Consider the following 110413-nt stretch of genomic DNA (forward strand, 5'->3'; position numbering starts at 1 on the left):
GGCCGGTGGTGGTGGCGGCGGCGGCGGAGGATGAGGGGGAGGGGGCGGCGTTGGCGATCCGGCATAGTTCCGCTCGACCCGGGTGGTCAGGCCGAAGCCATAGGGCGCGCAGGCGGCGGCTGTCGGTTCGCCATCGACCACGGGATCCTGCGCGGGGACGGCCAGGGCGGGCGGGCCCGACAGTGACAGGATCAGCGACCCGCTGACGACCACGGCGGCGATACGGTTCGGCTTCATAACGACTCCCTCCCGGATTGTGGCACCCATTCAGCCGTGGGTTATGGGGCCAGATTGTGACGACGCCGTTCGCTCTGCTAGGGAGTCAGGATCAGTCAGGGGCGGGCATGGCAGACGCAGCGAGTGGATTGGATCTGGGCCATGCGGCGGCCCTGTTGGCAGCGGGCGTCATCGCCGTGCCGGTGTTTCGCAAGCTGGGGCTGGGCTCGGTGCTGGGCTATCTGGCCGCCGGTCTGGCGATCGGCCCCTTTGGCCTCGGCCTGTTTTCAGAGCCCGAAACCATCCTGCACGTCGCCGAATTCGGGGTGGTGATCTTCCTGTTCATCATCGGCCTGGAGATGCGACCTTCGCGGCTCTGGTCCCTGAGGAAGGAAATCTTCGGTCTGGGCGCGGCCCAGGTCGCGGCCTGCGGCCTGCTGCTGACCCTGACCGGGCTGGCGCTGGGGCTGTCACCCGCGGTCGCCTTTGTCGGGGCCATGGGCTTTGTGCTGAGCTCGACCGCCGTGATCATGCAGATGCTGGAGGAGCGGGGCGAGATGGCTGCGCCCTCGGGCCAGCGCGCGGTGTCGATCCTGCTGCTGGAAGACCTGGCCATTGTGCCGCTGCTGGCCGTGGTGGCGGTGCTGGCCTCGGTGACCGGCGTGAATACGGTTCAGGGGCCGCCGCTGTGGCAGACGGTCGGGCTGGCGGTCGGGGCGATCACGGCGGTGCTGGTGGCCGGGCGCTTTGTCATGAACCCGGTGTTCCGCCTGCTGGCCCGGTGGGGCGGGCGCGAGGTGATGACGGCCGCCGCCCTGCTGGTCGTGGTCGGCGCGGCCTGGGTGATGAATCTGGGCGGGCTGTCGATGGCCATGGGCGCGTTTCTCGCGGGCGTGCTGCTGTCGGAGTCGACCTTCCGCCATCAGCTGGAGGCCGACGTCGAACCCTTCCGCGCCATCCTGCTCGGTCTGTTCTTCCTGAGCGTCGGCATGGCGCTGGATATCGGGGTGGTGATCGCCGACTGGCAGCTGGTGGTTGGCGGCGTGATTGCCTTCATGGCGGTCAAGGCGGTGGCCATCTATGGCGTGGCGCGGCTGTTCCGGGCGCGCGAGCGGGAGGCGGTCGAGCGGGCCGTGCTGTTCGCGCAAGGCGGCGAGTTCGCCTTCGTCCTCTATGCGGCGGCGGGGTCGGTCGGCCTGTTCGATGTGCGGATCGGCGCCGCGCTGACCGCCATCGTCATCCTGTCCATGGTTCTGACGCCGGTGACGACCATGCTGCTGGGCCGGTTCATGCCGGCGGAGACGCTGGACCCTGAAGCAGCGGATGGGGTGGAGCGCGCCGAGAACCTGCGCGAGCGGGTGCTGATCATCGGCTTTGGCCGCTTTGCCCAGGTGGTGTCACAGCCCTTGCTGGCGCGCGATGTCGATGTGTCGATCATCGAGAATGACGTCGAGATGATCCAGGCGGCGGGCAAGTTCGGCTTCAAGGTCTATTACGGTGACGGCACCCGGCTGGACGTGCTGCGGGCGTCCGGCGTGGACAAGGCCGAGGCGGTACTGGTCTGTATCGACAAGCCGGAACAGGCCGACCGGATCGTGGAACTGATCCGCTCCGAATTTCCGCTGACGAAGCTGTTTGTGCGGGCCTATGACCGCGGCCATTCTATGCGCCTGATCCAGGCGGGCGTCGACTACCAGATCCGCGAGACTTTCGAGTCCGCCCTGGCGTTCGGCGAGCAGGTGCTGAAGGACTTGGGCGTGTCGGACGCGGAAGCCCGCGACACCATTCTGGATGTACGCCGGCGGGATGATGCGCGCCTGACCCTGCAGCTGGCCGATGGGCTGCAGGCCGGGCGGGCCCTGATGCGGGGCAATATGCCGACGCCCCAGCCGGCGCCCTACGTCACCCCGCGCCGCGAGGGGCGGCTGCTCAACGAGGAAGAGCTGGCCGCAGACGAAAAAACGGCGGCCCCGTAAGGGACCGCCGTTTTCAATCCGTCAGGATCGTCGGGCTTATTGGGCGCCCGAGGTTTCCGCCTCGCGGCGCGCGTCCGCCAGACGGACGCGGGCGCGCAGCGCCTCATCCGAGGGAACGGCGTTCGAAATGGCGTTGAAACGCTCAATGGTCAGGCCCGAGTTCGCGACAGCCTCGGCCATGGCGCTTTGCTGCTCGGCCGTCGGCGTACCGCCTTCGATGCCCGCGCTGATCTCGCGCAGCTCGACCATGGCCGCCGAGAATCCGGCCAGTTCTTCATCGGACACCTCGGCGCCGATCGAGCCGGCCGGCGAGGGCGGGGCCATGGCAACGGCGACGCGCGCCTGAAGCACCGGATCGGCGCTCACGGCGTTGGAGATTTCATTGAAGCGTTCGATGGTCAGGCCCGAGTTCTGTACCGCAGCGGCCATCTGGGCCTGTTGCTCGTCGGTGGGGGCACCCCCCTGCACCTGCGCCGTAATGGCGCTCAGCTGATCCATCGCCATACCGAATTGCTTCAGCTCCGCGTCGGTGAACGCGGGGTCCTGGGCGACGATGGCGGGTGTTTCGACGACGGGGGCAGCGTGGGCCGCGCCGGCCATGAGGGCGACGGCGGATGCAGCGGCGAAAATGGACATACGCATAAAAAAGCTCCTTCCGGGGAGGTTGGACATACTGTCTTAACGAGCGAAACCCGGATCCGGTTTCGAAAACCGGTTCACCAAAGCCCTTGAAAAACAAAGACTAGTGGTCTCAAGGAACAAGGTAGCGGCATCGGACGGGCGATGCAACTAAGGCGGGGAGGGGACCAGAACCGCGCGCGGGCGCCGTGTTTCGGGGCCCGGCGCCCCTCAGTCGTGCCGAACTGCAGGCGACCCGGCGGCGGTGACGGGGCGACAACAAGGCAGGCCCCTGCGATTCCGCAGGCCGCGCTTTTCGTGTATTCGCCCCCGCCATGACCCACCCCGCCTACAGGCTGAGCGTGGCCCCGATGATGGACTGGACGGACCGGCACTGCCGGGCGTTCCACCGGTCCCTGACCCGCCGGGCCATGCTCTATACCGAGATGGTGACCGCCGACGCGGTGATCCACGGCGACCGGTCGCGCCTGCTGGCCCATGATCCGGAGGTGGGGCCGGTGGCCCTGCAGCTGGGCGGCTCCGAACCGGCGGCCCTGGCCGAGGCGGCGCAGGCGGCCCTGCCGTTCGGCTATGACGAGATCAACCTCAATGTCGGCTGTCCGTCCGACCGGGTGCAGTCGGGACGCTTCGGCGCCTGTCTGATGCGCGAACCGCAACTGGTGGCCGACTGCATGGCCGCGATGGCCGAAGCCGTGCCCCTTCCCGTCACGGTCAAATGCCGGATCGGCGTGGACGACCAGGTGCCCGAGCAGGCGCTGTTCGCCCTGGTGGACGCCTGCGTGGCCTCCGGGGTCAGCCATTTCGTCGTGCACGCGCGCATGGCCTGGCTGAAGGGACTGTCGCCCAAGGAGAACCGGGACATCCCGCCGCTGGACTATTCACTGGTGCACCGCCTGAAGCGCGAGCGGCCCGAACTGACCGTGGTGCTGAACGGCGGCGTCCCCTCGGTCGAGGCGGCTCACGACCTGCTGGTTCCCGAGGACGGCGTGGCGCTGGACGGGGTGATGCTGGGTCGCACCGCCTATCACGAGCCGGCCGGGCTGGGCCGCGTCGACCCGCTGATCTTTGGCGAGGACGAGGGCCGTTCGGCCGAGGCGGCGCTTGAAGCCTATCGCCCCTATGTGGCCGCGCGTCTGGAAGAGGGCGTGCATCTGTCGGCCATGGCGCGACACATGCTGGGCCTGATGCACGGGCGGCCGGGCGCGCGGACCTGGCGTCGCATCCTGACGGTCGACAGCCTTGCGCCCGGCGCCGGGCTTGAGGTGCTGGACCGGGCGCTGGAAGCGGTTCATGAGGCCGAGGCCCGTGCGGCCGCCCGGCTGGAGTCCGCCGCCTAGTGGACCTGACTCCCCTCGAGATCGTCAGCCTGATCGCCGGGCTGGCCGCAGCGGGGGTGTTCGCCGGCCTGATCGCAGGTCTGTTCGGGGTCGGCGGCGGCACGGTCATCGTGCCGGTGCTGTTCTGGGCCTTTGCGCTTCTGGGTCTGGGCGGCGAGGCCAATCTGCATGTGGCCATCGGCAGTTCCCTTCTCAGCATTGTGCTGACGTCCTGGCGGTCGCTGACCGCGCACCGCAGTCATGGGGCCGTCGATGAGGAGGTGCTGAAGACCTGGACGCCCTGGGTCGGAGGGGGCGCGCTGGTCAGCGCCTTTCTGGCCGGTCTGGTGTCCATGCAGGAGCTGGCGTGGATCTATGCCGTCTTCCTCGCCCTGATCGCGGCCCAGCTGGGCCTGCTGCCAGAGCGCTTCCGGCTGGCGGCCGAGGTGCCGACCGGCTGGGCGCGGCGCATCTGGGGCAGTGCCATCGGCGGACTGTCGGCCCTGATGGGGATCGGCGGGGGCAGTTTCGGGGGCCTGATGCTGACCCTGTGCGGACGACCCATCCATCAGGCGGTGGCGACAGCCTCGGGCTTCGGCATGGCGATCGGAGCGGCGGCAACCGTCGGCTTTGTCGTGTTCGGCTGGTCGGCGGAGGGACGGCCGCCCCTGTCGCTCGGCTATGTGAATGTCCCTGCGGCCCTGCTGATCGGCGGACTGACCGCATTGGTCGCGCCTTACGGGGCGCGGCTGGCGCACCGGCTGGACCGGCGACTGCTGCGGCGGCTGTTCGCCCTCTATCTGATGGCGACCGCGCTGTCGGTGCTGGTGAAGGCCCTTTAGGGCTTGAGGACCAGACCCTCGGGCGTGGCCTCGAAGCCGGACAGACGACCGAGGAAGCTCATGCCCAGCAATGAGTGGGGCAGGTCCCCCTGAACGACCAGGGCGGCGACATCGCGCATCTCCACACCCGCCACCGTCACGCTGGACAGGGTGATCTCGGCGGCCTGGGCCATGCCCGAGGCGGTGCGGATCGCCATACTGTAGTCGAGGCTCTCGGGGTTCAGGCCCAGCACCCGGGCATCTGCCGAGCGCAAAACGATGGCGGCCGCGCCGGTGTCGACCAGCAGGGCGACCGGCTGGCCTGCGACCTGGGCGCGCGCCCAGTAGTGGCCGTCAGATCCTCTGGGAATGGGGGTGGCAGCTTCGGTGGAGCGGACCACCGGCACCGGCTGGGCCGCCTGGGCCGAACGGTCGCTGAAGGCCCCGAAACCCCAGGCCGCCAGAAGGGAGGTTCCCACCGCTGCTGCCAGAACGGCGCTTCCGGACACGCTGCCGGACATGTCGATACTCACTCGGACACCCGTCGTTACTCGCCGCTTCTGCGGCTGTCAGGAGACCGGTCTAGGGGATGGACCTTGGGATGCGGTGAATCGTCATGGCTGACGAAAGGTTAGCGCGGGACGATGTCGCGAAAGGCGGGGTCCAGCTTCGAGACGCGACCGGGCAGGTCCTTCAGGATCGCCTCGCGGGCGGCCTCGTCCATCCGGCTCCAGGTGGCGATCTCCGGCAAGGTCCGCAGGCAGCCAAGGCACAGGCCCGAGGCGCCATCGACCGTACAGACCTGAATGCAGGGCGTGCGGATCGGCCGGGGCGGGCCATCAGGCGGCGGGGCTGAATATGACATATGCCGAAAATATACTCCGCTAGCAGACGAAAAAACTTGCGTTCGTCACAAAACTGTCGTTTCATGTTTACGACGCGAAACGACTGAGAGGGTGAAAACCCCTGCGAGCACGACGTGTCTCTTTTCATCGTTCTGCGAAAGGAGACGCCACCATGAACAGGAAAGAGAAAAACCTCCAGCACGCCATGATGTCCTTTGCCCTGTGGGGCGGGCTTCTGGTGAACACGCGCAACACGAACGGCGCGGGCGACCGTGTGGTCAGCCACCCGTCGAACTTCGTGCCCTATCCGATCAAGAAGCGCGCCTGATCCGTCAGGCCCGCCCCCGGCGGCTCTCGCCGGCTTGCATCTGAAGACCCCGGACCCGAAAAGGGCCGGGGTTTTTCAATTCCGGCGCAGGGAACGGATCATGGCAGGACTGATCGAGCGGCGACGCGAGGGCGCGATCGAGGTCTGGACGCTGAACCGCCCCGAGCGGCTGAACGCCCTGCCGGACCTGGGCGACGGCGACGCCTTTGCCGAGGCTTGCGAGGCGGTCAATGCCGACCCGGCCGTGAGGGTCGTGGTGCTGACGGGGGCAGGGCGGGCCTTTTCGGCCGGCGGGGACCTCAAGGCCATGCGCGACCGGCGCGACCTGTTCGAAGGGCCGGGCACCGCTATCCGCGAACGCTATCGCCGGGTGGTCCACCGCATCGTGCGCAGTCTCTACGATCTGGAAGTGCCGCTGGTGACCGCGGTCAACGGGCCCGCCATGGGACTGGGCGGCGACATTGCCGGTCTGGGCGACATCCGCATCGCGTCCGAGGCGGCCAGCTTTGGCGCGCCCTTCCTGAAGCTGGGGATCCTGCCGGGCGACGGTGGGGCCTGGCTGCTGCCGCGCAACGTCGGCTATGCGCGGGCCGCCGAGCTGCTGTTCACGGCGCGCTCGATCGATGCGGCGACGGCGCTGGAGTGGGGGCTGGTCAACCGCGTGGTGCCCGCCGACACCGTGATGGAGGCGGCGATGGCGCTGGCCGGAGAGATCGCCGCCCAGCCGCCCCAGGCCCTGCGCATGACCAAGAGCCTGCTCCGTCAGGGACGGGACCTGACCTTCGACCAGATCCTCGAGATGACCGCCGCCATGCAGGCCCTGGCCCATATAACGGACGACCACGCCGAGGGCGTGGCCGCCGCACTGGAAAAGCGCCCCGGTACCTTCACCGGGGCATAGGGGATCAGCCCGCCTTGGTCGGCTGCTGCATGGCGCGGTTGGGGCCGACGCCGACCTGGGTGTCACGCGGGGCGCCGGCGGTCTCACCCGGCTTCATGAACTTGACCAGCACGCGCTGACCGATCAGCAGCGGGGCCTCGTCATAGGCGACGACCACCTCGACCACCCGCTCGTCAGACCGCTGCGAGGGGTCGTCCGAGGCCAGCTTGCGGGCACCGAAGACGGCGGCGCGACGCAGCACCCGACCGACATAGACCTTGGAGGGGTCGCCTTCGGGGCTGATCTCGACGGCCTGACCGATCGAGATGTTGGGGATGTCGGCCTCGACGATCTCGGCGCGGATGATGCGCGGGGCGTCGGGTTCGAGGTCGAACATGGTCGAGACGTTCAGGGTCGAGGCACCGGCGCCCGGGTTGGCATAGCGACGCACGATCCGGCCGCTCATCGGGGCGCGGATGACGGTCAGTTCAAGGTTGTACTCGGCCTCGGCCAGACGGGCCTGCACGGTGCGCACCGTGGCCTGCTGGCTGGCCAGACGGGCCTCGGCGGCGGCGACCTCGTCGCGCGCCTGATCCAGACGCTGGGCGGCGATATAGTTGCTGTCGGCCAGTTGCTGCGTGCGCGCATATTCGCGGCGGGCGGCATTCACATCGACCTGGAGGGTCGCCAGCTGGCTGCGGGCCTGGGCGACCTCGGCCTGGGCGCGCTGAACGGCCAGGCGCGGCTCGTCGTCTTCCTGACGGGCCAGGATCTGGCCGGCGGTGACGCGATCGCCTTCCTCGACATAGACGGCCTTGACCACGCCGCCGCGACGGGCCGCCACCTGGATGATGCCGCCCTCGACATCGGCCTTGCCGTTGGCGACGGCCGCATAGGGGCTTTCAGGCGCACTCGCGGCGGCCTGTTCGAGCTCGGCCTTTTTGGCCTTGTTGGCGCCCTGCATCATCATGAAGCCGACGATGACCACGACGATGACGACAAGGCCGATCCAGAGCCATTTATTCTTGAGGAAGGCGGGCATGACGGTCTTTCGGTCTCTGAGAGAAGGTTAGTGGTGGGCCCAATCAGTGGTGGGCAAGGGCGGCGTTGGGGTCGGGAATCCGACGCTCATCGGAGATGATGATGCCGTCCTCGATCTTGATGACCCGGTCGGCCCAGGCCTCGAGGCGCGGGTCGTGGGTCACGCAGATCACGGCGGCCCCGTGCTGGGTGGCGGCGCGACGCAGCAACTGGATGACCAGCTGTCCGTTCTCGCCGTCGAGGGCCGAGGTCGGTTCGTCGGCGAACAGGATCTTGGGGTTCTTGGCGAGGGCGCGGGCGATGGCGACGCGCTGCTTCTCGCCGCCCGACAGGATGGCGGGACGCTGGTTCAGGCGATGGCCCAGACCCACTTCCTCCAGGCTGATCCGCGCCTGCTTGCGCGCCTGCGACTTGGACAGGCCCTGGAACTTCAGCACGATCTCGACCTGCTGCAGGGCCGACAGGGCCGGGAACAGGTTGAACCCCTGGAAGATGAAGCCGCAGTGGTCCAGCCGGAACTTGTCGATCTTGCCCGAGGACATCTTCCACAGGTCGTCGACGTCCAGCGCATCCACCCGCCCCTCCTCAGGGCGCAGCAGACCCGACAGGGCGGCGATCAGGGTCGACTTGCCCGAACCCGACGGCCCCATGACCATGGTCAGGTCGCCGTGGCGGGCGTCGAAATCGACGTTCTTGAGCACTTCGATATAGGACTTGCCCGACTTGAACCGCTTGACCAGGCCCTTGGCCTCGATCGCGAAGTCGCCGTGCTTGCCGTGTGTCTTGGTGGCGTTCATCGCAGCAGGTCCGCGGGTTGGCTGTTCTTGAGGACGCCCATCGAGAGCAGGCCCGACAGCATGGCGATGACGACCAGTCCGCCGCCCACCACGATCAGCAGGCTGGGGGGCAGGGCGATGATGACGGCATTGGCCATGGCCAGCATCTGGACCAGCCAGGTGAGGAAGATGGCGGCCCCCACACCGACCAGGCCGACCCAGAAGCTCAGCTCCATGACAATACGGCGCAGCGATCCCATGCCGACGCCGAGGGCGCGCAGCGAGGCGAACTCCTTGATGTTGGCCATGATGGCGCCGCGCAGGGTCTGCCAGGTGATGGCCACGCCGATGATGGTGCCCAGCACCACACAGCCGCCGATGATGATGACCAGAATGCCTTCCTCGAACATGGCGCCGGCATTGGCATCGGCCAGTTCCTGACGCGTCCAGGCCTGCCATTGGCCGTTGCCGGCGGCGTTCAACTGGGCGGCGACGATGGCGGCGCGCGAGGGGTCCTTGATCTTGACCATCAGCGGGCCGACGCGCGGGCCGGTGTCGGCCTGACCCAGCATGCGCAGGGTGTCGCGGCTCATGATGATGGTCGGCTGCATCATATTGGGATAGCCGCGCGTCACGGCGATCACGGTCACGGTCTGGCCGTTATAGAGGGCCTTGTCGCCCAGCTTGACCCCGAGGGTCTTGAGCGCCGTCTCGTCGACCGCGACGGTATAGGGCTGGCGCAGGGCATCCACGAGCGCCTGCGAATAGTCGGTCGGAATGGTCACCGAGCCGGGCGCGGTATCGATGATGCGGGCCGAGACGAACTGCTGGCGTGGCGCGCCCTGACGGGCCCGGTCAGCCTGGCTGGCCGTGGGGTCCACGTCCTTGACCGACTGGAAGCTGCCGCCGGCACCGTCCAGCGGCTGAACCTCGACCACTTCGGCGTGGTTATAGACAAGCGGGATGAAGCGGCGCGGCACGCCCGACGGTCCGCTGATCAGGCTGGTGGCGCCCGGGCGCAGGACCATGATGTCGGCGTTCGAGCGCTCGATCTGGGCCGTGAAGCCCTTGCCGATGCCGATGAACACCCCGGTCATGGCCAGCACCAGCAGGCCCGACAGCGCGAGCGCCATCACGGCGGCCATATAGCGGCGCCATTCAAAAAGCAGTGTGGAAAGTGCAAGCGACATATGTGGTGCCAAACCCCTGACGTTGAGCCGGTTCTGAAGGCCATCCGTCCCGGGGCCAAGTTAAATCGGGGTAAGGGTCGATAACGCGGTCCGGCGATCACCGGGCCGTGAACGGCATGGACGACAGGCCCCCGGGCGGTTTAACTCTGCCGCCAGAACGGCCTGCCGGGCCGGACTCGATCCAGGAAGATACCCCATGAAACTCCGTTCGCTTCGCCTCGCCGCCACGGTGACCGCCTCGCTTGCCGCCCTTGGACTGGGCGCCGCCCTGACGTTCGCGCCCGGTACGCCTGTGCAGGCCGAAGAGGGGATGTGGACCTTCGACAACTTCCCGATCGACAAGGTCAACGCCCAGTACGGCACCAATATCGACCAGGCCTGGCTGGACCGGGTGCGTCTGGCCTCGGTGCGCCTGCAGGGCTGCTCGGCCTCGTTCGTGTCGGACGAGGGTCTGATCCTGACCAACCATCACTGTGTGGTGTCGTGCGTGCAGGAACTGTCGACCGCCGAGAACGACTATGTCCAGAAGGGCTGGACCACGGCCAACCGCGAGGAAGAAAAGACCTGCCCCGGCCAGACCGCCGATGTGCTGATGGAGATCGTCGATGTGACCGACCGGGTGCTGGCGGCCGGCGCGGGCCTCAGCGGTCAGGCCTTCAGCCAGGCGCGCACCGCCGAGATCCAGGCCATCCAGCGCGAGGCCTGCGCCGGGGACGAGAAGCTGAACTGCCAGGTCATCAGCTTCTATCGCGGGGGCCAGTACGCCCTCTACAAATTCCGCCGCTATGACGATGTGCGTCTGGTGTTCGCGCCCGAGTTCCAGGCGGCCTTCTTCGGTGGCGACCCGGACAACTTCAACTTCCCCCGCTATGCGCTGGATGCCGGATTCCTGCGCGCCTATGAGGACGGCAAGCCGGCCGTCACGCCCAATCACCTGACCTGGAATCCGAACGCGCCCAGGGAAGGCGAGGTGACCTTCGTTTCGGGCAACCCCGGCTCGACCCAGCGCCTGCTCACTGTGGCCCAGCTGGAGCGCCTGCGTGACCAGCAGCTGCCGCTGCAACTGATCCAGGGGTCGGAACTGCGCGGCCGTCTGCTGAACTATTCGATGACCGACGAGGAGGCCAAGCGGGTCTCGGTCGACACCATCTTCGGCCTCGAAAACAGCTTCAAGGTCTGGTTCGGCCAGCAGCAGGCCCTGCTGGACCCGGCCTTCATGGCCACCAAGCGCGAGGAAGAGGCCGAGTTGCGCGCCGCCGTGGCGGCCGACCCGGCGCTGGCCCAGAGCATCGGTGACCCGTGGGCCGAGCTGGAGGCCGTCAACGTCGCGGCCCGCGACCTGTTTCTGCCCTACTATCAGCTGGAAGCCCGCGCCGGCGGGGGCTCGACCCTCTATGCCATCGGTCGCGCCATCGCTCGGGCCGGTATCGCTCGCACCGCCCCCGGCAGCACCATCAGCGAGGCCCAGCTGGCCGGCTTTGCCGACCGGGTCGGCGCTGAAATGCCGATCTATGAAGGCATCGAGGAGATCCAGCTGACCTTCTGGCTGTCCAAGACGCGCGAGTATCTGACGGTCGACAGCCCGGCGGTGAAGGCGCTGCTGGGCAAGGAAAGCCCCGAGGCGCTGGCCGAGCGGCTGATCGCCAACACCCGCCTGACCGACCCGGAGTTCCGTCGTCAGGCCGTGATGATGACGCCTGAGGAACTGGCCGCCGCCGATCCGCTGCTGGCCTTGATCATCGCCAATAACGACATGGCCCAGGCAGCGGCCGCGGCCTGGGAAGAGCAGGTGACCGTGCCGACCGCCCAGGCGGCCGAGCGCATCGCCCAGGCCCGTTTCGCCGTCTATGGCACCAACCAGTATCCCGACGCGACCTTCTCGCTGCGCCTCAGCTACGGCCAGGTGAAGGGCTGGAGCTATCGCGGTGTGGACATCCCGCCCTTCACCTATATGGGCGGACTGTTCGACCGGGCGACCGGTTCCGAGCCGTTCAATGCGGCCCCGCGCTTCCTCGCGGCCCGCGACCGGATCGACCCGAACACCGTCTATGACTTCGTCTCGACCAACGACATCATCGGCGGCAACTCGGGCTCGCCCGTGATCAACGCCCGGGGCGAGGTGATCGGCGCCGCCTTCGATGGCAACATCCACTCGCTGGGTGGGTCGTTCGGCTATGACGGAAATCTCAACCGGACGGTGACGGTCTCGACCGCCGCCATCACCGAGGCCCTCCGGGTCGTCTACAACCAGCCTGCGCTGCTGCGCGAGCTGGGCGTCAGCTGATCCGGACCGGAGACCTCCTCATGCGTCACCTTGCGCTCGCCGCGTCTGCGGCTGTTCTGGCTCTCGCCGCCCTTCCCTCGTCCGCCCAGGCGGGCGAGGGGATGTGGACCTTCGACAACTTCCCCATCGCCCGGGTAAATGCCGCCCTCGGCACGGCCATCGACCAGGCCTGGCTGGACCGCGTGCAGCGCAGTTCGGTCAAGTTCGGCGGGTGCTCGGCCGGCGTGGTGTCGGGTGAGGGGCTGGTCTTGACCAACAACCACTGCGTGGCCAGCTGCGTCGCCCAGCTGTCGACGCCGGCCATCAACTATGCCGAGACCGGCTTTACCCCTGCCACGCGCGAGGACGAGCTGCGCTGCCCCGGCGCCTCGGCCGAAATCCTGATGGACATCACGGACGTGACCGAGCGCATGCATGCGGCCGGACGCGGCCTGACCGGTCAGGCCTTCAACCGGGCCCGCGACGCCGAGGCCGCGGCTATCGAGGCCGAATATTGCGCCGACCAGCCGAAGCGCCGCTGCCAGGTGGTGTCGCTGTACCGGGGCGGCCAGTTCAAGCTGTACAGCTATCGCCGCTACACCGATGTGCGGCTGGCGTTCGCGCCGGAGGATCGCGCCGCGACCTTCGGCGGTGACCTCGACAACTTCAACTTCCCGCGCTTCGCCATCGATGCGGCCTTCATCCGCCTGTACGAGGACGGCAAGCCGGTCGAGACGCCGACCCACTTCACCTGGAACCCGAACCGTCCGACGGCCGGCGAGCCGGTGTTCGTCTCGGGCAGCCCGGGTTCGACCCAGCGCCTGCTGACCATGGACCAGCTGCTGACCGTGCGCGACGTCATGCTGCCGCTGGACCAGCTGATCATGTCCGAACTGCGCGGGCGGATGATCCGCTTCGGGGCCGAGAGCGACGAGAACGCCTTCATCGTCATGGATCCGCTGGTCGGCCTCGAGAACAGCTACAAGCGCGGCATCGGCCGGATGAAGGCGCTGATCGACGCCGATTTCATGGCCGCCAAGGCCGAGCAGGAAGCCGACTTCCGCGCGCGCTCGACCGACTGGCTGGCGGCCCACACGGCGGCCGGGGGCGCCGACCCTTGGGCGACCCTGTCGGCGGTGCAGGAGGACGTGCGTCGCCTCTATCCGGCCTACACCCTCGTGGTCGCCCGCTCGGGCGGCGGCTCGACCCTCTACGGCTGGGCCGAGGCGCTGGTGCGCGCGGCGCAGGAGCGCGAGAAGCCGTCGGCCGAGCGGCTGCCCGAATATGGCGACGGGCGTCTGGCCGGTCTGGAATCCCGCCTGCTGGCCGACCGGCCTGTCTATGCCGACCTCGAACAGGTGCGGATGGAATGGTGGCTGTCCAAGACGCGCGAGTGGCTGACCGTCGATGATCCCCGCGTGCGCGAGCTGCTGGGCCGCGAGTCGCCCGAAGGTCTGTCCGAGCGTCTGATCTCGGGCACCACCCTGGCCGATCCGGCGGTGCGCAAGGGCCTGTGGGAAGGCGGTCTGCCGGCCATCATGGCCTCGGACGATCCGCTGATCCGCTATGTGCTGTCGATCCAGGGCGTCACCCGCGCTGTCCGCGCCGAGTGGGAGGACTCCGTCGAGGCCCCGACCGCCCAGGCGTCCGAGGATCTGGCCGCCGCCCGCTTCGCCGCCTATGGCGACAGCGTCTATCCCGATGCGACCGGCACCCTGCGTCTGACCTGGGGTCGAATCGAGGGCTGGACCTATCAGGGCACGACGGTCGAGCCCTTCACCACCTTCGGCGGACTGTGGGACCGGGCGACCGGCGCCCCGCCGTTCGATGTGGCGCCCAAGCTGCTGGCCGCGCGCGACCGGATCGACCCAACGACCGTGCTGGACATGTCGGTCTCGACCGACACCATCGGCGGTTCATCGGGCTCGCCCGCCATCAATGCTCGGGGCGAGATCATCGGGGCGAATTTCGACTCGACCGTGCTGACCCAGCGCAACGCCTACGGCTATGACCCCAAGGTCAACCGCAGCGTGATCGTCACGACCGGCGCCATCACCGTGGCCCTGCGGGACGTCTATGGCATGGACGGCCTGTTGGCCGAGCTGGGGGTCGAATAGGGCAGTAGGGAATAGGCAGTAGGCAGTAGGCAGTAGGCAGTAGGCAGTAGGCAGTAGGCAGTAGGGGTGTCCTACCGCCAGCTGCCCACGCCCTAAAGGTGCGCCATCTTCTGCCGGGCCTTGGAGAAATATTGCCAGCCGGTCCAGAGGGTAACCAGGGCCGCGATCCACAGCAGCACATAGGCGCAAACCTGGAAGGCCGGCAGCCATTCGAACGGCAATCCGAAGCCTTCCCAAAGGGGGGCAAGGGCAAGCTGCAGGGCGGCGAGCGCGACCATCTGAAGAGCCGTCTTCCACTTGGCTAGCAGGGTGACGGGCAGTTTGACCTTCCCGGCGACGGTCTCGCGCAAGGCCGATACGGCGAATTCGCGGAACAGGATCAGGCCACAGGGGATGGCCGCCTGGGGCACCGACCCCCACGCAAGCACGCCGAGGATGGCGCCGGTGATCAGCACCTTGTCGGCAATCGGATCAAGGATAGCGCCCCAACGCGTGGTGGCCTGCCAGCGCCGGGCGAGGAAGCCATCCACCCAGTCCGTCGACGCGGCCACGATAAAGATGACGAAAGCCGTCCGCGCGAAACGGAACTGATCACTCGGGCTGAGGAAGTCAGCGGGGAGGAACGGCAACCCCTGCGGAGCCGCCCCGGCCAGGATCAGGAACATCACCACCCCGGCCGCCAGGCGGATGCCCGTCAGGATGTTGGGGATGGGGTTGGCGTGATGAGGGGCGGTATCAGGCATGGTCGTCTCCGGTCCTTGACCGGGTGTGCCATGCTTCGCGGGCGCTGGCGAGCGGTCTAGACGGGGTGGAATTCCCCGTCCGGACCCAGAACGCGCAGGGCGCCGTCGGCGATCCCGAAATGCAGACCCGTCAGGGTCAGCTCACCCGCCGCCTCGCGCTCGGCAATCCACGGGAAGGTGCGCAGATTCTCCAGCGACAGCTTGACGATCGCCTCCTCGCTGACCTGCACCTCATTGTGGTCGTGGCCACAGCTCTGGAGGGCGCGCTTCACGGTGGGCCGGCCCTGGTCGACCCAGGCCTCGACAAAGTCCAGACCGGCGGCGCCGCTTTCCGAGCGCATGGCCTGCACCCCGCCGCACAGGGCGTGACCCATGACCACGATGCGCGAGACCTTGAGCGCCTTGACCCCGAACTCCAGCGCCGAGGACACGCCGTGCAGGCCGCCGTCGGGCTGGTAGGGCGGCACCAGATTGGCGACGTTGCGCACCACGAACAGATCGCCCGGGGCCGCGTCGAAGATCAGGGCCGGGTCGGCCCGGCTGTCCGAGCAGGCCAGGAACAGGGTGTGCGGCGTCTGGCCCACGGAGGCCAGCCGTTCATAGGCTTGCCGGGCCTCGGGCCACTGGTGTGCGCGAAAACGGCGATAGCCCTGAATCAGCGGATCGGTCGAAAGATCGGTCATGGGAAGGTTCTAGCCGTTTGGGCCGCGTTCGAAAACGGTGTATATGCGTATATACATAGAGGAGCGACCCATGGGCGTGGTCAGCAAGATATTCAGAAGCGGCAACAGCGACGCTGTGCGCCTGCCCAAGGAAATCACCTTCGGCCCGGGGGTCGAGGTCGAGATCGAACGCAAGGGCGACGTGGTCACCATGCGGCCCAGGCGCCCCTCTATGGAGGAGATGCTCGACAAGCTGGACGCCTTGCCCAAACCCACCACAGTCCAGAAGCGGCCGGGGTTCATCGCACCCCTTCGGAAGGGTCTTATCTAGGTGCTGATGCTGGATACCAGCGTCGCTATTGCCCTCCGGGATGGTGACGCATCGGTGATCCGCCAGCTCCGTGCGGCAGCGAGCCCGGCCTGTTTTTCGGTCGTGACCCTGGTGGAACTCGAAGCCGGGCTTTTCGGACGGGATGCAGATTTGAGGAGGGAGCGTTTGGCGACGCTTCTCGAAACGATTCCCGTGATCGAGTTCACGGAGGCTGAAGCGGTCGCCTATGGACGCATTTTGACCGACACGGGCTTCTCCCGTCGCAAGGTTCTGGACCGGATGATCGCCGCCCAGGCCATCGTCGCGGGTGCAACCCTGGCCACGCTCAACCCCGTCGACTTCCGCGACATCCCCGGCCTCTCCCTGCTGGAGTGGTAGGCGTCAGCTTTTCTGGAAGAAGGCGTGGATGCGTTCGGCGGTGGCCTGGCTGATGCCGTCAACCTTGACCAGGTCGACCACGGCGGCGCGCGAGACGCCCTTGGCCGAGCCGAAGGCGTGCAGCAGGGCCTTCTTCCGACCCGGGCCGATACCCTCGATCTGGTCCAGCGGGTTCTTCTTGATGTCCATCGACCGGCGCGTCGCATGGGCCCCGTTGGCAAAGCGGTGGGCCTCGTCCCGTAGCCTCTGCAGATAGTAGAGGGCGGGTGACTTCTGCGGCAGCATGAAGGGCGGCTTGCCGGGCATGAAGAAGCGCTCGCGCCCGGCATCGCGGTCGGGGCCCTTGGCCACGCCGACCACGGCCACATCGTCGATTTCCAGTTCTTCCATCACGCGCACGGCCTCGGCCAGCTGGCCCGCGCCGCCGTCGATCAGGATCAGGTCGGGCCGCTCGGGGGCCTGACCGGCCTCCTCGTCCTTGACCAGACGGGCAAAGCGTCGGCCCAGCACCTCGCGCATCATGCCGTAGTCGTCGCCGGGGCTCAGTTCTTCGCTGCGGATGTTGAACTTGCGGTACTGGTTTTTCCGGTAGCCCTCAGGGCCGGCCACGATCATGCCGCCGACCGCGTTCGAGCCCGAGATGTGGGCATTGTCATAGACCTCGATGCGCTCGGGCCGGGCCTCGAGGCCAAAGGCCTCGGTGACCTCGTCCAGGATCTTGCCCTGGGCCGAGGTCTCGGCCAGTCGCCGGCCCAGCGCCTCGCGCGCATTGGTGGTCGCGTGCTCGACCAGGGTCAGCTTGTCGCCGCGCTTGGGGATGGCGATCTCGACCCTGTGCCCCACCTTGAGGCTGAAGGCCTCCTGCAGCAGTTCCAGCTCCAGCGGGCGCTGATTGGTCAGGATCAGGCGCGGGACCGGCTTGTCCTCATAGAATTGGGCGAGGAAGGCCGACAGGATTTCGGTGTCGCTGTCGCTGGCGTCGATGCGCGGGAAATAGGCCCGCCCGCCCCAGTTCTGGCCCGCGCGATAGAAGAACACCTGCACACAGGCCTGCCCCGCGTCGGTGTGCAGGGCGAATACATCGGCCTCGGACACGCCGCCGGCCAGCCGCGAATATTCCATCGAGATGGCCGAGAGCGCCCGGATGCGGTCGCGCAGCCGGGCCGCCCGCTCATAGTCCATGGCCTCGGACGCCGCCTGCATGTCACGCGACAGCCGCCCGACCACGGCATCCGACTTGCCGTTCAGAAAGGCCGCCGCCTCGCCCACCAGCCGGTTGTAGTCTTCCAGAGAGATCAGGCCGGTGCACGGCGCCGAACAGCGCTTGATCTGGTGCAGCATGCAGGGCCGGGTGCGCCCCTCATAGACGCTGTCCGAGCAGGATCGCAGCAGGAAGGCCTTCTGCAATGTGGTCAGGGTGCGGTTCACCGCCCAGGTCGAGGCGAAGGGCCCGTAATAGTCACCCTTGATGGTGCGTCCGCCCCGGTGCTTGCGGATCTGGGGCGCCGGGTGGTCGCGCCGGATCATCAGCTGGGAGAAGCTCTTGTCGTCGCGCAGCAGCACATTGTAGCGCGGCTTCAGCGACTTGATGTAGGTCGCCTCCAGCAGCAGGGCCTCGGTCTCCGAGGCTGTCAGCACCAGCTCCATCGACCGGGTCTGGTTGACCATCAGGGCCGTGCGCTGGCTGTGCACCCGCCCCTGCGCATATTGCAGGACGCGCTTCTTCAGCGACTTGGCCTTGCCGACGTAGAGGCACGACCCGTCCTCGCCATACATGCGATAGACGCCCGGCTTGTCGGGCGCGCGCCGGGCCTCGTCGCGGATCAGGTCCGCACCGATCAGCGGCGGCTTTTCCGTCGAGGAATCAGGGGGCAGGGCGGTCATCCGCCCCAATATAGGGTTAGCCCCCGTTCTTGCTTAGCCCCTGCGGACCAGAACCACGCCGCCGATCACCATCAGGATACCGGCCACCCGCATCAGGTTCATCGGCTGCTTCGGCACGCCGAGCGCGCCGAAATGATCCAGCACCAGGCTGATGATCAGCTGGCCGGCCACCATCAGGGTGATGGTCACCGCCACCCCCAGCCGCGGCACGGCCCAGGCGGCCGCGACCACGAACACCGAGCCGTACAGCCCGCCGATCCACACCCACCAGGGCAGGGCCCGCGTCGCCACCATGTCCGGCCGCGTCTGCAGCACCATGGCCACCAGGCCCAGCGCCATGGTGCCGACGGCAAACGAGATGAAGGCCGCATTGACCGGCGAGGCCACGGCCTCGGCCAGCCGCGCATTGGTCGGGGCCTGAAGGGCAGTAGCCCCTCCCGCCAGAACGACGGCCAGCATGGCAAGCAGTGCAGGATTCATCCGCGCTGGCTAGCACCGGCGGGGGCGAATGGGAACGGTGAGGACAAGCGGAAGGCCTCCCGGCGCGGCCACAGCCGCACGGAACTATCAGTAGAAGCTATTCGCCACTTCCTGCTCGGTTCGCGGTTCGGGCCGGCGCACATCGGTGACGGTGAGGTCCGCACCGACCTCGAACGAACCTTGAGTCCAGATTAGTTCTCCCGAACGGGCATCGGCGAACAGCAAGTGCACAGCCAGGCCGTCCTCACCAAACCTGCACATCACAAAGGTGCGTGCGACGTAGCGCCCCCGATCCCCCGTGTTCAGCGCGAAGACGTCCGGTGTCACCCAGCGTCCATGCGTCCCGTAGCTCACCCAGATGTCTCCGGTGCTGTCCTTGATCGCTACGCTGACAGGGGTGTCACCACAGGTGCCTGTTGTGGCGACCACCTGCTCAGTGGCGCCCCGGTCACGCCCGCTCGTGGGCACAATGGGATCCTGAAGGGTAATCGCCATAAGCAATCCCAAACCGAGATTTGCGACCAGAGCCATAGCTAGCCGCCGCAAGCCGTAGCATCGACCCCACGCGCGCCTTCACGATCCCCTTCGTCGAACTCCGTCAGTTTTCCCGTTTCGTTGTCGAGGACGTACGTCATTAGGTTTGTATCGACGGTGTACCGGTCGTTTGCGTTCGCGGTCATGGTTTCGTATGCGCCTGCGTCATCTCCACTCATACGGCCCTGATCGGGACCATTCCGATCATAGGGGTGTGAGTGCAACCACCCGACAATATGCGCGCCGTTCGGCAAAAAGCTCGACGAGCCATAGGGAAAGCCAACACTGTCATCGTGCTGTTGGGTGATGATTTCTGTAGAATATATTTGTCCATCGAGAATATATATTAGGGCTCCCCACTCCCAACTGCTTTCCCTGTCCGCGATCTCAGCAGCAATGCGTCTGGCTTCATCGCGGAGGTCTCCCAAGTCCACGCCATCGGGAGTGGGGCCATCTGCGGCCCCTCCACAATCCGGATCAACTGGTTCTCCGCCATCGCCGCTGCCACCCGTCCCGCTACCCGTGCCGGGGTCGGGCCCTTCGCCACCCGGAGAGCCGCCGGTCTCCCACCAGTCATCGTAGGGGTCGTCATAGTCAGGGTCGCCAACAACGATGATGTCACCGAGGTCTGTCGACCCGCCATCGTCACCGCTCCCCGGGTCACCGGCACCGAACTGGGGCATATAGGTGTCCTTGGCGGCACCGGCCTTGAAGGCGGCGATCCAGTCCAGCGCCCGGGGGGCAGGGGACTGGGCACCGGGCGCCGCCGGCAGCGTCAGGGCATCTTCAATCTCAAGCCGGGTGGGGGCCTGAAGCTCACTCACAGGACAGACAGGCCGAGGTCATTCCCCGAGGGCGGTGCGGCGAAAGCATCATGATGCGCCGGCTCATATCCCGCGTCGAATATCCAATCCTGCATGTCCACTGCCCCTATGCTGCCCGAAGTAGAGCATCGGGACACCGGGCCTGCAAGCTGAACGGGTATGGGCTACCCCCCTGACTTCAAGGGTTGTCCGCCCCCGGACCGTCCTCACCACCGCAGATCGGCCGGCACCCTGTCCAGATACTCCGTCAGGCGGGCGCGGGTGCCGCGGCTGAGGTTGGCGGGCAGGGCGTCGGGGGCGAACCAGCCGGTCTCGGCGATCTCGCCGTGCTGGCTGGCGGGGCCGGTGGTGAAGTCGCGGACCAGATAGACGGCGACGTGATCACCCCGGAAATGGGCCTCGTTCGAATGGATCGACAGCAGGGTGGCCGGGCCGGTCAGGACCAGTCCGGTCTCCTCACGCATCTCGCGGGCGAGGGCCTCGTGCAGGCTCTCGCCACGGTCGACCCCGCCGCCGGGCAGCCACCAGTCGGGCAGATAGGTGTGCCGCAGCAACAGGATGCGCCCGTCACCGTCGACCGCCAGACCGCGCACCCCCAGCGTCATGCCGCGCGTCATCCGGGCCAGCATCTGGAAGGCCGGGCGGGTGAAGGGCTCGATGCGTTCGCGCCAGCTGCGGGGCGGGGAGGAGGTCATGCGGCTTGATGGCCCGCCCCGCGCCCCTTGAACAGAGGCCGGGCGCGCTTTAAGGCCGGAGCCAGCTTTCCGACAGGAGATTTCCCATGACCGCTCTGGCGATCATCTTCGGCTTCATCATCGTTCTGGGCGCGCTCAACGTCTTCGAGTTCGGCCGGATTGACTGAGACCCGCGCGGGTCTGTCTGACATGACTGGCGCGGTTCTGGTCACCGGCGGGGCCAAACGGATCGGTCGCGCCATCGTGCTGGCGCTGGCCGGCGCCGGCCACGACGTCGCCATCCATTGCCGGACGTCCAAGGATGCGGCCGAGGCGCTGGCGGACGAGGTTCGCGCCATGGGCCGCCGCGCCGCCGTGGTCGTCGCCGACCTGTCAAAGGAAGATCAGGTCCGCCGGCTGGTGCCCGAGGCGAGCGCCGCGCTGGGCCCGCTGACGGGTCTGGTCAACAATGCCTCGGCGTTTCAGGACGATCGCGTGGGTGCGCTGTCGCGCGATCTGTGGGACCTGCATCTGGAAACCAATCTGCGCGCCCCCGTCGTGCTGGCCGAGGCGCTGGCCGGTCAGGTGCCGGACGGCGGCGGCTGGATCGTCAACCTGCTGGACCAGCGGGTGAAGAAGCCCGATCCGCGGTTCTTCTCCTATGCCCTGTCGCGCGCCGGCCTGTGGTGGGCGACGCGCACGCTGGCCCAGGCGCTGGCCCCGCGCGTGCGGGCCAACGGCGTGGGCCCCGGGCCGACGCTCGCCTCGGTTCACCAGAGCGAGGCCGACTTCCGGGCCGAGGTCGAGGGCACGCCCCTGCAACGCGCCAACCGCCCGGAAGAGATCGCCGACGCTGTGCTGTGGCTGGCGCGGGCGCCCGGCGTGACCGGCCAGATGATTGCCGTCGACTCGGGCCAGCATCTGGCCTGGCGCACCCCCGATATCGAAGAGGACTGATCCATGGCTGAGGGCCTGCGCCACGACGGTCTGACCGTCTTCGTGCGCGATCTGAGGGTCGAGGCGGGCATTGGTGTGCACGCCCATGAACAGGGTCGCCTGCAGACCCTGGTGCTGGATGTGGCGCTGGAGCTGGCACCCGGCCCGGTCGAGGCGCTGGCCGATACGCTGAACTATGAGGTCGTGGCCCGGCTGGCCCGCGAACTGGCGGCCGAGGGCCATGTCGGCCTGGTCGAGACCTTCGCCCAGCGTCTGGGCACACGCCTGATGGATGATCCGCTGGTCCGGGCGCTTAGCGTGCGCGTGGGCAAGCCGGGCTGTCTGGCCGATGCGGCCGAGGCGGGCTGCGAGATACGGCTGTCGCGCGGCTGACAGTGGTTGCGCCGGGGGCCGCGCCCCGGCATTGTCGCCGCGAACCATGAGGAGCCCGATGGCCGAACCCGGCGATCCCGACCTGTTCAAGGACAAGCCCGCCCCCCGGCCCGAGGCCGACCCGGATGCCGAGGTCGGATTCTGCTCGCCCGAATCGCTGGCGGCCCATCCGCGCACCCCGGAGCCCGAGCCTGAGGTCGAGCCTGAGCCTGCCACGGCGTCTGAGCCTGCGCCTGAACCCGAGCCCGAGCCGGACCCCGTCCACGATCCGATGAACGCCCCGCTGGTCGCGCCGCTGGCGGCCCCGACCCATAGCGCCCCGCCGCCGCGTCGCGAGCCGGTCGAGGCCGAGGTTGAGCCCGAGGGCATGATGGGCCTCTACACCGTCTATGCGCTGATCCTGTTCGCCATCCCGACCTTTGGCGTCTCGGCCGTGATCGGTCTGCTGGCGGTGATGGTGCGCGATGTGCCGACCCAGGCGCTGGCGGCCAGTCACCACATCTTCCAGGTGCGCACCCTGTGGACCGCGGCGGTGGTGGCGGTGCTGGGCGTGATCCTGATCGTGGTCAATGCCGGCGTGTTCGTGCTGTTCCTGCTGGTCGCCTGGGTGCTGGTGCGTGGGGCCTGGGGCAGCTGGAAGCTCAAGTCCCGCCAGCCGATCGACAATCCGCGCACCTGGGTGATCTGATCGCCGCACGTGTCCGCCGGCGTGCGGTCTTGAAAGGGATGCGCCGCCCTCCCAGATAGGAGCCTGCGGGCCTGCCGATGTCGGGGGTCCCTGTTCCGGTCGCTTCCAGGAGGGCCACATGACCACGCGTACCGTTCTGTTCGACAGCCCCTTCCTGCTGGGCTTCGACCATACGCGCAGCTTGATCGACCGGGCCGCGCGCGCGGCCTCCGAGGCCTATCCGCCCTACAATGTGGAGCAGCGCGGCGAGTTCTCCGTGCGCATCACCCTGGCCGTGGCCGGTTTCTCGCCCGACGACCTGACCATCACCCTGGAAGGCCGACAGCTGACAATTTCCGGCAAGCGCGAAGGCGGGGGCCAGAGCGCCGACAACGCCTATCTGCACCGGGGCATTGCCGCCCGGGGCTTCCTCAGGACCTTCGTGCTCGCCGACGGGCTGGAGGTGGATGAGGCCTCTCTGGAGCACGGCCTTCTCCACGTCGATCTGCGCCGCCCGGAACAGGTCGCCGAGACCCGCCGCATTCCCATCACGACCCGCTGATAGTCGTCAATCTCCGGACCGTCCGGAGCCACCCGCCCGGGTCAGACGTTGACCCGGTAATCCCTGCTGTTCAGGAGCCAAACGACCCGTGATCATTTCGACCGACATGACGGAACAGGCCTTTGCCGATCTGGGCGCGCCGGATCTCGTCTATGTGCGCGAGGTTGCGGCGGCCGAGGTGATGGCAGAGGTGGCTGCGTCCGACGCCGACCAGACCATCCAGATCGATCCGCGCAGCACCCTCTATGCGGTGCACAGCGCTGACGGCGAACGTCTAGCCGTACTGGCCGACCGCGAGAGCGCCTTTGCGGCCGCCGTCGCCCACGAGCTCGAGCCCGTCTCGGTTCACTAAAGGACGATTGTCGCCCTCAGGCGGCGGTCGACTCGATCTGCCGCACCAGCAAGGCCTGAATGGCGTCGACGCTGTCGGCCTGACGCAGGCGCTGGCGCAGTTCCGGCGAGCGCAGGGCCCGCGAGGCAGCCGCCAGCGCGCGCAGGTGTCCGGCTCCATCGCTCGAGGGCGCGAACAGGCCCAGCAGAAGGTCCACGGGCCGGTCATCGACCGCGTCAAAGGCGACCGGGGTCTCCAGCCGCACCAGAACGGCAAACAGCTGGTCGATATCGTGCAGGCGCGCATGCGGCACGGCCACGCCCGAGCCCAGCCCGGTCGAGCCCAGCGCCTCGCGCTCCATCAGCGCGTCCATCAGGACCGATGAATCGTCGTGGCCCAGCACATGGGCCGCCGCCTCTGCCACGGCGTGCAGGGCCTGGCGTTTGGACGAGACGCTTCCGCGCAGGACTATGCCGTCCCGGCGGACCAGATCTCCGATTTCCATTCTTGTCCCCGAACTACGCAACTGAGGGTGGGAGGGTCTCTGCCCTCTGCACCCGACTTGCGGCCTCTTAAGGGCCTTATACCGTCGATCCGTTTACCGAACCGTGTCCATTCCGTGAAGTCCGGGCCGGATCGACCCAGCCGATGTTGCCATCGGGGCGGCGATAGACCACGGCCACACCGCCGTGGGCCGCGTTCTTGAACACCACGACGGGGTAGCCCGTCATGTCCAACTCCAGCACGGCCTGACCGACGGTCAGGGTGCGAAGTTCCGACTCGGTCTCGGCGATCACCAGACCGGCAGGCGCGTCGCCCTCCGGCTTGCCGACATCGGCAAAGATGTCGTCATCGGCATCGTCGAGGTTCCGGAAGACGGTCATGCGCGCCACCTCGGCGGCGGCCATTTCCTGCTTCTCGGGCGACAGACCCTTGGGCCCCGAGTGGTGATCCTTCAGGCGGCGCTTGTAGCGACGGACCCGCTTTTCCAGCTTGTCGAGCGAATCCGAGAAGGCGCCGTGGGCATCCATGCCGTGGCCGGTGGTGACGAGGCTCTGCCCCGAGGCCAGCCGGACCCAGCAGTCGACCTTGAACCCGGGGCCGTCCTTGGACACCGTGACCTCGGCATCCTGTCCGCCGCGTTCAAAGTATTTGCCGACCCCCTCATTGAGTTCCTGAGAGATGCGCGAGCCTAACGCTTCGCCGACATCCACGTGCTTACCGCTGACTTGGACTTGCATAAGACACAGAACGCGACCGAAGCCGTTCGGTGTCAACGGACTTCACATTTTTGTGGTCTTCGAGAGGGGCAGGGTTAACCCGCCTTCAGCCGCCGCTTCCGCTCGACAGAGGACGGAATTCGCAGGGCTTCCCGATATTTCGCCACCGTACGCCGGGCGATGTCGATGCCCGCCTGGTTAAGCAATTCGACGATGCGGTCGTCGGACAAAATGTCGCCGTCCCGCACCTCGTGGTCGATCATCGTCTTGATCCGGTGACGGACGGCTTCGGCCGAGTGGCTGGACTGGCCGTCGACCGACTGGATCGCCGAGGTGAAGAAGAATTTCAGCTCGAACACGCCGCGCGGGGTGGCCATGTATTTGTTCGAGGTCACGCGGCTGACGGTCGACTCATGCATGCCGATCGCATCGGCCACGGTCTTGAGGTTCAGCGGCCGCAGGAATTCGACGCCGAAGGCAAAGAAGGCGTCCTGCTGGCGCACGATCTCCGACGAGACCTTGAGGATGGTCCGGGCCCGCTGGTCCAGCGATTTGACCAGCCAGTTGGCCTGGGCCGCACAGTCCGCGACGAAGGTCTTTTCGGTGTCCGAGCGGGCGCCCGCCGACACCACCCCGTGATAGCGTTTGTCGACCAGTAGCCGGGGCAGGGTGTCGGAGTTCAGCTCGACCCGCCATCCGCCGGCCGGATCGGGGCGCACCATGACGTCGGGAATGACGGTCTGGGCCGGTTCTCCGCCAAAGCCGGCGCCCGGCCGCGGCGTCAGGGCCTTCAGCTCGGCGATCATCTCCGACAGATCCTCGGCATCCACGCCGCAGGCGCTGCGCAGGGCCGACAGATTGTGCCGCGCCAGCAGCTCCAGATTGTCCAGCAGGGCGGCCATGGCCGGATCGAAGCGGTTGCGCTCGATCAGCTGCAGCTTCAGGCATTCGGGCACCGAGCGCGCCATGATGCCGGTCGGCTCGAACCCGTGGCAGATGGCCAGCACGGCCTCGACCCGCGGCACATCACAGCCCAGCCGCTCGGCCACCTCGGCCAGTTCCCCGCGCAGATAGCCATGGTCGTCGACCATATCGATCAGGGCCAGGCCGATGGCGCGATCGGCCGCGTTCAGCGCCGTCGCTGACAGCTGGGCCTGCAGGTGCTCCCACAGGGTCGCCTCGCGGCTGTCCATCGCCTCCAGCCCCTCGCCCTCGGGGGCCGATCCGCCCTTGCCGGTCCGGGACCAGTCCGAAAGGCCCGGCTGGGCCTCGCCCGCCGCGTCGCCGCCGTCGGTGGCCCGTTCGCCGGGGCTGGCGTCATAGACATCGTCGGCGCGGGTATCCATGGCCTGTTCGGCCGCGTCAGGGCGCGCGTCGTCAAAGCTCAGTTCGGCATGGGGGTCGGACGCCGCCTCCGCCGGGCCGTCGCCCGCAGAGTCGCCGGGGCCGTCGCCCTCTTCGTCGCGCTTCAGCAGGGGATTGCGTTCCAGCTCGGCCTCGACAAAGGCCTCCAGCTCCTGGTTCGACAGTTGCAACAGCTTGATGGCCTGCTGCAGCTGGGGCGTGATGACCAGCCCCTGACCCTGCCTGACCTCCAGTCTCTGTCCCAGCACCGAACCCGTCTCCGCCGAACACCGTCACGGGACACTGGCCCGAAACTTGCTGGCACAGACTGACGCGAAGCGGTTAACGGGGGTTGAAGCGGCCGACGGTCGCCGCCCTAGCCGTACATGTCACCCAGATAGACCCGGCGGACGTCGGGGTTGGCGACGATTTCGGCGGCTGTGCCCTCGAACAGCACCTCGCCCGCCGAGATGATTGCGGCGCGGTCGATGATATCCAGTGTCTCGCGGACATTGTGGTCAGTGATCAGCACGCCGATGCCGCGCTCGGCCAGATAGCGGATCACCTGGCGGATGTCGGCGATGGCCAGCGGATCGATGCCGGCAAAGGGCTCATCCAGCAGCATGAAGGCCGGGTCGCCCGCCAGCGCCCGGGCGATCTCGACCCGGCGCCGCTCGCCGCCCGACAGGGCCGCCGCGGGGGCATCCTTCAGATGGCTGACGCTCAACTCTTCCAGCAGGCGGTCGGTTTCCTCGCGGATCGCGGTCTTGCCGGTCTTGTGCAGTTCGACCACGGCGCGGACGTTCTCCTCTACCGTCATGCCGCGAAAGATCGAGGCCTCCTGCGCCAGATAGCCCAGACCCATGCGGGCGCGCTGGTACATGGGCTGGCCGGTGATGTCCTCGCCGTCGATGGTGATGGTGCCGGAATCGGCCGGGATCAGGCCGGTGATCATGTAGAAACAGGTGGTCTTGCCGGCGCCGTTCGGTCCCAGCAGGCCCGCGACCTCGCCGCGCTGCACGGTCAGGGACACGTCGCGCACCACCTGACGCTTGCCGAACGACCGGGCCAGATTGCGGGCCTTCAGCCCCCGGTCCGGCGCGGGCGCCTCGGGCGCAGCCGGCTTCGCGGCCGCCCTGGGCCGTTCATCCAGATTGAGCGCGGAAAGCTCCTTGCGCGCCACCGGGGATCAGTTGCCCTGGGCCGGGGTGCCGTTGGGATAGAAGACCCCCTGCACACGGTTGCCGGCCGGGGTGGGGGCGCCCTCCATCCGGGCGCTCTCGGTGCGGACGTTGTAGACCAGCCGGCTACCGGTCATGACGTTGCGGCCCTGGGTGACGATCACATCACCCGTCAGGACGATCTCGCCCTCGGCCAGATTATAGATCGCCCGGTCGCCGCGCAGGGTCTGGGTCGGCGTGACGAAGAACACCTCGCCCGTCGCCTCGACGCGGGTCAGGTTGGAGTTGGCGTTGGTGAAGGCCTCGATCCGGCCGGCGCGCAGGCGGTTGTCGCCCTGCATGATCTCGGCGTCCCCCACCAGCGAGAAGCCGTTCGGCGTGTAGCTGAAGGTGTTGCCGCCATACATGACCGGCGCCGAGGTCGGGTCCTGCGTCACGCCGGTGCCGGGCAGGGCAAGGCTGAGCGCGAGGGCGACCGCTGCGGTCGCGGGAAGCTTGCTGGAACGGGCCATGGTCGACCTTATCTCCGGGACGCTGCGGGATTGATGGTGCCCCGCACCTTGTTTTCGCCAGTGCCGTGAAACTCGACGCTCTCGCCCTGGTCGCGGATGACATAGGACGAAGCGGTCAGGGTGCCAAGCGGCCCGGTGCCCTGCACCCCCTTGTCGCCGGTCACGACGCCGGTGCGCGTATCGACCACGGCCTCGGGCGTCGTCAGGACAAAGCCCGATCCGCCGTCGGAAATCCGCACATTCGGGCCGATGATCACCCGGCGCGAGGCCTCGTCATAGGTGCCGCCGTCCGCCGTCATTTCCGTGACCCTGGCCCCGCCCAGATTGAGGCGCAGCACCGGCCCGACCAGACGCAGGTGGCCGGTCTCGGGCACCCGCAGCACGCCCCTGGCGCCGATCACGAACGAGCGGCCCTGATCGTCCTGTCCGTAGTAGAGGGCATTGTCCAGCGCCACGTCGCCGCGCTGCTCGGCCCGGCGTTCGGCATCGGAAATGGCCGAGCGCAGCACGATCCAGGCGACCGTGCCCCCGGCCAGCAGCAGGATCACGACCGGCAGCACCCGCCGGAACAGCATCACCCGCCGCGAATGCGCGCGCCAGTGCCGGGCCTTCTCGGCCGTCGGCGACGTCGGATCCACGGGCGGGGGCGTGTCGGTCATCAGCTGTGGGCGAAGATGTCGGTGTCTTCCCAGCCGTCCAGATCCAGCCGGGCCCGCACGGGCAGGAAGTCAAACAGTTGCGCCGCCAGCCCCGTCCGGCCCTCGCGCGCCAGCATGGCGTCCAGCCGCTCGCGCACCTGATGCAGGTACAGGACGTCCGAGGCCGCATAGTCCTGTTGCGCCTGGCTGAGCGTCTCCGCGCCCCAGTCCGAGCTCTGCTGCGCCTTCGACAGGTCCACGCCTGCCAGCTCGCGCACCACATCCTTCAGCCCGTGCCGGTCGGTATAGGTGCGCGCCAGCTTGGAGGCGATCTTGGTGCAGTACACGGGCCGCGTCTCGACCCCCAGCCACAGCTGGAACATGGCGATGTCGAACCGTCCGAAGTGGAAGATCTTGAGCACCTGCGGGTCGGCCAGCAGCCGCTTCAGGTTCGGGCAGTCATAGGTCTCGCGGTCCAGCTGGACCAGATGGGCGTCCCCGTCCCCGGCCGACAGCTGCACCACGCACAGCGGATCGCGGCGATAGCGCAGGCCCATGGTCTCGGAATCGACCGCCACCACGGCGCCGAGGTCCAGACCGTCGGGCAGATCGCCCCTGTGCAGATGTACTGTCATGCGTCCCGCTCGTTGACTTGCGAATGGACCATAAACGAACGGCGCCGCATCGTCAGGATGCAGCGCCGTTTCGAAGAACTGGTGCCCAGGAGAGGACTCGAACCTCCACGACCTTTCGATCACTGGCACCTGAAGCCAGCGCGTCTACCAATTCCGCCACCTGGGCTCTCGGGCCGACACGTCACTGACATATCGTCCGGGAAGGCGCGGACCCTTAAGGCAGGCTTTTTGTCCGGTCAACGGGCATCTGACGAAAATAAACGTCCCTCAGTCCGGCGCCAGCCGCGCCGCCCGCCGCGCGGCATGTTCCTCCGGCAGGGGCAGGCCCGCCGCCTCCAGCGCCGCCTCCAGCGCTTCCACCCGCCGCTCCAGCGCCTGACGCCGGAAATGCACCGACTCCAGCCACTGGTTCTGTCCCGCCCGCCTCTGCCAATAGGCCCGCTTCAGCGCATAGTCCGGCTGGGCCTCGCCCGCATCCGGGTCCACGGCAAACCGCTCGCCCAGGGCCGCGCCGTCCATCTCCAGAATTCCGAGGATCAGCGACAGGGGCGCCGTCCCGGGCGTCAGCCCGGCTCCAGCCCGACCGGGTCCGCCCCCGCCCCCGAGACCGCCCTCGCCCTCGCGCGCCGCCAGGCGCTGATAGGTCTCGGCCAGCGCCGCCAGCGCCCGCGCCTCGGCCCACAGCCGCCCGCGCATCGCCCGCCCCGAGGCCACCGTCGCCATCCGCGCCAGCGCGGCGGGGCTGCCACCTTCGGGGTCATCGACCTTAGTCGGCGAGAACAAGTTCTTTAGTGCCCGTGATCCAACCGGGTGCAGGCCATTCGAAGCGCTAACTTCTTCCTCAACCATTCGCGCGTGGGCGCGAGAGCGAGCGTCTCCTACAGCCCTCTTTCCGCCGCAAGCGAGCGCGGCGTGGCGGTAGACGCTTCCAGGAGAGGTCTTCCACTTGGCGGCGACATCCTTGGCTGTCGCACCATTTTTATAGTCCTCAATGACCATTGCCCAAGTCTCTTCGGACAAGCGGTAGTGGGTCGAGGGCGCCTCAGGACAACGTTTCATGTCCCTAGTCTAACGGCGCTCAGACGGTCGCCGGACTTGGCGCCAAAATTGGGCGTGAAAGAGCCCTGCAGAGCCGAATCGACGTGCTCAATTAAATATTATCCTTGGCGCTTGCAGAGCGATGAATCGTGCACCGGACCACGGTCCGAGGTGGAACCAGCGCCATCCAAGTCTCGCAACTCGCTTCGCTGGGCGCTAACCTTCAGTTGGTACACCTGACGTCAATGCCTATCGTGGATAGGCAATTGCCTCGTGATTCGATGCGATTTGTACCGATCTCGTGTGCCGGAGACGGGAGGGGCGAGGTTGCAGGAAACGCTGCAGGGAATTCTGGATCTCCAGAGGCACTACAGTTCGGCGGATACGCCGGAGATGCGTCTCAGGGGCAAGCTCGTGCGAGACCGACTCTGCAGCGAAATCACGCGCGTCGCATCAAACATCGAGAATGCCCTAGGCCAATACGGGACCGATCTCGCGGTTCAAGGCAGTGACGGCGCTGGCCGAAAGGCCATCGTGCCGTGGACACGCATCTTCTCTAGGCATATGTCCCCCAGCGCCACCGTCGGCTGGTATCTCGTCTTTCTGTTCCACCCAGATGGGGACGGTGTGTCTCTGTGTTTGAGCCACGGTTCGACAATCCCGAAGGATGGCAACTTCAAATCGCGGAGTAGGGCAGAAGCCGAACGCCTGATGGAGTGGGCCTCTGCAGTCGTAGGTGCCGACTTCGCGTCGGAGATGGACGTTCGACGAGGCGTGGAGCTGGGCAGCCAAAGGCTCGCTGCCGCCTATGAGCGGACCACCTTGTTATCAAGGTTCTACCCTCGCTTTGCTATTCCCAAGGACGACGTACTACTGGACGACATCGTTGCGTTTGCAACTATGTTGGCGCGGCTCTATGCGGCGCAGGATGCAGGCCTTACGCCCGGTGCGTCCAGCCCCGCCGTAACCGAGGTTTTGCAGGTCTCTGAGGGTCTCGCTGCCCCCTTTAAGTTTGCTGGTCGCGGTCAAGGATGGGGCTTAGATCACGCAGGCAGGATCGCAGTTGAACATCAGGCAATGAAGATCGCCGAAACGTGGCTTGCCGAGCAGATGTTCGCCTATCAGGATGTGTCTTCCACTGACAGTTGTGATTTCCGTGCCTCGCGCGATGGCGAGCAATGGGTGATCGAAGTGAAGGGCACGACGGGCTCAGCGGGAAGTGTTCTCGTCACCCGCAATGAGGTGGCCCTTCACAAGGCATGCCACCCAAAAAATGCGCTGCTTATTGTGCACAGCATCGAACTGAGCGCCGATGGCCGTTCAGCTACGGGTGGGAAACTTCGGGCGATCTGCCCATGGAAGGTCGATGACGACCGATTGCATCCCACGGCCTACGAGTATCGATTGGAATAGTGAGGCCAGTCGAAACGGATCAGGTCATACTTCTCCGCGAACCACGCCACGAAGGCCTCCGGCGTTTCGCGGTCACGCCAGTGCCGCGTCAACTCTTCCTCGCTCAAGCCCGCATCATCTGTGCCGATGCACCAGTCGCGCTTCATGATGCGATCGACGTCCGCCACCCACGCTGCCAGTTCGGGAGCAACTTCTTCATGCAGGCCCATTCGGAGAGTCTGCTGGCGCTTGGCATCGTCTGCAACCAACCAGAGGTGAGTACCTCTGTGCCCTTGAATCTTGAAAACAATGAAGTCGGCCTTGTCGGAGCACGCTCGTTGCGCCGAACTCGAGCGGTCTCTGCTCGAGTAGCCTCCCAGCAGGCGACACCGCGCCAGACCCCTCACCCCGCCGCGCGCATCCCGTCCGGTGGGGCCACCGCCTCTTCCGGCCAGACGACCTCGGCGAGGCGGCCGACGGCGGGGCGGGCGAACAGATAGCCCTGCATCAGGGTGACGCCCAGGTCGCGCAGCGCGGCGTATTCCCCGGGGGTCTCAATGCCCTCGCACACCGGCTGGATGCCCAGCTCGGTCAGGGTGGCGAGGGTGTTGCGCACGATGATCCGCCGGACGGGGTCGGTGTCGATGCTGCGCACCAGATTCATGTCCAGCTTGACAATGTCGGGCTGGAACCGGGTCAGCAGGCCCAGCCCGGCATAGCCGGCGCCAAAGTCGTCGATGGCGGTGCGGAACCCCATGGCCCGGTAGGACCGCAGGATGTTCAGCAGGTGATCGGTGTCGATCGCCTCGCTCTCGGTGAACTCGAAGATGATGCTGCGGGTCGGCAGGCCGGTCCGCATCGCGGCGTCCAGCGTCAGGCGGATACAGGCCCTCGGCTCATAGACGGCATTGGGAAGGAAGTTGATCGACAGGCTGGCCCCGTCCGCGGTCAGGTCGAGGGCTGCGGCCTGTTCGATGGCCGCGGTGCGGCACAGCTGGTCAAAGCCATAGCGGTTGGTGTCGGACACCTGCGCCAGCACTGCCTCCGCGCCCGCGCCGTCCGCGCCGCGCACCAGCGCCTCCTGAGCGAAGACCGTGCGGGTGGCCACATCGACGATGGGCTGGAACGCCATGGTGATGGGCCGCTCGAACCCGGCACCATTGCGGCAGGCATGACAGGCCATGGGGCAATCCTGACTGATACGGCCCCTACCTTCACGCGAACCCGTTAAAAAACAGCGATCCCGACGAGCGGGCGGCTGCATGACAGGAGATTAACTGGGCGGGGCCCGGCGCGGCGCCTAGCGTCGGTCCAACCCTGCCGGGAGCCTGTGATGACAACGGACCGCCGCCGCCTGCTGCAGACCCTGACCGCCGCGCCCCTCCTGTCACTGGGGGGCTGTGTGGGCGGGCGCCTCTCCGGGGGCGGGCCGCTTTCCGAAGAGGTCCGAGCGGGGATCGACGCCAGCCTGTCGCGCCACGCCATCGTCACGGCCGGGATCGGGGTCCTCCGCAACGGCGATCTGGTCGGGGAGCACTATTTCGGCGAGCAACAGCCGGGCGTCGCCGCCGGGCCGCAGACCCGGTTCAATGTCGCCTCGGTCACCAAGACGGTCACGGCCGAAACCGTGCTCAGACTGGTGGGGCAGGGGCGCCTCGATTTGGATGAGCCCATGGCGCCGTGGTGGACGGACCCGCAGATCGCCGACGATCCCCGCCATGCCCTGCTGACGCCCCGCATGGCGCTCAACCATTCCACCGGCCTGCCGAACTGGCGCTTCTTCCTGCCGGGCGGGCGGCTGGCGTTCGTGGCCGACCCCGGCCGGACCTACACCTATTCCGGCGAGGGCATGCAGTATGTCGCCCGCTATGCGGCGGCGAAGCTGGGCCGGCCCTTCCCCGATCTGGTGCGCGAGACGACGCTCTCCCCGCTCGGGATGGACGATACGGCGATTGTCGTGGATCGCACGCGCATGGAGACCATCGCCCGCTCCCGGGACGCGGCGGGGCAGGTCTATGAGCCGTGGTGCCGCGTGGAGAACGAGGGCGGATGCCGCCCGCAAGGCAGCTGGGCGGCGGCCGACGACATGGTGACCACGGTCCGGGATTATGCGCGGTTCCTTCGCGGCCTGATGGACAGCACGGGCTATGGCCCGGCGGTGACGGCGGACCGGAACCGGGTCCAGACGGACAAGGGCGATCAGGCCGTCCTCGACTGTGCGGCCAATCCGGAGCTGACCTGCCCTGTCCGGCAGGGGTACGGGCTGGGCTTCAACGTGCTCGACTATGGCAACGAGATTGTTCTCGGCCATGGCGGGGCGGACTGGTCGGAGCTCGCCCTGGTCTATGGCGCCTGCAAGGCGCGTTCGGGCCTTGTCGTCTTCCTCAATGCCCCCAATGCCAGGGCGCTGGCGGCCATGCCCGAAGTCCTGTCGCGGGTGGACCCGACCTGCCCGTTCCTGCCGGAATACCGCCGCTGGTACGCCGAGTCGCTGTAGGCGGAGGCCGGTCGGCTCCGCTCAATCCTCATCCATCTTGAGCGCGGCGATGAAGGCTTCCTGCGGGATTTCGACCTTGCCGAACTGGCGCATGCGCTTCTTGCCGGCCTTTTGCTTCTCCAGCAGCTTCTTCTTGCGGGTGGCGTCGCCGCCGTAGCATTTCGAGGTCACGTCCTTGCGGAGCGCGCGGACGGTTTCGCGGGCGATGATCTTGCCGCCGATGGCGGCCTGGATCGGGATCTGGAACAGATGGGGCGGGATCAGCTCCTTCATCTTTTCCACCATGCCGCGGCCGCGGGTCTCGGCGCGGGCGCGGTGTACCAGCATCGACAGGGCGTCGACCGGCTCGGCATTGACCAGGATGTTCATCTTGACCAGATCGCCGACCTTGTAGTCGGTCAGCTCGTAATCGAAGCTGGCATAGCCCTTCGAGATCGACTTCAGCCGGTCGTAGAAGTCGAAGACCACCTCGTTCAGCGGCAGCTCATAGACCACCAGGGCGCGGGCGCCGACATAGGACAGCTCGACCTGCTGGCCGCGGCGGTCCTGACACAGTTTGATGACGCCGCCCAGGTATTCGTCGGGGGTCAGGATGGTGGCCTTGATCCACGGCTCCGAGATGGTCTCGATCTGCATCACGTCGGGCAGGTCGGCCGGATTGTGCAGGTCGATAGTGGTGCCGTCGCGCAGGCCGATCTTGTAGACCACCGAGGGGGCGGTCGCGATCAGGTCGAGGTTGAACTCGCGGCTGAGGCGCTCCTGGATGATCTCGAGGTGCAGCAGGCCGAGGAACCCGCAGCGGAAGCCGAAGCCGAGGGCGGCACTGGATTCCATCTCATAGGTGAAGCTGGCGTCGTTCAGGCGCAGGCGGGCGATGGCGGCGCGCAGGTCCTCGAAGTCGGCGGCATCGACCGGGAACAGGCCGCAGAAGACCACCGACTGGACTTCCTTGAAGCCCTTGAGCGGGGTGTCGGTGGGGCGTTTTTCGTCCGTGATGGTGTCGCCGACGGCGGCGTGGGCGACTTCCTTGATCTGGGCGGTGATGAAGCCGACCTCGCCCGGGCCAAGGCTCTCGACCGGGGTATTCTTGGGCAGGAAGACGCCGACGCGGTCGACCAGGTGGGTCGAGCCGTTCTGCATGAATTTGACGCGCTGGCCGGCGCGCAGGTGTCCGTCGAAGACCCGGACCAGCAGGATCACGCCGAGGTAGGGGTCGTACCAGGCATCGACCAGCATGGCCTTGAGCGGGGCGTCCGGGTCGCCCTTGGGGGCCGGCAGGCGGGTGACGATGGCTTCCAGTACATCCTCGATGCCGATGCCGGACTTGGCCGAACAGAGGACGGCGTCCGAGGCGTCGATGCCGATCACATCCTCGATCTGTTCGCGGACCCGCTCGGGCTCGGCCGCCGGCAGGTCGATCTTGTTCAGGACGGGGACGATCTCGTGGTCGTTATCGATGGCCTGATAGACGTTCGCGAGGGTCTGGGCCTCGACCCCCTGCGACGCGTCGACCACCAGGATCGAACCCTCGCAGGCGGCCAGCGAGCGGGAGACTTCGTAGGCGAAATCGACGTGGCCGGGCGTGTCCATCAGGTTCAGGACGTAATCCAGCCCGTCCTTCGCCTTGTAGTGCAGGCGCACGGTCTGGGCCTTGATGGTGATCCCGCGCTCCTGCTCGATTTCCATATTATCAAGCACCTGTTCCCGCATTTCCCGCGCGGTCAGGCCCCCGGTGAACTGGATCAACCGGTCAGAAAGCGTTGATTTTCCATGATCAATGTGCGCAACGACGGAGAAGTTGCGGATGCGGTCGATCGGCGGAGTCGGGGGCTGGGTGCTCATGCTGCGGCGCGGTTAGCACGAGGGCATGCGCACGCCAACTCGCGCGGCCGCGAGGCACCCCGCCGCAGGTCGGATTACATCCTCGTAAAGGTCAAGGTTGCGTTTGAGAACGAGCCGGGAACAGGGTATAGCCGCCCTCCGGCTTGCGGCCTTGTGCCATGCGTCTGTCACGCATCGTCGCCATAGGGTCAGGGAGCCACGCACAGGGGATATGGACGTGAGATCAATGCTGAAGCCGGTGGTTGCCGCCCTTGCCATGCTGGGACTGGCGACACTGGCGGCCTGCGGAGGCCATGGCGAGGACGAGAAGGGCAAGGACGGCGCCACGCCCGTGGCCGGCCAGACCGTCACCGTGACCACGGTCAATCAGGTCGATCTGCCGCGGACGCTCTCGGTGTCGGGCACAGTCTCCGCCTGGGAAGAGGTGCCGGTCGGCGCCGAGACGGGGGGGCTGGTCGCCACGGCCGTCTATGTCGACGAGGGCAGCTATGTCCGCCAGGGTCAGGTGCTGGTCAAGCTGAACGATGACGTGCTGCGGGCCCAGCTGGCGCAACAGGACGCCTCGGTCGCCTCGGCCGAGGCGCTGGTGGCGCAGCAGGATGCCGCGCTGGAGCGCGCCCGCGAACTGCGCGAGCGCGGCTATCTCAGTCAGGCGGCGCTGGACACGGCCCAGGCCAACCAGCGCACGGCTGCGGCCCAGCTGGCGGCCGCCCGGGCGGCACGTTCGGAAACCGCGACCCGTCTGGACCAGACCAACATTCGCGCGCCGGTCGCCGGCCGCGTCATCAGCCGCAATGTGACGCGCGGCCAGATCGTCCAGCCGGGTACCGAACTGTTCCGGCTGGTTCGTGACGGGCGGCTGGAGCTGGATGCCCAGGTGCCGGAGGCCGATCTGGCGCTGGTGCGCCCCGGCATGACGGCTGTCGTGACGGCGGATCAGGCGAGCGGCCCGACCGGCGGTCGCGTGCGCATCGTGACGCCCGAGGTCGATCCCCAGACCCGTCTGGGCGTGGCCCGGATCGCGCTGAACAGCGGCACTTCGCTGAAGACCGGCATGTTCGCCCGTGCCGAGATCGCCCTGGGTCAGTTGCCGGCGCTGGTGGTGCCGTCCGAGTCCGTGATCTATCGCGAGGGCCAGGCCGGCGTGTACGTGCTGGGCGCCGACAACGCGACCGTGCGCTTCGTGCAGGTGCGGACCGGCGCGCGCGAAGGCGACAATGTCGTCATCGAAAGCGGGCTGGAGGCGGGCCAGCGGGTGGTGGTCAAGGGCGCGGGCTTCCTCGCTGACGGGGATCGGGTGACGGTAGCAACGGCCGCAGCCCGGAGTGCGGCGGCTGCCGACGCTCCGGCGGCACGCTGAGGCCCGGTCGATGAACTTCAACAACATCTCGGCCGCGTCGATCCGGAACCCGATTCCGGTCGTGCTGCTGTTCATCATCCTGACGGTCGCCGGGGTGCTGAGCTATTTCAAGCTGCCGGTGAACAACTTCCCGAACGTCGACCTGCCGGTCGTGGCGGTCACCGTGGTCCAGTCGGGTGCGGCACCGACCGAGCTGGAAACCCAGGTCACGCGTCTGGTTGAGGATGCGGTGGCCGGACTGGGCGAGGTCGACGACATCACCTCGACGGTCAATGACTCGGTCTCGACCACGGCCATCACCTTCCAGCTGGGCGTCGATCTGGAAAAGGCGACCAATGATGTGCGCAACGCCATCGCGGGCATTCGCCAGAACCTGCCTGCGGATGTGCAGGAGCCGATCGTCCAGCGGATCGAGTTCACCCAGATTCCGATCGCGACCTATGTGGTGCGCGCGCCGGGCATGAACCCGGAAGAGCTGAGCTGGTTCGTCGACAACACCGTGGCCAAGCGACTGTTGTCGATCGAGGGCGTCAGCCAGGTCACCCGTGACGGCGGCGTCAGCCGCGAGATCCGCATCAAGCTGGACCCGGCCAAGCTGGCGGCCCAGGGCGTGACGGCGGCGGCGGTCTCGAACCAACTGCGCGGATCCAACATCAACCTGCCTGGTGGACGCGGCGAGATCGGTGGCGAGGAACAGGCGATCCGCACCGTGGGCTCGGCCCAGTCGGTCGAGGCCCTGCGCGAAACCCTGATCCCGGTCGGCAACCGTTCGGTGCGGCTGGGTGATCTGGGCGAGGTGGTGGACGAATGGTCCGAACCGCGGGGCCGTGCGCGCTACAACGGCGCCGAGGTGGTGGGCTTCAGCCTCAGCCGATCCAAGGGTTCGTCCGAGCTGGACGTCTATCGCACGACCCAGGATGCGATCGCGGCCCTCGACGAGGAACTGGACAACGTCACCATCGAGGAGGTGACCAACACCACCTCGGACGTGATCAACAACTTCCATGCCTCGGTCGAGGCCCTGCTGCTGGGCGCGGGCCTGGCGGTGCTGGTTGTGTTTGTCTTCCTGCGCGACTGGCGGGCGACGCTGATCGCGGCGGTGGCCATGCCCATGTCGCTGATCCCGACCTTCTGGATCATGGACCTGACCGGCCAGTCGCTGAACGTGGTGACCCTGCTGGCCCTGTCACTGACCATCGGGATTCTGGTCGATGACGCGATCGTGGAGATCGAGAACATCGTCCGGCACATACGGGACGGAAAGGCGCCCTATCCGGCGGCCATCGAGGCCGCGGACGAGATCGGCCTGGCGGTCATCGCGACGACGGCGACCCTGCTGGCAGTGTTTGCCCCGACCGGCTTCATGCCCGGCGTGGTGGGGCAGTTCTTCAAGAGTTTCGCCATCGCCGCCTGCGTCAGCGTCTTCTTCTCGCTGGTGGTGGCGCGAACGCTCACACCGCTGATGGGCGCCTATATGCTCAAGCGCGACCAGGGCAAGGAGCACGGTGACCCGGCCTGGATGAGGCAGTATCTGGTCATGGTCGACTGGGTGCTGAATGACTTCCGCAAGAAGGGCGAGGATCCGAAGGGACGCTTCACCCACCGCGTCTTGCGCCGCTTCGGCGACCACCGGCTCTGGGTCATGGGCGGTGGTACGCTGTTCCTGATCGGCTCATTCGGCCTTGCATCCCTGCTGCCGTTCGAATTCATCCCGGCCGAGGATGTCTCGCGCTCCAGCATCACCATCCAGCTTCCGCCGGGCTCGACCCTGGCCGAGACCGATGCGGTGGCGCAGCGGGTCAATGACGCCCTGCTGGAACGGCCCGAGGTGAAGTCCGTCTATTCGTCGGTCGGTTCGGCCTCGGTCAGCTTCGGCCCCGGAGGCGGCGGCTCGGCCGGCGAAGTCCGCAAGGCCAACATCACCGTCAATCTGGTCAAGCGCAGCGAGCGCTCGCTGCGCCAGCAGGCCTTCGAGCAGGAGATGGGGCCGGTGCTGCGCTCCATTCCCGGCGCGCGCGTCCAGTTCGGCGCCGACGGCCAGGGCAGCCAGGTCTCGATCCAGCTGGTCGGCGACGACGGAGAGACACTGGAAGAAGCCGCGTCGGCGGTCGAACGCCAGATGCGCGAAATCGACGGCCTCACCAACGTCATTTCCTCGGCGGCGCTGGTGCGTCCGGAGATCCTGATCACGCCCAAGGGCGATGTCGCTGCTCTGCAGGGCGTGGCGTCGTCGGACATCAGCTCGGTCGCGCGCGTCGCGACCCTCGGCGATGCCGACCAGCTGCTGCCCAAATTCAATCTGGGCGACCGCCAGATTCCCATTCGCGTCATGCTGCGCGAGGAGGCCCGGAGCGATCTGGGCATTCTGGAGAACCTGCGCGTGCCGACCGCGTCCGGCGCCTCGGTGCCGCTGACGTCGGTGGCCGACATCTCGTTCGGGGCGGGGCCCAACCAGATCGACCGTCTGGACCGCAAGCGCGTCGCTACCCTGACGGCCGAGCTGAACGGCATCACCCTGGGTCAGGCCTCGGAACGCGTCGACAACCTGCCGGCGATGAAGAACCTGCCGGCGGGCGTTACCCAGGCTGTGTCAGGCGAGCTGGAGAACCTGCAGGAGACGGCGACGGGCTTCATGTTCGCCATCGTGACCGGCATCCTGCTGATGTATGTCGTGCTGGTGCTGCTGTTCCGCAGCTTCTTCCACCCGATCACCATTCTGGCGGCGTTGCCGGTGTCGTTCGGCGGGGCCTTCTTCCTGCTGCTGGTGACGGGCAAGTCGCTGTCCATGCCGGCCCTGATCGGCATCATCATGCTGACCGGGATCGCGGCCAAGAACTCCATCCTGCTGGTCGACTACGCCATCATCGCCATGAAGAACGGGCTGAACCGGCGCGAGGCCATCATCGACGCGGCGCACAAGCGGGCCCGACCGATCATCATGACGACGCTCGCCATGGGTCTGGGAATGCTGCCCATCGCCCTCGCGTTCGGCGAAGGCACGGAGTTCCGCAGCCCGATGGCGGTGGCGGTGATCGGCGGACTGATCACCTCGACCGGCCTGTCGCTGATCTTCATCCCGGCGGCCTTCAGCCTGATCGATGGTGTGAAGACGCGTCTGGAGCGGGTTCTGGAGCGCCGGTTCGGCGGCCAGCGGCACGGGTGACGGCATCCGATGCGGTGATCGGGGCGTATAGAAGCCGTCACCGCAATATGGAGCGCCCGTCATGAGCCTGTCCGACATCGCCTGGTTGCTGGCTGGAAACCTGCTGATGGTGGTCGCGGCCATGACCCTGCTGTGGGGCGTGGCGCTACGAATCCGCGACGTCAGCTTCATCGACGCGGTCTGGCCGATGGCCATGCTGTTCCTGGCGCTGGTTACCTGGCCCCGGACAGCGGGCGATCCGCTGCGTTCGGCCTTGCTGGTCGGGCTGTGCGCGGCCTGGGCGCTCCGGCTGGGGGTCCACCTGTTCCTGCGCTGGCGGGCCCATGGCGAGGACCGGCGCTATACCGATCTGATCGGCCGCCAGATGAAGACCGGCAAGAGTTGGCCGCTGGTTGCCCTGCTGTTCGTCTTCCTGCCCCAGGCGGTGCTGGCCTGGCTGACGTCGCTTCCGGTGCAGCTGGGACAGGTCGGCGACACGCCTGACGTCGGCTGGCTGGGCTGGGCCGGGGTGGCCCTGTTCGTCGTGGGGCTGGCGTTCGAGACGATCGGTGATGCGCAGCTGGCGGCCTTCCGCCGCGATCCGTCGACCAAGGGACAGGTGCTGGACACCGGCCTGTGGCGCTACACCCGGCATCCCAACTATTTCGGCGACGCCTGTGTCTGGTGGGGGCTGTATCTGATCGCCGCCGAGACGGGGCCGGGGCTGGCCGCCATCCTCGGGCCGATCTTCCTGACCTTCACCCTGACCAAATGGTCCGGGATCGGCATCACTGAAAAGAGCATCCATAGCTCCCGGCCCGGCTATGCCGACTATGTCCGCCGGACCAGCGCCTTCATCCCCTGGCCGCCGAAATCATCCTGACCCTTCACGCCTGACCCTTCGCGCATGGAAAAGGCCCCGCCGGGGGGATGGCGGGGCCTTCTCCGAAGGATGAGGCGGGGGGCATGACTCCCCCGCCGATCCGGAGGCTTAGTTGCCGTCCTGCTGAGCCATGCTCGGCGAGGTGTTCGGCGTGTTCTCGGTGGTCATGCCACCGTCGGCGTTGCCGGCTTCCTGCTCGATGCGGTCGGCTTCGGCGTTCAGAGCGGTTTCCTGCTCTTCGGTCGGCGCCATCGCGGCCTGCTCTTCCAGAGCGTCAGCCTTGCGCTCGGCAGCGGCGTCCTCGGCGCTTTCGCCGCAAGCAGCAACGCCCAGCAGGGCAACGGCGGACAGCGAGGCCAAAATCATCTTACGCATGGGAGTTATCCTTCCTCAGTTGAGACCACCCAAACGTCACAATGTGGCAATCGGTTCACGCCGCCGTGATGAGAATTTTATCCGTCGGCCCGGCAGGCGACGTGAGCGGCGCCCAGAAGGGCGGCCTGCTTGTGAAGGATCACCCAGGTCGGGATGGCCTTCATATAGGGGGTGAAGCGGCCCTTCTGCTCGAACCGTTCGCGGAAGGGGCTGGCCTCAAGGAAGTCGAGAATCCGCGGCGCGATCCCGCCGGCGACGTAGACCCCGCCTCGTGCCCCGGTGGTCAGGGCGACATCCCCGGCCACCGAGCCCAGGATGGCGCAGAAGCGGGCGAGGGTGGCGCCGCACGGCCCGCGCGGATCCTCAAGCGCCGAGCGGGTGATCTCGGCCGGGTCGTCGATGGATGTGGGGCGATCATCGATCTCGGCCAGCGCCCGGTGCAGATTGACCAGACCCGGCCCGCAGATCAGCCGCTCGATCGAGACGCGGGTATAGCGCCGGCGGAGCAGGCGCAGCACCTCGTCCTCCAGCGCGTCGGACGGTGCGAAGTCGACGTGACCCCCCTCCGAGGCCATCGCGACGGAAGAGCCCCAGCGATCCCGTGCGAGCGCGGAGACACCGAAGCCGGTGCCCGGGCCGAGCACCGCCAGGGTCTGCTGAGGGTCGCCCGCCTCGGGGCCACCCAGATGCGCCAGCTCCGGCCCCTCGATCAGGGGGGCCGCCCAGGCGAGGGCCTCGAAGTCATTGATCAGCCGGATGGGGCCGACACCCAGGCTGGCCAGTTCCGCCTCGGACACGCGCCAGGGGGAGTTGGTCAGGTCGATGAAGCCGTCGGTCACTGGCCCCGCGACGGCAATCACACCGCCGTTCGGCCGCGCGTCGCAGCCGTCCAGAAACGCGCGCACCCCGTCCAGAAAGGTGGGGTGGGTTTCGGCGGGAAAGCTCTCGTGATGCTCGACCCGGGGGCGACCGTCGACCATGCGGGTCAGGGCAAAGCGCGCATTGGTGCCGCCGACGTCGCCGACGAGATGCAGATGATCTTCCGAGGCCGGCATTCAGGCGTCCACCGTGCGGTCGACCACATTGGGGTCTGGGGGCGTGTCGGTTCCGGGCGGTCCGGCGGGCGGCTGGGCAAACACCACGGATGCGCCTTCTTCGGCCGATCCGACCACATGGCGGAAGGCGCCGAACAGTTCGCGACCGTAGCCCCAGGACGCGGTCTGCAGGCTGGCCTCGGTCCTCGGCGCACAGGGACGCTCGCCAAAGTCGGGACAGCCCACCACGGTCAGCTCGCCCTTGTCCGGGTCGAGGCGGATGATGTCGCCGTTGCGGACGCGGGCGATCGGCCCGCCGGCCAGCGCCTCAGGGCTGAGGTGGATGGCGGCCGGTGTCTTGCCCGACGCGCCGGACATGCGACCGTCGGTGACGAAGGCGACCTTGAAGCCCCGGTCCTGGATCACGCTCAGCGCGGGCGACAGGCTGTGCAACTCGGGCATGCCGTTCGCCTTGGGGCCCTGGAAGCGCAGGACCACGACGACGTCGCGATCCAGCTGGCCCTGCTTGAAGGCCTCCAGCGCCGCCTCCTGGCTGTCGAACACGGCGGCGGGGGCCTCGACCACCCGGTGCTCGGGCTTGACGGCCGAGACCTTGATGACCGCCCGGCCTAGTGCGCCCTGCACGAGACGCAGGCCGCCGTCCTTCTGGAAGGGATCGGAGACAGGGCGCAGGATGTCGGGGTCGAGGCTTTCGCTCACGCCGTCGCGCCAGACCAGCTGGCCCTCCTCGTCGAGGACAGGCTCCTGATAATAGGCCTTGAGGCCCTCGCCCATGACGGTGGTGACGTCGGTGTGCAGATGACCGCTCTCCGCCAGTTCGCGCACCACGAAGGCCACGCCGCCGGCGGCCTGGAAGGCGTTCACATCGGCCGAGCCGTTCGGATAGACGCGCGCCAGCAACGGCGTGCAGCTGCTCAGCTCGTCCAGATCGGTCCAGTCGATCAGTACGCCCGCCGACCGGGCCATGGCGACCAGATGGATGGCGTGGTTGGTCGAGCCGCCGGTGGCCAGCAGGGCAATGATGGCGTTGATGATCGACTTCTCATCGACCACCCGGCTCATGCGGCCTTCGCCCGAGCGGGCCAGTTCGACGGCACGCTTCGCCGCCGCCGCGGTCAGGGCATCCCTGAGGCCGGTATCCGGGTGGACGAAGGCGGTCGAGGGCAGGTGGAGGCCGATCACCTCCATCATCATCTGGTTGGAGTTCGCCGTGCCGTAGAAGGTGCAGGTGCCCGGCGAGTGATAGCTGGCGACCTCGCTTTCCAGCAGGGTGGCGCGATCCACCTTGTTCTGGGCGTAGAGGGCGCGCACCCGGGCCTTTTCCGCATTGGGAATGCCACTGGGCATGGGGCCGGCGGGGGCGAAGACGACCGGCAGGTGGCCGAACGCCAGCGAGCCCATGAACAGGCCCGGCACGATCTTGTCGCACACGCCGAGGCAGAGGGCGGCGTCAAAGGCATCGTGGGTCAGGGCCACAGCGGTCGACATGGCGATCACGTCGCGGCTGAACAGCGACAGCTCCATGCCCGGCCGGCCCTGGGTCACGCCATCGCACATGGCGGGGGTGCCGCCCGCGACCTGGGCGGTGGCGTTCACCTCGCGCACGGCCTGACGGACGATGTCGGGGAAGCGCTCGAACGGCTGATGGGCCGACAGCATGTCGTTATAGGCGGTGACGATGCCCAGGTTCGGCTGGCTGCCCGACATGGCATTCAGCTTGTCCTTGACCGGCGCGCCGGCAAAGGCGTGGGCCCAGTTGGCGCAGCTCAGCTTGGCACGGCCGGGGCGGTTGGTCGCGGCGTCGTCCATGCGGCGCAGATAGTCGGCGCGGGTGTCACGGCTGCGGGCGATGATGCGATCGGTGACCGCGCGCAGGATGGGGTGGAGGTCGGTCATGCGGACTCCTCCGTCCATAGGATTTGCAGGTGGGGAATGTGGGCGGCGAGGGCCGCGACAGGGACGATGGCCGGGTCACCCATGACCTGATCCTCGAACACGCGGCGCTTGGCCGATCCGGTCAGGGCCATGACGACGGTGTCGCAGCGCATCAGCCACGGCAGGTTCATCGACAGCCGTTCGCGACTGGGGGCCATGCCGTCGCGTCCCGCCGGCACGCCGAGGACGGCGGGCGACAGGGTGGGCGTCAGGAGGGTTTTCAGCGTCGGGCTCTCGGGGAACATCGACAGGATGTGGCCGTCCTCGCCCATGCCCAGCAGGGCCGCATCCAGCCGGTCGGTGGCAGCGTTGAGCGCCCGTGTGGCGACGGCGGCGGCGCGATCGACCGTCAGGGCGGCGCTGTGCAGCGGGATGAAGTCGGCCTGGCCCGGCCCGACCGGCAGGCTGGTCTTGAGCAGGGTCGCGTTCGACTCGGGCGAGCTCTCGGGCACATGACGCTCATCGACCAGGGTGACGGTGACGCGGCTCCAGTCGAGGTCGGCCTCGCGCATCGCGGCATAGACCGGCCCGGGGGTGGAGCCGCCCGATCCGGCGAAGATCGCGCGCGGGCGCTCGGTCAGGGCATTGGCCAGCGCCCCGGTCATCCGCTCGGCGCAGGCCGTGGCCCATCGCGCGGGCGAGGCAAAGGTTTCGATCTCAACGCTCATGACTGCTCCAGAGACGGCCCGTGCGGGACAGCAGCAGGTCGGCGGCCTCGGGGCCCCAGCTGCCGCCTTCATAGGGCTCGACCTTCATCGCCGCGCCGTCCCAGGCGTCGGAAACCTCGTCGACCCATTTCCAGGCCTCTTCCGCCTCGTCCCGTCGCACGAACAGGGTGGAATCCCCGGCCATGGCGTCCAGCAGCAGCCGCTCATAGGCGATGCGGCGGCGCGGCGGGCTGGCCTTGCGGTCGTTGTGCCCCCACGACAGGCTCATGGTGATGGGCTGAAGCTGCATGCGTTGATCGAGGCCGGGCTGCTTGTTCATCACCTCGAGGGAAATGTCCTCGTCCGGCTGGAGTTCAATGATCATCCGGTTCGGCTGGATCGCGCCGCGATAGCTGGATCCGTCCCGGCCGAAGATGGAGTGGGGCACCGGCTTGAACTGGATGACGATCTCGGTGCGCTTTTCGGCCATGCATTTGCCGGTGCGCATGAAGAAGGGCACGCCCGCCCAGCGCCAGTTGTCGATGTCGGCACGGATGGCGACGAAGGTCTCGGTGTCGGTCGGGGCGCCCCGCTCGCTGACATAGTCCGTGTACTGCCCCCGGGTGGTGACGCGGCCGGCCTCCTCGACCGTGATCGGGCGAAGCGAGCGCAGCACCTTGACCTTCTCGTTGCGTACCGAATCCGCGTCGATGTTGGACGGCGGCTCCATGGCCACCAGACACAGCAGCTGCAGCATGTGGTTCTGCAGCATGTCGCGCAGGGCGCCGTACTCGTCATAGTAGGGCCAGCGGTCCCCCACGGCGACGGTCTCGGCCACGGTGATCTGCACATGGTCGATGGTCAGATTGTTCCACAGCGGCTCGAAGATGGTGTTGCCGAAGCGCAGGGCGATCAGGTTCTGGACCGTCTCCTTGCCCAGATAGTGGTCGATGCGGAACACCTGGCTCTCGTCGAACACGGCCGAGACGGCGTCGTCGATCTCGCGGAAGCTCTCCAGATCGCGGCCGACGGGCTTTTCCAGCACGATCCGGGTGTCCGGACCGGCCAGCCCTGCGGCGTGCATGGCCGACACGATCCGACCGTAGAGCGAGGGCGACACGGCCATGAAAGCGGTTACAGAGCCGTCCCCGGTCTTCGCCTTCAGCGCCTTCAACTCATCCGCGCTGGTGGCGTCCAGCGCCACATAGTCCAGCCGGGCGGCCAGCCGGGTCCAGGTGTCGTCGGACCAGACGTCGTCCAACCTGGCGCGGGGCTCGACCGAGGCCCGCACCCGCTCGATGTAGGCGTCGCGTGTCTCGTCCGACCGGGCGGCGGCGATGATCTTCAGATCCGGGTCGAGCAGGCCGTCGTGGTCCAGAAAGTACAGGGACGGCAGCAGCATGCGGAGCGCCAGGTCTCCACCTCCGCCGAACAGTATCAGGGCCGACATTCGCCTCTCCGTCTCTTCGTCCGGGCGCACCGGCCGAAAGGGGCGCGCCGTCAGACAGGGTTCTTGGCCGCTTCGGCCCGCCGGGCCAACACGTCGAGCACGTCCTGAAACACCATGTGACGCGTCTTGAGCAGAACGAACAGGTGATAGATGAGGTCCGCCGCCTCATTCGCAAGCTCTTCGGTGTCGCCTGCGGCCCCGGCCAAAGCCGTCTCGACGCCTTCTTCGCCGACCTTTTGCGCCGCGCGTTTGGGCCCATCGGCCATCAGGCGGGCAGTCCAGCTGGTCTCGGGATCGGCAGACGCGCGCTGGTCGATGGTGGCCTCCAGCCGGCCGAGACGGCCCAGCCCCGGGGCGTCCTCCTCGCCGAAACAGCTGATGCGGTTCAGGTGACACGCATTGCCGACCGGCCGCACCTTGAGCACCAGGGCGTCGCCGTCGCAGTCGGGCGTGATCGAGACGACATGCAGCCGGTCGCCCGAGGTCTCGCCCTTGCGCCAGCGTCCACCCCGCGACCGCGAAAAGAAGGTCGCCTCGCCGCTCGCCTGTGTCTCTTCGAGGGCGGCGCGATCCATATAGGCCAGGGTCAGGACCTGAAGCGTCGCCGCGTCCTGCACCACCACCGGGATCAGGCCGTCGCCCTTGTCGAAGTCCAGCGTGTCGGGATTGAGGGTCACAGCCTGATCTCCTGTCCGGCGTCGGCGAGGTAGCGTTTGAGGTCGGGGATGGCGATGGCCCCCGTGTGGAAGACACTGGCGGCCAGCGCGCCCGAGACATCGGCCTGTTCGAACACTTGGCGGAAATGGTCGGGCGCCCCGGCCCCGCCCGAGGCGACCAGCGGAATGGTCAGCCGCTCGCGTGCTGCCTTCAGCTGGGCGATGTCATAGCCGTTCCGGACGCCGTCCTGGTCCATGACGTTCAGCACGATCTCGCCGGCGCCGAGCGCCTCGGCCTCGAGGATCCAGTCCAGGGTGCGGCGGCCCGTGCGCTTCGTGGCCGAGGGGTCGCCGGTGAACTGGTGCACCTGCCACTCGCCGTCGATGAGGCGGCTGTCGACGCCGATCACCACGCACTGGCGGCCCAGCCGTTCGGCCAGCTCCGTGATCAGGTCGGGCCGCGCCAGCGCCCGCGAATTGACCGAGACCTTGTCGGCGCCGTGGTCGAGACAGCGGGCGGCCTGATCGGCATCGGCGATGCCGCCCGCAACACAGAAGGGGATGTCCAGATCGCGCGCGATGTCGGCGATCCAGCCATAGTCGAGGGTGCGGCCCTCAGGGCTGGCGGTGATGTCGTAGAAGACCAGTTCATCGGCACCCTGATCGCGATAGCGCAGGGCGAGTTCGACCGCGTCGCCCATGTCGACATGGCCCTCGAAGCGCACGCCCTTGACCACCCGGCCGTCCTTCACGTCCAGACAGGGGATGATGCGTCGCGCGGTCATCGCACGGCCTCGAGCGCCTGTTCGACGGTGAAGCGGCCTTCATACAGGGCGCGTCCGATGATGGCGCCGTCGCAGCCCGCGTCGCGCGCGGCCGTCAGGTCGGCGGTTGCGGCCACCCCGCCCGAGGCCTGCACCTTCAGGTCCGGACGGCGCCGGACGATCTCGGCCAGCAGGTCGATATTGGGGCCGGTCAGGGCCCCGTCGCGACCGATGTCGGTGACCAGCAGGTGGCGGAAGACTCCTTCGGGATAGAGGTCAAGTACGGCCCACAGGTCGAGCGGCGCGGCCTCGGTCCAGCCCTTGAGTGCGGGCACAATCCCCGTGTCGGTGACGCGCACATCCAGCGCCAGCGTCAGGGCTTCGGGGCCCAGATCCTCCAGCCAGCCGCGCACCGTGCCGGGTGCGGTGACGGCCAGCGAGCCGACCACCACCCGGGCCACGCCCGCATCCCGCAGGCGCACGACATCCTCGCGTGTGCGCACCCCGCCGCCGGACTGGATGCGGGCGCGTCCGGTCCCGGCCAGTCGCGACAGGGTCTCGTGCTGGACCGCGCGACCGGCCTCGGCCCCGTCCAGATCGACGATGTGCACCCAGTCGGCCCCGGCCTCGGCAAAGGCATTCAGGCGCGCGACCGGATCGGCGTCATAGCGGGTCACCTGACCAAAGCGCCCGTGCATCAGCCGCACGCAGACGCCGTCCTTCAGGTCGATGGCGGGATAGAGGATCATGCGTCGATCGCCAGAAAGTTGGACAGGATGCGGGCGCCGGTCGTCGACGACCGCTCGGGGTGGAACTGGCAGCCCCAGCGGTTGCCCTGCCGGACCATGGCGGGGAAGGGGGTGCCGTGGCGGGCTCGGGCGAGCGTCGCCGGACCGTCGGGACAGGCGAAGCCGTGCACGAAATAGACATAGGCCCCGTCCTCGACGCCCTCGGTCAGCGGATCTTCGGCCAGATCGGACAGGGCCGACCAGCCCATGTGCGGGACCGTCAGCCCGGGGCCGGGCGTGAGCGGGACCACCTGTCCGGGGATCAGGCCCAGCAGGGGCACGTCCCCCTCGGCGCTGCTTTCGAACAGCAGCTGCTGGCCGAGGCACAGGCCGATCAGCGGGCGGGGAAAGGCCCGGATCGGCGCGCTGAGGCCCAGCGCATCCAGCCGGCGCATGGCCCAGGCGGCCGCCCCCACACCGGGCAGCACCAGTCGCTCGGCCTCGTTGATGCCGGCGGCGTCCGACACGCGGCGCACCCGTGCCCCCAGCCGTTCGAAGGCGAACTGCACCGAGGCCAGATTGCCCGCGCCGTAATCCAGAAGCGCAACCTCGGTCACAGCACACCCTTGGTCGAGGGGACGGCGTCGCCCTCGATGCGGATCGCCTGACGGAGCGCCCGCCCGAAAGCCTTGTAGACGGCCTCGGTCTTGTGGTGGTCGTCGTCGCCGGTCACCGAGACATGGATGGCGGCCCCCAGATGCTCGGCCAGTGAGCGGAACACATGGGCCGTCAGATCGGTGCGGTAGTCGCCGATGAAGGGGGTCGCGAACGTCCCCTCGAACACCGGATAGGGGCGGCCCGACAGGTCGATCGAGACCGTCGCATTGGCCTCGTCCATCGGCAGGACGAAGCCGTAACGGGCGATGCCGCGCCGTTCGCCCAGCGCATGTTTCAGGGCCTGACCGAGGGCGATGGCCGAGTCCTCGATCGTGTGATGCGGGTCGGTGTGCAGGTCGCCCTCGCAGGCGAGCCGCAGGGAAAAGCCGCCGTGGGCCGCGACCTGTTCCAGCATGTGATCGAAGAAGCCGACGCCGGTGGTGATCGAGACCGGGCCGGTCGCATCCAGATCGACGGCGCAGACGATGCGGGTCTCCTTGGTGTCGCGCACGGACTGTCCGGTCCGGTTCGGCCGGGCCTGCGCCGGAGCGAGATCCAGGGCGGCCAGCAGGCGGTCGTTGATGTCCGCGCGCGCCGACACCGGCAGGCGCAGCCGCTCGCCGGCCATTTCCGCCGGAATGCCGAACCGGGCCAGCGCCGCGCGCACGGCGGCGGGATCGGCCGGGCGCACCATCAGCACGGGCCCGACGCCGGGCTCGACGGGCATGTCGCGGCCGAGCGCCTTCGTCAGCCGCGCCCGCTCCCGGACCGTGGCCGCGATACGCTCGCGTGTCTCGATCAGGCGCGACGGGTCGAGCGCCTGCAGGGCCAGTCGCACGCAGACCTCGGGCAGGGCATAGGGTTCGAGCACGGCGGCCAGCCGCTGCAACGTCGCGGCCTGTCCCAGAGCCGCGCCGACGCGGGCGCCCGCCAGTCCATAGGCGAGCGACAGGCTGCGCAACACGACCAGATTGGCCTGATCGGCGATGACGGTGGCGGCGGAAGGCGTATCGGCGAACTCGGCCAGACCTTCGTCGACCACCAGCAGGGCCGGAGCCACGCGGGCCGCCATCTCGGCCACGGCCTCGGGCGAGCCGAGGGCGCGCACGATCACCACGCCGGGACGGGCCCCGGATCCCGGGCGGGCATAGAGGTCGGCCAGGGTCCGGAAGGGCTCGGCCTGCGGGGCCTCGACGGATTGTCCCGCGCGGGCGGCCAGCCGGAAGGCCAGCTCCAGCCCGTGGGTCACACCCCGGACGGGCAGGACCTGATCGGGGGCGACGCCGTAAAGCTCGGCCATGCGCGCGGCGAGGGCGCCGGGGTGGACGGGATAGCGATCCAGTCCTTCGCCGCCGCTGACCAGCGGGGCGAAGGGGGCGGGCAGGTTCTTCATGCGCCGGTCCTCAGATCCGCCGCGCGGGCGTGGGCCTCCAGACCCTCCAGCCGGGCCAGACGCGCGGCGACGGGGGCGAGGGCGGCAGCGCCTGCCTCGGAGACGGACTGCACCGACATGGAGGTCATGAAGCTGGCGGTGGTGATGCCGCCCAGCGTCCGCGCCCCGCCGTCGGTCGGCAAAACGTGGCTGGGCCCGGCGGCATAATCACCGAGCGTCTCGGCCGCCCAGGTACCGACGAAGATGGCGCCTGCGGCGGTGATCCGGTCGACCAGCTTTTCCGCATCCAGCGTCTGCAGTGCCAGGTGTTCGGGGCCGTAAAGATTGGCGATCGCGCAGGCCTGCTCCAGATCGGCGACGCGAATGGCGCGCCCCTCGGCCAAAGAGCGTCGGGCGATGTCCGCGCGCGGCAGGGTCTGCAACTGGTCCTCGACCGCCTGGAGAATGGCGGCGATGGCGCCCCGGCTGTTCGACACCAGCAGCACCTGGGCGTCGGCATCGTGCTCGGCCTGGCTGAGCAGGTCGGCGGCGGCGATGTCGGGATCGGCGCTGGAATCGGCGATGACCATCAGCTCTGACGGTCCAGCCGGCATGTCGACCGCCGGTCCACCGGGCAGGGCGTTCGCCTGCTTCTTGGCCTCGGCGACCCAGGCGTTGCCCGGTCCGAACAGTTTGTCGACAGGGGCGATTTCGCCATCGTCGAAGGTCGCGCCAAAGGTCAGGGCGGCGATGGCCTGGGCCCCGCCGATCAGCCACAGGGCGTCCAGCCCGGCCTCGTCCGCCGCCACGATCATGGCCGGGTGGACGCCGCCGTCCTTGGCGGGCGGGGTCACGGCGATGCGGCGCGCAACGCCGGCGACACCCGCCGGAATGGCCTGCATCAGCAAGGAGGAAAACAGCGGTGCACTGCCGCCCGGGACATAGAGGCCCGCCGAGGCGATGGGCCGCCACACCAGCCGGGAGCGCACGCCCGGCGTGGTCTCGACCCAGCCGGTGTCTTCGGGCCGGGTGGCCTGATGGAAGACGCGGACATTCTCGGCGGCGATACGCAGGGCCCGGGTGTCGGCGGGCGGCAGGGCCGCGCGGGCTTCGCGCACCCCGTCAGGCGTGAGGGCGATGCGCCGGGGGGCGGCGCCGTCCAGCTTCAGGCTCCAGTCAGCCACGGCCGCAGCGCCGCGCGCCTGCACATCGTCAAAGATGGCGCGCACCGTGTCGCTGACGCGCGCTTCGGTGCGCTGCGCCGGGCGGGCCAGAGCCTCGCGTTGCTCCTCGACGGAAAGGGTCGTCCAGTCGATCTGACGCATCACATCATCTTCTCGATGGGCAGGACCAGGATGGACGAGGCGCCCTCGGCCTTGAGGCGTTCCAGCGTCTCCCAGAAGACGGCCTCCTGACAGACGGCGTGGACGGCGACCGCATCATCGCGGCCCGACAACGGCATGACGGTCGGCGATTCCGAGCCCGGCAGCAGGGCGGTGATCCGGTCCAGCGCGGCGCGCGGGGCGTTCAACATGACGTATTTGGCATCCTGCGAGGCCACCACCCCGCCGATGCGCGTGATCAGGTTTTCGAGCAGCGACTCCAGCGCGTCCTCGACCGGCTGGGGTGAGCGGATCAGGACCGCCTGGCTCTCGAACACCGTGTCGAGCGGCACCAGACCATTGGCTTCCAGCGTCGCGCCGGTCGACACCAGGTCGCAGATGGCCGAGGCCAGCTTCAGGCGCGGAGCGACCTCGACGGCGCCGCGCATGGTGACCACCCCGGCGTCGATCCCGTGCGCCGTCAGCCAGCGGCCGAGAATGCGCGGATAGCTGGTCGCCAGCCTCAGCCCGTTCAGCGAGACGGGACCGACGTAGGGCAGGCTTTCGGGCGCGGCGATCTTCAGCGTGCAGCGGCCAAAGCCCAGCGGCATGACCACCTCGGCCAGCGGGCCCCCGTTGCGGGCCTCTTCCAGCACATTCTCGCCCACGATGCCGAGGTCGCAGACGCCGTCGGCGACAAAGGTCGGGATGTCGTCATCGCGCACCCGCAGCAGATCCACCGGCGCATTCTCGACCTTGTAGAGCAGGTCATTGTTGCCCTTGATGACGCGGAGGCCCGCATTGCGGATCAGGTCGAGGCTGCGCTCGGCCAGACGACCGGATTTCTGGACGGCGATACGAAGTCGCCCCTGAACCTTGCTCACGCGGATACTCCGGACTGTCGGTCAAGCACCAGGCGATAGCCCTGATGCGGCATTTCCTTGAGGAAGCGGGCCACGCGCACGACCGTGGTCGGGCTGGCCTGGGCCTCGGCGGCGATCTCGCGATACGACTTGCCGCCCGCGTCCAGCAGGCGCGCCACCTGCCAGCGCTCGGCAAAGGCGCGCACCTCGGCGGGCGTGCACAGGTCGGCGAGGAAGGCATCGACCTCCTCGCGCGACTTCAGGCTCAGCAGGGCGTCGTACAGGTCCAGCCGGCTGCGGGCCGCGACGGCGGCATTGGGGGGAAGGGCGTCGGTCATGGTGCGTTCCACTATGCTGTAACAGTGGAACGGTCAAGCGGTATCGACCTGCCTATGGTGCGACCGGCGATCGCAGCCTATGTGCGGGGCATGAGCAGGATCGTCATCGTGGGCGCGGGTCATGCCGGAGGCAGTGCCGCCGCCCTTCTCAGGCAGTACGGGTTCGAGGGCGAGGTGGTGCTGATCGGCGAGGAGCCGGTCGCCCCCTACCAGCGTCCACCCCTGTCGAAGGCCTTGCTGAAGGGCGAGGGCGAGGAAGAGGATCTGCTGCTGCGGCCCGCCGACTTCTATGTCGAACAGAATATCGAGATGCGGCTGGGCCAGACGGTCACGGCCATCGACCGGGCCGGGAAGACCGTGCTCCTCGCGGATGGGGAAACCGTCCCTTACGACACCCTGATCCTCGCGACCGGGTCCACGGCGCGGAAGCTGGCGGTGCCGGGGGCGGAGCTGGCGAACGTGCTGGAACTGCGCACCCTCGCGGACGGGCGAAAGCTCAGGGCGGCGATCCGGCCGGGGGCGAGGCTGGTGGTCGTCGGCGGCGGCTATGTGGGGCTGGAGGTCGCGGCCTCGGCCCGGATGCTGGGCGCCGAGGTCGTGGTGGTCGAGCGCGAGGCCAGGTTACTGGCCCGGGTGGCCTCGGATGTGCTGGCCGACTTCATGCATGCGGCCCACATGCGGCATGGCGTGAAGATCCTGACCGGGCGCACGGTCGTGGCCTTCCAGCCGGGCGAGAATGGCGCGGTCGGCGGCGTGACCCTGGACGACGGCCAGAGCCTGCCCGCCGATCTGGTGATCGTCGGGGTGGGCGGCGTGGCCTGTGAAGGGCTGGGCGCGGCGGCCGGCTTGACCTGCGACGGGGGGGTGGTCGTCGACGAGACCGCCCGCACCTCGGACCCCGATATCTATGCGCTCGGCGACATGACGCGGCGACCGGTGCCCGTCCACGACGGCCGGGTGGTGCGTCTGGAAAGCGTGCCCAATGCGCTGGAGCAGGCCAAGCAGGCCGCCGCCGCGATCACGGGTCGCAATCCACCGGTGCCCGAAGTGCCGTGGTTCTGGTCCGACCAGTATGAGCTGAAACTGCAGATGGCCGGTCTGGCCGACGGGGCGGATCGCAAGGTCGTTCGCGCCGTGGCGGATGGGGCCGCGCTGGCCGTCTTCCATCTGGCGGGGGACCGGCTGCTGTGCGTCGAGGCGATTAACGCCCCGGCCGAGTTCATGGGCGGACGTCTGCTGATCGGCAAGGCGACCCCGGTGGATCCGGACAAGCTGGCCGACCCGACTGTGTCGATGAAGGCGGTCGCGAAAGGCGACTAATAGACGTCGCGGCGGTAGCGCCCGGTCTCTCGCAGATCCAGCAGGCGCTCCTCGCCCAGAATGTCCCGCAGGGCGGCATCCACACCGGGGGCCATCCCCTTCAGACTGCCGCAGACCATGATTGTGGCACCCCTGTCGATCCAGTCGCGCACGGTGTCGGCTTCAGTCCTCACAATGTCCTGGACGTAGCGGGCGCCGCCAGCATCGCGCGAGAAGGCCCGGTCCACCCGGGTGAGCGCACCTCCCGTCCGCCAGCCAAGGATGCGGTTGCGCAGCAGGGCGTCATGGGCCTCGTTCCGCTCGCCGACGATCAGCCAGGCGGGCCCCCGCTTGTCGGCGCGCGAGCGCTCCGACAGGTGACCGGCCAGTCCCGCGATGCCCGTGCCGTTTCCGATCAGGATGAGCGGGATGGACGGATCGGGGCCGTGGAAACCCCGGTTGTTCCGCACGCGGACAGGCACAGTGTCCCCGACCCGACAGGCCTCCAGCAACCAGGCCGAGGCCAGCCCCGGCGTGCCGTCCGGCCTGAGCGTACTGCGAATCAGCAGGTCGATATGGCCGTCGGCCGGAACGCTGGCAATCGAATAGTCGCGCAACTGGCGCAGGCCGCCGGTGGCCGAGGCCGACAGTTCGATCTCGGCGATGTCGCCCGCGCGCCAGACCGGCAGGTCACCGACCGGCTTGAGCCGCAAATGGTAGACGGGCCGCCCCACACTGCCGGGATTGACCAGGGTGCGACTGACCAGGGTCCAGGGTTCGTGCGCGCCGCTCCGGCCGTCGGGGGCGAAGACGGCGCCGGTCAGGGCCGTCACCTGATGGCGCCAGTGATCCAGCGCGCCGGGATCCAGCCGGTCAACCTCGACACGGTCGAAGAGGGGCGCGGCTCCGGCCGAGACCAGCCACTGGTCCATCCGTCGCCCGAAGTCGCAGTAGTGGCTGTAGGTACTGTCGCCCAGGGCCAGTACGGCGACCTCGAGATGGGACAGATCGGGTGGGCTGGACATCAGCCGCCGCAGGAAGCCGGTGGCTTCGTCGGGCGCATCCCCCTCGCCGGTGGTGGCCGCCACGAGGAACAGACGACGGGCCGTGGCCAGCCGTTCGGGGGTCAGGTTCGACAGGCCAAGGCGTTCGACCGCCTGGCCCGCACCGGTCAGTGCCAGTTCGGTCTCAATGGCCAGGGCCTCCGCGCTGCCGGTCTGGCTGGCATGGACCACCAGGGTGTCCGCATCGGCATTCACCCCCCGGCGTCGACGAGGCCTCAGGGACCAGGCCGTCAGACCGGCCCAGGCCACGACGGCGGAGGCGGCCAGAAAGTCCGCGCCCATCGCCATGATCAGCGCCCGACGTCCAGCATGGCGCGACAGGCAGGACTGATCTGTTCGACCAGACCGGCCTCAGTCCGGTGGACCATCAGGGCGGCGATGCCGGACATTTCGGCGTGAGCCATACCGTCCCCGGGGCCCATGACGGTCAGGGCCGAGGCCAGGGCATCGGCCACCATGGCGGATTCGTGGAAGACAGAAACCGACACCACGCCATTGGCGACAGGCCGGCCGGAGCGTCCGTCGATGGTGTGGGAATAAACGGTGTTGCCATGCACGAACTGACGCCGGGCCTCGCCCGAGGTGGCGACGGCCAGGCCGTAGAGGGCGGCGATGGTGCGCGGGGCGTCCAGCCCCTCCGGGGTCTCGAGTTCGACCCACCACGGGCGGCCGTCCGGCTTGACGCCGATGCCCTTCAGCTCTCCGCCGATTTCGAACAGGTGGGAGGTCGCCCCCTCGCGCGCCAGCCGCTGCGAGATGCGGTCCACGGCGTGGCCCTTGGCGATCCCCGACAGGTCCAGCTTCAGCCCGCCGGGCTGGACCGCCGCGTGGGCCTCCATGTGCAGACGTAGCTGCATCCAGCCGCTGAGCGCCCGTGCCGCCTCGACCTCGTCGTCCGAGGGGACGGGAAGCAGGGGCGAGCGCGGACCGGGGGGACCGAATCCCCACAGGTCCACCAGGGTGCCGAGGGTCGGATCAACCGCGCCATTGGTCTCGTCAGCCAGATCCATGGCCCGGGTCAGCACGGTCCAGAAGGCGTCCGAAAGCGCCCATGTCCCCGCCGGGGCCGCGTTGAAGCGTGAAATCTCGCTCCGCCGGTCCCAGGGGCTGAACAGGGCGATGATGCGCTCCAGCTCTTCCTCGATCAGCTCCTGCCAGCGCGTGGCCGCGGCCTCGTCTCCCACCACGATGCGCGCCGTCCAGACCGTGCCCATGGTCTCGCCGCCGAGGGTCGCGATCTGCTCGCCCGGCGGGCGCTCCGGCGCGCCACGCAGCTCGGGGATCAGCACCCGGTTACCGGTCGCCGGTCGCACCTCATCCTGCCCGCCCGTCAGGTCGAGGACCGGCGGGGCTGAACGGCTGGAGAGGGGCTTGGCCGGATCCGACATGGTGTCCTTTGTGGCCTAGGGCAGGACTTCGACGACGCCGTTGTACTGGGCCGACAGGGGCAGTTTGTCACCCGCGCCGGGCACCTGCACCGCGGCATGCATCCAGTACATGCCCGCCTGGGGCCATTCGACGGAATAGACGCCATCCGCGTTCGTGGTCACGGTAATCTCTTCGGGCGAGGTCCGGTAACGGGTGCCACCGCGCGCGATCGTGACCTCGAGGCCGGCGGCCGGCTCGCCATCGACCAGCAGGCGGAAGCGGCCCGGCTCGTCCAGTACCAGATCATTGGGATGGGTCAGGGGCACCATTTCCAGCCCGTGGCCGGTCGGGGTGAAGACCTCGTCGGACAGATCGCCCAGGGTGACGAAGGTCTCGACGCGCATGGCCGACAGGCTGGCCTCGACCTCCGTCGCGCCTTCCGGCAGGCCCTGCGGATACTCGGCCGGGGTGCCGCGCCAGCGCTGGCGCTCGCCATTCAGCATGTAGCTGGCCACCACGCCGCCCATCACATTGGCGATCCGGTAGGTGCCCTGCTTGGTGAGATGCACGTCGAAGGTCGAGCGGTAGCGCCCGCGCATCATGTTCTCGGGCTCCAGCAGCTGACCGTCCGGGCCGAGGATGGTCAGGCCGTCCAGTCGCATGGCGGCGTGATCGGCGATGAAGACGCCGTTCGACATGCCGGCATCCACGCCGATCCAGGCGTCACTGCCCGACAGCACGGTCGAGCTGGGCGCCATCCAGGCGCGGTGGGCCTCGGCGACCAGCGGGGCCGCCATCAGGGCGATCACACCGGCGGCAGCGGCCAGCAGGGGAGAGAAGCGATAGCGGTTCATGGCAGTGTCCTTCTGACGATCCTAGCGGGCGACGCTGACGCGCACGGCGCCCAGTTCAGTCTCACCGGTGCCCGAGGCGGTGTTGGCGGCACCCAGGCGGAAGGGCACACGCACCAGCTCGCGCCCGCCCAGTTCGCGGGCGGCCTCGACCGCCAGCACATAGTTGCCCGCGGGCAGGTCCCGCAGACGCGAGGCCGGAATGGTGACCGTCTGGGTCCCGGGCGCACGCGTCGGACCCGACACACCGTCGGCCGGCAGGGTCAGGCCCCGCCCGTCCTTGCGCCACCAGGTGCGGATGTCCTTCAGCCAGTCCTTGCCCTCACCGGCGGGCAGGCCGGTGTCGTACCAGACCGACAGGGTCCGCACGGCGGTCTGGTCGGGACGCTCGATCCACACGGCCACATAGGGGCGGTGATACGAGGCGCTGTTGATGCGCGGCAGGGTGATGCTGACCGTCAGATCGCCGGACGGCAGCGGGGCGGCGCCCGTCAGCACGAGGGCGGTCAGGGGCAGGGTGGCGGCAAGCGTCAGCGGTTTCATCGGCACTCGGATACAGTCAGTGAATAAAGATCAGGGCGAGGATCAGCGGGATCAGCAGCCCCAGGGAGACCAGGGGCCAGGTCATGCGGCGATTGCGGGCATGCAGCACCAGCAGCGCCAGACCCGTCAGCGCGAACACCAGACAGGCGACGGCAAAACCGTCGATGAACAGGGCCCAGGCGGGGCCGGCGTCGCGGCCCTTGTGCAGGTCGTTCAGATAGGCGATCGGCCCGCGAGAGGTGACCTCGGCAAAGGCCTCACCCGTCTGGCGGTCCAGCGTCATCCAGCCGTCCCCGCCCGGGCGGGGGAGGGCGACGTAGATTTCGGCCTCGGTCGTTTCGGTCGGACGACCGGCGATGGACAGGTCCAGTGCCCCCTCGGCCCACCGGGCCACCGCGTCGGGCACGGGGTCGGTGGTCTCCCCCGGCATCTCGGCCAGGCGCGCCAGCAGCGGCGCGGGCAGGGTGGCCGTGCGCTCGACCACCACCGGCTCGGCGGGGATCTGGGCCGCGTGATTGAGGGTGAACCCCGTCACCGCGAACAGGATCAGGCCGATCAGGCTGACCGACGCCGAGATCCAGTGCCACTGGTGCAACTGCTTGAGCCAGAAGGCCCGCGCCGAGCTCAGGCGGGCAGCTTGCGGGCGGGGAGAGGGGGCGGGTGAAGAGGACACCCTGCGCCTGTGCCAAAAATGCGAACCGTTTGCAAGTAACCACGAGTTACCACTGACGAGAGAGTCCGATCCAGACCGTGCGGGGTGGGCCGAACGACACCACGCCGGTGCCTGTTTCCGCTGTCTCGACGTCCGCGTCGAACAGGTTCACAGCCTCGACCCACGCTGCCAGATCGGGCGACAGTCGGCGCTCTGCCCGCGCCGAGACGGTGAGGGCCGGATTGAGGACCCGGCTGTTCAGATCGTCGTCGAAACGGCGGCTCTCCCAGCGGGCATCGACGCTGACAGTCCAGTCCGGAGCCGGGGTCCAGTCCATGCCGGCGGTGGCGCTCCAGATCGGGGCCTGGGCGGGGCGCAGCCCGGTCAGCTGCGGCGCCTGCGATCCGCCGTCCACCTGCGCATCCGTCGCCGACAGCGCGCCCCGTAGCGTCAGGCCGTCGCGCGGTCGCGCCTCGACCTCAAGCTCCAGCCCGACAGCCTCGATGGTCCCGGCGTTCTGCCGCTCGCGCAGCACGCCCCCGGCCGGGACAAAGCCCGCGCGGGGGAAGGTTCCCGGCCCCTGACCGATGGTGACATTGACGATGGCGTCCTCGATCCGGTTGGCGAAGAGCGTCGCCCTCAGGTCCAGCGGTTCCGTCTCGCGGGCCACGCCGACCTCGATGCCGGTCAGTTGCTCGGGCACCAGACCGGCATTGGCCTCGGTGATGTCATTGCCGACCCGGAACGGGCGGTGCAGTTCGTTCAGCGTCGCGGGTCGGAACGCACTGTAGGCGGCCGCGCGCGCCGACCACTCCGGCGACAGGGCGCGTCGCACGCCCAGCCTTGCCGAGAACACTTCGCCCGACTGATCCGCAGGTCGGTCGTCCAGCACCACGGCGTCGGTCTGCAGATCACGCTCCACCCGCAGGCCGTCCCGCGCCGCCCAGTGGTCGAGGCGAAGTCCTCCGGCCACCAGCCAGGGTCCGTGCGTGGCGCTCGCCTCCGCGTAGACCCCGGCCACCGAAGTCTCCCCGCCCGCCTGCCGCGAGCGAGTGAATTCGCCGCCCATGAAACGGTAGCGTTCATTGGTCTCGCCCTCGGCGCGGCGGGTATCGACGCCCAGCTCGGTCTCGAGCCCGTCCCGCTTCATGCGCCAGGCTGCGTTCAGCCCCCAGGCCGTCGCCGGGGTTTGGAACTGATGATTGGCCGGGCGGGTCGCGGACCGGTCGGGCTCGGTCGCCACGAACCGGTTCTGCAGATCGCTGGTCCGGCGCCATAGCTGCACCCTCCAGCCCGGCTGACCGGCGTCCGGTTGGCGCGTGGCGGTCAGGGACAGGGCGGTGCCCGAGGCTTCGGCATCCGACCCCTCCACACCCGAGCCGCGCATTTCCTCGAAGGCGGAAACCCGCCCCGAGATCAGCGCATTCCCGACCGGCAGGTCCAGCCGCAGCGAGGCGGAGTTGGCTTCAAGGTCCAGCGGCCGGTCGGCCGCTCCGGCATCGGGCGGACGCACCGGCACATGGCCGTCCGTCCGTTCGAGGCCCGCCGTGGCCACCCAGCGCAGGGGGCCGAGGTCGCCGGTGCCCGAGCCCGCCAGCCGGGCCGATCCGCGCTCACCCATCGCAGCTGTCCAGGCCCCTCCCGTGTCCCGCTCGCGAAGGAGCACAGACCCGGTCAGGGCGCCCGCGCCGTAGGGGCCGGTCCCGCCGGCGCGCACCACATCGACCCCCGACAGGCCCTCGGGCGGCACCTGCGCCCAAATGACCCAGCCGCCGAACGGATCGTTGAGGGGCACACCGTCCAGGGTCACCAGAGCCCGCCCGGCCCCGGTCGGGGCGATGGCCCGGAGCGACAGCCCCTGGGTGGTCGGATTGGCGGTCAAACTGGATGTACGCCGGAACAGGCCGACGGCGGGGACCTGGCCGAGGGCCTCGTCGAGCCGCGTCGCGCGGTCGAGCGTGGCGCCGTCCAGCCGGATTACCGAAAAGGCGGCCTCTCCCTCGGCGGCGGGCAGACGCGGCGCTGTGACCACAACCTCGTCGAGGACGACGGGCGGGTCCTGCATCATGCCGAAAGGCGCGTCAGAAGCTCGCGGGCAAAGGTGGTCAGGGTGTCGTCGCGCGCGCCCATCACCAGAATACGGTCGCCGGGTTGCGCCAGTTTGACCAGCCGGTCGCCGCACTCGGCCCGCGTGGCATGGGCCTCGGCCTGACGCCCCGCCGCGACCACGCCCTCGACGATCTGCGGGCTTGAGACACTGCGGTCGGTCGTGCCGCCGTAATAGACGGGTTCGGGCATGATCAGGTGATCCTCTGCGGCCATCAGCCGGGTAAAGGTCTCAATGAACTCGCGCCGCATCAGTTTCAGCGGGCCGAAGCCATGCGGCTGAAACAGGATCAGCAGTCGCCCGGGAAAGGCATGCAGGGTCTGAAGCGTCGCGGTGATCTTGTCGGGGTTGTGGGCAAAGTCGTCGATGACCGTAACGCCGCCCGCCTGCCCGACGACCTCCAGCCGCCGCCGGATGCCGCGGAAGCTGCCGAGCGCCGCAATGGCTGTTTCCTGTGATACGCCCAGCGCCTGCGCCACGCCCAGAGCGGCCAGCGCATTGGCGACATTGTGCGCGCCGGGCACCTGCAGGGCGACCTCGGCCCCGTCCACCCGGAACCGCATGCCGGTGGCCGTCGCCTCGACCTCGGTGGCGCACAGATCGGCCGCCGGATCGCCCAGCGAAAAGGTCAGCCGTCGGTCAGCGGGCAGGCTGTCCGCCAGCGTCCGTGTCTCGTCATTGTCGAGGTTCAGGACAGCGACGTCCGCATGACCGGCAAACCCGCCGAACAGGGCGCGCAACTCCTCCATCGACTTGTGGTCCAGCGAGATGTTGGACACGACGGCCACGGTCGGGCGGTACAGCTGGATCGAGCCGTCGGACTCATCGACTTCGGAGACGAACAGGTCCGGCGTGCCGATGCGGGCTGCGGCAAAGGGTGTGTCCTCGCGCACGAAATTGCCCATCACCGCGCCGTTCATGACCGTGGGGTCGAGGCCAGCCTGATCGAGGATCCAGGCCACCATGCCGGTGATGGTCGACTTGCCGCTGGTCCCGGCGATGCCGATGCTGCGGCCTGCGCTGTTGAACAGCTGCGACAGCATTTGCGGACGGCTGATGACGGGGGCCCCCACCCGGCGGGCGGCGGCGATGTCGGGGACCGTGTCCTCGATCGCACCCGAGGCCACCACCGTCGTCGCCGGATCGGTGACGCCGGACCCGTCCTGAGGATGAAGGCCGATGCCCTGAGCCTCCAGCCAGGCGAACTTTTCGGGGCTGCGGCCCTGATCGCGCGACCGGTCCGATCCCGACACCCGGGCCCCGCGCGCGGCCAGGATCAGCGCCAGCGGCAGCATGCCCGACCCGCCGATGCCGCAGAAGAAATAGGAGCCGGCTGGATTGGCGTCTTGATTCATGGAGGCGAAACCGGGGAGTGTCGGAGGAAGGCCCTGACTAGCACGGGGCGCACCGCACGCCAGAGCCGGGAGCCCGATTTGTCCGACCGCCTGCCGAACAGGGGATACACAGTATGGGATCGGTGACGCGGATCGGCGTGGTGGCGGCCTCGTCGCGCTTCAGCAAGGCGACCGCCCAGAGAATGGAAGCCCATGTCGAGGCGCGCTTTCCGGGCGGGGACGTCAAGGTGGTCTTCCATCCGGCCTGCTTCGCCAACCACGGCCATTTTGCGGGGGACGACGCCCTGCGCGCCCGCGCCTTCCTCGAGATGGCCAATGATCCGCGCTTCGATGCCCTGTGGTTCGCGCGCGGCGGCTACGGCTCGTGCCGGGTGGCCGAGGCTGTGCGCGATGGCCTGAAGCCCGAGGCGCGCGAGAAGCGCTATCTGGGCTATTCCGATGCCGGAAGCCTGCTGGCCACCCTGTACAAGGAGGGCTTTGCCCAGGTCGCCCACGGGCCGATGGTCGCCGATATCGGTCGGCGCGAGGGGGCCGCGGCGGTGGATCGCGCGCTGGACTGGCTGATAAAGGGCGCGACCTCGGGGCTGGAGCCCAGCCTCGACGGACGGCCCACTGTCGCCTTCAACCTGACCATTCTGGATCAACTGGTCGGCACGGCGATCGAGCCCGATTTGAGCGGCCATGTGGTCATGCTGGAAGAGGTGTCCGAGGCCCTCTACCGGATCGACCGGATGATGTTTCACCTGACCGGTCAGGCCTCGATCCGCCGCGTCGCGGGCTTCCGCCTCGGCCGGGTCAGCGACGTCACGCCCAACGAGCCCGAGTTCGGCCTGACCCCCGAGGAGATCGTCCGCTACTGGTGCCGGCGATCCGGTATCCCCTATCTAGGCGCAGCCGACATCGGTCATGACGCCGACAACAAGATCGTGCCTTTCGGGCCGCGCTGACGGGAAAATCGGGCGCTGACATGCCCGTGGGCTCGCCCCTGCGGGGAAGGGGGTCGACTCCCCGGCCGCGTCGCGCCAGATGGTCCCATGCGGGTTAAGGGGCTGTTAACCTTGAAATCTTCCGTGCAGGCAACGGACCTCCCGGATCAGCGCCTGATCCGGGGCATGGCGACGTGACCGGGGCGCGGGCCGGCGCGCGCGCGGCGCTCATCCCCCTGTTCCTTGTGGCGCTGGGGGTGGTGGGCATCGAGAACGCCCTGACCCGCTACTTCGCCGTCGCGAAGTGGTCCGAGTACGGCTACTGGATCATCTCGATCGTCATGGCGGGCTTTGCCCTGTCCGGCGTCGTGGTCGCCCTGTTCCGGGATACGGTCGAGCGGTACGGGACGTGGCTGCGCGCCATCCTGCCCGGCGCCATGGTTCTGGCCGCCGCGCTCGGCTACGAGCGGATCGCGCGCAACCCCTTCAACCCGCTTCAGCTGCAGAACCCCGCCACCTGGGCCGATCAGCTGACCAATATCGCGGGCTACTACGGGGCGCTTCTGCCGTTCTTCTTTCTGGCCGGGCTCTACATCGCCCTGATCTTCATCCTGAACCCACGCGAGATCGGGCGGGTCTATGCCTATGACCTGATCGGCGCCGGTCTGGGGTCAGCCGTGGCGCTGGGCCTGATGTTCCTCGTCCATCCCTTCCTGCTGGCGCCGCTGCTGCTGGTGCCGCTGGCGCTGGCGCCGTTGTTCCAGCCGGGCCGCCACAGTGCCCTGGGCGGGGCGGTGGCGGGCGGGGCGCTGGTGCTGGGCGAGGCCATCCTGCTGCTGGGCACGCCGCCCGCCTATTCCGAATTCAAGGCCGTCTATGCCTCGATGAACACCCAGGGCGCCGATGTGGTGGCCGAGGTACGACGCCCGCGCGGCCACTATCTGATGCTCGACAATTTCACCGAGCGGGTCGACGCCGACGTCTCCAACAATGCCTCGATGATGGGGGTCGATGGGCCGCCCGCCACCTATGGCCTGTATCGCGACGGCAGCCGGATCGCGGCCCTGCCCAAGGCGGGCGGGCTGACCGGCACCTATGCCGACAGCGCCCTCTCCGCGGCGCCCTATCGCCTGCGACCGGGGGCCGAGGTGCTGATCCTCGGGGCGTCCGGCGGCTTCCGTCTGGCCGAGGCACGGGCGCTCGGCGCCAGCCGCCAGCAGGTGGTGGAGAGTGAGCCGGTCCTGCGTCAGGCCCTGATCCACGGTCTCGGCCCCGCGCGCGGTCTGGCATTGGGCGAGGACATCCAGCTGTCAGAGGGCGGACCGCTGGCGGTCGCCTGGGCGCACAGCGCGGGCGGTCCGGACGAGGGCTTTCACGTGATCGACGTCTCGTCCGACTTCATCGACGCGGCCCCGGCCAATGCCACGGCCCTGACGGTCGAGGCCATGCAGGCCTATCTGGCGGCGCTGAAGCCCGACGGCATGATCTCTGTGCCGGTCTCGATCCGCGACTTCCCGGTCTATGCCTTCCGGGTGATGAGCACGGCGCGCGAGGCCCTGCTGCGCTCCGGGATCGAGCATGCCGAGGCCCACGTCATGGTCTACCGGTCGGCCTGGAATGCTCGCATCCTCATCTCGCCGACGCCGTGGAGCGAGGCGGATGTGACAGCGCTTGAGGCCTTTGCCTCGGCCCGGTCCTTCGATGTGTCGTGGCGGCCCGGTCTGGATGTCGATGCGGCGCGTGCCGGCCTGTTCAACGACCTGCCCGTTGTGTCGTTCGAGAGCGGCACAGTGGTCTCACAGGGCACGGACGACGCCATCGCGCGTGAGGCCGAGGCCATTCTGCAAGGGCGCGACAGCCCCTCCAGCCGCGCCTTCAACATCCGGCCCCAGACGCTGGATCGCCCGGCCTGGTACGCTTCGCTGCGACTGGACCGCACCGCCACCCTGATCCATCGGCTGGAGGTCCTGCCGCAGGCCGAGATCGGCGCCCTGGTCAATCTGGTGGTGCTGGGCCAGGCGGCGGTGATCGCCCTGCTGGTTCTGGCCGCGCCCCTGCTGTTCCGTCGGCGCCGCAGCGGACCGCCTGAACCGCGCCGCCTGTGGCCGGTCTTCTACTTCCCCAGCCTCGGCCTCGGCTTCCTGCTGATCGAGATCTTCCTGATCGACAAGGCGGCCTTCTATCTCAACGACTATTCCTCGGCCTTCGCCCTGGTCCTGACGTCGATGCTGATCTTCTCGGGCCTCGGCAGTCTGATCGCCGGGCGGATGGGGGCCATGCCCAAGGTCGCCGCCTTCATCTCGCTGGTCGTGGTGCTGGGCTGGATCGGCCTGATGCTGACCGGCGCCGAAGAGATACTGATGACCACCCTCGACCAGCCCGTCTGGGTGCGGGGTCTGATCGTGCTGGCGACCGCCGCGCCGGTCTCGCTGGCGTTGGGCCTGCCGTTCCCGCTGGGCCTGATCCAGGTGGGCGAGGGCCGGATGCTGCCCTGGGCCTGGGGGCTGAACGGGGCCTTTTCCGTGGTGGCCACGCCGCTGGCCAATCTGATGTCGCGCGAGGTCGGCTTCTCCTCCCTGCTGATGGTCGGGGCCGGACTGTACGTCCTGGCCTTCCTGGCGCTGCCGGTCGGGTGCGCCGCCGGCCGGACACGCCACCCCGTGGTCCTCGAAGACCCCGAGCCCGCGCCAGAGGCCGCCCCGTCCGAGAATGAGCCCGATCCCTTTCCTGCCGCGTCCCCCGCGCAGAATGGAGACCTGTCATGACCATCGACCGTAGACGCCTGCTCGCCGGAGGGGCCGCCCTGGCCGGGGCCGGCAGCCTGGCGGCCTGTGACGAGGCGACCCGCGACCGCCTGCAGGCCCGGCTGAACCCCACCCGCACCGGCGGCGGAGGCAGCGCCCCCGCCGGTCCGGCCACGCCGGCGGCAGCTCCGGAAACGGCCGACAGCGCTGTGTCCGAGACAGTGCGCATGCCCTCGCAGCCCTGGACCTATGAGGCCTTTGTCACCGCCATGGCGGCGTCCGAGCGGCCCAGCGCCCTGACCGAGGCCCAGTTCGACCAGATTCAGGCGCGCAAGCCCGCCGCCATCCAGCGCATCAAGACCTATCTGGACGGCAAGTTCGGCGCCGCCGACCCCCGCGTGGTCCAGGCCTTCGAGAGCGTGCCGCGCGACTTCTATCACTATGCCTATGCCGCCCAGGCCTCGACGGCGTACCAGGCCTATGAGGACAATCCCAAGCCCTGGGCCATCGGCCATGGCTCGGTGCTCAGCGACTATCTGGGCCAGGCCTATATGACCCAGCTGGCCGAACCCAAACCCACCGATGTCACGCTGGAAATCGGGACCGGCTCGGGCTTTCAGTCGTCCCTGCTGTCGCGGATCGTGCGCGATTCCTACACCATCGAGATCATCGAGCCGGTGGGCCGCGCGGTCAGCAAGATCTTCAAGCCGCTGGGCTATGACAACGTCCACGCCCGGGTCGGCGACGGCTATTTCGGCTGGCCCGAGGTCGAGGGCGGGTTCGACACCATCATGCTGACCTGTGTGGCCCAGTACGCTCCGCCCGAACTGTTCCGGCAGCTGAAGCCCGGCGGCAAGCTGATCATCCCGATCGGCCAGCCCTTCCGCAGGGGCCAGGTGCTGTACGTCTATACCAAGGACGAGGATGGCCGGGTGCGATCGCGCCGCGACGTGGGCGTCTTCTTCATTCCCATGACCGGCGCCATGCAGAACCGGCCGCGACCCCAGGGCGCAGCCTCGGGCGGCTGACGCCCTCTGGTCATCGTCCCGGCTTCGGGCCAAACAGGAAGCCATGGACCGCCGCAGCTTCCTCATCCGAACGGGCGTGATCGCCGGGGCCGTCGGCGGTGGCTGGTGGCTGAAGGATCATGTGCTGTGGCGCGCGCCGGGCGTCGCCTTTGCCGCGGACGGCCGCACCCCCTGGATGCCCTATGTCTCGCGCGTGCTGAGCCCCACCGTCAGCCTCCGGCTGGCCGGGCGCGACGTCACCGCCCTGGTCGACAGCGGCGCCCAGTATTCCGTGATCGACAAGACCTTCCACGAGGCGATTGCCGCCGACCTCGGTCCGCGCCCGCTGTTCGACATTCCTCTCGTCGCCTATGGCGTCGGCGGCCAGCCCCAGATGGGGCAAGGCGTTCGGCTGGACGTGGCGATGGAGGGGCTCAGCCTCACCGGCCTGCGCTGCGCCATCCTCGACCTCGGCCCGCTGGCCGACGAGCGGGGCCTGTCGGCACCCCTGATCCTGGGTCAGGATGTGCTGAAGCTGATGCAGCTGGAACTGGATCTGAACGACCGTCGCCTGCGCCTGCACGCGGCGGGGCAGGTCGCGCCGGCCGGACAGTGGACGCGGCTGCCGGTCCGGCGACGGGGGACCAGTCTGGTCGCGCCGGTGCAGGTCGAGGGGCATCCGCTCGAGGCGGTGGTCGATACCGGCGCCACCTCCATCCTCAGCCTCAGCGGAAAGGCCGCCGAGGATGCCGGCCTGCGTGACGGGCGCACGGTCACAGCCGGTGACAGTCTGGTGCTGGGCGGATCGGTACGCGCCGATGTGGTGCAGGTCGACCATCTGGCCGCCGCCGGTCAGACCTTCACCAATGTGCCGGTGCCCATCTATGGCGCTGTCGGCCTGCCGGGGGTGCCGACGGCCCTGCTGGGCATGCAGGCGTTCCGCGATCAGGGCCTGCTGGTCGATGTGGGCGGCGGCGCCCTTTACCGCACCGCCCAGCTGGACCTGACCGTGGTTCAGTAGCCGCGGAAGGTGTCGCAGGACGCCGGGTCACCCGACTGATAGCCGCGCCGCAGCCACTCGACCCGCTGGGCCGAGGTGCCGTGGGTGAAGCCGTCGGGCGAGACACGACCGCCGTTGCGCTGTTGCAGGGTGTCGTCCCCGATGGCCGAGGCGGTCTTCAGCCCCTCTTCCAGATCGCCGGTCGTCAGCGCCACCTCGCCACCCGAGACGCGGGCGGCATTGGCCGCCCATACCCCTGCATAACAGTCGGCCTGCAGCTCCAGCGCCACGGAGAACCGGTTGGCCTCGGCCTGGCTGGTCGCGCGGGCCTGGGCCTTGCGCACATCGTCCGAGGCGCCCGTCAGGGTCTGGACGTGGTGGCCGAATTCGTGAGCGATCACATAGGCCTTGGCGAAGTCCGCGCCCGAGGCGCCCAGCTGGGTCTGCATCTGCTGCCAGAAGCCAAGGTCGAGATAGACGGTCTGGTCGGTCGGGCAATAGAAGGGCCCCATGGCCGACTGGCCAAAGCCGCAGCCTGTAGCCGTGCCCGTCTCGTACAGCACCACGGTCGGCGCCCGGTAGCCCATCAGCAGGTCCGACCAGACGGCGTTCACATTGCCGCCGATCACATCGACGAACAGGCCGGCATCGTCCTCGGGCGTGCCGCGCTCGCCCTCGGCCTGACTGCCCGCGGCGCCCAGCTGGGTCGCCACCTGGGTGGTGGTCTCGGGCGAGATGCCGAAGATGAAATAGCCCAGCAGCGCCAGCACGGTGACGCCCAGGCCACCCCCGGCGATTCCGCCCACGCCCATGCCGCGCCGGTCCTCAATTCCGCCGCCGCCGCGTTGTCCACCTCTCCAGCGCATGATGCCCTCCCTGTTCGTCCCGTTTGAAGCTTAACGGCGAACGCCGGTCGAGCGAAAGGGATGCGCGGATCAGGCGATCAGTCGTCCCGGTCCAGCCAGCGGTCGATCTCGCCGGTGCGGGCCTCGACCTCCTCGCGCCGCGCGCGGGCCTGTGCCGGTGTGCCGGGAGGAATGGGCGGCGGCGGCACCAGCGCGGGTGTCTGGCGCTGGCGTTCCAGATCGGCGACCGCGCGCGCGGCTTGCGCCCGGCCCCGCTCGGCCTCGGCCTGACGCAGGTCGGCCCCGGTGCGCAGCCGGTCGATCTCATAGCGGTGCTGCTCGACCGCATACCCGCCCGGCGGCGGCAGGGTCCCCACGCGCGGTGGCGGCGCGATATAAGGCGGCGGCAGGCTCTGGGCTTCGGCCGCCGTGGCGCCGGCCAGGGCCAGACCAGAGGCAAGACCGGACAGGATCAGGGGACGGGTCATGGGAGCATACTGACACGGAAAGCGTGCCATTTCATGGCCGTTGATCGGCGGATGCGCCGGGCGACAGTTGGAGCTAGTCTCGCGGCCATGGGAACCCTGACCTTCAGCCTGAACCTGACCCTCGACGGCTGCGTCGACCATCAGGAGGGAATCGCCGATGACGAGACCCACGCCTTCTTCACCCGCATGATGGACGACGCCGGCGCCATGCTGTGGGGCCGTGTCACCTATGAGATGATGGAGGGCTACTGGCCCGCCGTGGCGCGTGGTGAGGTCGAGGCACCCCCGGCCGTCCGCGAGTGGGCGATCAAGCTTGAGACCAAGCCGAAATATGTGGTCTCGACCACGCGCCCCGACTTTCCCTGGACGAACAGCCACGCCCTGACCGGGGACCTGCGCACGGCGGTGCAGGGGTTGAAGGAGGCCACACCCGACGGTGTGCTGCTGGGCAGCGGCCAGTTGGCGGTCGCGCTGGACCGGCTGGACCTGATCGACGACTACCGCTTCCTGATCCACCCCCGCATCGCCGGCCACGGCCCGACCCTCCACCAGGCGGGGCTGGGCGCCACACGACGGCTGGAGCGGGTCTCGACAACGCCGCTGACCAATGGCGCGATCGCCGTCCACTACCGGCGGGCGGGGTGAGGGGCGTTTTCCTTTGAGGGCCCATCCTCTAGGCTCCCGTCATGGAGACGGACGAGGCGATCAGGTCCCTGAGCGAGAAGGAGCGACAGGCGCTCCGGCTGCTTCTTGCAGGGCACGACGCAAAGTCCAGCGCCCGGGCCCTGGGCGTGTCGCACCATGCCGTCCATGACCGCCTGCGCCGGGCTCGACAAAAGCTGGGCACGACCGGGAGCCGCGAGGCGGCCCTCATTCTGGATGCGTGGGAGAGCCCTTCACCCGATCCCGTCGTGCACAAACCGATCGGGGATGAGCCCCCGCCGCCTTTGCCGGATGACTCCTCCAGCGCCCAAACGAAGCGACCGGTCCCCTTCTGGTCGCAGTGGCGCGGGAAAGGATTGATCCTCATGTCCGTCACCACGCTTGTCATCGCCGCCGCCCTCACCCTCAACAGCCCGGGCGGTGCCGTGCAGAATACCGCACCCGCCGTCCAGGGCTCGGTGGACCCGGCACCCCAGGCCCGGTCGCAGTCCATCGGCGCCGCGCGCGACTTCCTGACTCTGGTCGATGCGGGCGACGCCGCCGCAAGCTATGAGGCGGCCGCGCCGGCCTTCCGGAATGCCCACGGTTTTGGCCTGTGGGAGCTGGGGGTGGCGTTCCACGCTCAGGAAGGCGGCGCCCAGCGTCGAACGCTCGTCTCCGTGGAACCGGACAACGCTCCCGCCAATCCGGAGTATGCGGCGCTCGAAATCCTGACCTTCGATACGATCATGATGAATGGCGACCACAAGTCCGAGCGGCTGGCGATGGCCCTGATCGACGGGGTCTGGCGGGTCGTGACGATCGACATCAACGACATCGGATAGGACCCCAACAGAGGGCCGCCGCAGGAATGTCTCCCGGACGTGGGGCAGCTGCTTCGAGCCGCCCCACCCTCCCTTTCAGGGCCCGGCCTGTCCGCTCACCCCCGGGACAGGCCTGAAATCGGAACGAACACCAAGGCGCTCCGTTTTCAGGGGAACCGTGTTCGCTCGGCCATGCTGACTGCTCACGCGCCGTCATGACCCCTGAAGGGTCGCCGGGCCGCGATCGCGGTTCACAAGCCACAGCAATCAGGAGACTGATGATATGTTGATCAAGATCATGACAGGCACGGCCTTTGCGGCCGTCTTACTGGCCGGCGCTGCGTCGGCGGGGAGTGCCCACGCCCAGTCCCAAACCGATGCCCAGGACCCGGGCCATCGGGCCGAAAGCCCTGAAGTTGTCGAGCGCGGCCCGAACGGGCAGGCCACCAAGGTGCGCGTCAACGGGGTCGTCTACCCGGTCTGCACCCGCGACGACGAGGACAGCTGCATCCAGCCGCGCGCGGCCCGGCTCGGCTGGGGCGATCGTCCCCTCGAGACCTGGCCCGGTGAACCCGCCAGTCGAATGCAGGACACTGCCGATCGGTCCGGGACCTGATCCGGATTAGCGCCACGGATAGACCCGCAGTGACGCCCGCGCCTGATGACAGGCGCGGGCGCTGCGATTCTGCTTCTCAGCCCTGGCTCATCGCTGCAGAGCCAGCATCCTGCTGCTTCGCGACCGCCCGCTTCAGCACCTCGGCATAGCCGCCGGCGACTTCCATCCGCGCGCCTTCGGGCCGGGTGTGGAGGGCGCGGTGCAGGGTCGGCAGCTTCCAGCAGGGCACATGCATGAACATATCGCGCACGGCTACAACATAGCTTAACAATGGAGTTCCCGATGCGGGTTTCTCAGTTATGCCGAACATTTACAGCTACGTGCGATTCTCGACGAAGGCTCAAGAAAAGGGTGCCTCGATTGAACGCCAGCGACAGGAAATCGACAAGGTCTGTGCTGAGCGCGGTTGGCTCATTCACGAGCAGATCGAAGACCTAGGCCGATCAGCCTGGAAGGGACATCATCTGAACGACGCGGCCGGGTTGGGTGATTTCGCTAACCGGGTCCGAACTGGACTGATCCCCCGGGGCAGCACCCTCGTAATCGAGAATGTGGATCGGCTGAGCCGGGAGGAGCCAATCGACGTTTTGACGTGGATGGTCGAGCTGAACCGGCACGGGCTCAACTTCTTCTTTGCGGAAGGAAGAACGCTATTCGATCACAGCACGCTCCGTGGCCAAGAGGCCGGTTGGCGGCTTTTCCAGCTGTGGGGAGGCAGCGAGAGAGCGAAGGGCGAGAGCGACCGAAAATCTGAGATCATGCGAAAGGCGTGGCGGAGAAAGCAGGAAGCCGCTGCCGAGCGCCGTGAGGTGATGACTTCTCAGGCGCCGCTTTGGCTGGTCCTTCGCGAGGACCGCAGCGGGTTCCATGTCGATCAAGATCGAGCAGGCGTTGTGCGGGAGATTTACCAGCTGTGTGCGGATGGAGTTTCGATCCGCGGCATCGCCCGGATACTGAACAAGCGCGGGTGCAAGGCTTGGGGTCCACAAGGTACGGAATACGCTCGCGATGGCTGGAGCATGACGAGCATTCGTCGGCTCCTGACCGCTCCTCAAGTCGAAGGAGATTACGTCCCGAAGTCGGTGCAGGAAGGTCAGCCGACCCGCATCATCGGCTACTATGATCGAATTGTAGATGCCGCGCTTGTCGCTCGCGCGCGAGAAGCGCTTGAGAGCCGGAAATCCGGTGTTCAGGGTTCAAACTCCAACAAGTTCAATAACCTCTTCTCCGGACTCGTACGCTGCGGCAGATGCGGAGGGAAAATGGAATTCCGTAAGCCATGGGCTAGGGGAAACAACGGGCCAGAGACCCGGCGAGGATACTTCAACTGCCTAAACGCGTCGCTCAAGCGCGGCTGCGACGTGTCCGCCACCTATCGGTACGGAACTTTTGAGGACGCAGCCCTCAAGACGCTACTAAGCCACGCTTTAAATGACGAGACGTTCCGCGATGGCGCCGAAGCGAGAGCTCGAGAAAATGACTTGGCAGAAGCCGAAAAGAACGTTCGGGATCTGCAGGCTCAGATTGATCGAGCGGTCGATTATCTGCTGACGAGCCCCAGCAGGGCAGTCAAAGGCCGCCTTGAGAAACTCGAAGGCGAATTGGCCGAGGCGGAGCGCGAGGTAATGGATGCCCGCATCGCCCTTCGTAAGACGGAAGGTGCCATCGGTCCCGGTGAAGCGCTGTGTCGGATCGCTGAGGTGCAGGAAGCGATCCATAGCGAAGATGAAGAGGTCAGGAGGCTGGCCCGCGCGAAGGTAACGGCTGCGCTGAAAGGCATCGTGGATATGGTCATCTGCGACCCTGCCGATACCCACGGAGGCCAGGTCAGACGAACGTTGACCGTTGTGTGCGTCGGGGGTGCCCAAAACTACAAGTTCGAGAATAAGGGCGGACTGATAGCGGAGGCTGGTGTGTTGGCCGACCTCGACAAGGGTTTAGGCCACGCCGAAGGCGTGGGTGCCGACGATCCGCGAACGAGGCGTCGTCTTGACGCGCTTCAGCGCAGGCCGAAACAAACTGCCTGAGGCCTGAGGGGCCCTACGAACCCTCAGAAGGGCCCTCAACAGTACGTAGGGCTACAACGCTCCCGACGAGCTTAACGGGCGCTGTGCGGGGCACGCTGGGGCGTTCCAGATCCCGTCGTAAATGCTGAAGGTAGGCTTCGCCCAGTGCCTCATGGTTCGGGCCATTGGATGCGACTAAGGCCGCAAAGACCGGGTAACGCTCCCAAGTCCGGTGGCTTCGATCGATCAGGTCAACCAAGTGACGGATCAGCTTAAGTCGTTCGTCCGCAAGCCAGATGACGTTGCCCAGATTTCCCGTCGAGGACTCATCGTCATCTGACGCGTCATTCAGTAGGGCATTGACCCAAACCTCTGCATGAAGGCGACCTGCAGGGCCGGGGAGGATTTCGGCGCGCACCTGCTTGAACGCCAGGTCCCACGCGGCGCTGCTATAGCGGACTTTATTCAGGGGCGCTCCCCAACGATGGGCCAGCGACCCGGGCCGATCCCGAGAATGGTGCGAGGTGCGGTCTGTCGACAGACCTGATGTCGATGAAATCTGTGAGGTTCCGCTCGCTCTGAGCGTGGGCACTGGGTGCCAGCGTGCCCCGCATAAGTTCGTAGCGGAGCCAAACCCGATACGTGTTGACCACGTCGGTCTCACAGTAGTCCGCGACCTCCTGAATGCGCCCCGTCGCGACGTACTCGGCCACCTTAGAGCCATCGACACCGTCAGGCTTTCCGGGAAGCCCGAGGATGCGCGAGAGTTCGTCCAGCTTGCACTTGCCCTGGCTGGTGAAGCTCGCGAGGACATCGCAGAGGTCCACGGCGTCGTCGGAATACCGCTTGAAATAGCCCCTCGTGTATAGGCCCTGCACCGACAGTTGATTGACCATGGCCCGGTAGCGCAGCACCGGCAGGTCGAAGCCGCTTCCGTTGAACGATACGAGGCAAGGCCGCAGTTCATTCAGGCGATCGGCAAAACTCGAGATCAGATCGGCTTCACTGCGGTCTCCGATGTGCGGGGCTCCGAGCGATCGTACGATCCAGCCGTCCTCGCTGCTCTCCGCGATCAAGGCGCCGATGCAGGCGATCCGATGCAGCGGAAGCTTGCAGAACTTCTCGCCGACGATCTCCTGAGCCTGAACCGCGTCGTGGGGGTCCACGCCGTGGACGCGAGACACAGCCTCCAGATCGGGAATGGTCTCAAGATCGAATACGACGACGTGGGCCATGAGACCTCGCTGGTGCGAAAGGGTGATGGGCGGCAATGCCGCCCATCGGTTCTGGCACAGCTTAGCCCGCCTTCTGGGCCTTCGCCGTCTTTATCGTCGCGGCCCGCGACTGAGCGGCAGCGGCCACGGCAGCATCGAACTCACCGGCGCGGACTGCCTCTTCCAGCGTGTCGATGATCGGACCGATGCCCGCGAGGTCCTCGGCTTCGACGGAGGTCATGCCCCTGGCAAGTTCCAAGGGGCGGCCGCCGTAGCGGAGTTGGAAATAGACCTTGCCGCCGTCGCCGCTGAACCAGCCCTTGCGGACGGAGCGCGGGACTTCGACGCGCGTCCGGTTCCCGGCTTCGTCCGTCTTAGTGACAGTGCGGACGACCGCATAGGACTTCCCCGCGATGGTGGCTTCGACCAGCGCTCGCTGTTCAGCGAGATAACCACGCAGCTTTTCGCGGTTGCGCTCTTTCGGGCTGGCCGGCTGATTTTGCGGCTTCGCAGCGGACAGTTTCAGGGATTTCAGAAGGGACATGAACACCTCGCTCTGGGGTTGTCGATGTCGCCGCTCTAATGCCGTCGTCCAGATATGCGACCAGAGACTGACCCGAAAATAATTCGAGCGTCACCACCATAGTTTTAGGGGATGAAAGTTGGTCTGGGATCGCGGGATTTTCGCCTCGTGATAAAGTCCGGTCGAGCCCTGATCTTCATTCTGCGCTCATCTCAGGGGGCGAGCCCGAGATGGCGGTAAGCGCCACAAGCGGCCATCGGCTCACTGCCAGACAGCGGACCTTAGGGAGGTCGAGTTACACTCCCCCTCCGCCTGTGGGGCTTTCCGGATTGCCCGTGTGTTGCGCTTGCTCTAAGCCGATCCACGTGTCGCGGTTCTCGTTCCGAGCTGTCCGCCTGATCCTGGCGGTGATCGTCGCCGTCGCTGTGGGAGTGCCCGCCGCGATGTGGGACTCCCATGCTGTCGCGCACGAGTTCTCGGCGGCCGATGTGGTTGGGCAACATCATCACCATAGCGATGATGGCCGGATCATCATCGACCACGACCACGACCAGGGCGGCAACGACGAGGAACGCGATCCCGGCCACGAACACGGCCCGGTCCCGCAGGTCGTCGCCGATGGCGCAACGGTCAGCGTCGTGACGCTGTCGCCCCCTGCCGGAAGATCGCTGCCGACGGACCTGGTGCAGCGCCCGACGCCGCCGGGTCGCCCTCTCGATCCCGACCGACGACCCCCACGAACCGTCTGAACGTCGGTGGCCCGCCCGCGCCTTCCGCGCGGCGGTCAATGTCGTTTGAACGGAGCCTGGAATGTCTTCCCTCATCTGGTCGGGTCGCCTTGTCGGCGCGACGATCCCAATGGCGGCGAGCCTGCTCGCACTGCCTGTGCACGCGCAGAGCCAGGCCGCCCCGCAGCCGATAACTCAGGACGAGGCGGTCAGCCGCGCCCTGGCCGTGCCAGACTGGCGGGCGGCAGGCGAGGGACGTCGCGACGCCGCACGGGCCGAAGCGGATGGCGTGCGTCGGTTCGACAACCCCTCCCTTGAGGTTCGACGCGGTTCGGTCAGCGGCCCCGGCGAGGACGAGACCGAGTGGGAAGCCGAAGTGGTGCAGAGCCTTGACCTGACCGGACGGCGCGCCTCGTTGCGACGGGCGGCGGAGGCCGAAGCCGACGCTGTAGACCTGGAAGTGCGACGCGCCGATCAGGAACGGGTCGCGGCTGTTCGGCGGGCCTGGGTCGAGTGCGCGGTCGCCTCGCGCAAGGCCGACCTGAGCCGACGCTTCTCCGCCCGCCTCGCGGCTGTGGAACGCATTGTCAGCGAAAGAACCGACGCCGGGGACGTCGCCATCTACGATCTCCGCCGCATGCGGGTGGAGGCGCGCACGGCCGAGGCCGAGGCGGCCATTCTGGAAGCCGAGGTGGGCGCCGCCTGCGCCGGTCTGTCGGCGCTGACGGATACGACGGGCGCGAGAGCGGCTGGCCCGCTGCTGGCCCCCATGCCGGCTGAGGCCGTCGTCGCGGATCGCCCCGACCTCAGGGCTGGTGAACGCCGTGCGGAAGCGGCGCGTCAGCAGGTCCGCGCCGCCGACCGTAGCCGTCTGCCTGAGCTGGAATTCGGCCTCGGCTGGAAGCGTCTGGAGACTATGGGCATCGAGGCGGACGGGCCGCAATTTAGCGTGGGACTCACGCTGCCGCTCTTCGACAATGGATCGGCGCGCGCGCGCCAGGCCCGCGCCGAAGAGCGGGCTGCCGCCGCAGAACTTGCGTTGGACCGCCGCACCGTCGACGGCGAGATCGCTGCGGCCGCCGCCCGCGTCGATGGACTCCTTGCCGCCCTGACCGCCGCCATCGAGACCCACGACGACGCCCAGCGCCTGGGGGCCGCCGCGCAGACCGCCTATGAGGCGGGCGAGGGCGACGTCACGGAATTGGTCGACGCCTATCGCGCCGCCCATGCCGCCGACCTTTTCATCACCGAGCTGACGGGACGCGCCAACCTGGCCGTGATCGAACTCGACCTCGCCCGAGGAGGGCAACCATGAAGACCCTGACTTTCACCGCCGCCACGCTGGTCCTGATGCTGGCCGCCTGTTCGCCGTCCGCCGAGACAGAAGACACGTCCGCCGCAACCGAGACCGCCGCGACGGCTCCGGCTGCGGAGCCGTCCCATGCCGACGACGACGCCGCCGAACCGGCCGCTGACGATCACTCCCACGAAGGCCCGGACGCGGCCCACGCTCCGCACTGAAGAGACTGAAACGATGAAGTCGATGCTCCCCGCCCTCGCGGCGCTCGTTCTCCTCTCCGCCTGCTCCGGTGACGGCCAGGAGGCCGCCGAGGCGCATGCGGCGGGGAGCGTCACCGTCACCCACTATTCCCCGGCGACCGAACTGTTCGTCGAGTATCGCCCGCTGGTGCTGGATCGCCGTCGCCGGTTCGACGCCCATCTCAGCCGGGTCTCCGATTATCGCGCCGTCGCCGAAGGCCGTCTGACGGTCGAGCTGGTCTGGCCTGACGGTCATGTCGATGCTGCGACCGCCCCCGTCTCCGACACGCCGGGTATCTTCCGCCCTCTGCTCCGGGCCACCCGCACAGGGCAGGCGCGGCTTCGCTTCCGCCATGTCGGCGAACGAGGCGAAAGCGTCCATGATCTGGGCCTGGTCACCGTCCATCGCACCAGCGAGGAGGCCGCCAAGGCCGCGCCCCCTCATGAGGAAAACCCCAATCGCATCGCCTTCCCCAAGGAAGCCCAGTGGAAGGTGCCCTTCGCTACCCGGCCCGTTGGTGACGGCCTGATCAATCGCACACTGCCAGTCACCGTCGATGTCCGTATTGCGCCGGACGCCGAGGCGATCATTTCCGCACCCGTCACCGGCGTGATCCGCACCGGCTCGACCGTTCCGGCCACCGGCATGCCGGTGCGCGCCGGACAAACCTTGGCGAGCATCAGCGCCCAGTTGGGCGGGGGAGAGGACGTGGCCTCCCTGGATCTTGAGATTTCGCAAGCGCGTATTGAGCTGGATGCCGCTCGCCGGGAGGTCGCGCGGATGACGCGGCTGGTCGAGGCCGAAGCAGCACCCCAGAGACGGTTGGACGAAGCGCGCACCACCGAACGTCTGGCGGCGGCTCGCCTCCAGGCCGCCCAACGCCGTCGAGCCTCGCTCGCGGGTGGGGGACCGGGGGTGCCGGTGGTCGCGCCCATTTCGGGTCGCATCCTGCGATCCACACTCGTTCGCGGCGCGTCGGTGGAGGCCGGGACCGAGCTGATGCGGATCGGCGATCCCAACCGCCTGTGGCTCGTGGCGCGTGTGCCGGAGGCGCAGGCGTCCGGACTGACCACGGCCTTGGGTCTCGACGTGATGGTGGAGGGGCGGCGTCTGGATCTCCCCGGTCTGCGCCGCGTCACCAACGTGGGCTTTGTAGATCCCGAGTCCCGCACGTCCGAGATTATCTTCGCCTACGACGGCTCGGCGGTTCGCCCCGGCCAGCGCGTGCAGGGTCGTCTTTCGGTCGGCGAAGGTCGGCGCGGTTTGAGTGTCCCGGCCTCGGCCATTCTCAACGAAAGCGGACAGGACGTGGTCTATGTCCAGGTCGAGGGCGAGGCGTTCGAGCGTCGGATCGTCACCGTGGGGGAACGCAGCGGCGACCGGGTGGCGGTGACGGGCGACCTTCGCGCCGGAGAGCGGGTGGTCTCGACCGGAGCCTCCATCGTCCGAGCGGCGGCGGCGACGCCTGACGCCTTCGGCCACGGCCACGCACACTGAGGCCCGGCATGATCTCGCGCCTCGTTCACTGGTCGTTGGGCAATCGGCTGCTCGTCTATGCGGTCGCCGCCCTGCTGACGATCTGGGGGGCCTTCGTCACCCTCCGCACGCCCGTCGATGTGCTGCCCGACCTCACCGCTCCCACCGTGCAGGTCGTGGTGGACGCGCACGGCTACACTCCGACCGAAGTCGAGCAACTGGTCACCTTGCCTCTGGAGACGGCCCTCAACGGTGCGCCGGGGCTGCGCCGCATTCGCTCCAACTCGACGACCGGCCTGTCCGTTGTGACGCTGGAGTTCGACTGGAGCACCGACCCGACGGAGGCACGGCGTGTCGTCTCGGAGCGTCTTGGATCGGCGGCGGGCGGGCTGCCAGAGGACTTGCCGCCCCCGGTCATGGCTCCGGCCTCATCGGTCATGGGCGAGATCATGTTTGTGGCCCTGCGGTCCGAAACCCACTCGCCAACGGAGCTGAAGAGCGTCGCCGACTGGACGGTGCGCCGTCGCCTGCTGGCGGTGCCCGGGGTGGCGGAGGTCATGACCATCGGGGGCGACGAGCGACAGGTGCAGCTGGTCGTCGACGCGGGCCGCATGAGCGCGCGCGGCGTAGGCATCAACGATGTGGTCGAGGCGCTGAGCGCCGCCAGCGCCAACCGTTCAGCAGGCGTGGTCGTGCAGAACGGCCAGGAGCTTCTGGTCGAGGGCGTCGGGCGAGCGACCCATCCGGAAGACTTTGGCGACGTGGTGGTAGGCGAGCAGGGCGGCGTGCCGGTGCTGGCGCGCGACGTAGGGGACGTGCGCATTGGCGAGGGGCTGAAGCGCGGCACCGGCTCCTACAACGGTCAGCCCGCCGTCATCTTCGCCATCCAGAAACAACCGAACGCCAACACCCTCGCCCTCACCAAGGAGCTGGATCGGGTGTTCGCCGACCTCCAGCGCGCCCTTCCGCAGGGCATGAAGCTGGAGACGCAGGTCTTCCGTCAGGCCGACTTTGTGGAGCGCGCGGTCGACAACGTCATCAAGGCCCTGATCGAGGGGTTGGTGCTGGTCTCCATCATCGTCCTGGTCTTCCTCGCCTCGTGGCGGGCGACGCTTGTGACCCTGGCTGCGATCCCCGTGTCGGTGGTGGCGGCGCTGCTGGCGGTCAACGCCGTGGGCGGCACCATCAACACCATGACGCTCGGCGGCATCGCCATTGCGCTCGGGGTGCTGGTCGACGACGCCATCATCGTGGTGGAGAACATCGTCCGCAGACTTCGCATCGAACGTGAGAAGCCCGAGAGCGAGCGTCGCGGCACCCTGAAGATCGTCGGCGACGCCACGGTCGAGGTGCAAGGTTCAATCGTCTTCGCGACCCTGATCATCCTGCTCGTCTTCCTGCCTCTTTTTGGCCTGATCGGCATCGAAGGCAGGCTGCTTCAGCCGCTCGCGCTGGCGTATGGCGTCGCCTTGCTCGCCAGCCTTGCGGTGGCCCTGACGCTGACGCCGGTGTTGGGTCTGGATGTGCTGTCGCGGTCGGACAGGGCGCTGGGTCGCGAACCCAAATGGGTCCACCGGATGAAAGCCGCCTATGCGCATCGTCTGGTCGACCTGCTGCCCCGCTGGCGTCTGCTCGGCGCGATCTCCGTGGCGTTGGTGGTCGTCGCGGGCGTCGGTCTGGCGCTGTCGGGTCGCGCCTTCCTGCCCGAGTTCAACGAGGGCAGTCTGACGGTCAACGTCACGACACTGCCCGGCACGTCTCTCGAAGCCTCGGACGAAGCCGCCGCCCAGGTCGAGGCCGCGATGCTGGCCCAGCCGGAGATCATCACCACCGCCCGCCGAACGGGCCGCGCGCCCGGCGATCCCCATGCGCAGGAGGTCTTTGCGTCCGAGATCGAGGCCACGCTGAAGCCCGGAGGGCGCGACCGCGAGGCACTGCTCGACGGCCTGCGCGAGGCCGTGGGGGGCATCCCCGGCGTGCAGGCTATCTACGGCCAACCCATCTCGCACCGCATCGACCACATCCTGTCGGGAGCGCGGGCCAATATCGCCATCAAGGTCTTCGCGCCCGACAGCGCGACCTTGTCCCGTCTGGCGAACGAAGTGCAGTCGCGGGTCGCCGAAGTGCCCGGCGCGGTCGACGTGCAGACCGACACGCAGAGTCAGGTGCCCTACCTACGCCTTCGCTTCCGCCGCGCTGACCTCGCTCTGGCGGGACTGACGCCAAACGAGGCGGCGGACGCGGTCGCCACCGCCGTCGGCGGCGCGACGGTCGGCACGCTGCTGGAGCGCCCGGTCATCACCGAAGTGGTCGTCCGCTACGATCCCGCGACGCTGAACGATCCGCTCGGCATGGAAAGCCTGCTGCTCTCTGCCGACGACGGGCGCTTGATACCCCTGTCCGCCATCGCCGACGTTGTCCGCGATCAGGGACCGAACGCCATCTCGCGGGAAAGCGTGGAGCGGGTCCAGCTGGTTCTCGCCAACGTCTCGGGACGCGATCTCGGCGCAGTCGTCGCCGACATCCGCGAGGTTCTGGAGCCGATGGACCTGCCCGAGGGCGCACGCATCGAGTTGGGCGGTCAGTTCGAGAGCGCGGCTTCGGCCACGCGCACCCTATTGGCGTTGGGCCTGGTGGTGTTGATCGGCATGTTCCTGCTGCTGCGCCAGGCGTTCGGTTCGAGCCGCGACGCGGGGATCGTCATGCTCAACCTGCCCCTGGCGCTGGTCGGCGGGGTGGTGGGGCTGTGGTTGATCGGCGGTGTGCTTTCTGTCGCCACCATTATCGGCTTCATCACCCTGTTCGGCATCGCCACCCGCAATGGCGTCATGCTGATCAGCCACATCAAGCATCTGCGCGAGGTGGAGGGCGTGAGCGATCTTGAGCAGGCCGTCCGTCAGGCGGCGGAGGAGCGGCTGGTGCCCATCCTCATGACCGCCGTCGCCGCCGGACTGGCGCTCGTTCCCCTGGCCCTGGCGATGGGCCAGCCGGGCAGCGAGATCCAGGCTCCGATGGCCGTGGTCATCCTGTGCGGCCTCGCCACCTCGACGGTCCTGAACATGATCGTCCTTCCCGCGATTTATCTGGAAGCGGTCCGGAGAACCCGGCTCGCTTAGGAGGCGACCATGCTCTACCTGCTTACCAAGGCGGCGATCTCCGGTGTGCTGATCGCGGTCGCGTCGGAGGTTGCCCGCCGTTGGCCGGGCTGGGGAGCGCTGATCGCCTCCCTGCCCCTGGTCTCCATCCTCGGCATGATGTGGCTCTGGCGGGACACCCGCGATCCAGTCCGCATGGCGAGCCATGCTGAGGCGACTTTCTGGTTCGTCCTGCCCAGCCTGCCAATGTTCCTGCTGGTGCCATGGCTCATACGGCGGGGAGTAGCATTCTGGCCGGCTCTGCTGGCGGGGTGTGTTCTCACCGTTGCGATGTACGTAGTGACGGCCGCTTTGCTGTCTCGGTTAGCGAGGCTCTAGCAAGTCGGTCCAGTCGATCTAGCCCCACTGCACCGAGCGTCATCGAACGTCGGACCTCGCCGACAGCCGCTAAGAGTGAGACCTGCACATTCGGCGGCTGATCGGCGCCTTGCCTCGAAGCGGACATCGCCAACCGCCGCAAAGAGTCAGGAACGGAAATGGAAGATAGCTTGGGGATGAGTGACAGCGTTCTTGTCGGTGTTCGTTCTGAGTTTTCATCAAGCGGTTCTGTCTGGCTGGTCTGCCGCTTCGTGTCGTCCGCTCTGTCCATGGCTTAACCACTGCGGACCTGGGAGACCAGTTCGCAGCGGGCGGTTAAGCGGCTGACCGGCTACCGACGCGTCGCGAAGTGTAGCTTGATGGATCAGCCTATGGCGATGGCGTCTAAGACGTCAGGAGCAGGTCACAAGTCCCCGGCGTGATGGCCTTTGAAATGTATCGGCCCCAGCCGGCCGCGTCGTACGCGTCTCTTACCTTGACCGACCCGGTGGGGACCATGCTTTTCCAGATGCCCCCTACAGCCGCCGCAATCTGATCGACGAACTCGGGCGCGCAGCTGAGGGCTAAGTGAATATGTAGGTTCGTGTCGACGTGCTCGATCACCGCCAGGTAGATCGACCGGTCGTCCACGCGTTTGGCCCACAACCGACCAAGGACCAACCGGTCCAGACGCGCATGCAGGTGCTTCAGGTCTTGGGCGGCACCTGCCGGTGTGGTGTCACGATTGAACGCCAGCGTGATCGCCAGGGCCGGTTTTAGTTGCGCCACAAGGTCGGTGATGGAGGCCCTGTAAGCGACGGTTGTAACGGCTGGCGGGATCATTGCGCGCCACCATTCAGAGCGTTCTGCCAAGCGGCGATTTCAGCAGCCGTGTAGATCCGCACGGGCTCGCGTTTGATGTGCGACCAGCACTCCTTCTTGGCTGGGGGGGGCGCGAAGGCGGCCTCTCGGGCGCGCCCTGCATGCTTGTTTCGTTGCCAGTCCATCTTCGCCATCTGCACCTCCAGAGGAAAACCGAAGAGGCCGACCGGGTGAAGCCAGCCCCTTCGATCTATTTATCCTCGGGACCGAAGTCAGCGGTTCGGGCATGGGCGCAGAGTATCGGCGCGGCCTATCCTCCGACATCGGGCTCGGCGGTTCAGCTACGAGCGTTCGCCGTTCTTCTCGTCCTCCAGCGGGTCCAACGCCACACCGGTCAGCCGCTTTGAAGCGTCCAAGGGGTTCGGCCAGGTCAGGAATTTGTCGATAACCATGAGGCGCTGGAGAAGGTCCACAGGACGTCCGTCTCCCGAGAGCATGGCCATATCGGCAATTCGTCCCGCCTCCTCCATCAAACGTAGCTGCTGTTCGATGTTGTGGTGGACGAGCAGGTGAGAGCCCACGCCGTCGAGGGCGTACTGAGCGCCGGACCTCGCAGGACCAAGGATGTCGCGGACGACGCTGCGTTGACCCACAAGCGTTGCACCGGGCAGGGGCAGCGCCGATCTGACGTAGTCCGGGGACATAGGCATCTTCACGGTTTGGGCCGCAAATTTCGCCGCGTTCATTCCGACGATGATCCGACCGTGTTTGACGTGATGGCTGGGCGTGGCGGTGTCGAAGGTGACCTCGATTTCGAATCCGGCGTCGCGAAGTACGCGCTTGATCTGAGTGAGCTGGACGGCCCGAGACAGGCTGCTGGTCCCGAGGACGTGTATGTGGCCGAACCGGCCGCCGAGGTTCCCCTCCTTCGTCATCAGGGCGAGAAGGCGGAGCATAGTGGGAAGTTCGCGCGCACCCCCGCCGAACGCCCACCCCTCAAACGGATACGTCTTCACGGCGTCGTACCAGGCGCGGCACTCCTTCCAGTCGCGGCCCTGTAGGACGTTCAGGAATCGGATCTTCCCCGGCGTCCTCTCGGCAGCCATGACCGCCAAGTTCGCTAGCGTGTCGTTCAGGCAGGACTGGAATGTGGGCCACGTCTCGGTGCCGATCGCCCGAGTGGGAATGTCCACCGTCATTGCTAGATCGGAGTTGGCTTCCAACCAGCCGAGCGCTTTCAGGACGGTCGGCCGGCCTTCATACAGGCCGGGCTTGCTGATGAACTGGAAGCCTCCGCTGTCACCGATGATCGTTGTGGCCGACCGGTCACGCGTCGCGAGGATGCCGGGCGCGGGGGCTCCCACAGTTCTGATGAACTGGCCGTAGCTGACCAAGGCGAAGGGCGTGAAAACCGCAGAGCGCGGCTGGAGGATGTCGAGTTCCGCGCTGGTTAAACCAGCGGGCAAAGGCCGAGAGCGCGGTCCCGGGCCGTTGATGAAGGCGAGTTGAAGGGCAGGCGCGTATTGCGCCCGATCAGGGTTCAGGATCAGGTTCGTCATGGTCTGCTGGCGGGACGGCGACTTGCGCCGCCGTCCGTCGCCTTCTCCTAGGCCGAGGTCTTGTCGTAGCGTTGGAAGAGATCGGCGTGGTCTCGCGTCGTGTCGGCGAGGACACTCGCGATGTAGACCCGATGGGTCGCGCCCCGGCCGGTCCACGAGACGCAAACCACCCCCCGCTTGTCGCCGGATATGCCGACCTGGTCGTCGGCGGTCCCAGCGACCGCTGCCGTCAGTGTGGCCTGGAGGTCCTTCATCGGAACTGACAGGCGCAGGTCGTCCGTTGCTCCGCCGTCCAGCAGTGCGTCGTACTGGAGGGTAGAAGCCTTACCTGCCTTGAGCAGGACGTTGCCTTCCTTCATCCGGACATCGACGGCATCCGCCTGGCGGGCCGCTTTGTTGTCGAGGATTTCGGACCTCAGTCGGGCCAGTACGTCGCCACGAATTGAGCGTACGCCGACATCTCGGTAGGTGTCGCTCAGACGGTGGGCGAACGGGTTGCGTTCCGGATTACTCCCCCAGTCGCCGGCCGGGATGAGGCCGATTTTGGCCGGTTTACCGCTCCGGGCGCGCTTGAAGGTCAAGGCGTTCAGCTTCGCGTCTTTCTGAACCCCATCGAACGTGAAGTGCTGGCGCAGATTCTCAGGTGCCACATCGGCCTCGAACCTCGCGCGGGCTGGCGGGTGGAAGATGTACGGACCTGAAGGGAGCGTCGCGCCGTCAGAGAGGGCCGTCACGACCAGCATCTCCGGAGCACTCATGTGGCTGAGACTGGTGGTCAGCCGGTCTCCCCGCAGCTTCGTTGTACGACCCGAGATGCGCATGGGAGTCGCTTCGGTAATCGTCTCCACCTGTGAATCTACCGGCAGTAGGCTGGGCCGGTTGGGCAACAGAGCTTTGGTCAGGAGAAGGTGCTCGCTGATGCCGTTGAGGATCTGGTCCAACTCGTCGAGGTTGGGAGGCGGCAGCATCGCGCTCAGCGCGCTCAAGCTGACTGGAATCTCCCTCGCGACGTGGCAGCCGTTCTCATCCGGGTAGCCCACCAGCAGGAACGGTTGGCCGGGCTTGCTGGGACGGAAGTTGGAAAGCGTTCCGACAGTCCCGAGGCCGCGAACCTTTTCGAGAAGGTCCAGCTGCGCCTCGCGCTCGGTGGACTCATCTACGCCGGTGAGGTCCGCTTCGGAGAGGCCCTCCGACGCCTTCCTGCCCTTAGTCTCATCCGACAGGGCTTTCCGGACGGCCGCCTGGAACGGACTGCCGAACTTGGCCTCGAGCTCCGCAACGCTCATGTCCGCGAGCGCAGGGAGGCCGCCCGCAAGATATATGGACGCGCGGATGATGCCCGCGAGGCTTTGCAGCTGGTCGTTTCGGGCGGACTTGTCGTCTTCCGAAAATGCATTCCAGTTCGTGCCCGTCAGCCCCGCCATAAGCCAGCGACCCGGCCAGCCCGTGGTGTTCGGTTTTGCGCCACACTTGGCGCTGGCGTCGCGTAGTTCGCGGCTGTCGTGGCCCCCGAGCGCCGCGTAGGTGATCGCCGCTTCGAGGTACAGCTTCTGGCGGGCGCGGTCGGTTAGAAGCTGGCTCGCCATGTCAGCAGACAGCCGCTGGCGAATGTCGGCAAGACGTGCTGCCGAGGTGGTGACGATATTCGTCATGTCGTGGTCTCCGATCAACGGGATCGGGGCAGCCAGTATGGTGCGGAAAACCGAACCCGTTGGCGGACGTGCGGGGCGTCGATCCACCGCATTACCCAACGCGCACGAGGCGCGACGTCCATGGTCCCGGAGCGGGACGACCTGAAATCAGGTTGCGGCCTTCTAATCGCGGCGAAGTAACGAGTCAACGAGAATCGCCACCTTCGCCAGATTTTCGCCAGACGTTCTTAAATCTGTCACAATCAAATACTGGTTAGTTCGGTCCGTCCTCGTGCCGCTGGTTAAACCAGCCCGCGCAGCAGACGAGGTGACTTCCGAATGCCAGTAGATGCCCTACAGCCGGAGCCGTTGACCGGTCATGGAGCGCCTTTGGTGTCCTTCAGTTCGCGATAGACGGTCATCCGTGAGATGCCGAGCGTGCGAGCGACTTCGGTCGGACCAATGCCGCGAGCCGAGAGCGCCCGTATCGTCGAGGGATCGACGGTTTTGCGTCGGCCCTTATAGATCCCGCGCTTCTTTGCGGCGGCTATCCCGGCCCGCTGTCGCTCTTTTATGAAGGACCGTTCAAGTTCCGCGACCATTCCCAAGGTCGTGATTACGATACGGCCGAGGTCTCCACCGGTGCTAATCTCGGGATCAAGCACGCGTAGGCTGGCCCCCTTGGCTTCCAACTCGGCGACGATGTTCAGGGTGTCCCGCGTCGATCTGGCGAGGCGGTCGAGCCTGACGACCACCAACTCATCCCCTTCGCGAATGAAGTCGAGGATCGCTCCGAGTTCGCCGCGTCCCTCCCGAGCGGCACCGCTTACCTTCTCCGCGCGAATGGGCGCGCAACCATCTCGGGCGAGCCGGTCGATCTGCAGTTGGTAGTCCTGTCCCGCGCTGCTGACCCTCGCGTATCCGATCCTCGCCATCGTCCCTCCCGGTGTAACATTCGGGTGGACTCTATTGCCGCCTGTCACACCGGGCGACCTGGAAGGCATATGTGACGCGGAACCGGGCGCCGCGACGTAACAGCCGGCCGTCACGGACGGGTGTAGCCAACGTTACGCCGACGCAATGCGTGCCTTTCGCTCAGGAACTACGCGACCCGAGCACTCTCACTCCATTCCCCGACCTCGGCGAGCTTCGAGCGGGTGTCCTCGAAACGTGTCACGGCGGCAGCGATCTTCCTTTGCTGGTCGATGTCGAAGGTGCCTTCGGCCGTTACCGGCACTTTGATTCGGAGTTCCTTGACTCTCCCAACGAACAACTTGGCTTCGTACAGGAAACCCCCGGCCGCTACTGCGGAGCGAAGTTCGACAGCCACGTAACCGACATCGAGCGCAGGGTGTCGAACATCGATGACGATGACGTCGTCAGTTACGGCGCAAACCTCGTCGCGGACGTAGACTTTACCCACTGAGGCTCCGTTCGCGTTGACGGTCACGATCGGCGCACTTTCGATCGTCATGCCGATGCCTTCCAACCATTCGCGGTCGGCCGATCCCTTGGTTTCACCTGCCGTTTTGAAGCAGCTGTAGATGGGGACGTCCCCCGGGTGTTCGCGCACGTCAGCTGTTCGGACGCGCGTACCTGATCTCACATTGAACAACGCAGTGTCGTTTAGTGTGACCTCAACGGTCGGTCCGTGAGTAAGGTCGTCCAGTTCGGTGCGTGCGGAAGTCAGCTCCTCTGCGATTTCTTCGATGCGCGCCTGCGCCTCTGTCACGAACTCCCCACGAGAGATGGCCCCATCCCGAACGCCCAGTTCGACCAGTTCCGCGTCTGACCAAAAGCGGGTGACGTCCCAGCGGTCGCGCGATCCGAACTGGTCAGCGGGGACGCTGCGAATGAACGGGAATTCCTCGGTCGCCGACGGGTCGCCTTCGCTCGCCTTCACGAAAGCTGTTGCGATGGCGTCGAGATCGTTATCGTCAGGAGTCGGGATCCGGCGCCAGTCAAGTGTTTCGCCGATGGATCGAGCAATGGCGCAGATGACGGGCGGTCGCGCTTCGACCTTTGTCCTCCGCTTCTCAAGGACGAGGATCGCGGTCTTCTGTGCCGTGTTGAAAAAGGTGTTTCGGGGCAGCTGGATCGAGGCCAGCAGGTTGCACTCCTTGAGCAACTCCTCCTTCATCTTCGGGTCAGTACGGTTGAGCATTCCGAGAGGCACCACAGCGAACGCGCGGCCGCCGGGCCTCAGAGCACCCGACATGTAGCGCATAAACAGCGCCTCTACTCCCAACCCGCCGCTGTTGTAGTAGTCGCGCAGGTTCAGTCCGTTGCGAGAGCCCTGAAGGTCCTCGATCTCGCGCTTGTAGATCGCGCTGCCTTGGGTGACGTACGGGGGGTTGGTCAGGATAACGTCGACGGTATCTCGCGGCGGGTTCTCTAGAGAGCCGAGAGTCTCGTTTCCGTTCATCAAGACGAAGGTTTCCGCCATCGCCGTGTTGATCCCGGCAATCGTGACGTCAGGGTCGCGCAGCGCTTCCGCCAGGTGGATCAGCATGTTCGATTTGGCGAGCATGTGGAGCCCGGGATCGACATCGATGCCAATCGCTCGAACCCGTCGGTTCGGACGCCCTCCGACAAACCGAATGTTACCGGGAAGACTCTCTTCGAGAAGAAGCGGCTCGAGGATAAAGCCTCCGACCCCTGCAGCAGGGTCAAGCAGGACCGCGCCGTCCCTAAGCTTGTCCAACTGGGCCATCCGGACCATGGGCCGGACGACGTTTCGGGGCGTGAAGAACTGCCCGAGGCGCTGCTGGCGCGCCGAACGCCGAAGGAACGTCTCGTAAAGCCGCTCCTTAAATTCGGGATCGATTTCCGTCAGAGGACCAAAGCGCTCGAAGGCCTCTAGGATCTCAAGGAACGTGCGATTGTGGCCGGACAGGGTTCCCTGCCCGCGGAAGAACGCGTTCTGATCCACGATCGAAGTCGGAGACGTTATCGCCGGAAGGCCGAACAGGCTCGCCGTCGCAGAATCCTCGGCGGCTACTCCGGCCGGGAACAACTCGATGATCTTTGGGCGAATTGTCCGAAAGTAGTACTCGATCGCGGTTATGCCGTGTTCGCGCATGAACTCGGCGGGATCCTTCAGAAGGTTGTGAAACCGGTAGGCTTCCGGGAGGACTGCGCGGGAGAGATTGTCGGACAGGAATTTGTGAGTGAAAATCTCGGTGAAGGTGAGCAGGCACTCCTTCGGCTCCGCCTTCGTCGCGTGCCAGATGCTCTGCCATACGGCTTCGGCCAGCGGCTTAGGGTCTTTTGACACTCCCGCGTCACCGGCCAAGAGGTTTTGAAGAACGGCGGGGTTGAAGTCGCGATTTTCGTCGAAGTAGCGCAGAACCCCTCGGTTGGTCGTCTCCTGCACGTCGATGTACCGGTCGCTCGACCCGTCCGAAGTGATCGCCACATGAACCCCAAGCGCGGCGGCCGCGAAGTAGGCCTGTTCGTCGGCCCTTAGTAGGTCGGCCTCGCTCTTGAACTTTTTGGGGGCTTTGTTCTCTCCAGTCGCAACAGCGCGCAGCCGGTCGCCGTCCCGCCGAAGGTAGACCCGGTCCGGCCGCGCATTCCCAGGCCGCTTCGGCGGCTTGTAGGCGGAGAAGGGATAATCCACCGAGAGGGGAACGGTCGCTTCGACTCCCGCCAAAACCAGCTGATCCACGGTCGTGGCCCCGACGTTCAGCATCTCGAACTGGCCGAACCGCTCGCCCTTCAGGCTGCCAGACGCGACATAGCCGCGCTGGATCAGTTCTTCGTTTGCCAAGGCCTGCAACCCGCTTGTTCATTACCGACAGCGGTGTCGTTACCATCCGACGATCGCGTCGGCCAGCGAAATTTACGGTCATGCTGCTCCTCCTCAGAGCAGCGCCTAACGCCGTCCTGGGAGAAGGGCGACCGAAGATCTGCTTCTTCTCGATGTCGTTAGGGACAACACGTTGAGCAGCTGACGCTCTGGACTCTCGACCAATCTCTAGGCTTTCGGCGTCAGTCCCGCTTTCTACTCGCCTCGCGAAGCACCGAAAGATAGCTCGGCGCGATCTCCATCCGATGCAACAAACCCATCCCGTCGAGCTTCTTGTGCAGCGCCGGTAGTTTGTAGCTGTTGACCCACATGAACAGGTGATGTTCGGCATGGAAATTGACCCAGTAGGGGGCGATGAAGGCCCGCTCCAGCCAGTTGGCGCGGGTGGTGCGCGCGGCGCGGAAGGCATCCTCGGCCGAGCCCTCGACACAGGCATGTTCGGCGATGTTGCGGATGCGGGTGACCATCGGAAACCAGGTCGCCATCGGCAGCAGCCACAGGGCGAAATACGCCCACCAGACCCCGGCCAGGCTGAACACCGCCAGCAGGCCCGCATTGACCAGCAGGAACGGCAGGATCGACCGGCCGGTCACCAGCGCCTCATACGCATGGTCATCGGTGGGCCTTTTAGGGGCGCTATCGCTCGGCTCGCAGAGCGTCGCTGCCTGAGCGCGCGATTGTTTCAGCGCCGCTAACGGCAGCAGCACCCTCTGCTTGAAAAAGGTCTGGCCGGCCAGGTCGCGGATCAGCTTGCGGCGCAGCGAGGCGGGGCTGACGGGGAAGGGGGCCGACAGGATCAGGTCGGGGTCCTCGGCCTGTTGGGCAAACCGGTGGTGCGACAGATGATAGGGGCGATAGTTGCCCAGCGACGCGCCGACCGGCACGGCGCACAGCCAGTGGCCGAGAAAGTCGTTGAGCTTCAGATTGCGCGACAGGGCCCCGTGCGCCGCCTCGTGCATCAGGATGGCAAGTCCCAGCTGGCGCGTGCCGATGATCATGACGCTGAGCGGGATCAGCCAGGGGATCCATATTCCGAGCGCCACCGCCAAAGCGATCACACCCCAGCAATGCAGCACCAGCAGCGGCCCGGCCACGGCACTGCGCGACTGGAACGGCGCCCACTCTTCGGGCGCGAACAACTGGCCGGGAGCAATGCGGGGCGCGGCGGGCATGGGACCAGTCTAGCGTCCTTTTGCGCTACGGACAAAAGGCCCGGCAGCTAGTCAGGCTATCCTGACGAAAAGTCAGGTTGACATGACACGCAAGTGATGTAAGGTCGTCCTTACATTCAGTCAGGAGGACGTGACATGACATCCGCTGCCAAGGCCTACACCTTTCGAACCGTATTCTTCATGCTGGGCTATGTCGTCGCTCTTGTGCTGGCCGTGAGCGGCGCGCTGGACACCGTCGGTGGCGTCAGTGGCTGGGTCCTTGCGGCGGCCGTCGCGGCACCGGTGGCCGGACAGATCTGGGCGACCCTGGCCTTCATCCGCGACAGCGACGAGTTCGTCGCCGGGATCACGGCCAAGCGCTTCATCCTCGCCGCCGGCATGACCTTCGCCCTCAGCGTCTTCTGGGGCTTCGCCGAGAAGTTCGCCGAGGCGCCGCACGTCGAGGGCTGGTGGGTCTATGTGGTGTTCTGGGGGCTGATGGGCTTCATGCCGATGTTCATCCGGAGCAGCCGCTGATGAAAAACCGCCTCAAACTGCTGCGCGTCGAGCGCGGCTGGACCCAGGAACAGCTGGGCCAGGAACTGGGGGTCTCGCGCCAGGCCGTGAACGCCCTCGAGACCGAGAAGCACGACCCCTCGCTCGACCTCGCCTATCGCATCGCCGTGGTGTTCGACCGCCCGGTGGAAGACATCTTCGAAAACCCGCACGCCTGATCCGTCAGGCCCACTCCAAGGACATTTCCCATGCTGCATCTCCGCCACTTCGTGGGGCGCCGGATCCTGCGCGCCCTGTTCCTCGCCTCGGCCCTGTTGCTGGCCGGGGGCATCGTCAGCCTGATCGTGCCGCGTATGGCCTTCGCCCAGACGGCTCCGGCCTTCACCTCCGACCGTCTGTCGGTCGAGGTGCTGGGCGCCGGGCCCGACGTCATCTTCATCCCCGGGTACGCCTCCTCGCGCGAGGTCTGGCGGGCCGAGGCCGAGCGCCTGTCCGCCACCCACCGGGTGCATATGGTCCAGCTGGCCGGTTTCGCCGGTGAGCCGTGGGTCCATGGCGACGGCCCCTTCGTCCAGCCGGTGATCGACGCGCTGGCCCGCTATATCACCGAGACGGGCCTGCGATCGCCCGCGGTCATCGGTCACTCCATGGGCGGCATGAGCGCCCTCATGCTGGCCCAGCAGTACCCCGCCCGCGTCGGCAAGGTGATGAGCGTCGACAGCCTGCCCTTCTTCTCGGCCCTGTTCGGCCCGCAGGTGACGGTCGATACGGCGCGCCCCTTCGCCGAACAGGCCGCCGCCGCCACCCTTTCGGCCGATGACGCCAGCTTCCGCGCGGGCCAGCAACAAGGCGCCGCCGGCTATGCCAACGATCCGGTGACCCAGGCCGCCATGGTTGTCTGGAGCATGGATTCGGATCGTCAGGCGCTGGCCAGCGCGATCAGGGAGGTCATGCTGACCGACCTGCGTCCGGGTCTGGCCGATATGACCACGCCGGTCTGGGCCGTCTATGCCGCGGATGCGAACGGCGGCGCCCCGCCCGCCATGGCCGATGCCCTGTGGCACCGCGAATATGCCACCCTGCCGGGCGTCACCCTGATCCGGGTCGATGACAGCCGCCACTTCATCATGGCGGACCAGCCCGAGCGGTTCAGTGCGATCATCGACCGCTTCCTCGCGGACTAGGCGGCGGGGTCAGCGCGGCGTGACGTCCCCCGTCCGCCGCGGCTGGCCGGCAAACTCCGACACATAGGTCGGGGAAATCTGGCTTCTGAAGGCGTTCTGCGGGATGGCGATCTCGTAGGCGCCTTCGACATAGGGGCCGACCTGATACGGGCCGATCAGGAAGATCAGCCCCCCGGCCTTGCCCGGTTGATCGCCCGGGGCCAGCACGAAGGCGGTGTTGCGCGCCCGGGGGCAGGCCCAGCCGTCGCGCGCCGTCAGCGTCACGGTGCGGGCGTCGGGCACCCGCTGGCGTCGGGCGGCGTTGATGGCGGTGCACAGGGCCTGGTCCAGCGCCGTCAGATCGGCGTCCTTGCGAAACAGTTCGGCAGCCCCGATCAGCCGCCTGGCCGAACGATCCCAGAGCAGGCCGGTCGACAGGGTGTTGGGGTGGGCCCCGCCGGAATAGTCAAAGTCGACCCGCTTCAGGCTGAACAGCCGCTCGGTCTGGCCGGCCATTGTCAGGGTCACGGTCTTCTCGAAGGCCGGCATGCCCTCGTCGCCCTCGGCCTCGGTGCGGGCGGCCAGCGCCCCCTCCTCGAACTGGCGGAGGCTCCGGACCTCCTCGGCATAGAGGCGGGCATGCAGGTCCGGCTCGGCCTTGATCCCCTCGGGCAGGGTCAGGGACACGGTGGCGTGCGGCGTCTTGTCGGCAAAGGTCAGATTGGACGGGGAGGCCGCCGGTGTCTCCATGCCCGCCGCCGGGGCTTCGGCGGTGGCCTCGGCGGGGGCGGGCTCTTCCCGGTCGCGATTGCAGGCGGCGAGCGCCAGCGGCAGGGCCAGTCCCAGCGCCATCATCGGCAGGCGCAGGCTGTGGGTCGGGGAGGGACGCATGGAAAACTCCTGTGTTCGCGCCACTCTAGCCCCCGATCGGGACCGCCCCAAGGCCAAGCGCAATCAACAACAGCACACCCGCATCCCTATTGGATTTGAACAGGCGAAGCGCGCCCTGCGGGTCGTCGGCGCGGACCTTTCGCACCTGCCAGGCCAGATGCGCGCCCCAGGCCAGCCAGCCGATCCAGAACAGCGGCGACAGACCCCCGACGAGGGCCGCGCCCGCCGCAAGGATCGCCGCGATCAGGTAGAAGAAGGCCACGCCATCGCGGACCTTTCCGCCCAGCCGCCGGGCCGACGACTTCACCCCCGCCAGCGCATCGTCCTCGATGTCCTGAAGCGCGTAGATGGTGTCATAGCCCAGCGTCCAGAACACTCCGCCGAGGTAGAGCAGCAGGGCGGTTGCCGTCAGGGCTTCGCCGCTGCCCGCTGCGACGCCGTATGTAGTCCACTGCCCCGAGGCGACCATGGCCTCGCCCACGGCGCACAGGATGAAGGGGGCGGCGCTCGCGGCCGCCGCAAAGCCCATCAGCGCGCCCCAGTTGAAGGTCAGGCCCAGCCAGGCCTGGGGCCACCAGGTGATGCGCTTCATGAAGGGATAGGCCGCGACCAGCGCCAGCGAGGCCACACCCAGCAGCACCGCCGGCAGGCCCAGCGTCAGCAGGATCAGAAAGCTGATCAGGCAGCAGCCGATGACAAAGGCCCAGGCCCCCTTCACCGATATCTGGCCCGAGGCGACCGGACGCGCCGCAGTCCGCGCCACCTTCGCATCGATGTCGCGGTCGACGATGTCGTTGAAGGCACAGCCCGCCGCCCGCATCAGACAGGCCCCCACCGCGAACGCCACCACCAGCCATGCGAGGATCAGCGGCGGCGCATCCGGCTCCAGCGAGCCGACCGCCAGCGCGATCCCCTGCCAGCCGGGCAGCAGCAGCAGCCAGATGCCGACGGGCCGGTCGAACCGCCCCAGCTTCAGCCACGGCTTCAGCCCCTCGGGCGCATGGCGATCGACCCAGTTCTGGCCGGCGTCGGGAAGGGGAGCGGTCATGTCTTCTGATAGCGCCTTCCCGGCCTCGGGGAGAAGAGATAGAGGCGATCATGACCCGGCTTTTCGCCCCTTTCCGTTCGGCCACCCGCCATGCGGCCTTTCCGCTGGCCGTGCTGGTGCTGGCGGCCATGGTGCTGGGCCTTGCCCCGATCCTTGTGCGCCTGACCGAGACGGGCCCGGCGGCCGCCGGCTTCTGGCGGTTCGTGTTCGCCCTGCCGTTGCTGACCCTGCTGACGGCCACCCGTAGGGGCGAGGAGCGGGGACCGGGAGCCCCGTCGCGCTGGATGCTGCTGGCCGGGCTGTTCTTCGTGCTGGATCTGGCCTTCTGGCACTACGGCATCGTCATGACCTCGGTCGCCAATGCGACGGTGCTCTGCAACCTGACGCCCGTGGTCGTGACCCTGTTCGCATGGGTGATATGGCGCGAACGGCCGGGCCGGGGGTTCATGGTGGCGCTGGCGCTCGCCCTGGCCGGCGCCTTTGCCATGGCTGCCGGGGCCGATGGCGGTCAGGGCACCGACCCGCTGCTGGGCGACCTGTTTTCGCTGTCGGTGGCGGTCTGGTACGCGGGCTATTTCCTCGCGGTGAAGGCCGCGCGACGTACGGCCGGCGCGTTGCGTGTGACCTTCTGGGCTACCCTGGCCGGGGTGCCGTTGCTGTGGCTGGTGGCCCGGCTGCTGGGCGAGGACATCCTGCCCGCAGGGCCGTCGGGCTGGTGGGCCTGTGCCGGGCTGGGTCTGATGCATGTGGTGGGGCAGGGGGGCGTGGCCTGGGCGCTGGGGCGGCTGCCGACCTCGGTGACTGCCGTCACCATCCTGATCCAGCCGGTGGTCGCGGCCCTGCTGGGCTGGTGGATATTTGCCGAGGCCCTGACCCCGGTGCAGGCGATCGGCGGCCTGCTGGTGCTGGCCGGGGTGGTGCTGGCCCAGCGCGCCAGTCGCCTGACCCCGCCGGCCGGCCCCGTCATGACGCCGCCGGGCTCCGGAGGGGCACTCCGGAATTGAAACGGGCGCGGACCCCGAAGAGTCCGCGCCCGCAAAGGTCTGAAACCTCAGTCGCTCCTAGAGGAGCTTGAGGCCCACGGCCGAGGTCTTGCCGCGCTGGGTTTCCAGCTCGTATTCGACTTTGGCGTTGTCATCCAGACCGGCCAGGCCGGCTTGCTGAACGGCCGTGATGTGGACGAACACGTCCGACCCACCGCCATCCGGCTGGATGAAACCGTACCCCTTGGTGGGGTTGAACCATTTGACCGTACCGGTCGCCATAATGCGTCTCCGTAAACGCGCTTTCCAGGCGAACACCCTGATGGGTGTCCGTCAACCCGTCTGGATAAAGCTCGTTCAGGCGAAGGAGCGACCCGCGGCTTTGGACACCGCGCAAATCCGGGCTGCGTAGGGGTTGTCTCGCGTCGGGGGCTTTTGGTCAACCGGAATTGATTCGCGCCCGAGGGGAGCCGGATCAGGCGCACAGCCCGCGTGGCGCCCCGTCCAGATGCAGGTGATCGGCGTGCGCCTCATTGTAGTCCGGCGTCAGAACGGTCGAGAAAACCCGGCAGGCGCCGTCGCGGAGACGCTTCAGGAAACCCCGGCCCTCGCTCCCTGAGCGCCCGCGCCCGTCCCAGTCCGAGGCGACGCTGACCACCCGCCCGTCCTCCAGCCTGACGCCCGAGACGTCCAGCGCATTGGCCCGGGCGTGCTCGCTGGGGCGGGCACTGGGGTCGTCCTTCCCGTAGATCCGGCGACAGGAATAGGAACCATAGTTCTCGACGCTGGCGACCTCACTGCCGAAGGTCTCGCGGGCCGCCGGGCGCAGGACCTGCCGGTCCCAGATGACGTAGCGGACCGCCAGCGGGCACTGCATGACCAGCCCCCCGGGCCGGAGCGGCGTCACATCGCCCCCGGTTATCCGCACGGCGCCCCGTACCACGCAGAAGCCGCCGTCGTCGCGGTCGGGCGCGCGCTCGACCTCGACCCCGGCGTCACGCAGCACCTGCATGCAGGCCTCGGTCACGCCGCGCACCTCTTCTTGCGAGGCGAGGCGCGAGATTTCGAAGTCATCGACCTTGGCGGCCGTCGCCTGACCGATCGGCCGGTCCAGATCGAGCGGCTTCCACGGCAGGTCCTGCGGCGGGGCGAACAGGTTCAGCATGGCAAAGGCCGCGCACAGACCCAGCGCCGCCTCCCACAACAGATTCCAGAAGTCGGCCAGGTCGCGCTTCATCAGGGTCTACTAGACGACCCCGCCGTCTTCGGCGACCGCGAGCCCGGCAAGAAGCGCGCGTAGCAGGGCCGGACAGGCCTGCGCGCCGGCCGTGCCGTCATTGCTGACGGCGATCAGCGCCAGGTCGCGCGCCGGAGCCACGGCGGCCGAGGCGTACCACATTGTGTTGGACCCGTCGTGCGCCAGTACCGGCCCCGGGGTCGTCCCGTCCGGACTGGCCCACGGCTGGTTCAGCACGATCCAGCCACAGGCATAGGCCGGCGGCGGTGTGGTCACGGGCGTCGTCAGTCGCATGATCGAGTTCTCACCGACCAGGTCGCCCCCGCCATTCAGGAAGACCGACAGGAACCGTGCATAGTCGCGCATGGTCATATGGACCGTACCGGCCGGGCCCAGGGCCTGGGGATTGTCGGCGCCCGGATGTGACGGCGGCAGGGACAGCTCCTGCCCCCCATAGGTGCGGTGCGCCCAGGGGGCCGGCTCGGGCGGCGGGCCAAATCCGGCCGAGGTGATGCCCAGCGGTTCGAACACCTGCGCCATCATCATCGACTGCCAGTCCTGACCGGCGATCGCCTCCATGGCCGCGGCCGCGACCATATAGTTGGCATTGCCGTACTGGAACTGACCCGGGGCGCCGCCGGGCGCAGAGGCCAGTGCCTTTCGGGCCACGGCCAGCCGCTGCTCGGGCAGGCTCGCCGGATCGCCCCGGGCCGTCATGAACCAGGCCTGCCCCAGCACATCGTCGTCCCTCAACCCCGCGCGATGCTGCATGAGATCGACAACCCGCACACCGGCCCAGGCGGGATCGTGATCGCCGGGCAGGGCTTCGACGACCTTCAGGTCCCAGCCGGCGCGGCCCTGCTCGACCAGCCGCGCGAACAGGGTCGCGGTCATGGCCTTGGTGTTGGAGCCCAGATGCCATCGGTCATCGACCGTGACCGGATCGGTCTGGCCCCGGCGGCGCACGCCCCGCACGCCCTGGGCCACCACACCCTCGCGCGAGACCAGGGCGGCGCCCAGACCTACGGGCCGGGTCGCGGCAAAGGCTGAATCGAGCGCCGCCTCGACGACGGAGGCCGCATCCCGGGCCCGTGCCGGCACGGCGAGCCCGAGGGCAGGAACAGTGCCCATTCCGGCCAGAGCCAGGCGTCGGTTCAGCATCATGGTTCGCTCCCTGTCGGTTCGCGGAAGCCCAGCTGCTCCCTCAGGGCACGCGGCGAGGTGCCGTCCGCCCGGATCTGCGCCAGTGTGACGGCCCCGTCGCGTTTGGCAAACCGCTTCCCCTCATCGTCCAGTAGCAGCCGATGATGACGATAAATGGGGGTGGGCAGGTCCAGCAGCGCCTGCAGCACCCTCTGGATCGAGGTCATCGGGACCAGATCCTCGCCCCGGATCACATGGGTGATGCCCTGGGCGGCATCGTCGATTACCGAGGCGATGACATAGCCCGCGCCGATATCCTTGCGGCCCATGACCATATCGCCCAGCGCCTCGGGCCGGGCGTGATGGAGGCCGGGATCGACGCCTTCCTCGATCCAGCTCAGCCGCGACAGGTCACCCAGCTTCCGGCGGGCCTGCTCCAGGGACAACCGCCAGGCAAACGGCTCCCCGGCCGCCAGCCGCCGGGCCTCTTCCTCCGGCGCATGCGGGCCCCCGGTAAATGCCGCCGGGTCCGCCGGATCGTCGGCATGCGGCGCCACCCCGGCCAACACCAGCCGCTCCTTGCGTGTCCGGAAGCAGCGGTACAGCAGGCCTTGTTCGCGCAACCGTTCCAGCGCGTGGTCGTACTCCGCTCGGTGGTCGGACTGGCGCCGCACCGGGGTCTCCCAGCCCAGCCCCAGCCAGGTCAGGTCCTCGAGCACCCCGGCCTCATATTCGGGCCGGCACCGGGTGAAATCCGTATCCTCAATGCGCAGCAGGAACCGCCCGCCGACCTCCCGTGCGGCCGTCCAGGCCGTAAGTGCCGAAAAGGCATGGCCCTTGTGCAGGCGCCCCGTCGGCGAGGGGGCAAAACGCGTCACCAGCGTCATGGGCGTGTGATCGGCGGTTTCCGGCCCCCGGCTCCGGATTGGGGGGTGATCGTATGGCAAAGTTCAGCCAGACTGCGCATGGGCCGACCCTAGTGGCCGGTCCCGACCCTGTCATCAAGGCCCGCCATGCCGACCGCCCCCACCGCCGATCACATCCTGACTGCCCGGCAGGCCCTGACGGCCGCCGATCCCGCGCTCGTCCGGATCGTGGACGCGGTCCCGCCGTTCGAATGGCGGCTGCGGACCGGGGGCTTCGAGGGCCTGTTTCGCATGATCGTCGAACAGCAGGTGTCGGTGGCCGCGGCCGCCTCCATCTGGCGCCGCGTGGTCGAAGGCCTGGGAGAGGTCACGCCCCAGGCCGTGCTTGCCCGGCCGGTCGAGGACCTGCGGACCCTTGGCCTTTCGGGCCAGAAGGCCCGCTACGGCCACGAGATTGCCCGCGCCCATGTCGAGGGTCACATCGACTTTGACCACCTCGAGCGGCTGGACGATGCCGAGGCCATCGCCGCCCTGACCGCCATCAAGGGCGTGGGCCTGTGGACCGCCGAGACCTTCCTGATGTTCTGCGAAGGGCGGACCGACGTCTTCCCGGGCGGCGACGTCGCCCTGCAGGAGGCCATGCGCTGGGCCGACCGGCTGGACGACCGCCCGACCCAGAAACAGGCCTATGCCCGGGCCGAGGCCTGGCGCCCGCACCGCTCTGTCGCCGCCCACCTGCTGTGGAGCTGGTACGGGGCCGTCAAGCGCGGCGAGATTTCGCTGGAGGCCGCCGCATGATCGAGGCGCCGATCCTTGCCACCCTCAGCCAGCCGATCCTGCCCAACCTCTATCTGGTGGACTATGCGGGCGTGGCCGTGTTTGCCGCGACGGGGGCGCTGGCCGCCGCGCGCGAAAAGCATGATCTGGTCACCCTGGGCTTCTTTGCGGCTATCACCGGGGTCGGCGGCGGCACCCTGCGCGATGTGATGCTGGACGTGCCGGTCTTCTGGGTCGTCGACTGGAAATATATCGCTGTCTGCCTGCTGGCGGCGCTGGCGGTGTGGGTCATCGGCCGGCCCGAGTGGCGCTTCCGCGCCCTGCTGTGGCTGGATGCCATCGGTCTGGCGGCCTATGGCGTCATGGGCGCGGCCAAGGCCGAGGCTCTGGGGGCCAGCCCCCTGATCTGCATCGTCATGGGTACGGTCACCGCCTGTTTCGGCGGGATTGTGCGCGACCTCCTGGCAGGACAGCCCTCGATCCTGCTTCGGCGCGAGATCACGGTGACAGCGGCCATTCTGGCGGCGGTCGCCTATGTGGGCTTCAAGACCATCGGCCTCGGCAATGTCACGGCGGCGGTGCTGGCCATGCCGCTCGGCTTTGCGCTCCGTGCCGGTGCGCTGGCCTGGGGCTGGAGCCTGCCGTCCTTCCCCGCCCGCGTGCGCGCGCCCTGAGCTCCGTCCAGCGACTTCACGCAACCGACACGTCTTCGTCATGGCGGTGGCTTCGAATCGACGATAAGGTTTCCCATCAGCGGGGAGGAAGTCGTCTTCAGTCCGGTCGCTTGTCCATATGCCGTGCGGAACGGAGGGGGATGATGTCCCGCTCACTTTCCTCATTGTCGGGGGCTGCTCTTTCCGGTGCCGCCCTTGCCGAGGTTCACCCCGGTCGCATGACGGCGCCGCGTACGCCCTCCGGCTGGCCCGCCCTGGTGCTGAATGCGGACTTCCGGCCGCTCTCCTACTATCCCCTGTCGATCTGGCCCTGGCAGGATGTGATCAAGGCCGTCTGGCAGGACCGGGTCGACGTCGTCTCGGTCTATGACAAGGTGGTCCGCAGCCCCTCGATGGAGATCCAGCTGCCCAGCGTGGTCTCGCTCAAGACCTATATCGACCAGGACCGCTCGCCCGCCTTCACCCGCTTCAACGTCTTCCTCCGCGACGGCTTCACCTGCCAGTACTGCGGCACAGGCGGAGAGCTGACGTTCGACCACGTCGTGCCGCGCTCGCACGGCGGGCGCACGACCTGGGACAATATCGTCGCGGCCTGCCCGCCCTGTAACCTCAGGAAGGGCGGCCGCACCCCGGCCCAGGCAGGCATGCCCATGCTGCATGCGCCGCATCGGCCCAATGCCTGGCAGTTGCAGGACGCGGGACGGCGCTTCCCACCCGACTATCTGCACAACAGCTGGCTCGACTACCTCTACTGGGACATCGAACTGGAACCCTGAGGCAGGCTGGCGGCCCGGCCCGGGATGGCCTAGTGCAGGAGACAACCGGCCGGGCCGGATCCTCCCTTCGGATATCCCATGAAGCTGCGCGTCCACGCCGAGCTGACCTATCGCTTTCCCGCGCCGACCGATGCCATCTATCTGATCGAGGCCGCGCGCTGGCCCGGGCAGGTGCTGCTGCAGGAGCGGCTCGAGACCACGCCCGCGGTCGAGTGGGTGGCCCATACCACCCGCGACTATGGCGCCCGTACCCTGCGGGCCCGCCTGAAGGGCGATGTCCGCCTGACCTATGAGGCCGTGGTCGACAACGGCGCGCTGTCCCCTCTGCCGGAGACGGCGCACCAGCACGACTGGACCGACCTTCCGGGCGAGACCCTGACCTATCTGTGGCCCAGCCGCTATTGCCCGTCAGACGGCTTCGAGCGGTTCGTGGAGGGGCGGTGGTCCGATCTGCGCGGCGGCGCGCGGGTGCTGGCCATCCTCGACTGGCTGCGCAGCCATATCGCCTATGTCCATGGTGTTTCGACGCCCCAGACCACGGCGGCGGACACCTTTGTCGACCGCGCGGGGGTGTGCCGCGACTTTACCCATCTGGGCCTGTCGCTGTGCCGGGCCTCGGGCATCCCGGCGCGCGCCGTCAGCGCCTATGCGCTGGATCTCGACCCGCCCGACTTCCACGCCGTGTTCGAGGTCTATCTGTCCGGCGGCTGGTGGCTGGTCGATCCCACGGGTCTGGCGCCCGTCGAGGGACTGGTGCGGATCGCCAGCGGGCGCGATGCCGTCGACATCGCCTTCCTGTCCACCAGCGGGGGCTGCGAGATGCTGTCCCAGTCCGTGCGCGTCGAGCGCGCCTGAGGCCGCGGCCTAGCGCCGCCGCTGCCGCGACAGGTAGTCGCGATATGCATCGATATTGTCGAGGCGGCGCAGCACCTTGTTCTGCGGGTCGATCAGCACATGGCTGTGCGGGCCGACGCCCCGGATCTCGCCCCGGCCACCCGTCATGGGCACGGTCTGGACGCGCCCATCGACCGAGACCTCGATCGGCATGGGAAAGACGCTGCCGTCGCCCACCACCCATTCCATGATCAGCCGGTCGCCCTGCTGGCGCGTGACCAGATCGGGCAGGGCTGCCTGATAGAGATAGCCGTGGAAGAACCAGCCCAGGTCCTGACCGGTCACCTCATTCACGATGGCGAGGAAGTCGGGCGTCGAGGCATAGCGCGGTTCGAAATTGCCCGGCCGCGGATCGGGACGGCCATAGACCAGCCGGGTCACGGATTCGAAGAAGGCCTCGTCCCCGATCAGCATCCGCAGCGAATGCATGATCAGCGAGCCCTTGTAATAGATGTCGTTGCCCGGGCCCTGATCGCCTTCATAGACCTCCTCCTCGGTCAGGGCGCGGCCCGACACGACCGGGAAACGGTTGGCCAGACCCAGCCGCTGCTCCAGCAGGCCGGCCTGATAGTACTGCTCGCCGTTCAGCCAGCCCGCGTAGAGCGGCTGCATATAGGTGCCGAGCCCCTCGTGCAGCCACATGTCGTCCCAGTTGACGTTGGTCAGCTGGTTGCCGAACCACTCGTGCGCCAGCTCGTGCTGCAACAGCCAGTCATAGCCGGTGTGATCCTTGCGGTAGTTGTTGCCATAGGCGTTGATGGTCTGGTGCTCCATGCCCAGGTGCGGGGTCTCGACCACGCCCATCTTCTCGTCGCCGAAGGGGAAGGGGCCGACGGTGGCCTCGAAGAAGTCCAGCTGCTGCGGGAATTCGGCAAACAGGGCCGCGGCCTTGGCCGGATCGGTACTGTTCAGATGCCAGAAATGCATCGGCACGGTGTTGCCGAAGCGGCTCTCATAGGTGCCCGACAGCTCGACATAGGGGCCGACGGTCAGCGAAATCGCATAGTTGTTGGGCTGGCGCGCGGTCCAGTTCCAGGTGGTCCAGCCGTCGCCGTGGTCTTCCTTGCCGAGGAAGCGCCCGTTGGCCGGCGCCGACAGGTCCGACGGAATGGTGATGTGCAGGTCCACGCGGCCCGGCTCGGCCATCGGATGGTCGATACAGGGCCAGAACAGGTCACAGCCGTCGCCCTGGATGGCGGTGGCGATCCACGGCTCTCCGCCCGGTGCGGTCGACCAGACAAAGCCCCCGTCCCAGGGGGCATTGCGCGCCACATGCGGCTTGCCGGAATAGGCGATGCGCAGATCCACGCTCTGGCCTGCGCGCAAGCGCCGCGGCAGGCTGATGGTCATCCGGCCTTCCGGGTTCACCCAGTCGCGGGAGGACAGCACCCGCCCGTCAACGGCCACTTCCGAAACGTCGAACACCGTGTCCAGCTCGACCACCAGCCGGTCCAGCGGCGCGGTAGCGGTGAAAGTCAGGGTGGCGACCGCGTCGATCGCCTTGTCATCCGGCAGCACCTTGATCGCCAGATCGGCCACGTCGAACTGCATGGCCAGCTGCTCGGGCGTGCGCGGCCCGCCCGTATCCATGGTGAAGGCCGTCGAGGTGCGGCCCTCGCTCTCGTCCTGCGCCAGAGCCGGGGCATTGGCCGCGAGGCTCAGACCAAAGGCGGCCATCGAGACCAGAAGCGGACGGAAGGTTTTGCTCAACGGAGGTCTCCGGCAGGCCTGTCACAGGAAGGCCGGAACCTTAGAGGGCGAACCACAAAAGAAAAGGCCGGTGTTTCCACCGGCCTTTCCGAAATCGGGTTGATCCGTCGGGATCAGGACGCTTGCTGTTCCGCCAGCTTGGCCTTCACCTGACGCTTGATGCGCTGGGCGGCGGTCGACAGCTTCTCGTCGCGGGCCTTCACGATGAAAGCGTCCAGTCCACCCTTGTAGTCCAGCGTGCGCAGGGCGGCGTTCGAGATACGCAGGCTGAAGGTCTGGCCGAGGGCCTCCGAGGCAACCTTGACGGTCTTCAGCGACGGCAGGAAGCGACGCTTGGTCTTGATGTTCGAGTGGCTGACCGAATGGCCGACCATCGGGCCGATCCCGGTAAGTTCGCAACGACGCGACATGGACTGATCCTCATGGGCGCCCGGCATCAACGACGTCAGGCACGAAAAACGGATGCACGCGAAACCCTGTCCCGCGCGAGAGGCGGTCGTATAGAGGAGGAGGGGGCCGCGCGTCAAGGCCGGGCGGTGCCCGATCCGACCGGCGTGCATGCCCCTCTTCCGGCCAAGGCTGACCGCACAATTACAGGCCGTTCAGCCCCGGTTCAATTGCCGCCACATAATCAGGGCATATATCGATCCCTGACCTTTCAGAGAGGGCTGACATGACGAACAGACAAGGCCGCACCCGTTTCCTCACCCGTGCACTCCCCGTCGCGGGTGGCGCGCTGGCGCTGGGTATGCTGATGACGGTGCCGTCGTCGGCGACCTCGCCCCAGGCCTCCGGCACCCCGCTGCCGGGCTACTGGGAATACAGCACCCGCGTGCTGGGCGTCGGCGAGACCGAGACCAAATGCGTGCGCCAGAGCGAGATCAACCGCTTCTTCGGCGGACTGTCGACGCGCCGCTGGTCCTGTACCTATCCGGTCAAGGAAGTCGGCAACGGACAGGCGCGCTTCGAGGGCACCTGTCGGGATCACAAGGACCGCACGGTCCGCGTGCGCCTGAACGGGCCTTATGACGCCGAGAGCTTCCGCTTCAGCGGGGGCGCCCAGCTTGCGCGCGGCACCCCCTATATTCCCGCCAGCATCACGGCCCGCCGCATCAGCGGCACCTGCCCGGCGGGCGCCGAATACTTCTGATCAGAGCGGCGAGGCCTTTGCCACCACATAGGGGTGGGCCTCGCCGTCGGCATCGATCAGGCTGACGTACTCCCCGGCCACGAACCGCTCCTCGCCGAAGCGGAAGCCCGTGGCGTCGGGCTCGTCCTCGGGCGCCAGATCCAGAATCCATCGGCCGCCGGCCCCGTGACGCAGGGTGCCGGTGGCGACGGTCTGGTCGTCCTCGAAGCGGCGCACATGCAGGCGGTCGGCCTGGGCGCGACAGCCCTCGCCGTCCAGCCGTCCCTCCGAATCCAGCACTGCCACAATGTCCCAGCCGTCCTGCGGATTGCCGGCCGGGGCGCCCGGCTCGCGCGCCAGTTCCAGGCGGATGTGGGTCAGGGTCGAGGTCATGGCATTCTCCTGCAGGATGCCCGCCCCGGCGGGGCAGGTCGTCGTCGCGATCAAGGGTTATCTTGCTGAACGTCCCGCATCCGACCTTGATCCACGTCAAGGGCGGGGCGAGGCTGGTGTGGTCCTATGCCAAACGCCTCGAAGGATGTCCGACATGCGCATGACCCTCACCGCCGGCCTGGCCGCGTCCCTGCTGCTGTTCGGCTGCTCGACCGCTCCCGATCCCGAACCGGAGGCCCCCCGCGCCGACCCCGCCGCGGCCCTGCGCGGCGAGGCCCTGGCCCGCGAGCGCTGCGCGGCCTGCCATGCGGTGGGCCTCACCGGGGCCAGCCCCATGGCCGAGGCGCCGCCCTTCCGCACCCTGCACGAGCGCTATCCCGTGACCTTCCTGCAGGAATCGCTGGCCGAGGGCCTGGTCACCACCCACCCCGCCATGCCCGCCGTCGAACTGTCGCCGGACGAGATCCGCGACCTGATCGCCTGGCTGGAATCGCTCGAGAACGGCTGAGGCGCGCACGAAAAAAGGCCCCGGATCGCTCCGGGGCCTCTTGTCTCATAAGCCTGTCAGCGGGCTCAGGCCGCTTCGGCGGCCGGGGCCGGCGGGGCCTTCTTGGCGCTCAGCGACTTGGCCAGCAGCTCGACGGCGGCCTCCTTGTCGATACGGTTGGCGGCGGCGACTTCGCGGGCCATGCGGTCGAGGGCCGATTCGTACAGCTGACGCTCCGAATAGGACTGTTCCGGCTGGGTGTCGGCGCGGTGCAGGTCACGCACCACTTCGGCGATCGAGATCAGGTCGCCCGAGTTGATCTTGGCCTCATACTCCTGGGCGCGGCGCGACCACATGGTGCGCTTGATGCGGGCGCGGCCCTTCAGCGTGGTCAGGGCGCGGGTCACCACATCCTCGGCGGCCAGCGAGCGCAGGCCGGCGGTCTTGGCCTTGTTGGTCGGGACGCGCAGGGTCATCTTCTCGTGGTCGAAGGTCACGACATAGACTTCCAGCGTCATGCCGGCGACTTCCTGGGTCTCGACAGCGGCCACCTTGCCGACACCGTGAGCCGGATAGACGACCGCGTCGCCAACCTTGAATTCAAGACCACTCTTGCTCGTCATGTCATTTCCTTTCACGGACGCAGACGTCGCAATTCACCTCGGCATCGAAGACGACGGATCGGACCGGCAGGGCAGGCGCCGGCGCGCTGTCGATCTCAGATGCGGAAATGGATCACCAAACCTCTGGCCGCCCCGGTTTATGTCGGGGTTCTGTCGTCAATCCGGATGGTGCGAGAACCCTCGCGGGCCATCCGACCGAATGAGATCAATCTATCACAAAAAGCGGTAATTTCAAAATATCCCCAAGCATGACCATGGGCGCGGGGCATATTGTGACCGCAATGGGGCCGAACCCCGGCTGCGTCGTGCGCAAAAGGCCGCTCAGGAGCCCTTGCCGGGCTTTTCCGAGAAGTATTTTTCGAACTTTCCGGTCTCTCGCTCGAACTCTTCAGCGTCGGCGGGCGGCGCGCCCTTCACCGTGATGTTCGGCCAGACCTTTGCGTATTCGGCATTGACCTGAAGCCATTTGCCGTCCGGCTCGTCCTCGGTGTCGGGCTTGATGGCGTCGACCGGGCACTCGGGCTCGCACACGCCGCAGTCGATGCACTCGTCCGGCGCGATGACGAGGAAGTTCTCGCCCTCATAGAAGCAGTCGACCGGGCACACCTCGACGCAGTCCATGAATTTGCAGCGGACGCAGGCGTCGGTGACGATGTAGGTCATGGATGAAACCGGGGTCGGATATCGGGCGGGGCCGGACGGGGCAGATGGCCCCAAGCGGGCCTCAAGTCAACCACCGCAGGGGCCGGAGCGCGCACCCCGTCCGGCTCATACCGCCTCGTAAAGGCCTGCGGCCTCTGCCGGGGGGCCTCTTCTTTTGCCGAAGGCGAGGATCCGCACCTCGACCAGATCCGCCCCGCGCATCAGCAACAGCACATCGCCCTGTCGGACGCGAAAGCCGGGTTTGGACATGCGGGTCTGGGCGCCCGCCCGGGTCAAACGCACCCGACCCGCCTCGATGCGGGCCGCCGCCTCCGACCGGGTCGGTGCGAACCGCGCCCGCCACAGCCAGACGTCGAGGCGACAGGCCTCTTCCGTGCCGCTCAAGCGCAGGGGCTCCGGCCGGGACGGCTGTCGGGAGCTGACGGGGCGGGGCCGGGCATGGACAAAGGAGGCACGCGATGTCTCAACTGGGGTGTATCGCTAGGGAGATTATCATGCGTCTGGCCATTTGCACGGCGGCCCTCATCGTCCTGGGGTCGGGTGCCGCCATGGCGCAGGACGCCCGGGACTGGCGGACCCTCTACTCAGACGGGACCTATGATTTTGCGCTCGACGACGGGTCCGTCCAGCGCACGGGCGACGCGGTGCAGCTGACCTATCGCATCACCCTGCCTGAAGAGGGGGAGGTGGCCGCCATGGAGGCCGATGCCCTTCTGGACTGTCGTGCCCAGACCCTGACGCTCACCGCCGCCCGCTCCTATGACGCGGCGGGTGTAGTCGTGCAAAGCGTCGAGGCACCCGAAGACCGCCGCAAGGCCGAACCGATCTATCAGGGGGAGGGCGGCCATGAGACCCTCTATCGGGACCTGTGTCCCGGCGGCGCTCCTGTGCCTGCTCCGCCCCCGGCCGGTCCTCCGCCCATCCCCGTGTCGCCGAGCCGCAACTAGGCCTTGCGCGCCTTGTCCCGGACCTTGCCGCCCCCGCGCTTCCGTCGGGGTGGCGCCGCAGGCTTCAGCGGCGCGGCCAACGCCCGCAGGACTGCAAACGGAGAGTCCTTTACCGGCTTCGGAGTCTTTCCCGGTCGGTCGGGCTGACGCGCGCGGGTCGTCTTCAGGGCTGCAATCAGGCCATTGGCCTCGCCGAGGGTCATTCCAAGGGCCTGCAGGTCTTCCTCGGACAGCGTGCCCTTTCCGGCCGCCCGCCGTTCCGCCATCGTCTCCAGCAATTCGACCGGGGCGACGTAGCGTCCGACCGCGCGCAGACCGAAGGCCGACAGCCTCCGCGGCGGCGGCGGAGGAGACGGCAGCAGCGTCACGCCCTGGCTGCGCCCCCGGAACGCCCGGCCGCCGGTGAACGCCTGTGCGACCGCGCGGGGGCGGGCCTTCAACAGGGCCGGCAGCCAGACGGAATGGGCCCCCATGCGCACGCCGAAGGTTCGCAGCGTGCGGCGTTCAGCCTGGCTGAGCGCGGCCAGATCGCGCTCCACCTGGCCCCTGTCGATGACGCCGCCGGCCTCCAGCAGGCGGAAGGCCAGCCCGCGCGGCAATCCCTTCAGGGCGCCGCTCTCGACCGCCGTCTTCAGCCGTTTCAGGGGTTTCAGCGCCCGGCCTGTCTCGCCCGCCAACCAGGCCTCCAGCCGCCGCTGCGCCCGTTCACGCGCGGGCGCTGAACCCAGCTCCCCCAACAGCCGCACGCGGGGGGCGAACCAGTCCCCACCGGGATCGATCTGCCCTGTCCAGGCGCCGCGCCACAGCAGCGCGCCTTCGGGCGTCAGGCCAAAGGCCTCGTCCGGTTCGGCCGCCAGCTGGCCCAGGCGCCGCTCGATCTCCGGCGCCACCGCCTGCCGCGCGGCGCGGCCCAGCGCCCGGGTCTCCAGCGCGCTGGCCCCGGCCTCGGCCTGAAAGGTGATGCCGGTCAGCCGCCCGACGGTCTGGCCCTCGACCGAGACCTCGCCATCCTCGGAGACTTGTGTGTCCGCCTCGCCATAGTCTTTCAGCGCCTGCATCAGGACCGTGGTGCGCCGGTCGACGAAGCGCGCGGTCAGCCGCTCGTGCAGCACGTCCGACAGCCGGTCCTCCAGCGCCCGGGTGCGCTCGCGCCAGTGAGCCGAGGCCTCCAGCCAGCCCGGCCGGTTGGCGATGTAGCTGAGCGTCCGCACTCCGGCGAGGCGCGCGGATATCCGGTCGATCTGGCCGTCGTCGCGATCCAGCCCCGCGAACCGTCCGGCGAACCAGTCCTCGGTCACCCGACCGCCCGGCCCGGTCAGGGCCTCGAACAGATGCATGACCAGCTGGAAATGCTGCTCCGGCGTGGTCTTCTGGAAGTCCGGCATCTGGCAGCAGTCCCACAGCCGCATCAGACTGCCGCGCGACCGGGCGATGCGCTGCACATCCTCCTCGCGCGCCACCCGCCTCAGCAGCACCTCGTCCAGCGCCGGCGCCGAAAGCACCAGCCCCGGATGGTCCGGCCGGGTCTCCAGCGAGCGGATCAGGCCTGGCAGGCTGTCAAAATCCAGCCGGGCATTCCGCCATTCCGCCGCCCGC

114 protein-coding genes, 1 tRNA gene and 1 pseudogene (1 of these 116 cut by a window edge) are annotated in these 110413 nt (G+C 67.7%); 45 read left to right on the forward strand and 71 right to left on the reverse strand.

The genetic code is table 11. The features are described from left to right. Positions 1-237, reverse strand: a pseudogene (locus J7346_RS04155) (VWA domain-containing protein); the annotation flags it as partial. 107 nt (positions 238-344) lie between these two features. Here J7346_RS04155 and J7346_RS04160 point away from each other — a divergent pair. Next, the gene (locus J7346_RS04160; protein WP_209118082.1) at positions 345-2192 is read left to right on the forward strand and encodes a monovalent cation:proton antiporter-2 (CPA2) family protein; all 1848 of its coding nucleotides are present in this window, start codon (positions 345-347) and stop codon (positions 2190-2192) included. Between the two features lie 36 nt (positions 2193-2228). Here J7346_RS04160 and J7346_RS04165 read toward each other — a convergent pair whose 3' ends face one another. Then, entirely contained in the window at positions 2229-2834 is a 606-nt protein-coding gene (locus J7346_RS04165; protein ID WP_209118084.1) for a DUF4168 domain-containing protein, read from the reverse strand. A 311-nt stretch (positions 2835-3145) separates the two neighbouring features. Between J7346_RS04165 and dusA the strand changes: the two genes are divergently transcribed. Together dusA and J7346_RS04175 are read left to right on the forward strand one after the other, a co-directional pair. Further along, the gene (dusA, locus tag J7346_RS04170) at positions 3146-4168 is read left to right on the forward strand and encodes a tRNA dihydrouridine(20/20a) synthase DusA (protein WP_209118086.1); all 1023 of its coding nucleotides are present in this window, start codon (positions 3146-3148) and stop codon (positions 4166-4168) included. Further along, entirely contained in the window at positions 4168-4989 is an 822-nt protein-coding gene (locus J7346_RS04175; protein ID WP_209118088.1) for a sulfite exporter TauE/SafE family protein, read from the forward strand. The genes dusA and J7346_RS04175 overlap by 1 nt, the downstream gene beginning before the upstream one ends. On the opposite strand, the gene J7346_RS04180 is transcribed toward J7346_RS04175, so the two are convergent. Next, positions 4986-5489: a TIGR02281 family clan AA aspartic protease gene (locus tag J7346_RS04180; protein WP_209118090.1), complete on the reverse strand. Its 504-nt coding sequence runs from the start codon at positions 5487-5489 to the stop codon at positions 4986-4988. The genes J7346_RS04175 and J7346_RS04180 overlap by 4 nt on opposite strands. A gap of 110 nt (positions 5490-5599) precedes the next feature. After that, positions 5600-5833, reverse strand: a complete 234-nt coding sequence (locus J7346_RS04185; RefSeq protein WP_209118092.1) for a DUF1289 domain-containing protein — start codon at positions 5831-5833, stop codon at positions 5600-5602. 152 nt (positions 5834-5985) lie between these two features. Here J7346_RS04185 and J7346_RS04190 point away from each other — a divergent pair, with 152 nt between their 5' ends. After that, positions 5986-6141 (forward strand): hypothetical protein, encoded by a 156-nt coding sequence (locus J7346_RS04190; RefSeq protein WP_209118094.1) that lies wholly within the window; start codon positions 5986-5988, stop codon positions 6139-6141. Between the two features lie 100 nt (positions 6142-6241). Beyond that, entirely contained in the window at positions 6242-7042 is an 801-nt protein-coding gene (locus J7346_RS04195) for a crotonase/enoyl-CoA hydratase family protein (RefSeq protein WP_209118096.1), read from the forward strand. A 4-nt stretch (positions 7043-7046) separates the two neighbouring features. Here the strand turns inward: J7346_RS04195 and J7346_RS04200 are convergent, their stop codons facing one another. Genes J7346_RS04200 through J7346_RS04210 form a run of 3 tightly spaced genes read right to left on the reverse strand, consistent with a single transcriptional unit; the run spans position 7047 to position 10028 of the window. Then, positions 7047-8063, reverse strand: a complete 1017-nt coding sequence (locus J7346_RS04200) for an efflux RND transporter periplasmic adaptor subunit (protein ID WP_209118098.1) — start codon at positions 8061-8063, stop codon at positions 7047-7049. A gap of 43 nt (positions 8064-8106) precedes the next feature. After that, positions 8107-8859: an ABC transporter ATP-binding protein gene (locus J7346_RS04205; protein WP_209118100.1), complete on the reverse strand. Its 753-nt coding sequence runs from the start codon at positions 8857-8859 to the stop codon at positions 8107-8109. Continuing rightward, positions 8856-10028 (reverse strand): ABC transporter permease, encoded by a 1173-nt coding sequence (locus tag J7346_RS04210; RefSeq protein ID WP_209118102.1) that lies wholly within the window; start codon positions 10026-10028, stop codon positions 8856-8858. The genes J7346_RS04205 and J7346_RS04210 overlap by 4 nt, the downstream gene beginning before the upstream one ends. Positions 10029-10224: 196 nt before the next feature. Between J7346_RS04210 and J7346_RS04215 the strand changes: the two genes are divergently transcribed. Together J7346_RS04215 and J7346_RS04220 are read left to right on the forward strand one after the other, a co-directional pair. Continuing rightward, positions 10225-12312 (forward strand): S46 family peptidase, encoded by a 2088-nt coding sequence (locus J7346_RS04215; RefSeq protein ID WP_209118104.1) that lies wholly within the window; start codon positions 10225-10227, stop codon positions 12310-12312. Between the two features lie 20 nt (positions 12313-12332). Further along, positions 12333-14408 carry a S46 family peptidase gene (locus J7346_RS04220; protein ID WP_209118106.1) on the forward strand — a complete coding sequence of 692 codons (2076 nt, stop codon included), beginning with the start codon at positions 12333-12335 and terminating at the stop codon, positions 14406-14408. 92 nt (positions 14409-14500) lie between these two features. Here J7346_RS04220 and pgsA read toward each other — a convergent pair whose 3' ends face one another. Continuing rightward, positions 14501-15151: a CDP-diacylglycerol--glycerol-3-phosphate 3-phosphatidyltransferase gene (gene pgsA, locus J7346_RS04225; protein ID WP_209118108.1), complete on the reverse strand. Its 651-nt coding sequence runs from the start codon at positions 15149-15151 to the stop codon at positions 14501-14503. A 56-nt stretch (positions 15152-15207) separates the two neighbouring features. Further along, complete coding sequence (locus J7346_RS04230; protein ID WP_209118109.1) at positions 15208-15834, reverse strand: carbonic anhydrase; 627 nt, start codon at positions 15832-15834, stop codon at positions 15208-15210. Between the two features lie 70 nt (positions 15835-15904). On the opposite strand from J7346_RS04230, the gene J7346_RS04235 reads away from it, so the two are divergent. Further along, positions 15905-16144 carry an AbrB/MazE/SpoVT family DNA-binding domain-containing protein gene (locus J7346_RS04235; RefSeq protein ID WP_209118111.1) on the forward strand — a complete coding sequence of 80 codons (240 nt, stop codon included), beginning with the start codon at positions 15905-15907 and terminating at the stop codon, positions 16142-16144. Positions 16145-16150: 6 nt separating this feature from the next. Next, positions 16151-16522 carry a PIN domain-containing protein gene (locus J7346_RS04240; RefSeq protein ID WP_209118113.1) on the forward strand — a complete coding sequence of 124 codons (372 nt, stop codon included), beginning with the start codon at positions 16151-16153 and terminating at the stop codon, positions 16520-16522. Positions 16523-16525: 3 nt separating this feature from the next. Here J7346_RS04240 and uvrC read toward each other — a convergent pair whose 3' ends face one another. The 5 genes from uvrC to J7346_RS04265 all read right to left on the reverse strand — a co-directional run bounded on the left by uvrC (position 16526) and on the right by J7346_RS04265 (position 20939). Then, positions 16526-18406 carry an excinuclease ABC subunit UvrC gene (gene uvrC, locus J7346_RS04245; protein WP_209118115.1) on the reverse strand — a complete coding sequence of 627 codons (1881 nt, stop codon included), beginning with the start codon at positions 18404-18406 and terminating at the stop codon, positions 16526-16528. Positions 18407-18439: 33 nt separating this feature from the next. After that, positions 18440-18886, reverse strand: coding sequence for a DMT family transporter (locus J7346_RS04250; RefSeq protein ID WP_209118117.1), 447 nt, complete (start codon positions 18884-18886; stop codon positions 18440-18442). 87 nt (positions 18887-18973) lie between these two features. Next, positions 18974-19417: a hypothetical protein gene (locus tag J7346_RS04255; RefSeq protein WP_209118119.1), complete on the reverse strand. Its 444-nt coding sequence runs from the start codon at positions 19415-19417 to the stop codon at positions 18974-18976. A 2-nt stretch (positions 19418-19419) separates the two neighbouring features. Then, positions 19420-20244 carry a hypothetical protein gene (locus J7346_RS04260; RefSeq protein WP_209118121.1) on the reverse strand — a complete coding sequence of 275 codons (825 nt, stop codon included), beginning with the start codon at positions 20242-20244 and terminating at the stop codon, positions 19420-19422. Positions 20245-20450: 206 nt separating this feature from the next. Then, a complete protein-coding gene (locus J7346_RS04265; RefSeq protein WP_209118123.1) occupies positions 20451-20939 on the reverse strand; it encodes an NUDIX domain-containing protein in 489 nt (162 codons plus the stop codon). 189 nt (positions 20940-21128) lie between these two features. Between J7346_RS04265 and J7346_RS04270 the strand changes: the two genes are divergently transcribed. The 5 genes from J7346_RS04270 (at position 21129) to J7346_RS04290 (ending at position 23828) form a co-directional block, all read left to right on the forward strand. Beyond that, entirely contained in the window at positions 21129-21875 is a 747-nt protein-coding gene (locus J7346_RS04270) for an SDR family oxidoreductase (protein WP_209118125.1), read from the forward strand. A gap of 3 nt (positions 21876-21878) precedes the next feature. Then, positions 21879-22247 carry a dihydroneopterin aldolase gene (locus J7346_RS04275; protein ID WP_209118127.1) on the forward strand — a complete coding sequence of 123 codons (369 nt, stop codon included), beginning with the start codon at positions 21879-21881 and terminating at the stop codon, positions 22245-22247. 58 nt (positions 22248-22305) lie between these two features. Continuing rightward, positions 22306-22935 carry a hypothetical protein gene (locus J7346_RS04280; RefSeq protein WP_209118129.1) on the forward strand — a complete coding sequence of 210 codons (630 nt, stop codon included), beginning with the start codon at positions 22306-22308 and terminating at the stop codon, positions 22933-22935. Positions 22936-23053: 118 nt separating this feature from the next. Then, complete coding sequence (locus J7346_RS04285) at positions 23054-23476, forward strand: Hsp20 family protein (protein WP_209118131.1); 423 nt, start codon at positions 23054-23056, stop codon at positions 23474-23476. A gap of 106 nt (positions 23477-23582) precedes the next feature. After that, positions 23583-23828 carry a DUF1150 family protein gene (locus tag J7346_RS04290; protein ID WP_209118592.1) on the forward strand — a complete coding sequence of 82 codons (246 nt, stop codon included), beginning with the start codon at positions 23583-23585 and terminating at the stop codon, positions 23826-23828. Between the two features lie 16 nt (positions 23829-23844). Here the strand turns inward: J7346_RS04290 and J7346_RS04295 are convergent, their stop codons facing one another. The 9 genes from J7346_RS04295 to J7346_RS04335 all read right to left on the reverse strand — a co-directional run bounded on the left by J7346_RS04295 (position 23845) and on the right by J7346_RS04335 (position 30120). Next, positions 23845-24312 (reverse strand): PTS sugar transporter subunit IIA, encoded by a 468-nt coding sequence (locus tag J7346_RS04295; protein ID WP_209118132.1) that lies wholly within the window; start codon positions 24310-24312, stop codon positions 23845-23847. 76 nt (positions 24313-24388) lie between these two features. Further along, positions 24389-25048, reverse strand: a complete 660-nt coding sequence (gene raiA / locus J7346_RS04300; RefSeq protein WP_209118134.1) for a ribosome-associated translation inhibitor RaiA — start codon at positions 25046-25048, stop codon at positions 24389-24391. Between the two features lie 74 nt (positions 25049-25122). Beyond that, positions 25123-26640 (reverse strand): RNA polymerase factor sigma-54, encoded by a 1518-nt coding sequence (gene rpoN, locus J7346_RS04305; protein WP_209118136.1) that lies wholly within the window; start codon positions 26638-26640, stop codon positions 25123-25125. 107 nt (positions 26641-26747) lie between these two features. Beyond that, complete coding sequence (gene lptB, locus J7346_RS04310) at positions 26748-27554, reverse strand: LPS export ABC transporter ATP-binding protein (RefSeq protein ID WP_209118138.1); 807 nt, start codon at positions 27552-27554, stop codon at positions 26748-26750. 6 nt (positions 27555-27560) lie between these two features. Further along, positions 27561-28064: an LptA/OstA family protein gene (locus J7346_RS04315; RefSeq protein WP_209118140.1), complete on the reverse strand. Its 504-nt coding sequence runs from the start codon at positions 28062-28064 to the stop codon at positions 27561-27563. 8 nt (positions 28065-28072) lie between these two features. Next, positions 28073-28723, reverse strand: a complete 651-nt coding sequence (gene lptC / locus J7346_RS04320) for an LPS export ABC transporter periplasmic protein LptC (protein ID WP_209118142.1) — start codon at positions 28721-28723, stop codon at positions 28073-28075. Then, positions 28723-29337 (reverse strand): ribonuclease D, encoded by a 615-nt coding sequence (locus tag J7346_RS04325; protein ID WP_209118144.1) that lies wholly within the window; start codon positions 29335-29337, stop codon positions 28723-28725. Before J7346_RS04325 ends, lptC begins: the two co-directional genes overlap by 1 nt. A gap of 79 nt (positions 29338-29416) precedes the next feature. Beyond that, positions 29417-29503, reverse strand: a tRNA-Leu gene (locus tag J7346_RS04330). 101 nt (positions 29504-29604) lie between these two features. Further along, positions 29605-30120, reverse strand: a complete 516-nt coding sequence (locus J7346_RS04335) for a hypothetical protein (protein WP_209118146.1) — start codon at positions 30118-30120, stop codon at positions 29605-29607. Between the two features lie 582 nt (positions 30121-30702). Here J7346_RS04335 and J7346_RS04340 point away from each other — a divergent pair. Continuing rightward, positions 30703-31788 (forward strand): DUF3578 domain-containing protein, encoded by a 1086-nt coding sequence (locus J7346_RS04340; protein ID WP_209118148.1) that lies wholly within the window; start codon positions 30703-30705, stop codon positions 31786-31788. Here the strand turns inward: J7346_RS04340 and J7346_RS04345 are convergent. Together J7346_RS04345 and J7346_RS04350 are read right to left on the reverse strand one after the other, a co-directional pair. Beyond that, positions 31767-31997 carry a hypothetical protein gene (locus J7346_RS04345; protein WP_209118150.1) on the reverse strand — a complete coding sequence of 77 codons (231 nt, stop codon included), beginning with the start codon at positions 31995-31997 and terminating at the stop codon, positions 31767-31769. The two genes, J7346_RS04340 and J7346_RS04345, sit on opposite strands and share 22 nt — an antisense overlap. A gap of 173 nt (positions 31998-32170) precedes the next feature. Further along, a complete protein-coding gene (locus J7346_RS04350; RefSeq protein ID WP_209118152.1) occupies positions 32171-32950 on the reverse strand; it encodes an EAL domain-containing protein in 780 nt (259 codons plus the stop codon). Positions 32951-33100: 150 nt separating this feature from the next. On the opposite strand from J7346_RS04350, the gene J7346_RS04355 reads away from it, so the two are divergent. Beyond that, positions 33101-34264 (forward strand): serine hydrolase domain-containing protein, encoded by a 1164-nt coding sequence (locus J7346_RS04355; RefSeq protein WP_209118154.1) that lies wholly within the window; start codon positions 33101-33103, stop codon positions 34262-34264. Positions 34265-34285: 21 nt separating this feature from the next. On the opposite strand, the gene lepA is transcribed toward J7346_RS04355, so the two are convergent. Further along, the gene (lepA, locus tag J7346_RS04360; protein ID WP_209118156.1) at positions 34286-36106 is read right to left on the reverse strand and encodes a translation elongation factor 4; all 1821 of its coding nucleotides are present in this window, start codon (positions 36104-36106) and stop codon (positions 34286-34288) included. A 211-nt stretch (positions 36107-36317) separates the two neighbouring features. Here lepA and J7346_RS04365 point away from each other — a divergent pair, with 211 nt between their 5' ends. The 3 genes from J7346_RS04365 to J7346_RS04375 all read left to right on the forward strand — a co-directional run bounded on the left by J7346_RS04365 (position 36318) and on the right by J7346_RS04375 (position 41491). After that, positions 36318-37466, forward strand: coding sequence for an efflux RND transporter periplasmic adaptor subunit (locus J7346_RS04365; RefSeq protein ID WP_245157653.1), 1149 nt, complete (start codon positions 36318-36320; stop codon positions 37464-37466). A 10-nt stretch (positions 37467-37476) separates the two neighbouring features. Further along, positions 37477-40629, forward strand: coding sequence for an efflux RND transporter permease subunit (locus J7346_RS04370; protein WP_209118157.1), 3153 nt, complete (start codon positions 37477-37479; stop codon positions 40627-40629). A 61-nt stretch (positions 40630-40690) separates the two neighbouring features. Beyond that, entirely contained in the window at positions 40691-41491 is an 801-nt protein-coding gene (locus J7346_RS04375; protein WP_209118159.1) for a DUF1295 domain-containing protein, read from the forward strand. 108 nt (positions 41492-41599) lie between these two features. On the opposite strand, the gene J7346_RS04380 is transcribed toward J7346_RS04375, so the two are convergent. The 13 genes from J7346_RS04380 to J7346_RS04440 form a co-directional block, all read right to left on the reverse strand. Beyond that, on the reverse strand, positions 41600-41866 hold the full coding sequence (locus J7346_RS04380) for a hypothetical protein (protein ID WP_209118161.1): 267 nt from the start codon (positions 41864-41866) through the stop codon (positions 41600-41602). A 77-nt stretch (positions 41867-41943) separates the two neighbouring features. Then, positions 41944-42921, reverse strand: coding sequence for a glucokinase (glk, locus tag J7346_RS04385; protein ID WP_209118163.1), 978 nt, complete (start codon positions 42919-42921; stop codon positions 41944-41946). Continuing rightward, positions 42922-44817, reverse strand: coding sequence for a phosphogluconate dehydratase (gene edd, locus J7346_RS04390; RefSeq protein ID WP_209118165.1), 1896 nt, complete (start codon positions 44815-44817; stop codon positions 42922-42924). Next, positions 44814-45524 (reverse strand): 6-phosphogluconolactonase, encoded by a 711-nt coding sequence (gene pgl, locus J7346_RS04395; protein WP_209118167.1) that lies wholly within the window; start codon positions 45522-45524, stop codon positions 44814-44816. The genes edd and pgl overlap by 4 nt, the downstream gene beginning before the upstream one ends. Continuing rightward, entirely contained in the window at positions 45514-46953 is a 1440-nt protein-coding gene (gene zwf, locus J7346_RS04400) for a glucose-6-phosphate dehydrogenase (protein WP_209118169.1), read from the reverse strand. Before zwf ends, pgl begins: the two co-directional genes overlap by 11 nt. Positions 46954-47003: 50 nt before the next feature. Further along, entirely contained in the window at positions 47004-47630 is a 627-nt protein-coding gene (gene hisIE / locus J7346_RS04405; protein ID WP_209118171.1) for a bifunctional phosphoribosyl-AMP cyclohydrolase/phosphoribosyl-ATP diphosphatase HisIE, read from the reverse strand. Next, entirely contained in the window at positions 47627-48394 is a 768-nt protein-coding gene (gene hisF / locus J7346_RS04410) for an imidazole glycerol phosphate synthase subunit HisF (RefSeq protein WP_209118173.1), read from the reverse strand. The genes hisIE and hisF overlap by 4 nt, the downstream gene beginning before the upstream one ends. Further along, positions 48391-49122 carry a 1-(5-phosphoribosyl)-5-[(5-phosphoribosylamino)methylideneamino] imidazole-4-carboxamide isomerase gene (locus tag J7346_RS04415; protein ID WP_209118175.1) on the reverse strand — a complete coding sequence of 244 codons (732 nt, stop codon included), beginning with the start codon at positions 49120-49122 and terminating at the stop codon, positions 48391-48393. The genes hisF and J7346_RS04415 overlap by 4 nt, the downstream gene beginning before the upstream one ends. Beyond that, a complete protein-coding gene (gene hisH, locus J7346_RS04420; RefSeq protein WP_209118177.1) occupies positions 49119-49718 on the reverse strand; it encodes an imidazole glycerol phosphate synthase subunit HisH in 600 nt (199 codons plus the stop codon). The genes J7346_RS04415 and hisH overlap by 4 nt, the downstream gene beginning before the upstream one ends. Then, a complete protein-coding gene (gene hisB, locus J7346_RS04425) occupies positions 49715-51151 on the reverse strand; it encodes an imidazoleglycerol-phosphate dehydratase HisB (RefSeq protein ID WP_209118179.1) in 1437 nt (478 codons plus the stop codon). The genes hisH and hisB overlap by 4 nt, the downstream gene beginning before the upstream one ends. After that, positions 51148-52455, reverse strand: a complete 1308-nt coding sequence (gene hisD, locus J7346_RS04430) for a histidinol dehydrogenase (protein ID WP_209118181.1) — start codon at positions 52453-52455, stop codon at positions 51148-51150. Before hisD ends, hisB begins: the two co-directional genes overlap by 4 nt. Next, positions 52455-53336 carry an ATP phosphoribosyltransferase gene (gene hisG, locus J7346_RS04435; RefSeq protein WP_209118183.1) on the reverse strand — a complete coding sequence of 294 codons (882 nt, stop codon included), beginning with the start codon at positions 53334-53336 and terminating at the stop codon, positions 52455-52457. Before hisG ends, hisD begins: the two co-directional genes overlap by 1 nt. Continuing rightward, a complete protein-coding gene (locus tag J7346_RS04440) occupies positions 53333-53653 on the reverse strand; it encodes a YerC/YecD family TrpR-related protein (RefSeq protein ID WP_209118185.1) in 321 nt (106 codons plus the stop codon). Before J7346_RS04440 ends, hisG begins: the two co-directional genes overlap by 4 nt. A gap of 90 nt (positions 53654-53743) precedes the next feature. Between J7346_RS04440 and J7346_RS04445 the strand changes: the two genes are divergently transcribed. Continuing rightward, the gene (locus J7346_RS04445) at positions 53744-54973 is read left to right on the forward strand and encodes an FAD-dependent oxidoreductase (protein WP_209118187.1); all 1230 of its coding nucleotides are present in this window, start codon (positions 53744-53746) and stop codon (positions 54971-54973) included. Here the strand turns inward: J7346_RS04445 and J7346_RS04450 are convergent. From J7346_RS04450 to J7346_RS04480, 7 genes are read right to left on the reverse strand one after another with little or no spacing between them, the layout of a single operon-like run. Then, complete coding sequence (locus tag J7346_RS04450) at positions 54970-56304, reverse strand: sulfite reductase subunit alpha (RefSeq protein ID WP_209118189.1); 1335 nt, start codon at positions 56302-56304, stop codon at positions 54970-54972. The genes J7346_RS04445 and J7346_RS04450 overlap by 4 nt on opposite strands. 2 nt (positions 56305-56306) lie before the next feature. Next, positions 56307-57404, reverse strand: a complete 1098-nt coding sequence (locus tag J7346_RS04455) for an FAD:protein FMN transferase (RefSeq protein ID WP_209118191.1) — start codon at positions 57402-57404, stop codon at positions 56307-56309. 15 nt (positions 57405-57419) lie between these two features. Then, positions 57420-58238, reverse strand: coding sequence for a DUF4198 domain-containing protein (locus tag J7346_RS04460; protein WP_209118192.1), 819 nt, complete (start codon positions 58236-58238; stop codon positions 57420-57422). A 21-nt stretch (positions 58239-58259) separates the two neighbouring features. Further along, positions 58260-58778 (reverse strand): DUF2271 domain-containing protein, encoded by a 519-nt coding sequence (locus J7346_RS04465; protein WP_209118194.1) that lies wholly within the window; start codon positions 58776-58778, stop codon positions 58260-58262. Between the two features lie 16 nt (positions 58779-58794). Continuing rightward, positions 58795-59451 (reverse strand): PepSY-associated TM helix domain-containing protein, encoded by a 657-nt coding sequence (locus J7346_RS04470; protein ID WP_209118196.1) that lies wholly within the window; start codon positions 59449-59451, stop codon positions 58795-58797. A gap of 46 nt (positions 59452-59497) precedes the next feature. Continuing rightward, complete coding sequence (locus J7346_RS04475) at positions 59498-61498, reverse strand: TonB-dependent receptor (protein ID WP_209118198.1); 2001 nt, start codon at positions 61496-61498, stop codon at positions 59498-59500. Beyond that, the gene (locus J7346_RS04480; RefSeq protein WP_209118200.1) at positions 61495-62892 is read right to left on the reverse strand and encodes a Mur ligase family protein; all 1398 of its coding nucleotides are present in this window, start codon (positions 62890-62892) and stop codon (positions 61495-61497) included. Before J7346_RS04480 ends, J7346_RS04475 begins: the two co-directional genes overlap by 4 nt. Before the next feature lie 113 nt (positions 62893-63005). Here J7346_RS04480 and J7346_RS04485 point away from each other — a divergent pair, with 113 nt between their 5' ends. The 4 genes from J7346_RS04485 (at position 63006) to J7346_RS04500 (ending at position 68590) form a co-directional block, all read left to right on the forward strand. After that, the gene (locus J7346_RS04485) at positions 63006-63839 is read left to right on the forward strand and encodes an LD-carboxypeptidase (protein WP_209118202.1); all 834 of its coding nucleotides are present in this window, start codon (positions 63006-63008) and stop codon (positions 63837-63839) included. A 173-nt stretch (positions 63840-64012) separates the two neighbouring features. Continuing rightward, positions 64013-66583 (forward strand): hypothetical protein, encoded by a 2571-nt coding sequence (locus J7346_RS04490; RefSeq protein ID WP_209118204.1) that lies wholly within the window; start codon positions 64013-64015, stop codon positions 66581-66583. Further along, positions 66580-67590, forward strand: a complete 1011-nt coding sequence (locus tag J7346_RS04495; RefSeq protein ID WP_209118206.1) for a protein-L-isoaspartate O-methyltransferase — start codon at positions 66580-66582, stop codon at positions 67588-67590. The genes J7346_RS04490 and J7346_RS04495 overlap by 4 nt, the downstream gene beginning before the upstream one ends. Before the next feature lie 43 nt (positions 67591-67633). Beyond that, on the forward strand, positions 67634-68590 hold the full coding sequence (locus J7346_RS04500; protein WP_209118208.1) for a retropepsin-like aspartic protease: 957 nt from the start codon (positions 67634-67636) through the stop codon (positions 68588-68590). Here J7346_RS04500 and J7346_RS04505 read toward each other — a convergent pair. Together J7346_RS04505 and J7346_RS04510 are read right to left on the reverse strand one after the other, a co-directional pair. Then, positions 68584-69435, reverse strand: coding sequence for a neutral zinc metallopeptidase (locus tag J7346_RS04505; RefSeq protein WP_209118210.1), 852 nt, complete (start codon positions 69433-69435; stop codon positions 68584-68586). The two genes, J7346_RS04500 and J7346_RS04505, sit on opposite strands and share 7 nt — an antisense overlap. Positions 69436-69512: 77 nt before the next feature. Then, entirely contained in the window at positions 69513-69902 is a 390-nt protein-coding gene (locus tag J7346_RS04510) for a hypothetical protein (protein ID WP_209118212.1), read from the reverse strand. Positions 69903-69989: 87 nt separating this feature from the next. On the opposite strand from J7346_RS04510, the gene J7346_RS04515 reads away from it, so the two are divergent. From J7346_RS04515 to J7346_RS04525, 3 genes are all read left to right on the forward strand, one after another. Then, on the forward strand, positions 69990-70547 hold the full coding sequence (locus J7346_RS04515) for a dihydrofolate reductase family protein (protein WP_209118214.1): 558 nt from the start codon (positions 69990-69992) through the stop codon (positions 70545-70547). 383 nt (positions 70548-70930) lie between these two features. Continuing rightward, a complete protein-coding gene (locus J7346_RS14980) occupies positions 70931-71389 on the forward strand; it encodes a DUF4019 domain-containing protein (RefSeq protein WP_245157654.1) in 459 nt (152 codons plus the stop codon). Positions 71390-71651: 262 nt separating this feature from the next. Continuing rightward, a complete protein-coding gene (locus J7346_RS04525) occupies positions 71652-71984 on the forward strand; it encodes a hypothetical protein (protein ID WP_209118218.1) in 333 nt (110 codons plus the stop codon). Between the two features lie 76 nt (positions 71985-72060). Here J7346_RS04525 and J7346_RS04530 read toward each other — a convergent pair whose 3' ends face one another. Further along, positions 72061-72234: a hypothetical protein gene (locus tag J7346_RS04530; RefSeq protein ID WP_209118220.1), complete on the reverse strand. Its 174-nt coding sequence runs from the start codon at positions 72232-72234 to the stop codon at positions 72061-72063. A 49-nt stretch (positions 72235-72283) separates the two neighbouring features. Between J7346_RS04530 and J7346_RS04535 the strand changes: the two genes are divergently transcribed. Next, on the forward strand, positions 72284-74011 hold the full coding sequence (locus J7346_RS04535) for a recombinase family protein (RefSeq protein ID WP_209118222.1): 1728 nt from the start codon (positions 72284-72286) through the stop codon (positions 74009-74011). A 440-nt stretch (positions 74012-74451) separates the two neighbouring features. Here J7346_RS04535 and J7346_RS04540 read toward each other — a convergent pair whose 3' ends face one another. After that, a complete protein-coding gene (locus tag J7346_RS04540) occupies positions 74452-75225 on the reverse strand; it encodes a 3'-5' exonuclease (protein ID WP_209118224.1) in 774 nt (257 codons plus the stop codon). A 61-nt stretch (positions 75226-75286) separates the two neighbouring features. Then, positions 75287-75748 (reverse strand): hypothetical protein, encoded by a 462-nt coding sequence (locus tag J7346_RS04545; protein ID WP_209118225.1) that lies wholly within the window; start codon positions 75746-75748, stop codon positions 75287-75289. A gap of 344 nt (positions 75749-76092) precedes the next feature. Here J7346_RS04545 and J7346_RS04550 point away from each other — a divergent pair, with 344 nt between their 5' ends. From J7346_RS04550 to J7346_RS04575, 6 genes are all read left to right on the forward strand, one after another. After that, positions 76093-76476 carry a hypothetical protein gene (locus tag J7346_RS04550; protein ID WP_209118227.1) on the forward strand — a complete coding sequence of 128 codons (384 nt, stop codon included), beginning with the start codon at positions 76093-76095 and terminating at the stop codon, positions 76474-76476. A gap of 61 nt (positions 76477-76537) precedes the next feature. Next, positions 76538-77770, forward strand: coding sequence for a TolC family protein (locus J7346_RS04555; protein ID WP_209118229.1), 1233 nt, complete (start codon positions 76538-76540; stop codon positions 77768-77770). Next, entirely contained in the window at positions 77767-77976 is a 210-nt protein-coding gene (locus J7346_RS04560) for a hypothetical protein (protein WP_209118231.1), read from the forward strand. The genes J7346_RS04555 and J7346_RS04560 overlap by 4 nt, the downstream gene beginning before the upstream one ends. Positions 77977-77989: 13 nt before the next feature. Further along, the gene (locus J7346_RS04565) at positions 77990-79492 is read left to right on the forward strand and encodes an efflux RND transporter periplasmic adaptor subunit (protein ID WP_209118232.1); all 1503 of its coding nucleotides are present in this window, start codon (positions 77990-77992) and stop codon (positions 79490-79492) included. A gap of 8 nt (positions 79493-79500) precedes the next feature. Continuing rightward, entirely contained in the window at positions 79501-82587 is a 3087-nt protein-coding gene (locus J7346_RS04570; protein ID WP_209118234.1) for an efflux RND transporter permease subunit, read from the forward strand. 9 nt (positions 82588-82596) lie between these two features. After that, a complete protein-coding gene (locus J7346_RS04575) occupies positions 82597-82944 on the forward strand; it encodes a DUF3147 family protein (protein WP_209118236.1) in 348 nt (115 codons plus the stop codon). A gap of 384 nt (positions 82945-83328) precedes the next feature. On the opposite strand, the gene J7346_RS04580 is transcribed toward J7346_RS04575, so the two are convergent. The 7 genes from J7346_RS04580 to J7346_RS04610 all read right to left on the reverse strand — a co-directional run bounded on the left by J7346_RS04580 (position 83329) and on the right by J7346_RS04610 (position 91918). Then, positions 83329-83766: a hypothetical protein gene (locus tag J7346_RS04580; protein WP_209118238.1), complete on the reverse strand. Its 438-nt coding sequence runs from the start codon at positions 83764-83766 to the stop codon at positions 83329-83331. After that, positions 83763-83939 (reverse strand): hypothetical protein, encoded by a 177-nt coding sequence (locus J7346_RS04585; protein ID WP_209118240.1) that lies wholly within the window; start codon positions 83937-83939, stop codon positions 83763-83765. Before J7346_RS04585 ends, J7346_RS04580 begins: the two co-directional genes overlap by 4 nt. A 147-nt stretch (positions 83940-84086) precedes the next feature. Further along, entirely contained in the window at positions 84087-85304 is a 1218-nt protein-coding gene (locus tag J7346_RS04590) for a hypothetical protein (RefSeq protein ID WP_209118242.1), read from the reverse strand. A gap of 47 nt (positions 85305-85351) precedes the next feature. Continuing rightward, on the reverse strand, positions 85352-86956 hold the full coding sequence (locus J7346_RS04595) for a hypothetical protein (RefSeq protein ID WP_209118244.1): 1605 nt from the start codon (positions 86954-86956) through the stop codon (positions 85352-85354). A 356-nt stretch (positions 86957-87312) separates the two neighbouring features. Further along, positions 87313-87870, reverse strand: coding sequence for a recombinase family protein (locus J7346_RS04600; protein ID WP_209118245.1), 558 nt, complete (start codon positions 87868-87870; stop codon positions 87313-87315). 167 nt (positions 87871-88037) lie between these two features. Continuing rightward, on the reverse strand, positions 88038-90707 hold the full coding sequence (locus J7346_RS04605; protein WP_209118247.1) for an N-6 DNA methylase: 2670 nt from the start codon (positions 90705-90707) through the stop codon (positions 88038-88040). A 221-nt stretch (positions 90708-90928) separates the two neighbouring features. Continuing rightward, positions 90929-91918: a fatty acid desaturase family protein gene (locus J7346_RS04610; RefSeq protein ID WP_209118249.1), complete on the reverse strand. Its 990-nt coding sequence runs from the start codon at positions 91916-91918 to the stop codon at positions 90929-90931. A gap of 135 nt (positions 91919-92053) precedes the next feature. Between J7346_RS04610 and J7346_RS04615 the strand changes: the two genes are divergently transcribed. Genes J7346_RS04615 through J7346_RS04625 form a run of 3 tightly spaced genes read left to right on the forward strand, consistent with a single transcriptional unit; the run spans position 92054 to position 93597 of the window. Next, on the forward strand, positions 92054-92434 hold the full coding sequence (locus tag J7346_RS04615) for a hypothetical protein (RefSeq protein WP_209118251.1): 381 nt from the start codon (positions 92054-92056) through the stop codon (positions 92432-92434). Beyond that, entirely contained in the window at positions 92434-92631 is a 198-nt protein-coding gene (locus tag J7346_RS04620) for a helix-turn-helix transcriptional regulator (RefSeq protein WP_123287885.1), read from the forward strand. The genes J7346_RS04615 and J7346_RS04620 overlap by 1 nt, the downstream gene beginning before the upstream one ends. 30 nt (positions 92632-92661) lie before the next feature. Further along, the gene (locus tag J7346_RS04625) at positions 92662-93597 is read left to right on the forward strand and encodes an alpha/beta hydrolase (protein WP_209118253.1); all 936 of its coding nucleotides are present in this window, start codon (positions 92662-92664) and stop codon (positions 93595-93597) included. 9 nt (positions 93598-93606) lie between these two features. Here the strand turns inward: J7346_RS04625 and J7346_RS04630 are convergent, their stop codons facing one another. Together J7346_RS04630 and J7346_RS04635 are read right to left on the reverse strand one after the other, a co-directional pair. Further along, positions 93607-94467 carry a DUF3298 and DUF4163 domain-containing protein gene (locus J7346_RS04630; RefSeq protein ID WP_209118255.1) on the reverse strand — a complete coding sequence of 287 codons (861 nt, stop codon included), beginning with the start codon at positions 94465-94467 and terminating at the stop codon, positions 93607-93609. 25 nt (positions 94468-94492) lie between these two features. Then, a complete protein-coding gene (locus J7346_RS04635; protein ID WP_209118257.1) occupies positions 94493-95515 on the reverse strand; it encodes a UbiA family prenyltransferase in 1023 nt (340 codons plus the stop codon). A 50-nt stretch (positions 95516-95565) separates the two neighbouring features. Between J7346_RS04635 and J7346_RS04640 the strand changes: the two genes are divergently transcribed. Further along, positions 95566-96519: a DMT family transporter gene (locus J7346_RS04640; protein ID WP_209118259.1), complete on the forward strand. Its 954-nt coding sequence runs from the start codon at positions 95566-95568 to the stop codon at positions 96517-96519. Between the two features lie 57 nt (positions 96520-96576). Here the strand turns inward: J7346_RS04640 and J7346_RS04645 are convergent, their stop codons facing one another. The 4 genes from J7346_RS04645 to gluQRS all read right to left on the reverse strand — a co-directional run bounded on the left by J7346_RS04645 (position 96577) and on the right by gluQRS (position 99765). Beyond that, entirely contained in the window at positions 96577-96780 is a 204-nt protein-coding gene (locus J7346_RS04645; protein ID WP_209118261.1) for a cold-shock protein, read from the reverse strand. A 193-nt stretch (positions 96781-96973) separates the two neighbouring features. Continuing rightward, complete coding sequence (locus J7346_RS04650) at positions 96974-97735, reverse strand: extensin family protein (RefSeq protein ID WP_209118263.1); 762 nt, start codon at positions 97733-97735, stop codon at positions 96974-96976. A gap of 9 nt (positions 97736-97744) precedes the next feature. Then, a complete protein-coding gene (locus J7346_RS04655) occupies positions 97745-98899 on the reverse strand; it encodes a serine hydrolase domain-containing protein (protein WP_209118265.1) in 1155 nt (384 codons plus the stop codon). Beyond that, positions 98896-99765: a tRNA glutamyl-Q(34) synthetase GluQRS gene (gene gluQRS / locus J7346_RS04660; protein ID WP_209118267.1), complete on the reverse strand. Its 870-nt coding sequence runs from the start codon at positions 99763-99765 to the stop codon at positions 98896-98898. Before gluQRS ends, J7346_RS04655 begins: the two co-directional genes overlap by 4 nt. 126 nt (positions 99766-99891) lie before the next feature. Here gluQRS and J7346_RS04665 point away from each other — a divergent pair, with 126 nt between their 5' ends. The 4 genes from J7346_RS04665 (at position 99892) to J7346_RS04680 (ending at position 102826) form a co-directional block, all read left to right on the forward strand. Then, positions 99892-100542 carry a DNA-3-methyladenine glycosylase gene (locus tag J7346_RS04665; protein WP_209118268.1) on the forward strand — a complete coding sequence of 217 codons (651 nt, stop codon included), beginning with the start codon at positions 99892-99894 and terminating at the stop codon, positions 100540-100542. Further along, entirely contained in the window at positions 100539-101195 is a 657-nt protein-coding gene (locus J7346_RS04670; RefSeq protein ID WP_209118270.1) for a trimeric intracellular cation channel family protein, read from the forward strand. Before J7346_RS04665 ends, J7346_RS04670 begins: the two co-directional genes overlap by 4 nt. A gap of 218 nt (positions 101196-101413) precedes the next feature. Further along, on the forward strand, positions 101414-101971 hold the full coding sequence (locus tag J7346_RS04675; RefSeq protein WP_209118596.1) for an HNH endonuclease: 558 nt from the start codon (positions 101414-101416) through the stop codon (positions 101969-101971). 78 nt (positions 101972-102049) lie between these two features. Next, on the forward strand, positions 102050-102826 hold the full coding sequence (locus tag J7346_RS04680; protein WP_209118272.1) for a transglutaminase family protein: 777 nt from the start codon (positions 102050-102052) through the stop codon (positions 102824-102826). Between the two features lie 9 nt (positions 102827-102835). Here J7346_RS04680 and J7346_RS04685 read toward each other — a convergent pair whose 3' ends face one another. Further along, complete coding sequence (locus tag J7346_RS04685) at positions 102836-104575, reverse strand: M1 family metallopeptidase (RefSeq protein WP_245157655.1); 1740 nt, start codon at positions 104573-104575, stop codon at positions 102836-102838. Positions 104576-104688: 113 nt separating this feature from the next. Then, complete coding sequence (gene rpmB, locus J7346_RS04690) at positions 104689-104985, reverse strand: 50S ribosomal protein L28 (RefSeq protein ID WP_209118273.1); 297 nt, start codon at positions 104983-104985, stop codon at positions 104689-104691. Between the two features lie 263 nt (positions 104986-105248). Here rpmB and J7346_RS04695 point away from each other — a divergent pair, with 263 nt between their 5' ends. Next, a complete protein-coding gene (locus tag J7346_RS04695; protein ID WP_209118275.1) occupies positions 105249-105725 on the forward strand; it encodes a DUF3617 family protein in 477 nt (158 codons plus the stop codon). Here the strand turns inward: J7346_RS04695 and J7346_RS04700 are convergent, their stop codons facing one another. After that, entirely contained in the window at positions 105726-106151 is a 426-nt protein-coding gene (locus J7346_RS04700; protein WP_245157656.1) for a hypothetical protein, read from the reverse strand. A gap of 100 nt (positions 106152-106251) precedes the next feature. Here J7346_RS04700 and J7346_RS04705 point away from each other — a divergent pair, with 100 nt between their 5' ends. Then, positions 106252-106605, forward strand: a complete 354-nt coding sequence (locus J7346_RS04705; protein WP_209118277.1) for a c-type cytochrome — start codon at positions 106252-106254, stop codon at positions 106603-106605. A gap of 65 nt (positions 106606-106670) precedes the next feature. Here the strand turns inward: J7346_RS04705 and J7346_RS04710 are convergent, their stop codons facing one another. From J7346_RS04710 to J7346_RS04720, 3 genes are all read right to left on the reverse strand, one after another. After that, complete coding sequence (locus J7346_RS04710) at positions 106671-107207, reverse strand: CarD family transcriptional regulator (protein ID WP_209118278.1); 537 nt, start codon at positions 107205-107207, stop codon at positions 106671-106673. A gap of 321 nt (positions 107208-107528) precedes the next feature. Continuing rightward, entirely contained in the window at positions 107529-107870 is a 342-nt protein-coding gene (fdxA, locus tag J7346_RS04715) for a ferredoxin FdxA (RefSeq protein ID WP_209118280.1), read from the reverse strand. Positions 107871-107975: 105 nt separating this feature from the next. Beyond that, entirely contained in the window at positions 107976-108254 is a 279-nt protein-coding gene (locus tag J7346_RS04720; RefSeq protein WP_245157657.1) for a S4 domain-containing protein, read from the reverse strand. Between the two features lie 110 nt (positions 108255-108364). Here J7346_RS04720 and J7346_RS04725 point away from each other — a divergent pair, with 110 nt between their 5' ends. After that, complete coding sequence (locus J7346_RS04725; RefSeq protein WP_209118282.1) at positions 108365-108817, forward strand: hypothetical protein; 453 nt, start codon at positions 108365-108367, stop codon at positions 108815-108817. Here the strand turns inward: J7346_RS04725 and J7346_RS04730 are convergent. Further along, positions 108814-110413, reverse strand: the 3' portion of a protein-coding gene (locus J7346_RS04730; RefSeq protein WP_209118284.1) for a helicase-related protein. The gene runs 905 nt beyond the window's last position; 1600 of the gene's 2505 nt are visible here — the last part of the coding sequence; its start codon lies off the right edge, out of view; the stop codon is at positions 108814-108816. The genes J7346_RS04725 and J7346_RS04730 overlap by 4 nt on opposite strands.

It is taken from the genome of Brevundimonas sp. A19_0 (genome assembly GCF_017744255.1).
Lineage (GTDB): Bacteria > Pseudomonadota > Alphaproteobacteria > Caulobacterales > Caulobacteraceae > Brevundimonas.

Excerpts from the sequence above, each read along its gene's own strand:
- J7346_RS04495 (WP_209118206.1), top strand. The coding sequence starts at position 66,580 with ATGACCATCGACCGTAGACGCCTGCTCGCCGGAGGGGCCGCCCTGGCC.
- J7346_RS04215 (WP_209118104.1), top strand. The coding sequence starts at position 10,225 with ATGAAACTCCGTTCGCTTCGCCTCGCCGCCACGGTGACCGCCTCGCTT.
- J7346_RS04205 (WP_209118100.1), bottom strand. The coding sequence starts at position 8,859 with ATGAACGCCACCAAGACACACGGCAAGCACGGCGACTTCGCGATCGAG.
- dusA (WP_209118086.1), top strand. The coding sequence starts at position 3,146 with ATGACCCACCCCGCCTACAGGCTGAGCGTGGCCCCGATGATGGACTGG.
- J7346_RS04655 (WP_209118265.1), bottom strand. The coding sequence starts at position 98,899 with ATGATGCTGAACCGACGCCTGGCTCTGGCCGGAATGGGCACTGTTCCT.
- J7346_RS04630 (WP_209118255.1), bottom strand. The coding sequence starts at position 94,467 with ATGCGTCCCTCCCCGACCCACAGCCTGCGCCTGCCGATGATGGCGCTG.
- J7346_RS04560 (WP_209118231.1), top strand. The coding sequence starts at position 77,767 with ATGAAGACCCTGACTTTCACCGCCGCCACGCTGGTCCTGATGCTGGCC.
- hisF (WP_209118173.1), bottom strand. The coding sequence starts at position 48,394 with ATGACCGCGCGACGCATCATCCCCTGTCTGGACGTGAAGGACGGCCGG.
- J7346_RS04610 (WP_209118249.1), bottom strand. The coding sequence starts at position 91,918 with ATGCCCGCCGCGCCCCGCATTGCTCCCGGCCAGTTGTTCGCGCCCGAA.
- J7346_RS04650 (WP_209118263.1), bottom strand. The coding sequence starts at position 97,735 with ATGAAGCGCGACCTGGCCGACTTCTGGAATCTGTTGTGGGAGGCGGCG.
- glk (WP_209118163.1), bottom strand. The coding sequence starts at position 42,921 with ATGCCGGCCTCGGAAGATCATCTGCATCTCGTCGGCGACGTCGGCGGC.
- J7346_RS04250 (WP_209118117.1), bottom strand. The coding sequence starts at position 18,886 with ATGAATCCTGCACTGCTTGCCATGCTGGCCGTCGTTCTGGCGGGAGGG.
- J7346_RS04270 (WP_209118125.1), top strand. The coding sequence starts at position 21,129 with ATGACTGGCGCGGTTCTGGTCACCGGCGGGGCCAAACGGATCGGTCGC.
- J7346_RS04535 (WP_209118222.1), top strand. The coding sequence starts at position 72,284 with ATGCCGAACATTTACAGCTACGTGCGATTCTCGACGAAGGCTCAAGAA.
- J7346_RS04265 (WP_209118123.1), bottom strand. The coding sequence starts at position 20,939 with ATGACCTCCTCCCCGCCCCGCAGCTGGCGCGAACGCATCGAGCCCTTC.
- J7346_RS04275 (WP_209118127.1), top strand. The coding sequence starts at position 21,879 with ATGGCTGAGGGCCTGCGCCACGACGGTCTGACCGTCTTCGTGCGCGAT.
- J7346_RS04580 (WP_209118238.1), bottom strand. The coding sequence starts at position 83,766 with ATGATCCCGCCAGCCGTTACAACCGTCGCTTACAGGGCCTCCATCACC.
- J7346_RS04235 (WP_209118111.1), top strand. The coding sequence starts at position 15,905 with ATGGGCGTGGTCAGCAAGATATTCAGAAGCGGCAACAGCGACGCTGTG.
- J7346_RS04455 (WP_209118191.1), bottom strand. The coding sequence starts at position 57,404 with ATGTCGGATCCGGCCAAGCCCCTCTCCAGCCGTTCAGCCCCGCCGGTC.
- J7346_RS04325 (WP_209118144.1), bottom strand. The coding sequence starts at position 29,337 with ATGACAGTACATCTGCACAGGGGCGATCTGCCCGACGGTCTGGACCTC.
- J7346_RS04710 (WP_209118278.1), bottom strand. The coding sequence starts at position 107,207 with ATGACGAGCAAGAGTGGTCTTGAATTCAAGGTTGGCGACGCGGTCGTC.
- J7346_RS04475 (WP_209118198.1), bottom strand. The coding sequence starts at position 61,498 with ATGATGCAGGACCCGCCCGTCGTCCTCGACGAGGTTGTGGTCACAGCG.
- J7346_RS04570 (WP_209118234.1), top strand. The coding sequence starts at position 79,501 with ATGATCTCGCGCCTCGTTCACTGGTCGTTGGGCAATCGGCTGCTCGTC.
- J7346_RS04675 (WP_209118596.1), top strand. The coding sequence starts at position 101,414 with ATGACGGCGCCGCGTACGCCCTCCGGCTGGCCCGCCCTGGTGCTGAAT.
- J7346_RS04575 (WP_209118236.1), top strand. The coding sequence starts at position 82,597 with ATGCTCTACCTGCTTACCAAGGCGGCGATCTCCGGTGTGCTGATCGCG.
- edd (WP_209118165.1), bottom strand. The coding sequence starts at position 44,817 with ATGACCGACCTCCACCCCATCCTGCGCGCGGTCACCGATCGCATCATC.
- zwf (WP_209118169.1), bottom strand. The coding sequence starts at position 46,953 with ATGTCGGCCCTGATACTGTTCGGCGGAGGTGGAGACCTGGCGCTCCGC.
- J7346_RS04625 (WP_209118253.1), top strand. The coding sequence starts at position 92,662 with ATGCTGCATCTCCGCCACTTCGTGGGGCGCCGGATCCTGCGCGCCCTG.
- hisB (WP_209118179.1), bottom strand. The coding sequence starts at position 51,151 with ATGAAGAACCTGCCCGCCCCCTTCGCCCCGCTGGTCAGCGGCGGCGAA.
- lepA (WP_209118156.1), bottom strand. The coding sequence starts at position 36,106 with ATGAGCACCCAGCCCCCGACTCCGCCGATCGACCGCATCCGCAACTTC.
- J7346_RS04515 (WP_209118214.1), top strand. The coding sequence starts at position 69,990 with ATGGGAACCCTGACCTTCAGCCTGAACCTGACCCTCGACGGCTGCGTC.
- J7346_RS04450 (WP_209118189.1), bottom strand. The coding sequence starts at position 56,304 with ATGGCGATGGGCGCGGACTTTCTGGCCGCCTCCGCCGTCGTGGCCTGG.
- J7346_RS04640 (WP_209118259.1), top strand. The coding sequence starts at position 95,566 with ATGACCCGGCTTTTCGCCCCTTTCCGTTCGGCCACCCGCCATGCGGCC.
- J7346_RS04505 (WP_209118210.1), bottom strand. The coding sequence starts at position 69,435 with ATGCGCTGGAGAGGTGGACAACGCGGCGGCGGCGGAATTGAGGACCGG.
- J7346_RS04240 (WP_209118113.1), top strand. The coding sequence starts at position 16,151 with ATGCTGGATACCAGCGTCGCTATTGCCCTCCGGGATGGTGACGCATCG.
- J7346_RS04290 (WP_209118592.1), top strand. The coding sequence starts at position 23,583 with ATGACGGAACAGGCCTTTGCCGATCTGGGCGCGCCGGATCTCGTCTAT.
- J7346_RS04315 (WP_209118140.1), bottom strand. The coding sequence starts at position 28,064 with ATGGCCCGTTCCAGCAAGCTTCCCGCGACCGCAGCGGTCGCCCTCGCG.
- J7346_RS04255 (WP_209118119.1), bottom strand. The coding sequence starts at position 19,417 with ATGGCTCTGGTCGCAAATCTCGGTTTGGGATTGCTTATGGCGATTACC.
- J7346_RS04465 (WP_209118194.1), bottom strand. The coding sequence starts at position 58,778 with ATGAAACCGCTGACGCTTGCCGCCACCCTGCCCCTGACCGCCCTCGTG.
- J7346_RS04525 (WP_209118218.1), top strand. The coding sequence starts at position 71,652 with ATGTTGATCAAGATCATGACAGGCACGGCCTTTGCGGCCGTCTTACTG.
- J7346_RS04620 (WP_123287885.1), top strand. The coding sequence starts at position 92,434 with ATGAAAAACCGCCTCAAACTGCTGCGCGTCGAGCGCGGCTGGACCCAG.
- hisD (WP_209118181.1), bottom strand. The coding sequence starts at position 52,455 with ATGCGTCAGATCGACTGGACGACCCTTTCCGTCGAGGAGCAACGCGAG.
- J7346_RS04645 (WP_209118261.1), bottom strand. The coding sequence starts at position 96,780 with ATGGCGACCGGTACGGTCAAATGGTTCAACCCCACCAAGGGGTACGGT.
- J7346_RS04540 (WP_209118224.1), bottom strand. The coding sequence starts at position 75,225 with ATGGCCCACGTCGTCGTATTCGATCTTGAGACCATTCCCGATCTGGAG.
- pgl (WP_209118167.1), bottom strand. The coding sequence starts at position 45,524 with ATGAGCGTTGAGATCGAAACCTTTGCCTCGCCCGCGCGATGGGCCACG.
- J7346_RS04350 (WP_209118152.1), bottom strand. The coding sequence starts at position 32,950 with ATGGCCTGTCATGCCTGCCGCAATGGTGCCGGGTTCGAGCGGCCCATC.
- J7346_RS04725 (WP_209118282.1), top strand. The coding sequence starts at position 108,365 with ATGCGTCTGGCCATTTGCACGGCGGCCCTCATCGTCCTGGGGTCGGGT.
- lptC (WP_209118142.1), bottom strand. The coding sequence starts at position 28,723 with ATGACCGACACGCCCCCGCCCGTGGATCCGACGTCGCCGACGGCCGAG.
- J7346_RS04285 (WP_209118131.1), top strand. The coding sequence starts at position 23,054 with ATGACCACGCGTACCGTTCTGTTCGACAGCCCCTTCCTGCTGGGCTTC.
- J7346_RS04180 (WP_209118090.1), bottom strand. The coding sequence starts at position 5,489 with ATGTCCGGCAGCGTGTCCGGAAGCGCCGTTCTGGCAGCAGCGGTGGGA.
- J7346_RS04590 (WP_209118242.1), bottom strand. The coding sequence starts at position 85,304 with ATGACGAACCTGATCCTGAACCCTGATCGGGCGCAATACGCGCCTGCC.
- J7346_RS04615 (WP_209118251.1), top strand. The coding sequence starts at position 92,054 with ATGACATCCGCTGCCAAGGCCTACACCTTTCGAACCGTATTCTTCATG.
- J7346_RS04210 (WP_209118102.1), bottom strand. The coding sequence starts at position 10,028 with ATGTCGCTTGCACTTTCCACACTGCTTTTTGAATGGCGCCGCTATATG.
- J7346_RS04355 (WP_209118154.1), top strand. The coding sequence starts at position 33,101 with ATGACAACGGACCGCCGCCGCCTGCTGCAGACCCTGACCGCCGCGCCC.
- J7346_RS04500 (WP_209118208.1), top strand. The coding sequence starts at position 67,634 with ATGGACCGCCGCAGCTTCCTCATCCGAACGGGCGTGATCGCCGGGGCC.
- J7346_RS04445 (WP_209118187.1), top strand. The coding sequence starts at position 53,744 with ATGAGCAGGATCGTCATCGTGGGCGCGGGTCATGCCGGAGGCAGTGCC.
- J7346_RS04705 (WP_209118277.1), top strand. The coding sequence starts at position 106,252 with ATGCGCATGACCCTCACCGCCGGCCTGGCCGCGTCCCTGCTGCTGTTC.
- J7346_RS04280 (WP_209118129.1), top strand. The coding sequence starts at position 22,306 with ATGGCCGAACCCGGCGATCCCGACCTGTTCAAGGACAAGCCCGCCCCC.
- J7346_RS04200 (WP_209118098.1), bottom strand. The coding sequence starts at position 8,063 with ATGCCCGCCTTCCTCAAGAATAAATGGCTCTGGATCGGCCTTGTCGTC.
- J7346_RS04510 (WP_209118212.1), bottom strand. The coding sequence starts at position 69,902 with ATGACCCGTCCCCTGATCCTGTCCGGTCTTGCCTCTGGTCTGGCCCTG.
- fdxA (WP_209118280.1), bottom strand. The coding sequence starts at position 107,870 with ATGACCTACATCGTCACCGACGCCTGCGTCCGCTGCAAATTCATGGAC.
- J7346_RS04555 (WP_209118229.1), top strand. The coding sequence starts at position 76,538 with ATGTCTTCCCTCATCTGGTCGGGTCGCCTTGTCGGCGCGACGATCCCA.
- J7346_RS04380 (WP_209118161.1), bottom strand. The coding sequence starts at position 41,866 with ATGCGTAAGATGATTTTGGCCTCGCTGTCCGCCGTTGCCCTGCTGGGC.
- J7346_RS04375 (WP_209118159.1), top strand. The coding sequence starts at position 40,691 with ATGAGCCTGTCCGACATCGCCTGGTTGCTGGCTGGAAACCTGCTGATG.
- uvrC (WP_209118115.1), bottom strand. The coding sequence starts at position 18,406 with ATGACCGCCCTGCCCCCTGATTCCTCGACGGAAAAGCCGCCGCTGATC.
- J7346_RS04695 (WP_209118275.1), top strand. The coding sequence starts at position 105,249 with ATGACGAACAGACAAGGCCGCACCCGTTTCCTCACCCGTGCACTCCCC.
- J7346_RS04160 (WP_209118082.1), top strand. The coding sequence starts at position 345 with ATGGCAGACGCAGCGAGTGGATTGGATCTGGGCCATGCGGCGGCCCTG.
- J7346_RS04345 (WP_209118150.1), bottom strand. The coding sequence starts at position 31,997 with ATGGGCCTGCATGAAGAAGTTGCTCCCGAACTGGCAGCGTGGGTGGCG.
- gluQRS (WP_209118267.1), bottom strand. The coding sequence starts at position 99,765 with ATGACGCTGGTGACGCGTTTTGCCCCCTCGCCGACGGGGCGCCTGCAC.
- J7346_RS04370 (WP_209118157.1), top strand. The coding sequence starts at position 37,477 with ATGAACTTCAACAACATCTCGGCCGCGTCGATCCGGAACCCGATTCCG.
- J7346_RS04565 (WP_209118232.1), top strand. The coding sequence starts at position 77,990 with ATGAAGTCGATGCTCCCCGCCCTCGCGGCGCTCGTTCTCCTCTCCGCC.
- J7346_RS04295 (WP_209118132.1), bottom strand. The coding sequence starts at position 24,312 with ATGGAAATCGGAGATCTGGTCCGCCGGGACGGCATAGTCCTGCGCGGA.
- J7346_RS04545 (WP_209118225.1), bottom strand. The coding sequence starts at position 75,748 with ATGTCCCTTCTGAAATCCCTGAAACTGTCCGCTGCGAAGCCGCAAAAT.
- J7346_RS04185 (WP_209118092.1), bottom strand. The coding sequence starts at position 5,833 with ATGTCATATTCAGCCCCGCCGCCTGATGGCCCGCCCCGGCCGATCCGC.
- J7346_RS14980 (WP_245157654.1), top strand. The coding sequence starts at position 70,931 with ATGTCCGTCACCACGCTTGTCATCGCCGCCGCCCTCACCCTCAACAGC.
- J7346_RS04635 (WP_209118257.1), bottom strand. The coding sequence starts at position 95,515 with ATGACCGCTCCCCTTCCCGACGCCGGCCAGAACTGGGTCGATCGCCAT.
- J7346_RS04230 (WP_209118109.1), bottom strand. The coding sequence starts at position 15,834 with ATGACCGATCTTTCGACCGATCCGCTGATTCAGGGCTATCGCCGTTTT.
- J7346_RS04600 (WP_209118245.1), bottom strand. The coding sequence starts at position 87,870 with ATGGCGAGGATCGGATACGCGAGGGTCAGCAGCGCGGGACAGGACTAC.
- J7346_RS04595 (WP_209118244.1), bottom strand. The coding sequence starts at position 86,956 with ATGACGAATATCGTCACCACCTCGGCAGCACGTCTTGCCGACATTCGC.
- J7346_RS04670 (WP_209118270.1), top strand. The coding sequence starts at position 100,539 with ATGATCGAGGCGCCGATCCTTGCCACCCTCAGCCAGCCGATCCTGCCC.
- J7346_RS04190 (WP_209118094.1), top strand. The coding sequence starts at position 5,986 with ATGAACAGGAAAGAGAAAAACCTCCAGCACGCCATGATGTCCTTTGCC.
- raiA (WP_209118134.1), bottom strand. The coding sequence starts at position 25,048 with ATGCAAGTCCAAGTCAGCGGTAAGCACGTGGATGTCGGCGAAGCGTTA.
- J7346_RS04165 (WP_209118084.1), bottom strand. The coding sequence starts at position 2,834 with ATGCGTATGTCCATTTTCGCCGCTGCATCCGCCGTCGCCCTCATGGCC.
- J7346_RS04485 (WP_209118202.1), top strand. The coding sequence starts at position 63,006 with ATGGGATCGGTGACGCGGATCGGCGTGGTGGCGGCCTCGTCGCGCTTC.
- J7346_RS04680 (WP_209118272.1), top strand. The coding sequence starts at position 102,050 with ATGAAGCTGCGCGTCCACGCCGAGCTGACCTATCGCTTTCCCGCGCCG.
- J7346_RS04415 (WP_209118175.1), bottom strand. The coding sequence starts at position 49,122 with ATGATCCTCTATCCCGCCATCGACCTGAAGGACGGCGTCTGCGTGCGG.
- J7346_RS04665 (WP_209118268.1), top strand. The coding sequence starts at position 99,892 with ATGCCGACCGCCCCCACCGCCGATCACATCCTGACTGCCCGGCAGGCC.
- J7346_RS04460 (WP_209118192.1), bottom strand. The coding sequence starts at position 58,238 with ATGAACCGCTATCGCTTCTCTCCCCTGCTGGCCGCTGCCGCCGGTGTG.
- J7346_RS04440 (WP_209118185.1), bottom strand. The coding sequence starts at position 53,653 with ATGACCGACGCCCTTCCCCCCAATGCCGCCGTCGCGGCCCGCAGCCGG.
- rpmB (WP_209118273.1), bottom strand. The coding sequence starts at position 104,985 with ATGTCGCGTCGTTGCGAACTTACCGGGATCGGCCCGATGGTCGGCCAT.
- J7346_RS04195 (WP_209118096.1), top strand. The coding sequence starts at position 6,242 with ATGGCAGGACTGATCGAGCGGCGACGCGAGGGCGCGATCGAGGTCTGG.
- J7346_RS04220 (WP_209118106.1), top strand. The coding sequence starts at position 12,333 with ATGCGTCACCTTGCGCTCGCCGCGTCTGCGGCTGTTCTGGCTCTCGCC.
- J7346_RS04585 (WP_209118240.1), bottom strand. The coding sequence starts at position 83,939 with ATGGCGAAGATGGACTGGCAACGAAACAAGCATGCAGGGCGCGCCCGA.
- pgsA (WP_209118108.1), bottom strand. The coding sequence starts at position 15,151 with ATGCCTGATACCGCCCCTCATCACGCCAACCCCATCCCCAACATCCTG.
- J7346_RS04480 (WP_209118200.1), bottom strand. The coding sequence starts at position 62,892 with ATGAATCAAGACGCCAATCCAGCCGGCTCCTATTTCTTCTGCGGCATC.
- J7346_RS04365 (WP_245157653.1), top strand. The coding sequence starts at position 36,318 with ATGGACGTGAGATCAATGCTGAAGCCGGTGGTTGCCGCCCTTGCCATG.